Here is a 115,343-nt window from a genome sequence, read left to right as displayed (position 1 = left end):
CAAAGCGTGAAGCTTTATATGAATCCTATTATTCAAGTAATTGAAACCGTAGCGATTCAAGACCTACTGCGCTCGATGCAGAAGAAACGTACGCATATGGCCGTGTTGATTGACGAGTACGGCGGTACGGCTGGTATCGTTACCGTTGAAGATATTTTAGAAGAAATCGTTGGAGAAATTCGAGATGAGTTTGATACAGATGAAAAGCCGCTTGTTCAAAAAATCAGCGATCAGCACTTTGTCTTTAACTCAAAAGTACTGCTTGAAGAAGTCAACGAAGTGCTTCATATCGAAATTGAAAACGATGATATCGATACAATCGGCGGCTGGATGCTGATGCAAAATATCGATATTCAAGAAGGCGAATCGTTCAAACTTTTTGGATACGAGTTTATTGCAAAAGAAATGGACGGTCACCAAATGAAAGAAGTGGAAGTACATGCCCTTCCTGAGGAAGAACGCGTGCAGCCTGAAAGCCATTCACCAGAACAAGAAGTTACACAAGCATAATAGAAAGAGCCACTTCTTCACGAAGCGGCTCTTTTTTTATGATTGCTTACTCTTAATCATGCAGCAGCTTATACACAACGTTCTCTTCTGCGTCTTCCCCAGTCTTTTCCTTCGCTTGGTCCATTGTGCCGACAAACTCCAGCTTTCCTTCCTTTAAGACGGCAAACCGATCACACACGCCTAAAATTTCATTCAAATCATGGGTGATATAGATAATCGTCTTTCCTTTTGCCGCCAGCTGTTTAATATAACGAATGATCTCAAGCTTGGACTGCAAATCAATTCCGACTGTCGGCTCGTCCATTAACAAAACGGACGGTTCATGAATAAGTGAAACGGCTATATTCAGCTTTCGCTTCATGCCTCCTGATAAATTTTTCACTTTTTCCTTCCATCTTCCTTCGAGCTGTACAGCTGAGCAAAGAGACTGAAGCTGTTCATTCGACAGAGAGCGTGAAGTCATTTTGCTCCACATTTTCATGTTTTCTTTTACGCTAAGCTCTTCCCACAGCGCTATGTCTTGTGGAACGTAGCCAATGACTTCTCGTATCGCTTTTTGATTTTTCTTAAGCGATAAGCCTCCAATCGTGACATTCCCGCTTGAAGGAGCCGTAATGGTAGACAAAATAGACAGAAGCGTTGACTTACCAGCGCCGTTTGGTCCTAAAAGACCAATGACTTCTCCACTTTCTACGGTCAGCGTAACATTTGCTAACGATTGTTTTTTTCCGTATGTTTTGCTAACATTGTTAATTTCAATCATTTAATGCTCCTCACATTCCACACTATTTTAAACGTGCACAAACATATGCATCCAATGGAAACAGCTATCTCTTTCCAAATGAACGTAAGCGGCAGTGCATGCTGATACAGAAGCAGATGCTGCGGAAGCCACTGACTTATTCTTTCAATCGTTGCAGAAAGCTCTCCTACCGGGAAAAAGCTCCCTCCTATTATACTGAGTCCTGTGACCATAACAACGCTGATCATATAATAAGATCCAACTCGCTTACTTTCACTTGCAAGCCACGTGCTAAAAGCAACGCACACAATCACATAGATACACATATACAGCAGCACACCGTAAGACTCTACTCCATAAAGCCATTTAAATAGAGTAAAGCTGATGAGAGCTTGAAGCACGTATAGCACAGCATAAGCGGCGCTGACGCTTCGAATATAACCGTAAAGTCCTTTTTGCATCGTTTTCATTCGTTTGAAAAGGTGCTTCCGCTCTTTAATCATCCAATCTGATGTGAGGCAGCAAAGTAAAAGCGTAAAGAATCCCCATAGCGGCACGTATCTGGTCACTTGAGCGCTCCCTTGCTTCGTATGCTTCGTTCCTTGCGCCTCGTAATCAATTGTCATCAGCGGCTTTGGCTTCCACTGGTTATCGGTATAACGATACGCTTCTTTCCATAAATCCGGTCCTGCATGAATGTTATAGACTTTATATAAAAAACGCACTTCATTTGCCGCTTTAATATTTGTCGTTAACCTTGTCACTTCACTCGCCACGACTTCTCGAACCGCTTCTGTGGCAACGGAAGAAGGCAGCGTGAGCAAATCAATGACTCCTTGATAATTCCCCGCTTCTACTTCTTGTTGAAATCCGTTAGGAAACATAAAAATGCTGTCAATTTTATTTTTGGCCAGCTGCTTTCTCGCTTGTTCTTCATTCATAGAAAGAAACTGAATTTCTGTTGTTTTCTGTAGTCGATTGATCACTTGTTTAGACATTTGGCTGTGATCTTGATCGACAAGAGCAACGGGTATTTTTGAATCACTTTGTACTTTTGCTAAAAACGAGCTACTAATAATCGTTCCTATTAAAGGTAAAAAGAAAATCATGATAACAAGCATAGGGCGCTTCAGCAGCTGCTTTATTTTTTCACTGATCATTTTCTCCACCGCCTTTGCAGCGTCATCACGTAGAAAACAGCAAGAACAAAACTTCCCGCTGCCGTAATGAGAATAGGCTTAAGGTAAAGAAAAGCTTCGTTTGTGTTATATCCATCAAATTCATAAAATAACAGCTCCAAGACTCTGGTGTTGAGTGACCATTTCTGAAAACCACTCGCCCAGTCCGGTAAATAGACGACCGGCACAACATGTCCACTTAAAATCGCACTCAGCAAAATAAACAGCAAACCGGTTATTTGATAAGCTTTTTGTGATAAAAAAAGAACCCGAAGCAGTAAAAACAAACATAAAAAAGCAAACAAGCTTCCGCTTACCCCTAAAAAAAGCTCTCCGTACGTACCGGTTACAGGCAGTTTTAGTCCTTTAATGAGGCTGCCAAACAAAAAGACAGAGACGGGTAGCAAAAGAATATACAGAGCCGTCAGCTGCGCTAAATAAATGTGAACAAATGATACACCTCTTGTTTTCATTCGAGCCAGCACGGGAGAAGTCTGCGTTTCACTAGCAAGCAGCCATCCGCCGTAGCTCCAAATCATAAGCAGCAAAGCAGCAAAAGACAGGACATAATATTGCTTCATATCCTGCTGAAAGAAACTCGTTTCTATTTGTTCATCAAATAAACTTCCTCGATCTAACACGTGAAGCCCAAACGTCACCAAGCTCTTCTTAAACTCTGCGTGTCTATTTTCATCGGAAACATTTTCTTTTTCTAAAAAGGCATCAACCGTATTAATACCGCTTTGAGCAGCTGATGTGTAGTCGGCTGCACTTTCCATCACATAGCGAAACAGCTGTGACTGAAGCGGCTTATTGCTATTCCCAATGACGTGTAAAGGCTGATTTTTCCCATGAGCAATATCGTGACTAAAACCTTTTGGCAGCGTCACAATGGCTGCCACTTTATTTTGCTGCAGCAGCTGTTTAGCTTTCTCTTCATTCGTGTAAAGCGGCTTCATGATCTTGCGAAGCTTACCTTCAGTCAGCTGTTCGATGACGTACTTCGTTTGTGCAGTATCATCTTTATCCACAATTGCCACGGGGAACCGATTTACTCTCTCCTCACCTTGCATGGTCTGACTAATAATGATCCCTGCTCCAAGTAAAAACAGAGCAGGGATCATTATTAGCAGTATGAGAGATTTTATATTTTTCAATAGAGCTTTACATGTAAAAAGAGTCAAAGAGAAATATATCTTCATCTGCTTTGCACCTTTTAGTAACCAGCGGTTCCCATATTCATCATGAGACCTTGAACATTTTTAGCGAAATTTTCTTGAATCGACAGCATATCTTCAGGCGTTACATCTTTTACATTTGTTGCATTAGACGCATCAAGCTCTGGAATAGCTGCTGATTTTTTTAATTGAGAAGCAGAGTCAATTTTTAACGTAACGTTTGCCGGATCTGCTTTTGGTCCTATTTTTGTACGAATATCAAACGAATAATCTGCTTTTCCTTTTGAAGCACTTATTGCTTGATTCTGCTTTACTTCCCCGTTTACTACTAGATCTTCTTGATCACCTAAGTCTAAAGAGAAAGTACGGTCAGCCGTTTGTTTCGCATCGGTTTTACCATTGATTACCGAATCCATTTTAAACGTCATATTCGTGTCTTCATCTTTCGAATCTTTTGTTAACAAATGAATAGACATGTTTTCTTTTCGTTTTTCACTTTCCGTTGTTACGTTATTTTTCATATCAAACGTAAACGCATCATCGGTAGTGCTATCCGCTAAAACTGCTTTAAACTGCTTAGCCGTTTTGTTATCTTCATACGGAATATTTTTAGTTACTACGTTAAGTTTGCCTTTATCGTTAGAAGCATTTTTTACGCCCATGTTCATATCTCGAGCTACCACAACATCATCTTGAACGTACACAGTTGATTTAACACCGCTAGGGTAAGTCGTATCTTTTGCTTCTTTCTGGAAGTCTTGAAGACTTTCTTTTACTGATTTTTTCAATTCTTTTGGATCTGCCATATCTTTTAATTCTGGATTCGTTGCTGCCGAAGATTTAAACAGCTTAGATACGTGATTTGCATAGATGGTATGAAGCTTGTCATCTTTTGCTACCTTCGCAATAAGCTTATCCATAAATTGTTTTGTTTCTTTATCAGACATGTTAAGCGTCACGCTTGTTAACTGAAGCGTTTTGCCATTTGTTTTATAATCCACATTTTTTTCTTTGGTAAAATAATCGCTGTCTAGCTCCTCATAAATGAACGTTCCATACTCTTTTGCAATGTAGGTCTTTTCTTTTTCCGTTAACTTTAAGTCTTCTAAACTCACGTTGCTTGTGTTAATATCAAGCGTTTCAGGACCTGAATACGAAGGATCGAACTTACGCGCTACCTGTCCATATTCGTCTAAGTTTAAATAGAAATATTCATTTGCTAGAATCGGGGCTTTAAAGCCTATTCTTTCTTTCGTTTGAAACCCTTCTAGGTCAAGCGCTTTTGAACCGCCGATATTAAGAGCCAGTGAACCGTATCCTTCACTTTTTTTCGGATCTTGTTCCGCTTTAATTTTAATTTCAGCTTTACTGATAAGATCTTGAATCATTTTAAAGCTTGGATCATAGGAAAGTGAATCCATGTTAAAGCCGCCTTTGATAGTAGCATTTGTAGTAGAAGGCTGCTTCATCGCTTTTTCCTGATAAGCCATCGTTTCACTGTACTTTGTTTCTAATTCATCAGCTGCTTTTTGATACGTATTTACTTCAGAAATTAAGTATAATTGCTTAGGAGATTTTTTAAATACCGTAGCAAATGTAATTGCTCCTCCAATAATCACAATTAAAGCTGCCAAAATGATAATCCATTTAGCCGGTGCTTTTTTGGGAGCGGGCGCTGTTTCTAGCGAAGCCGCTGTTTCGTCTGTTGTTCTGTTTTGATCTTTCTCACTCATCTACACCAGAACCTCCTATGTATTTTGTTAGTCACTTTGTACATGATAAGGAATGGTTTCCATAAATTCTACTACTTCGACAAAATAAGACAATAATTAGTCCGATAAACCGATGTCTTTCGGTGCAATACCGTGTGCAAAGTACTCTACTTAAGTACCCAATATATTGAAAATAAAACCAATTATTCAAAACTATCTCAATAACTATCAAAATAGGTAAATGACTTATCTTCTTGTATTTTTACAATATATTCCTATAATTAAGCATTTACACCTAAGAATTACAAAGCGCAGTTTTTTCCTCTTTCCTTTCATCACATACAGGTGATATCTATGTACGTCTTTATGAAAACATGATAAAAACATCAGCGTTTTATTCCGTTTTGAAAGGGAAATACTAATAGTAAGAAAGCTTTTTTCTTGCCCTTGACATAAAAATCAACTAAAGTATTCCTAAATACATTTCACACAATTTAATTTGAGGATAGAAAAAGGAGGATATCATTATGAATATACGCGTCACTCCTTCTGCAAAAGAAGCGTTGCAGAACGTGGAACAAAACCAAATGATTCAGCTTTCTTTTGATCGGGGAAGCTGCGATATTGTTAATACAATTTATGAAATGAAGATCATTTCAAAGCGTAGCCTTCAACCCTATGAAAAAGTTGTAACGGTTGAAGACCTAGAATTTATTGTTGATGATGACATGGAAGAAGTGTACGACAATGAGCTGGTGATTGATCACGCAGCAGGTGCTTTTATCTTCAAAAATCACAACCAAATTTTTAATAATCGCGTAGGACTACGCTATATCAATTCATAGAAAAAAGCAGGGAGCTCCCTGCTTTTTTTCTTGCATATGTCTTTTATCGATTAACTTTCAACCGCTCTTGGATAAACAACAACACGTTCACAAGGCTATTTTCTTCATATACATTCACCTGCTGGCGCTTAAATTCTCCTTGTTCATGGTAGTAAATAATATCTCCCGTTCCTTTGTCTTCATTCATATGTAAATGAAAACTAAGCGGCGTCGCCAAAATAGATCCGTCTTCATCTCGCTGAAGAATTTGACAAAGCGTTTGATTCCCTTGTTTTTCAGATAAAAAGTCATAGCCAAATTGATGTGCTAACTTCTCCACTTGTGCAGCAATAAGAGCTGTAATCTGTTGATTGTCTTTCATAAGCAGTATTTCTCCTTACTTCATATCATTAGGGTTTTCTTATTAGTATACTATACCTTAAACTTCTGGAGCTAACGACTTATCCTGTACAAATCATGACCACATGTCCATCCGGATCTTTTATCGTAAAAAACGAAAAATCATCAAAAGAAGTAATCGGAGAATCAATCGTATAGTCCATTCATTTAACAAATTCATAGGCTTCTTTAATATCTTCCGTATGGAAATTAAAAATTGGATGGAGACTAGCCACTATTTGTTTTTCTGTTCCTTCTGGGCCAGCATCCAGCGTTAATCCTGTTTCTCCATCAATTTTAAGATTATAAACGGGGTTCTTCACCTCGCTCATCTTGTATTCTTGACTCAGTAGCTCGCTATACCATTTTACTGAAGACTTTAAATTGGAGACGTGGATAAATACCGTATTCATTTTGTTGAAAACAGGACTCCGCATTTTTAATCCTCCTTTTTGTTTTTCTGTTCATCCTATACCATTATCCACGTATCACTTTATACCTGCTACTTCCTTAACTTTTGCTCATATAGATACAAAAAAGCTTGCGAATACTATTCACAAGCTTTTTCTTCATAAAAAATATGTATGCTGTACAACTACAATCACAACCGCAATTAAAATCGAAGGCAGTAAATTCGCAACTTTAATTTTAATAACTTCTAATAAATTAATTCCAATTGCTAAAATTAACACGCCCCCTACTCCCGTGACTTCGGCAATGATACTATTCATTAAATCTTGCGGTACAACCGCATTAATTTGCGTGGCAAATAACGCAATGATGCCTTCATATAGAAACACGGGCACCGCTGAGAAAATGACGCCTATTCCAAGCGTAGTCGTTAATAATAAGGAGATAAACCCATCCATCACCGCTTTCGTAAACAATACGCTGTGATCGCCTCGTATTCCGCTGTCTAATGCTCCTACGATTGCCATTGCTCCAATAACAAAGATCAACGTCCCTGTTACAAAGCCCTGTGACATACTGAATGTTTGCTTGTCATTTTGCTGTGATTGAAATTTTCGTTCAATCATATTGCCTAAAAGGTTTAGCTTTTCATCTAAATCAATGAACTCACCAATAACCGCTCCAATGGCTAAGCTCAAAATCACAATTAAAAACTGATGACTTTTAAAGCCCATTTGCAAACCGAGCGTAATAACGGATAACCCCATCACTTGCATCACCGTCACGCTTACTTTTTCAGGAATGCGGTGAGCAAGCTTGCCCATTAATGTTCCTACAACAATTGCTAATCCATTGACTAATGCTCCTATAATAAACATGCTGTCACCTTTACTTTGAATAATGCCGTTTCTTTTTTCACTTGTTCTACTCCCTCTCTGCTGCGCACTAGCTGTATCAAACACCCTAAATTTTAACACAAAATTCTCTCAATTATGAAGAAAAGAAAAAGAGATTGAAACGTAACTAGATTACCCCATATAAAAACGAACAAATAGGATACATGAGCTGATTGCTTGCAACAACGCTGTTGATTTCCGTGCAAGGCTTCGCTTTCCGCGAGCGGCCGGTAGGCCTCCTCGTCGCTTATGCTCCTGCGGGGTCTCACCTGTTCCGCTTTTCCCGCAGGAGTCTTCGCCTTGCCCTCCAATCAACAGCCAGAAGCAACTAAACAGATTAAATCTACGTTCACCATCACAATAAAAAGATCCGAACGATGAATCGTTCGGATCTTCTTTTAACTAGAACAGGTTTGTTCCAGCCTCTTTTTATTAAAATGTAATAACGTCTTTTGTACCTTGCTTTTGGTAGCCTGTTTTTAACAGCTTCACTTCTTTATCCGCTGGCAAGTTGGTAAATACAACCGGTGTCACAATCGACGGTGCATGCTTTTTAACATACTCTAAATCCACCTGTAAAAGAGGTGTTCCTTGTTGAACGCTGTCACCTTCTTGAACAAGCGCTTGAAATCCTTCTCCTTTTAAATTCACAGTATCTAATCCAACGTGAATCAGGATTTCAATTCCTTCTACTGTTTTTAAGCCAATCGCATGTTTTGTTGGGAACACGGTCATGACTTCACCGTTAATCGGTGATACGAGCGTTCCTTCAATCGGTTCAATCGCAAAGCCGTCGCCCATCATCTTTTGTGAAAACACTTGATCTTCCACTTCACTAAGCGGCTTTACAACGCCTTCAAACGGTAACACAAACTCTGTGTGTGCATCTGCTTGAACAGCCTGTTGTTCAACAGGTGCAGCGGTTGACGCTGTGCCGTATTTAACTAATTGATTCATTGCGTCTGCAACAAACTCTACTTCTGTTCCGACAATGACTTGAACATTTGTTTTATTGAGCTTCATGATTCCTCTCGCTCCGTGGCGCTTTAAGGCAGCTTCATTAATATTGCTAGCATCAGCTACTTGTAAGCGAAGACGAGTCGCACAGTTATCAATTACGGTTAAGTTTTCTTTTCCGCCTAGATCTTCAATAAAATACGATGCCATATCCACATATTTATCGCCTGTTGCTACAACCGTTTCGTTTGATGTGTCTACTTCTTCATCATCTTCACGTCCCGGTGTTTTTAAATTTAACGCTTTAATCAGCGTGTAGAAAATGACAAAGTAAATGACCGCATATACAATTCCAATTCCCGCTAACAGCAGCGGTTTTTGTGAAATTCCGTAGTTTAAGAAGAAGTCAATGGCCCCTGCTGAAAATCCAAATCCAGCGTGAATACCAAGAGCAACGGCTAAAGCCATCGATATTCCTGTTAAAACAGCATGAATAACGTATAATAGCGGTGCTACGAACATAAATAAAAATTCAATTGGTTCCGTAATTCCTGTTAAAAAAGAAGTAACAGCAAGTCCGATTAACATACCGCTGACTTGTTTGCGCTTTTCTTTTTTAGCTGCTGCGATCATCGCAAGCGCAGCTGCCGGTAAACCAAACATCATAACCGGGAAGAATCCAGACATGAACGTTCCTGCCGTTGGATCGCCTTTAAAGAAGCGATTCAAATCTCCCGTTACGCCGTGATAGTCTCCAAATACAAACCATACTAAGCTGTTTAACACGTGATGCAGTCCAATTGGAATCAACAGACGGTTTAAAAATCCGTATATACCTGCACCAAGCGCTCCTGCTCCTGTAATCCACGTTCCTAAGTTGTTAATTTGATCTTGAATCGGCGGCCAGATAACCCCGAAGATTCCTGCAAGCGCAAGCATAACGACTGACGTAATAATCGGTACAAACCGCTTTCCTGCAAAGAAGCCGAGCCACTCTGGCAGCTTAATGGCTGAGAAACGATTGTATAGTAAACCAGCCGTTACCCCCGAGACAATCCCGCCGAGTACACCCATGTTAATATCTTTATCAATAGCTACAGTACCTTTTGTTAACACAAAATAACCGACCACTCCGGCAAGTGCTGCTGCGCCGCTTCCATCTTTTGAAAGCCCTACAGCAATACCGAGCGCAAACAGTAGTGCTAAATTCGCAAAAATCGCATCTCCGGCTTGAGCCATAAATGGAATATCCAATAAGTCCTTTTGACCCAAACGAAGAAGCAATGCCGCAGCAGGTAATACTGCGATTGGCAGCATAAGCGATTTACCAATACGTTGTAAAAAATTCAGCATGTTTCTATCCCCTTTGTATAACGTATTTAACCCGATGTTACGAGCAAGGATTTTCGTAACAGTATTTATCGGATGACAAGTTACCGCATTCATCCCTGTCCTATGATTACATCATCAGCTGAAATGACGGCGGTTTTACTGCATGGACTCATACTAGCACACAAAATATATAGTTGTCTATACCAATTTTCTTTTTAAAAACCTCTCTATATCAATGTTAAAAGCCCTTACAAAACTTTCTAATTCACAAAAAAAGAATCAACTGGTCTAGACAACTATTCCAAAAAGCGTTACACTTAAATCAATACAACGAGCAAAGGAGTGTATATATGGATACACATTCATCCATCATTATTTATAATGTAACCGTTTATAGTGAAAATCAGACATTAAAAAACGGGTATATTAAACTAACGAACAAGAAAATTACTGAAATCGGAGAGATCCATCAATACGTACGTCAGCCGAAAGACCATGTAATTGAACTTTCTCCTTCCTATAAAGTGATTCCTGGTGCCATTGACGTGCATATTCATGGCGTTAACAATGCCGATGCGATGGACGGTACGGCAGAAGCATTAAAAACAATGGCGCGCACGCTTCCAAAAGAAGGTACAACAAGCTTTTTAGCAACTACTATGACGCAGTCGAATGAAGCGGTTGAAAAAGCACTTCGCAACGCGGGCGCTTATATCGAAGAGCAAACAGATGCAGATGCTGAAGTAGTTGGTATTCACTTAGAAGGTCCGTTTATTTCACCGAAACGTGCGGGCGCGCAGCCTCCTACTCATATTCAAGATCCGAATGTGGCACTGTTTCAAGAGTGGCAAAAAGCAGCCGGAGGACATATTAAACTTGTTACGTTAGCTCCCGAGCAGCCAAACGGCTTATCTCTTACTTCTTATTTAAAAGAAACAAACGTTGTCGCTTCTATTGGCCATTCTGACAGCACATATGATCAAGTTGATGAAGCCATCGAAGCAGGAGCTTCTCATATTACGCATTTATATAACGGCATGCGCGGTCTTCACCATAGAGAGCCCGGCGTATTAGGCGCCGCTTATTTGAGAAATGAATTATTTGTAGAGCTGATTACAGACGGCATCCACTGCCGACCTGAAATGGTCAAGCTTGCGTACGATCAAATTACAAGTGAACGCATGATTCTTATCACGGATTCTCTTCGTGCCAAATGGCTAAAAAACGGTACGTATGATTTAGGCGGACAGCCTGTTCACGTAAACGACACAACGGCTACCCTTGCAGATGGAACGTTAGCAGGAAGCATCTTAAAGATGAACGATGCGATTAAAAACACGATGAGCTTTACGAACTGCTCATTAGAAGACATCGTAAAAATGACCGCTGAAAACCCAGCAAAACAGCTTAACCTGTTTGATACAAAAGGAAGCCTTAAAATTGGAAAAGATGCGGATATCGTGGTGTTAAATGAAAACTTAGATGTTGAAATGACATTTTGCCGAGGCACATTGAGCTTTCAAAAGGAGGACTAACAATGAATATCATCCAAGTGAAAAACTACAGTGAAATGAGTGCAAAAGCAGCTGATATGCTGATTAGCAAACTTCATGAAAAACCAAATATGAATCTGGGACTTGCAACGGGAGGCACGCCGAAAGGATTATATGATCGTTTAATTCAAGATCATAAAGAGCACGGCACGTCTTACAAACACGTTACTTCCTTTAACTTAGATGAATATGTGGGAATGAAGCCGCAAGATCCAAACAGCTATCACTACTATATGGCAGATGCGTTATTTAATCACATTGATATTGACGTAAGCAACACGCACGTTCCTAACGGGCTGGCTGATACGCCTGAAGAAGAATGCCGCCGCTACGATGAAATGATTCAAAATCACGGAGGCATTGACCTTCAGATTCTTGGAATCGGTCAAAACGGACACATTGGCTTTAACGAACCTGGTACGTCATTCAACTCTCCTACTCATATTGTGACGTTAGAAGAGTCAACGCGAAAAGCCAATGCGCGCTACTTTAATTCTCTTGACGAAGTGCCTACTCAGGCTATTACAATGGGAATTGAATCGATTATGAAAAGCAAAGAAATTTTACTGCTTATCTCCGGGGAAGCCAAAGCAGAAGCGATGTATCAGCTGCTTAACGGAGAAATCACAGAAGACTTCCCTGCTTCTATTTTAAAGAAGCATCACTGTGTTACAATTATTGCGGACCAAGAAGCTTTAGCTAAAGTATCGACTACGGTTTAATTTATAGCCTCCTCGTCTTTTTTAGATGAGGAGGTTTACATAAAGGAGAGAACTTAAGTGATTGATAAAAGCTCACCTCTTCCGATTTATTATCAAATTGAAGAACAGTTGAAAAAACAAATTGAAAACGGAGAGTTAAAACCAAATGATTCGCTTCCTTCTGAACGAGAGTTTGCAGAACGATTTGAAATCAGCAGAATGACCGTTCGCCAAGCGATTAACAATTTAGTAAACGACGGTTATTTATATCGTCAAAAAGGCCGCGGCACCTTTGTATCTGAAAAAAAACTGGAGCAGCAGCTCGTTGGATTAACGAGTTTTACAGAAGATATGAAAGCGCGCGGAATGGTGCCAAGCAGTAAATTGCTGAGCTTTGAAATCATTGCGGCTTCAGAAAAAATTGCCGAGCAGCTGCACATTTCTCTTCATGCACCTGTTTATGAAATCAAGCGTATTCGTTTAGCTGACGACGTGCCAATGGCGCTCGAAAGCGTATATGTATCCGCTAACTTAGTCAAAGGGTTAACAGAATCCATTGTTAACGACTCTCTTTACCGCTATATAGAAGAAGAGCTAGGCCTAAATATTGGCGAAGCCAATCAAACGTTAGAATCCATTTTAGCTTCTGAAACCGAAGTGAAGCATCTTGGAATTAACTCATATTCACCCGTTCTATTAATTCAAAGAAATACGTATTTGCAAGATGGCACGCCGCTTGAAGTGGTGAAGTCTTCGTACCGAGCAGACCGCTATAAGTTTACGATTAACATGACACGATCTTAAAACTAAGGAGTTTTTTTTATGTCTAGTTTATATCTACAGGAACTAACAAAACTGCTTGCTAAAGTGGAGGCGCATGAACAGCAGGCAATAGAATCCGCAGCCGAGAAAATCTCACAGCAATTAGCTTCTCATCACCTCATTCATTTATTTGGGTGCGGTCATTCTCATATTTTAACAGAAGAAGTGTTTTACCGTTCTGGAGGGCTTGCGCCGATTCATCCTATTTTTGTGGAAGAACTGATGCTTCATAAAGGAGCTTCGCGCTCTTCACAGCTAGAGCGTAAAAACGACTATGCCTCCACCTTTATGGAAAAAGAAGATATCGTACCAGGCGATATCATGATTGTCATTTCTACATCGGGCGTAAATCCCGTTCCGATTGATGTAGCTTTGATTGCAAAAGAAAAAGGCGCCTTTGTTATCGGGCTTACCTCTCCTTCTTATGCCACGAGCCGGGCTTCGCGACATAAAAGCGGAAAATACCTTCATGATGTCGTGGATCTTGTTATTAATAATCATATTCCAAAAGGAGACGTTCTTCTTCATCAGCAAGACATTTCTTTCGCTTCGGGTTCTACTGTAATTGGAGGCGCTATTCTAAATGATGTCCTATCTAAAGCCATACAAAAACTGCTCAGCCGTGGCATCACGCCTCCTGTCTTTTTAAGCGGAAACATGGAAGGTTCAGATGAACATAACCAGCGGTTGATTGATGCTTACAAAGGAAGAATTACTGCCCTATAACAGCCCCTGCGGCTGTTTTTTTGCACAAAAAAAAGATGCTTGAAAGCATCTCATCAAAGTCGGACTGTACGTTTTGGACTAGATCTCCTCTTTATCAGTAGAAGTCTTGTTCACAGCACCATAACCTACTTATCCGACATAATTACTATGTTTAACATAAGTATACTCTTTTATACCTTAGGTGTCAAATAAGTTATAAGAAATTTCGTAGTGCATTCATTTGAAGATTTTTTTGCGGTAATGTTCTAGCTGGCTTTTAGCTTCTTTCATAATTATCGTATGTATGATTTCATCTGTAATGTTAAAATAATTTACCATACTTAACTTATAGATTTTACATATAAATTCCTGCCAAAGTTTTGTATAGGATTTCTTGCCGCATCTCACAAAAAAGAACCTGCATCAAAACTGATGCAGGTTCTTCCCTTCATATCATGCTAATTATTTCATGTTCATTTGCCCTTGTGAGGCCCTTTCGCTATGTATATCGGTTCATAACGAGAGTGCCAATTGTCAGATCAGAATATCTGCTTTTCATGTTAGGTAATACGTTTGCTGAAGTTGCTGTTAAGTATTCCAAAACTAAACCAGTCCCTTCATGAAGCTAAGTATTTACCTTTCACAGTAGCCTTAGAAAAATTTCTATCGGCTCTGTACTATCTGTATACCACGTTTCAATTGAACTAAACTAAAAAATTCATTTTAATCAAAAAATTCTTACCACGGGGATACAACCATTAACAGCGAATTACAAATGGAGCTTTAATCCTTCATGAGAAGCTGTGAACCCAAGCTTTTGATAGAAACGCAAAGCAGCTGACCGTTCCTTGTCCGTTGTTAATTGTACTAACTGACAATTACGTTCTTTCGCTCGTTCAATCGCCCATGTAATCAGCTGATAGCCAACCCCTTTTCCGCGCTGTGACGAAGCGGTTCGAACTCCTTCAATCGTGGCTCTCCACCCGCCTTGTCGTGCAATGTGGGGCGTAAAGGTTAGTTGTTGAACACCTATTACTTTACTATCTTTACATGCGACAATCAGTTCATTGTTTGGATCCGCATCAATTGCCTGAAATGCTTGGACATAACAGTCTGGAAGCGGTAATTCGTAGCGTTCTCGTTTGCTTCCGAGCATATCATCCGCGAGCATTTCAACAATTTGATCCAAATCTTCTCGCACTGCTTCTCTAAAGGTTATCTCTCCCATTTTATACAGCACCTTTCCCTCGTCCATTTATGATATTAAAAAGAACATTGACGAACAAGCTCAGAACCGACGCCAAAAACAAAGCAGCCGCTAAAGCACCAAGACCCATTCCTTCAAAGCCGCCAACTCCAAATATGCTATATAGAAATAGAAATATGCTTATTAGCATGCTGCTAAGTGAAATTCCGTACTGCACGGGCGAGTTTCTTCTATAGAAGAAATGCGACGCACCAAAAAGCAGCACGAAGAAAGCACCCATTAATCCAAATAAAGAAATCATTTACATTCTCCTCCCTCTAAAAAAAGGAATTTATATCCATTATATACTATCATTTTTATTTATTCTATCTATATTAATAGCCCTGCAGCCACAACTAAATAAACATGACCAAAACGGCCATGTCTATTTTTCTACTATATTATTAAAAAGAAAGTTCTTTGAACCAAAAAGAATAAGGGGCTAAGCAAGCTTCATCAATTTCATTCATACGTTTTTTGCATCGCTGCAGCACCTCAGCAGGAATGTGTCGCTCTAAGTATGCAGATTCTCCGTTTGCTTGAATCGTTTCTTCTACTAGCTCTTCAAACACATCTAAGCATGCTAAAAACTGCGGAAAAGTTGTATTCACGAAACGCTCGCAGTCATCGTTGGACGTATCGAGCAGCACAACCGAACCGTTTTTTTGATGAAGACAAATTGGATCTCCAGCGCCGGTTGTTCCTAAAAACCAATAGTGCTGGTAGCGAGATGATAACTCAAATGTTTCGCATAATGTTGTTAGCTTTCCTTTGGATGAAACGAACTCTAGAAATGGTGAAGCTTCTTTGGGCAATCCTTTTTCTGTTAGCAACTTCTTTGTCTCTTTATCAATATCAAGGGGTGCAAGCTGTTCGGCATCAAACTTCATTCGTTTTTCCTGTCGTTGCATCACATTTGACAACTTCTTTCACTCCTTTTCACCATTTGCTCTTTCTTTGCTTTTGTTTATTATAAAAGAAATCCAGCTCGTATTATATGCTACAAATGAACTTAATTAGACTGAAAATTTTTCCAATCTTTATTTATATAGCCCGATTTCCTCTTTATAAACACAGGTAAAAAGAAACCGATCAGATTTTCTCCAACAGATTCTGCTTTTAAAAATAATTCTCATTCCCTTCTTCCCTTTTCAGCGTACTTTCGCCTCTTATAAATAGGCTCAATCTTTATTATTCCAATTTTTTCTACTTTTTGCAACTAGGACTTATCTCACCATTTTTTATGCCAGATTAATAACTTGACAAAATACTAAAATAAGCAACAGTAATTATTTACAAGTTTTTAAACTTTATGGTTTAATAGGTATGTAATTCCTGTTTTTTACTATATTTTTTTGGAGGTTTAACATGAAAAAAGGGTCAATTTATCGTTTTATTGCTTTTGCTTTAATGTTCACCTTGTGTTTTAGCCAATTAGGCTTACTGAAAACACAAGCAGCAGGCAATCCTCCTGCTAATGAAAAAACATTAAGCATTGGTAAAGCAGCAAAAGGAACATTTACAGAACCAGAACAAACGCATTGGTACAAAATTAATCCTTCTAAGCAAGAGGTAGCAAAGTTTTCACACTACCGAATTAAGCTTCAAAGTGATGATGAAGTAAACATCACGGTTTACTCTAGCCTTGAAAATGCCAAAAACAACGTGGCATTTGACCGTTATATGGGATACTCCTACAAAGATGAGCCTGCTCAGCTTGATTTTCCAATCGCTTGGACTGGCCCTTATTATGTGAAAGTTGAGTATTATGGAAGCGAAGACGACATGATTGAAGAAGATGCGGAAGATGGTTCAGCTTCTCCAGAACCACAGCCGGAAGAAAAAACAGAAGTTCCATATACAATCAGCTATGAAGGCGCTTCACTTCCTCCTTCTCAAATGATGGAAGAAGAATGCCCGGCTGAATTAAGTACAAGCCAAAAAGAAAACGGAAAAGGTATTTTAAAAGATTTGCGTACGATTCGTGACGCTGTGCTTTCAAAAACAGCAAGCGGAAAAGACCTTTCTTCTCTTTACTACAAAGCCGCTCCGTTTATCAGCTCTAAAATGATTATCGATAAATCAATGCGCGAACAAGTATACAAAGATTTAGTTCAGCTAAAAGGTTTATTTACAGATGTAGCGAAAAACGGCGCATCAAGCACATATATGATTACAAGTGCTGATCAAAAAGCAATCAATGATTTATACAGCATCGCTTATAAATCTGTTCCGGCTGCTTTAAAGAAAGACTTAGAAAAAGTAGCAGCACAGACAAAATTAAAAGACGTAACGGACTTAAACGTATCGTCTGTATTAGTAAGAGCTAAGTTAGTCAGCGCAAACAGCGTTTCAACAAAAGCGGAAACTCGCTATATTGTTAAATTAAAAGATGGTGCAAATGCTAAATCATTTAAAACAAAAGCACAGTCAAAATCAGCAAGCATTGAATCTATTAATCCATTAAAACAATCAGCTGCTTCTTTTGATAATATGTTTGTTATTCAATTAGATGACAGCAATGGAAAAAGCTTCAGCACGTCGTCTGCTCAAGGTAAAATGACGGCAAAACAAATTCAGGCACTTCCTGAAACTGAATTTATCGAGCCGGTTCAAGAGTACCACGCTCTTTCAATGGATTCACAATATCCGTATCAATGGTCATTAAATAACACGGGTAAAAATGACGGTACGCAGCATGCCGATATTCAATACGAATCACTTGAAAAATTACTAAACGGGCAAAAATTAAAAGATACGGTTATTGCTGTTGCGGATACGGGCGTCGATTCATCACTAGCTGATTTAAAAGGCGTAGTGGATACAAAGACTGGATACAACTACGTGGATCGTTCGTCGAATGCAACTGATGACAATGGACATGGAACTCACGTAGCAGGTATTATCGCAGCCTCTGCAAACAATAACTATTCAATGGCCGGCATTAATTCTCATGCGAAAATTTTACCGGTTAAAATTCTAGACGCATCTGGAAGCGGAGATACAGAACAAATTGCGTACGGTATTAAATACGCGGTTGATCACGGTGCAAAAGTCATTAACTTAAGCCTTGGCGGATCTTACAGCCGCGTGCTTGAATATTCATTAAAATATGCATACGACCATAACGTAACGGTTGTAGCTGCAAGCGGAAACGACGGTATGGAAGAACTCTCTTACCCAGCTTCATCTGCCTATGCGATTTCAGTAGGCGCATCAAACCGTTTAGATATCGTATCTGACTACTCAAACTATGGAAAAGGATTAGATATTACAGCTCCAGGCTCTGATATTCCAAGTCTTGTTCCAGACGGAAACGTCACTTATTTAAGCGGAACATCAATGGCAACACCTCACGTGGCAGCCGTTGCGGGATTATTACTATCCCAAAATCCAGGCTTAAAGCCAAAAGACGTTGAAAAACGCCTAACGGATACAGCTAAAGATATTAAGTTTGACGAGAAAGATGCTCCTGTATACGATGATGAAGAAAGTCCAGCAGCTCCCCCTGCTCCAGGCTACGATTACGTATCAGGATGGGGACGTTTAAATGCGTACAGCGCGGTAAGTGCACAGCAGCTGCAAGCGCAGGTAAATACATTTGTCAGCACGCAAAAAATTGTTACAGGTAAAGCTCAAAGCGGTTCAACTGTTAAAGTGATGAACGGCTCAAAAACACTTGGCACTGCCAAAGCTGATGCAAAAAATACGTTCTCTGTGAACATTCCAGCTCAAAAAGCTGATACCGTTTTACAAGTGGTTGTCACAAACGGAAAAGCAAGCACAAGCATTCGTGCAGTTGTTCAAAAAGCACCTGCCAAACCTGCGGTAAAAGCCGTGACGAATAAAGATGAATACGTAACAGGAACATCTAAAGCGAATTTTACGGTAAATGTTAAAAACAGCGCTAAAAAAGTGATTACTTCGGCAAAAGCTGATGCAAAAGGCGCGTTCAAAGTGAAGATTCCAAAACAAAAAGAAAACACAGTCTTGTATATCACGGCTACAAACAGCCAAAAACAAGAAAGTGAAGAAGTAAAAGTAACGGTGCGTGACGTTATTGCTCCAAATGCACCTAAAGTGAATCCAGTCAGCGACGCGGATACAGCTATTAAAGGAACAGCAGAAGCAAATGCATCTGTTGTAGCCAAAGTGAACAACAAAGAAATCGGCAAAGCAAAAGCTAACGCAAAAGGTCAGTACAGCATAACGATTAAAAAACAAAAAGCGGGTACAGCAATCAGCGTAACAGCAGCAGACGCAGCTAACAACACAAGTAAAGCTACGACTGTAAAAGTGAGCGATAAAACTCCTCCTGCTGCACCAAGCGTAAATGCTGTCACAACAAAAAGCACGGCTGTAACGGGTAAAGCAGAAGCAAATGCTACCGTAACAGTAACCGTAAACAAAAAAAGCATTGGCTCTGCTGCTGCTAACAGCAAAGGACAATACTCAGTAAAAATTAAAAAGCAAAAAGAAAAAACAGTTTTAAGCGTAACAGCAAAAGACAAAGCGAACAATACGAGTAAAGCAACAACAAAAACGGTGACAAAATAAAGAAAGAAAAAGGCACTTGGCTTATAGCCAAGTGCCTTTTTGTTATAACAGCTGTTTGTTTTTAAAGTATTTCCACATTCCCCACGTTAACACAATTAACATAACAATAATAACAGCAGTAGCCCAGTGGGAATTTTGATATGGAATCGGTACGTTCATTCCAAAAAATCCGGTTACGAACGTTAGCGGAAGCATAATCGTTGAAATTAACGTTAAGACATTCAGCTTTTCAGATGAAGTTGCATTGGTAATAGAATAATACGTATCAAGTGCACTGTTTACGAGGTCTCTAAATGTTTCAGCAGAGTCTACAATACGCTCCAAGTGGTCAAGCAGGTCAATGTAGAAAGGAACATTTTCTTCTCGTATGTCGAATTTCCACTTTCCATTAACCGTTAAGAAAATTCGGCGCTGAGGCAGAATAACGCGACGGATTAAGATAATCGTTCTTTTTAACGCCAAGAACTCTTCCGTCACTCCGCGGACTTCTTTGTTGTAGATTTCATCTTCTAATTCATCAATACGCATGTCAATTCGGTCTAAAATCGGAAAATATTCGTCCGTGATGCCATCAATCAAAGCATATAGTAAAAAGTCGGCGCCGCGGTTCATAAACTTTGGATAGCGTGAGCACACAGCATCCATTTTGCGAAGCCAGCCCATTTTATGTTTATGAATCGTCACTACGTAATTTGATCCGACAAAGGCATTTAACTCAAGCGTGGTAATCTCGTCATCACTTTCTTCGTTATAGCGAAGGGCGTGAAAAACGAAAAATTTATAGTCTTCGTAATCATCCATTTTAGCGCGAGGACTGTCGTGTAAGCAGTCTTCAATCGCCAATGGGTGAAAATCGAATAATTTAGCAATTTGAGCAAGCTCTTGTCCGTGGACATCATACAGATCAATCCACAGCAAATTATCAGGATTGCGCAATTTTTCATGCACGTCTCCTAAATCAAGATTCGTTACCATTTCTTTTGTTTCATCATCATATAAGTATGTTTTAATCATTGATTTTTCACCTCACATCATTGAGGCATTAAGGAGTATTTTCCTTCGTTGAAATGAGAGGAACACATACACCTTTGTTGCCCCTATCTTGTTTTGCAGTAACCTTCATCGAAATGGGGTCATCAGTGCCCATTCATCTCACCTCCTAATTAGTTGAAGGAACGCTGACTTGTAATACAGCTACTTCACAAAGTTTAATTTTAACATACAATCCAACTCTAGCGTAGCGCTTTTTTCAAAACCTTTTCCTCTCTATTTAAAGTTTCAAACAAAACTTCCGATACTATAAAAGCAAGTTATTATGCCCTTATTTTATAAAAGCTCTACTAGTGTATCCACTATTTAATAATACAATAGTACTTACAAACAGTAACCACTACCCCAGACCTCTCGAATACTCCCACGATTAGGTCTAGAATATCTACCATGGCCGGTCTATGGCCATGGTAGATATTCTACATCGATAAACATTATATGGGGGATGGGGAAAAACGTGTAGGAATTTTTAGACTTTCATCGAATACTTACTTAACAAACTGAGATTACGAAAAGGACTGATGATACATGCATTTTAAACGTGAAGAACCGTTTCGCTTTTTATTTGAGACTCCCATTGTTGGAACGTTTTCCATTGCTAAATACGACAACAAAGAAATCGATTCTAAGCCAGGTCCTTTGTCTGTTATCGACCTTTCACCAAAAGGAATCAAAATAATTACGCCGCTTGATTTACCTATTTTCAACCATCAAATTCAGCTAAAAATCAGCTTTTATTTAAATGAAAAAACCATCCATATTACCGGACTTTGCGTGTGGAAAGAAAAACGGCACACCGAATACCTTTATGGCATTGAAGCATTTAACGATGTGGAAGAACAAGCAATTTTAATTACAGAGCTCAAAACCTACGCCAAGAAAAAGCAAGATAAGCAATAAAAATAGCGCTCATTTGTTTTACTCCCCTTTTAAGATGGCAATACTACGAACGACTTCGATAGAAAAAGGTGAGACGATGAGCAGCAAAGCAAAAAAAGAATGGATTGGCGGTCTCGTACTGTTTTTACTCGTCAGTTTTGTCAGCATCACGTTTGCAGGCTATCATACGGTGAAAGCTGCCGTTGATCAAACGTATGTACCGCTTGAGCATGGTAACAAAACACACGTCAATTTAAAAAAAGGACAACCGTTTTCCCTGCTTTTAATTCAAGAAAACCATCAAAATACGTCATTTGTATATATGACTGTTAATAAGCAGCATGAATCAATAAAAATGACCCACTTGCCAGGGTCAACTCAGCTCGGCAATGAAACACTGCGAACCATTTATCACCGAGGAAATATGAATGCTGTCGTAAAGAACTTCGAAACGTATGCAAAGCTTCCTGTTGATTATTATGTCAAAATGGATCAGCAGTCAGTCGTCGATGCTGTAAATAAATTAGGGGGGATTATCGTCACAAACAAACGTGCTTTTCAACAGAGCAACATTGTTTTCCCAAAAGGATCGATTCGCCTTAACGGAAAAGAAGCGCTTGTTTTTTTAAAGGAGCGTAATGAGCAAGACATCTTTACTGCGCATGAAAGACAGCTGTCCGTCGCGAAAGCTATTTTCAGCCAAGCAGCTACAATTCCCAATGTTGCAAAGCTGCATTCCCTTGTATTTACGCTCGCTGATCACATTGAAACCAACGCAACGTTTAATGATATCAAACGGATTCAAAAAACCTACAAACCGGCCGTTTCTCACGTAGACAAGCAGCAGTTTCCGCAAAACGAATGGAATCAAAAACAAGTCACAACGCGGCTGTATAAGCACTTAGAACGCAACGAGCTGTTTTTATAAAAAACGCTTCACGAAAAAGAGGCTGGGACATAACAAAATGAAACCAATCTAAAGACGACCAAAGGAGATACATAAGCTGAACTGCTTGTGACACCGCAGTTGATTTCCGTGCAAGACTTCGCTTTCCGCGGGCGGCCGCTGAGCCTCCTCGTCGCTTGCGCTCCTGCGGGGTCTCATCTGTTCCGCTTTTCCCGCAGGAGTCTTCGCCTTGCCCTCCAATCAACTGCTAGAAGGAATGAAACAAATGAAATCTACGTTCACTATAACAGGAAAACGAACCGTGAATTAAAGATTCATGGTTCGTTTTTCACTTCGCCTAAAAGGCTTTTATCCCAGCCTCTTTTTTTGCTACTTATCTTCAGCAGGCACCACTTTTTCATTTATTTTAACCACAATTCTTTCATCACGTTCATCTTTGACGTAGCTCTTTTGATAAAAAGAATGATTATTAGGCGGTCCAATCACAACTGTATCGGTAATTGGAGCGACGGCTTCTGCTACTTCGTTTGCGCTTACTCCGTATGCTTTTTGAAACACAATAGGAGGCGTTAAGCGCAGCACGTCGGATCCTTCTGTAGACTCAAATTGATCGTTGTTAAAAAAGAGATGCAGATGCGCTTCTTCCGATAGCGGTTCGATCCAATGCCACCAGCCCATCGGTATAAAAACAACTTCGCCTTCTTTTATTAGGTAATTGTGCATGCTGCTTGTATCAGGGTCCAAGATAGACACCTGCACTTCACCTGAAACGACAACATCTAATTCCCACGCATTTGGATGCCAGTGCGGTTCTCTCATATGCCCTTTCGTCATATATAAATCAACAAAAGCACCTCCTAGCATTGCAGGCAGCTGAGTTGAGGTTAGTTGATACGCTATATTTTGGTCGTTTCGTTTGAACAGGACGTTTTGCTTATAGTTCACTGACAGATTAGGCGTTCCTGAGCTTTTTTTAATATTTGAATTATCCGGCACAAATCCAGATTTACTCATAGTGTCATACCCTCTTTTCATTAAAAAGTTATATGCACTATCCTATTAAAACTTTTAGCTAAGGGTGTTTTAATTAGGAAAAATAAAAAACGAGCGTTTCCGCTCGTTTTTTATCCGACAAGACGTTCAATTTTCTTTTTCTTCCATACAAATTGATAATAGCTGTACTGCAGAATTAAGCTGACCACAAACGCCGCTGGATATCCGATCCAAATCCCTTTGATTTCAAGAGACGTAAACTGCGATAACACGTAGGCTACGGGTACTTCCACACACCAAATCGCCATAATGCTAAATACCGTAGGCCACAGCACCGTACCGCTTGCTCGCATCGTAGCGGTAATAATTTGCGCATGGCCGAAAATCAAATAGCTCCAAAGCGTTATCACTAACAGCTCTTCGGCAATATGGAGCGTGTGCTGATTTGTTAAAAACAGTGCTAATATTTGATTGGAAAAGAGATAAATAAGTAAAATCAACACGCTGCCAATAACGTAATTCAGCATAATTCCAGAGCGAATCACTTCTTTTAAACGCTCAAATTTATTAGCACCAATCGACTGCGCCGCAAAAATAGAAACCGCAATTCCTAAGCTGATTGCCGGCATTTGTACATAGCTCGCCACTTGGTTCACCGCTCCGTACGCCGCTGTAGCGTCTGAGCCAAATCCGTTTACGAACGTAATAACCGCAATTTCAGAAAGAGAAACTAAAATCATATTGATACTCGCGGGAATCCCTAAACGCATAAGCAGCTTTAACAGCGTTCCGTCCATTTTTAATGAAATAGAGGAGTCAAACTTTAGCGGATGATTTTTCTTGCGTAAATAAATGATCATAATAATGAACGTTAATACGGTTGAAAACACCGTTGCGTACGCAGCGCCGTACACGCCAAGCTTTGGCACTCCGATCCATCCAAAAATTAAAATCGGAAGAAAAATGAGGTTTAAGACCGTACTCACAACTAAAAAGTAAAAAGGCGTTTTAGAGTCTCCGGTTCCGCGCATAAACGTCGTATAAACAAAGTATAAAAACAAAACAGGAATCGCCACAAACAAAATGCGCGCATAGTGAACCGTTACGTCAATAATATTAGCCGGCGTTCCCATAATCCGAAGAATCTCCGGAGCAAATATGCTTCCCAAAACAGCAAGCACAATTCCGACTAAAAAGGTAAACGTGAGCGTGGTACCGATAATTTCTTTGACTCGTTTTTCATTTTGTGCCCCGTACGCTTGCCCGATTAAAATGGAACTTCCTGACCCAATTCCAATTGAAAACGACACAAGCAGGAAAAAAAGCGGAAATAGCGGCTAACGCATCAACTCCAAGCGCTCTTCCGACAATAATACTCCCCGCCAGCTGCCCAACGGACTGCATGGCGTTACTTAACATGAGCGGAATCAAAAACACAAGCATCAGCTTACTGACGGATTTTTCCGATTCCACTACTTCACTTTTCACATCTTGATTCTTCACACCTATTTCTCCTTTGTATCAGCTTTCGGCGAATGATAGCCTTTTTCGCCGTAAGGCTGCAGCTTCTCTAACCATTTCGCTTCCAGTTTCAGCAAATCCTTTTTTGAAAGTGCTTTTTCTTCTTCTCTTTTAATCGTTTCCAGCATCTCAATTGAAAAAGCATCCGCACCGTACGTATTCCACTCGTTTTGAAGCTCTTTATTTTGATGAGTGTTCGTCTTTAACGTGAACTTTACGCCGTTTAACGTTTTGACGTTAGGCGTAGAGCCAATGTAAATCTTATCGTTTTGAAGGTTTTTTATTTGATACACGCCGCCTTCTGTTTTTACTTCTTTCGCTAGCTGTTTCATTTGTTTTTTATAGTCTTTCGAATCAGTACTCATCTCTGTCTCTCCTTTTCTCCAGTAGCTGCTTCCGTCTGCGCTGCGCTCTAAGAAACCGTACTCAATTAAATAGCGTCGCAGCACGGCGTAGTCGTCGTAAAAAGGTGTTAACCTATCATTTACTTCTTTTTCGGTATACGTGCTACCAAAATCAAAATGCCCGCTTAATTCTTCAAGAACAACAAGACGGTGTTTTTCTTGCAAATGAAAAGTACGAAGCGGTCCGTTTAAACCTTGAGGAAAATTCTTCGCTAAAATCTTTTCACGCTCTTCATCACTGACGCTGTAGCGCTGACTTCTTCTAGTCGCAGTATTTGTTACGGATACCGCCTTCTCTTCTTCCCCTTCATTTAACAGTTCCATCAGCGTTAAAAACACTTTTGCCTGACGCTCTTTTTTCTTTAATGTAAAGCGGTGATTCCGAATGGTGGATGAACTGCCGATTCCCATTTCTTTTTGAATATCACTATCGCTTTTTCCTTCTTTAAAAAACTTCACTAAATTTTTTTGATGATCAGAAAGACCGGTTACCTCTTTATCTAGCCCTATTAAATGTTGAAATACAGATCCGTGCTGCTGTTCCACATGAAGCTTCACATAGCGTTTTGCTTCATAAAAAACACCTTCCACCGGATAAATAATGCCTTTTTCAATACTTTCACCGCACAGTAAGCAGTGGTAGTGATCTTCGCTTTCCCCGTATCCTTTTTTCATATCTTCAAAAGATGATTCCCAAAACAAGTCGTTTACCATTTAAATAGACACCTTTCTATTTTGTTTATTAATTTATAAACAAATATATTATATGTTTATTATTATGTCAATCTTACGTTTATGATACACAAAAAAACAGCAGTTTTCACTGCTGTTTCATGTTCCATTCACTTAAATACGGAAAATCCTTAGATACGACAGGCTCATCATTCAAAAGCGTAATTAACTCCAAGCTGTTACCGTCAGGGTCATTAAAGTACACGCAAGCCGCCGGCATCCACGTATGAACAATCGGCTCTATCTGCGGCTTTCCAAACGACGTCTCTTCCGGTTCAATACCTTTTAAACGCAGCCATGTTAACGCTTCATGAATATCCGCGGCTTCAATACCAAAAGCAAAGTGACTTCTTTTCAACTCTTTTTCGTCTGTTTCCCAAAGACCAAGCATTTGCTTTTGTTCCCCAACAAAGAAAAAAGCACAGCGCCGCTCTTCAATTTTATGAACAAACGTCAGCCCAAGATATCTATAAAACTCAATCGAATCCTCCAAACTCCGAACCTGTACATGCGTCTCATAAATACTCTTAATCATAGCCTCTCCCCCATCCTTTCCTACTACTATAAGCCATTTCACACCAAACAGCTTCCTAACAAAGAATGAAAAATCCTCAGTCTTAAGAACGAGAAACACTCACACAAACGTACAGCTTGGAAATCTCCAAGAGCACTATGGGTTTGACTTTGAATTTGACTTTAACTAAGGGTTTGAGGCTACCCCGCAAGGGGTGCCTCAAACCCTTAGGTCTAGAAAAACCCCCATGGCTGCACTTTAGCCATGGGGGTTTTTCTACATCGATAAATTAAGCGTGGGCTTTTGCGAGACCTATGCAGATACCGCCTGAAATAATCAGTACACTCGCAAGAGATACATAAAACAATTGACGCTTCGTTTTCTTTTCTCCCAAGAAGACAATACCGCCAAAGATAGAAATAACGATACCCATTTGCGATAATGAAAAGCTTGTTGCTACGCCTAATCTTGATTGAGATAAGAATAAGAACATGTTTCCAGATGCCCAGATTAGACCTGGTAAGATATTACGAATCGTATATTTGTTAAATGGCTTATGTTTATATGTAATGATTAAACCGCCAATTAACATACCAATTGCTTGTGGGAACAAAGCTGCCCATGCGTCTACGTTGAAAATACGTGCGATAACTACGTAAACTAAGAATCCAAGACTTGAAATGATAAGAGTGATAACTCCTTTTTTCGTTTGTCCTGGAGTCCCTTGTGCTCCTTCTTTTTTACCGTCTAATGAAGAAAGCACAACGCCTGCTAGTATTAAAAGAATCGCAATAGATCCAAGCACAATCGTTTGAAGCGTTGACCATTCTTTAAATACAATAACACCAAAAAGAGCTGTTGATACTAATTGCATACCCGTTGAAATCGGCATTGACTTTGAAACCCCAAGGTATGGAACACTTTTAAACTGATTGCTTTGACCTACTGACCAGAACAAACCTGAAACAATTCCGACAATAACAAGCGTTGGCGTTAACACCGGCTGCACAATCATAAACTGAACAAATGAAAGAATCAAAGCTCCAATAATTGTTCCCAGCGTTTGACTGTAAGGTCCACCGCCCATCTTCATACTAACTAAAATCATGCTTCCCCACGCAACGGAAGGAAGAACACCTAGCAAAATATCCATCTTTCTCTTAACCTACTTTCCTATTTCTAATCTATGTACGTAGTACGTAATAACTTACTGCTTTTCTTTTATCAAGGGCTAAGCACTCATACCCCTTGAATATTCCCCCAAGGTCTAGAAGATTTAATAGAATTGCTCTTTGATCCTATTAAATCTTCTACATCAATAAATATATAACGTTTTCATAAATGGTGGTAAAACTGCCATTTCTTGCTACTCGTATTATACTAACACGAACATTTATTATTTAGCTAGAAATTTTTTTGATTATTTTTTAAAAACAGAAAAAATTTTTTTCTTATTGCTCCGCAGCTCGCTTTTTCCTCTTATGTAATCTGCAATCAGCAGAAACGGACGCCTCTGCTGATTGAAAATAAGAAGAGATAAAGCCTTTTCATTTTAGTTAGCTACAGGCTTACAAAATTGCTCTACTACTTCTTTGGCTGGAATTGAACTGATCGCACCTTTTCCAGTTGTTGTTAAGGCACCGCTTGCATTTGCAAAACGTAAAATAGCATCGTGGTCAGAGTCAAGAATAGCCGTTAAGTTTTCTTGTGACACATCGCGGCTTAATAGCTGATAAAGGAATCCGCCAATAAACGCATCTCCTGCACCTGTTGTATCAACAACTGATACTTTGTAACCGTTTGATTCATAGACAGCTTGTTTTGTATAAAGCGTTGCGCCTTCTGCACCTTTCGTGAACACAACTACTTGAACGTCACCTGTAAATAGAGACTGAATCGCTTGCTGTTCATCTTCAATGCCTGTGATAAACGATAGCTCATCGTCTGAAATTTTGACAATGTGCGCTTGAGGAATAAATTCTAAAATCGTTTGACGGCATAGCTCATGGTCTTTCCACAGCGGAAGACGTACATTTGGATCAAAGCTGATAACGCCGCCTTTTTCTTTCATGCTTTTAATCGCTTTCATATGAGCGTATTTCATAGGGCTTTCAACTAAATCAACCGAACAGAAGTGAAGAACATCGTTGCTTGCAAACCACTCAGGGTTAATTTCGTCTTCAGTTAGTAATAAATCTGCTGAAGGATTACGATAGAAGCTGAAATCTCTTTCTCCGTCTTCACGCAGGGAAACAAAAGCTAAAGCTGTGTTTGCTTCTTCTGTACGATAGACCATATCAGTACCTACTCCTACTTCACGAAGCGTATCTACTAGAAAGTCTCCAAACGCATCTTCTCCAACTTTTGTAATAAGCGCTGACTCATTACCGTATGTAGCAACAACTGCCGCAACGTTTGCCGGCGCTCCGCCTGGCACACGCGTAAACGATTCCACTTCTTTCAATTGAAGACCTTTTTGAGCTGGAATCATATCAATTAATACTTCACCGATACTAAATAACTTACCCATTCTATTCACCTTACTTTTCTTTTTTGTCATATTGTCATACTATGTTCCAAAAAATCCTTAAATCAAATTATACGTCCCAAACATCTTTTTCGTAAAGAGAAATTTCCAATTTATTTTAAAAAAATCGCAAATTATCGTTTTTTTCTCACAATCTTTTATTCATTAAACCTTTTCCATCCCTTGTCAAATATGGGATTTAAATGACCTTGTTAAACAAAGATCACAAAATAAAAAAAGTTAATTTCCAGTTTAAACTGTCTCTCTATTGATTTTTCGTTCGACATCTCTTTCCTTATTTCCTGTTTATTCGCCGTGAATATGCAAATAATGATAAAAATTCGTGTTTTTACCCCTATTTAAGAAGGAATAGCTTAAAATGTGTCGAATAGACTTAGGTAGGTATATGACATTATGTATGTTACACTAAATACAAGGCAAGGAAGGGAGAATCAGTCATGAAAATCAATGTTTTTCTAGACGACTATCGCAAATGCCCTGACGGTCATGTTTTAGCCGAAACGATTGATGAATGTATTGATCTGCTAAGATCATTCGATGTTGAACATTTATCACTCGATCACGATTTACTGAGTAAGACACGGAATGGATTAATGCTCGTGCATTTTATGGTAAAGCATCATTTATATGCCGATCGAATTACAATTCACTCCGCTAATCATTCAGGCAGCAAAGCAATGTACAACTGCTTTAAGGATGCTCAAAAAGAGCATAAAATGCCAAACAACATTAAAATTCTAAGATGCCCTCTGCCTCTTCGATGATACCTGCACCCTCACACATTCATTTCAACAGAATCTGTCCGGATTCAATTCTCACAGACTTCCTGTTTCTATAAAATGAAGAACAATACTGCTTGTTCGATACGTATAGATGTGAATACGCTTTAAGCAGTTTATATTATATAGAAGAAACCGCTCTAAAATACCGTGATGTTAGCTTTAAAAAGCTGACTATATGGTACAAAGAGCGGTTTTTTGCTATTTAGACAGTTTAGCAGAATCCAAGTCAGCTGAGAGAGCAGCCGGCTTTTTTTTAACTTCTTTTAGCTGCCTAGCGTTCACGAACCAGTAAATGCTTCCTACAAACAGTCCTCCCCCTACGATGTTTCCGAGCGTAACAGGAATCAAGTTATGAAATAGTCCAGCAGCCGAAATCGCCTCAGGATGCGGAAGTAATAAAGCTAGGCCAAGAAACGTCATATTTGCCACGCTGTGCTCGTATCCTGAAGCAACAAATGCAAACAGCATCCAAAAAATAAGCATGATCTTTGCCGCATCGCTTTTAGTGCGCGCAGCCGTCCAAATTGCCAGACAAACAAGCCAGTTGCAAAGAATGCCGCGAAAAAATAAGGCACTAACCGGCAAATTCATTTTTTTAGCTGCCAGCGTCATAAGTAAATGGTTCGGTTCAATTGCTTTAAACAAACCGGTTCCGGTAATTAACAAACAAAGCCCAAACGCGCCTATCGCATTTCCGATAAAACACCACGTCCAGTTTTTAAACGTATCTTTCCATGTCGTGACTCCCGATAGCGTACTGACTGTATAAACCATATGATTCCCCGTAAACAATTCAGCTCCTGCAAATACGACAAGCAGGAGAGCAACAGCAAAAGATAACCCCATCACAAGAGAAACGACCGGTAAAGAAGCAGAAGCTAAAGGCGCTCCTACCGATAGAGCTAATATAACGCCAAGTCCTACGTAAACACCCGCTAGCACAGCTAACAGCAAATAACTCGGCAAATGCTCATTCACAAGCTTCGTCTTTTCACGGGCTAACTCATTCATTGACTGCAGTGAATTCTTAAACAAAAGCGTTTCCTCCTTTTATTCATCTTAGACGCATACTTTTTCTTCTGTTTTTTTCAAAAACCAAGAAAGAGCAGAAGCTTGCTTCACCACTTCACCAATCACAATCATCGCGGGATTACTCACTTGCTGTTCAGCAGCCGTGTCTACAATTGTGCCAAGCGTGCCCGTAACCGTGCGCTGATAAACCGACGTGCCTTGTTCAATAAGCGCGACCGGCGTATCCGCGCTTTTTCCGGCGTCTAAAAGCTGACGGCAAATATACGGTAAGTTTTTAACGCCCATATAAATCGCAAGCGTATCAACTCCTTTGGCTAAATGCTCCCAGCGAATGCTTTCCGGCTTGCCGCTCAAACAGTGTCCCGTCACAACGGCAAACGAACGGCTCAGCTCACGATGCGTCACAGGAATTCCAGCATAAGCCGGTGCCGCAATGCCCGCTGTAATACCCGGAACGATTTCAAATGGAATTCTATGCTGAGCAAGCACTTCTGCTTCTTCACCGCCTCTTCCGAAAATAAACGGATCTCCGCCTTTTAACCGCACGACGGTGTTTCCTTTTCTTGCGTAGAATACAAGCAAATCATGAATATCCTCTTGAGAAACGCAGTGATCACCAGGCTTTTTCCCGCAGTAGACGAGTTCGGTTCCTTCTTTTGCATACTGAAGAAGAACAGGGTTCACTAATCGGTCATATAAAATAACGTCTGCTTTTTCTAAACATTTGGCTGCTTTTATCGTTAGTAAATCTGGATCTCCTGGTCCGGCTCCTACAATGTACACTTTTCCTGTTCTCATTTTTGCTTCGCTCCTTTTAATGTGTCCCCTTGAATTTTTGTGGCGCGTTGAAAATCAACGCGCCACGGCACTTATTCTTCAATTAAAAGATACAGTAAATCTCCTTCAACAGACGTTTCGTACGTGTCGACACATCCACTGTCAGGCTCTTGCACGTTACCGTCATGCAAGCAAATTTTCCAGTCGTGCATCGGACAGAACACCGAGTCGCCGCTCACGATTCCTTCACTTAGCACCCCGCCTTTATGCGGACAGCGATTTTCAATTGCCCGTATTTTTCCGCTTGATAGCTTAAACACCGCAATTTCTTTTCCGTTTACTTTCACTGTTTTACCTAGGCTTACCGGAAAATCATGAATCGACCCTACGCATACTTTTGTAATATTTTTATTCACCATCTTTATTTCCCCCCAGCTTTATGATGTGACAACTGTTTCGAACAGCTCTTTTTTCGTCTTTTTGCTTTCGACGATTTCTTTCCAAGGATCACGATACGTAGATAACGCTTCGTCCATACGCATATTCAGCTCTCTTCTCGTCTGGGCGTCATCAAGCACGGACTGAATATGCGACAGTCCCATCCGCTCAATCCATGCAGACGTACGCTCTAAGTAATTAGCCGTTTCTCGGTAATACTGCAAATAAGCTCCTGTGATGTCCATCAATTCTTCGTCTGTTTTTACTTTATACAATAAATCTCCGCCGCGAAGATGCGTACCTCCATTTCCGCCCACGTAAATTTCCCAGCCGCCGTCAATTCCAATAAAGCCAATATCTTTAATACCTGACTCAGCACAGCTTCTCGGACAAGCAGATACAGCCATCTTTACTTTATGAGGCGTCCATAGTCCTTCAAATTTTTTCTCAAGCGCAATTCCAACGCCCATTGAATCCTGCGTGCCAAAACGGCAAAACTGTTCGCCGACGCATGTTTTCACCGTCCGCAGCGACTTACCGTACGCGTAGCCAGAAGGCATATCTAACTCTTCCCATACGCTAGGCAAATCTTCTTTTTTAACACCAAACAAATCAAGACGCTGCCCACCCGTCACTTTTACGAGCGGAATTTCATATTTATCAACAACATCTGCAATTTTTCGTAAATCTTCTGCATTTGTGACGCCTCCGTACATCCGAGGAACCACAGAATACGTGCCGTCTTTTTGAATATTTGCGTGCATGCGTTCATTCACAAATCGTGATTCGCGTTCGTCAACGTATCCGGTTGGATTCACCATACCTAAATAATAGTTTAGCGCCGGACGGCATTTTGAACAGCCTTCTTCATTATTCCACCCAAGTACATTCATCACTTCACGCGTATGCGAAAGGCCTTTTGCTTTAATTTCTTCGACAACTTCATCTCGTGACAGAGTCGTACAGCCGCAAATCGCTTCTTTTTGAACCGCTGCGTCAAAGTCAGCGCCAAGAGTATGCTGAAGCACTTCCGCTACAAGCGGTTTACATCCTCCGCAGGAGCGAGAGGCACTTGTACAAGCTTTGATTTCATCAACCGATGAGCATCCTTGTTTTTGGATTGCTTCCACAATCGTACCTTTGGTTACGCCGTTACAGCCGCAAATAATATCATCGGCGCTCATGCTTGCTACTAAGCTTTCACCCGTGCTACCGCCAGACGGCTGTAAAATCGACACTTTTGCGACATCGGATACATCTTCTTGCTTTTGAATCATTGAAAACAGTCGATTTCCGTCGCTGCTGTCTCCAAAAAGAACGGCTCCTACGATTTGATTGCCTCGCAGAACAAGTTTTTTATAAATACCGTCTTGTTCATCGAACACTTTGATTGCTTTTTTCTCTTCATCTTCCGTGAAGTCTCCTGCCGAAAACACTTCAACACCTGATACTTTTAGCTGCGTGGATAAAACCGATCCTTCATAAGGCACTTTTTCTGCCCCGCAAATCGCTTTTGCTAATGCTTTTCCTTGTTCATACAGAGGTGCCACAAGTCCGTATACCATTCCTCTATGCTCTGCACATTCTCCAACCGCGTAGATGTTTGGAATATCTGTTTGCATATAGTCATTTACAACAATTCCTCGATTTACGTTAAGTCCCGCTGCTTTTGCAAGCTGAACATTTGGCTTAATTCCAACGGCCATCACGACTAAATCAGCGTCTAAAAATGTACCGTCTTTAAAAGATAATCCTTCAACTCGCTCATCGCCGACGATTTCCGCCGTTTGTTTTTCAAGCAAAAACTTCATGCCTTGTTTTTCTAATTCATTTTGAAGCAATTTGCCGGCTGTTGGATCGAGCTGACGTTCCATTAAATACGGAGCTAAATGAATCACAGATACGTCCATCCCCAAATTTAACAGTCCGCGCGCTGCTTCTAATCCAAGCAGTCCGCCTCCAATAACCGCTGCTTTTTTATACTGCTGAGAAGCCTGCAGCATTTCATCCGTATCTTTTATATCGCGAAAAGCCGTAACTCCTTTTTTATCAGACCCTGGAATCGGAAGAATAAAAGGAAGAGAGCCCGTTGCTAAAATTAATTCATCATACGATTCTACTCTGCCGCTGTTTGTCGCTACTTCTTTTTTTACTGAATCGATACTAGTAACCGTTTCGCCCGTATATAATGTAATATTGTTTTCTTGATACCAGTTCCAATCGTTTAACGTAATGTCTTCAACATTCGTATCTCCTTGCAGCACTTTTGATAGTAAAATACGATTATAGTTCGGATGCGACTCGCTTCCGAAAATCGTAATTTCAAACGCTTCGCTTGAAACCTTCAATACTTCTTCAATCGCTCGAACTCCAGCCATTCCATTTCCAATCAATACGAGTTTCTTTTTTTGCATCTTCCATTCCTCCCCTGGCGTCTATACCTGCTTGTTTCAAAGATATATTTCCTATGCATCTTTAAAGATACATTTAAGATATATGAATTTTCTGAATCATTCAACTTATGTGTTAGGTTTTCTAACACATTTATGGTATGTATGCGATTCCATTGCTTTAGCAACAAGCAAAAAAATAAGTGGTCTAATTACGTTTTAATTTGGATCATCCTTTGCATTTTTTGTGATATTTTTCACAACATTAATGTAGCAAGAATAAATAACCCAGGCTATGATAAAAATCACTCCTAAATGTTGATATGCCAAAAATAAAAACCCGAAAAATTCTTTATAAAGAATTTAAAAAAACAAACTGTTCTTTATAGTATTTACTATCTTCCTTTGATTCTTTATAATGAATAAGAAAAAACCTTTATTAAGAACAGAACGGAGAATGAGCATGCCACTCGTAAACATCAAGAAGGTTTGGACCCCTTTAGAGATTTTTGGCTTTAAGCTTTATAAGTGTAGAGATACAAAAAACTACTACTATAAAACGAGAAAAAGCCACAATCTAGCAAAATTATAAAAAAAGCAAGCTCTATTCCAAGAGGAATAGAGCTTGCTTTTTCATTTTCCCGTAAACAAATTTATAACATAATTTCCCCACACTTCATTTCCTTTTTTCGTTAAATTACCGCTGTCTTTATTTATATATTCTCCTAAATGAAACGGCCAAATGAGTGAGTGATTCATATAATACACCCAGTTTGCTTCGGATACTCCCCTGATCGCTTCTACCCCTTCTTCATAGGACTCGGTTTGTGAAATATATGGCTGTGACGGCTGAATCATAAGGGTTTTTTTCAAGTCTTTAAGCTGATGAATCAGCTTGTCTGTATTTTCAAGCGTATCATCTAGCGTAAGGTGCTGGTAGTCATTTTTAAGAGGTGCTTCAAACAGAATAATGTTTGGCTGAAGCTGATTAATTCGATTGGCAATATGTGAGGATAAAAGCTCATCCGTTGTCCCGTTACCATATGAAAGTGTTTTAACCGTAAATACATCACTTCCATATGTAGCTGCTAGCTCTTTTTTTAACTGCTGAGGCCACCCTGCTTCCTTCACGGATGTGGCAATTACAAGAGTCAGAGGTTTTTTATTTGCGATAGATGACTGGATTTGCTTTGTGATAAAGTCTGGAAGATTTTTTGTATAAGCAGATACATCAGAAAACTGTTTTTCTTTATGTACAACAGCCGTGTTTACTTCACTTGCCTGCGCTTCCGTTTGCTCCTGCCAGTGCTGCGTCCCCGCATACATCACCGCCCCGCACAAAATAGCCGCCGCCACATTTATCCCAACCATCGCCTTCATTCAATCTCCCCTTTACCCATTTTTAAAAACTACTATATCCTCTCCACCAAACTTACATTCAATAGAATAAACAAAAGGACCAACACAAAAACACTCCACTGAATTTGCCCAAAAAGGTTCACATATGCGGCAGGCGCAAACCCGCAAGGGAGGGTGACTGCCGCTTAGGTCTAGCAACTCTACCATCACCGCTCTTCCGTGATGGTAGAGTTACTACATCGATAATAGATATAGAAATAATTATAGATTAGTAGAAATTGGAATGGGGGACCTTTCGTACGTAAAATCTCTACAAATACACGTATACTTCGCATATTTCCTAGCGAAACGTGAAGTTTCCGGGGAAATTACGTCACGTTTCTTAAAAAGAAAACATAATGTACGTTCATTCGCACATGTAATCTTCCCCTTGTACAGTAGAGATACCGGCGGAATACAGCAAAAACGCGTTTTTGAAAAAGGAAGACTACATGCAAAAAAGCTCGTTTGATCAAATTGCTTCATCTTTTCATCCATTAATTGTGTCGATGATTAAAAAATTTCATATTTACAAAGACTACGACGAATATTATCAAATTGCGTTGATTGGTTTATGGAGAGCGTATCAAAAATTTGACGAAAACAAAGGATCTTTTTCTGCTTATGCCTACACAACCGTGCGCGGTACGATCCTTTCTCATTTAAAAGGCACCATTTTATACGAAGAACGGGAAACACCGGCTGAGCAGAACCTGCTTTCACTAAACGAAGATCTCGCCCTTCCCGTTCCGCTAGAAAGTGAAATCATCGAGCAGCATATCGAACACTTAACAGGAAGAGAAAAAATCTATGTACTCGAACATCTGCTAGAAGGCTACTCGTATAAAGATATTGCCTGCAAATATAGAGTCTCCACGGGAGCCGTTAAAAACTGGGGAAAAGCAGCTCGCAAAAAGCTAAAGGCCTCGCTTCTTCAAGAGTAAGAAAAAGAGGAAGCTTATGATAAGCTTCCTCCTTCCATTCATATGTGTAGTCCAAACGATTGTTCATATGTAGGACAAGTTTATTCGATAAATCGAACGATTATGCCAAGACAACCGGACTTTCTAAACAGTAATTACGAATAACAGCCGCTCTGGCCAGCTTTTTTTCTAAACTATAATAAGAAAGCTTCACTGGAATGAACGTTCCGTCTTTGAAGTGAATTAGCATGGAGGTTGGATCCACTGTAGCAAGCGTGTGTGAAGTATGAACATGAGAGGCAAAAATCCAAGCGCAGCCATAGTCATTTGGCGAAGATGTCGGAAACGCAATGATGGCTTGGGAACGATTAATAACAAGCGGCGTAAGCTGTTTGTATGGAAACATTTTTCGAACGGCGGCAATAGATCCCTTAAACGTACTTAATTCTCGAATGCACGCTTCTTCTAATAATTGCTTACACGTCTTGCTTAGCATGTATTCTCCTGCTTCATCTAGCACCTTTGTGCGGTGAATAGGATCATTCACTGGAATTAATGCTTTTGTCGTCAAACCAATTTGATACTTTTCATCATTTGTCATACATCTACCCCCTTTGCTACTTTATAACTATTCTATACTATCGAAACGGGAAAAATCTAGTCTTTTTTTCTCATTATTTGAAATATTTTGAATGTATTTCAAATCCAAAGAAAAAAGCGCTGAAGCCAGCGCTTTTCTTTTAAATAAAAATGTCTAAAATAAGAACCATTGCAAACGCTGCAAATGATAGAATCGTTTCCATCACTGTCCACGTTTTTAACGTTTGAGCCACTGACATATTGAAGAATTCTTTAATTAACCAGAAGCCAGAATCATTTACGTGTGATAGCATTACAGAACCTGCGCCTGTTGCTAGTACTAACAGCTCTGGGCTTACGTTTGGCATAGTTGCTGCAATTGGTGCTACAATACCTGCTGCTGTTGTCATTGCTACTGTTGCTGAACCAACTGCTGCACGAATTAACCCGGCAATCACAAACGCTAGCACGATAGGAGAAAGATGTGCATCTTGAGCAAATCCTGCAATTGCGTCACCTACACCGCTTGCTGTTAAAATTTTATTAAAACCGCCGCCTGCACCGATGATTAAAATGATTGAAGCAACGGGTCCAAGACATTCGTTTGTAAATTTTAATAAATCATCTTTGTTGTACCCTCTTGCAAAACCGAACGAATAGAAAGCAAACACTAGCGAAATTAATAGCGCAACGATTGGACTTCCGATAAAGTTTGTTACATAGCGAATCGTACTTGTTTCTGGATAAACAAACCCAGTGATTGTTGCTAAAAGCATTAATAGTACCGGCAGTAAAATCGTGAATAACGTAATTCCGAAGCCAGGAAGGTCTTTATGCTTCGACTCTGTGAACTGCTCCATAATTTCACCCGTTGGCTCTACGTGAACACGGCGTGAAATGAACGATCCGTAAATCGGACCTGCCACCGCTGCAGCTGGAAATGCCACAACTAATGAATACAAAATCGTTTTACCTAAATCTGCTTTAAAGATATCCACCGCTAGCATCGCTGCTGGATGCGGAGGTACTAAACTGTGAACAACGGCTAAACCGGCAATTAGTGATAAACCGATTTTAATAAGCGACGTACCCGTATGTTTGGCAATTACAAACACAAGCGGAATTAATAACACAACACCAACTTGGAAAAAGACCGGGATACCGCAAATAACGGCTACAACCATCATTGCCCAGTGTACGTTCTTTTCACCAAATACTTTAATTAACGTGCGGGCAATACGCTCGGCTCCGCCTGACTCTGCCATCATTTTACCTAACATCGTTCCAAGACCAAGAACAATCGCGATAAATCCTAAGACGCTCGCTACTCCTTCTTGGAAAGCCGTTACGATATCAGGCAGCTTCATTCCTGAAATAAGACCCATAAACAAAGCCGCGAGAATTAGCGCTACGAACGGATTTGTTTTAAACTTAGCAATTAAAAAGATAAGTCCAACGATCGATACAATTGCATACAGCAAAAGACTTGCTTCATGACTTAATCCGAATACTGAATTCATATGTTCATCCCCTTAGTGTGACCATTTTTCATGTACGTACATCCAAATAATGTATACGCTTTCAAATATTTTCTAAAGTGAACGCACCTCGTACGTTCACTTCTTCCTATTTACTTAATAATTCAACTGTTTCACGAAGCGTTGTTTTGGCTCCGACGTTTCCAGGGAAAATGATGTACGCAATGCCTGGAAACTTGCTTTCCTCTCCCGTTACCCATACCGGAATGCCGGGTTTGATTTGTCCAGCTACCGTCGCACGCTTTACAGATAAGCCGTTTACGCCAATATCACTTGACGTAATGCCGCCTTTTGCGACGATAAAGTTTGGACGAACGTTTAAGCGGCGAACAATGCTTGTAACCGCATCTGAAATTTTCACCGATAATTTAAGCTCTTCTTCTTTTTTCCCTTCGCCAAGATCTAAGCGCTCGCGTCTTGTATACACAGCTACCGTTTGACCTTGTGAAATAAGCTTCTCTGCTTCATTGATAATACGATTCACTTCTTCTTCAAACTTTTCAGGTTCTAAGACAAGATGACAATCAAATTCAATAAATTCAATGAAGCTGCATTTCTTCAATTCTTCTAACTGCTCTGTTGTTTTTTTAACATGCGAACCAACCATAATTAATCCGCCGTTTGACGACTTTTCTTTAATGAGCTCTTCTTTTGTTAAAAGGTCTTTGTCGCTCACGCCGCCCATTACTTTTGTTAAAGCTGCAGCGCTGCGATACATAAAGTGCTTTCCAAGCTTCATCGCGCGAAGAAGTGCAATCGTCACAACTTTCACATCGACATAATCCACTGCGTTCACGATTACTTTGTTAAAGTCTTTCACTTCCATTAACTGATTGGTAATCGTCACTAAATCAAGTGCACGAATGCTTCCGAGTGAAATATACGTCGTATGACTTGCTTTGAATTTTCCTTCTGACTTTTCTTCTACCCACTCGCCTAAATGAGATTTACTGTAGCCAAACGTACGGTCTTTTGCAAACTCCGTTTCTCCTGCCGGCACTAAGTAGTCTTCATCTTGCACGTAGTGAATGTTATCAATGGTGAATCGTCCGCCTTCTTTAAAGAAAGGAAAAATCACTTCGCCGTCAAGCACTTGATTGGAATGCTGTTCAACCGTTTTCTTTAACACTTCTGTTTCTAACGGATAGTGACCGCGAAGAGTCGAATCACCTCTGCTGATAATTAAAAACTCTTTATCTACTTCAGCCGCTACTTCTGTAATAACAGCCGCAATGTCCGCGTGGGCTTTTTCCGTTTCAGAAGCGGTAAATCCGCGTGAATTTGTTAGAATAAAAAACATGGAGTTTTCTTCTAAAAACCCTTGCTTGATGCTGTCTTTGCTCCAATCTGTATAAACAGAAATGCCGTTAACGGTTTGAACACCCGTTGGATCATCATCCAGTACGATGATTTTTTGGTTAAACGTCAGCAGCTCTTCGTCGAGCATTTTCTGTACAAGTGCTTCATCGACCGCTGGAATGTTTTTAAACACGTCGCTTACAAGACGTTTTTCCTGCTGTTTAATCATGCTTCCACCTTCTTTTTCACTTCAACGTTTGCTAATTTTTCATAGTACTGTACAATTCCGCCGTGATCATCACTTGCTTTTCCGTCTACTTTTAACGCATGGAAAATTTCCACAAGCTGACTTGAAAGCGGAAGCGGTACGCCAATGTCATGAGCCGTTTCCATCACGTTTGTCATATCTTTTAAGTTAATATCAATGCGTCCGCCTGCTACAAAGTTGCGGTCTAAAATCAGCGGTACCTTTGCATCTAATACAGCGCTTCCTGCTAATCCGCCGCGAATCGCTTGATACATTTTTTCAACGTCAATGCCTGCCTTGGCTGCTAGTACAAGCGCTTCAGACATCGCTGCGATATTTAAGTTTACAATCACTTGGTTGGCAAGCTTAGCCGTTACGCCGCTTCCATTGTCTCCAACAAGCGTTATTTCTGCTCCCATTGCATGAAGAATAGGTGAAACGCTTTCAAAGATGTGCTCATTTCCTCCGACCATAATCGCAAGCGTACCGTCAATTGCTTTTGGCTCTCCTCCGCTAACCGGAGCGTCTAGCATGTGAATTCCTTTTTGTGCAAGTTCAGCCGCAATTTCTTTTGATGCTACCGGTGAAATGGAACTCATATCGATGATAACGCTTCCTTCTTTGGCGCTATGAATTAACCCTTCTTCTCCAAGCACTACGCTTTTTACATGATGTGAAGCCGGAAGCATCGTGATCATCACGTCGCTGTTCACTGCAACTTCAGCAAGGCTTTCTGCTCCAAATCCTCCTGCTGCTTTCACTTCTTCCACTGCTGCTTTATTAATATCGTAAACCGTTACCTCAAAGCCTGCTTTTAATAAATTGAGTGTCATCGGTTTTCCCATAATTCCAAGTCCAATAAATCCAACGCGTTTTGTCATTTTCGTTTCCTCCCCTTGTTGTATACGTTTTCAAATAGTATTTAAAAAAGAATGTATACGTTAAAATATTTTTCGTATACATTTCTGATAATTTTGTATACACTCATCATATTCGCATTTTATTTATTTGTCTAGCCTTTTTTTAAATGAAATTTATTTCCAAAACCGAAATTTTCCGTCCCACGTTTTCACAAGTTATAGTATGATTTGGGTATACGCGTACAAAATGATAAAAAATAAAGAGAGAAAGAGACGAGATTTCCTCGTGTCGAATGCTAGAGGTGAAGTAAAGTATGTTAAGAAATCAAGGTTCTCGTTCGTCTCATCACCCTTCTTATGAGATGATTCGAGATAAAATTTTAAACGGTGAGCTTGAAGGCGGTACAAAAATCGTCGAAGAAAAATTAGCGAGCGAGCTTGGATTCAGCCGAACGCCGATTCGTGATTCTATTAGACGCTTAGAATATGAAGGATTGATTGTCCGAAAAAAAGTGGTGTCACCAACAGAAAAAGATTTGCGCAACTTGTTTGAAGTGCGAATGCTGCTAGAAGGCTCAGCTTCTAAAGCTGCGGCAACTTTTTTATCTGATAACGAATTAGAAGAATTAAAGGAATGCGTAGACATCGGAAGAAACGGCTCGTTTGAAGAAATTATGAGCGCAAATGAACGTTTTCACGCCATTATTGTGAACGCAAGCAACAATGACGTAATGATTAATATTATCGACCGCATGCAGTCCATCATTTACTTATTCCGTCACACCGTGGTCTTTTACAACCGCCCGTTTTTAATTGACGAACATGAAGACATTTATAACGCAATTAAAGAACGCAATGCTGAAAAAGCGGAAGCATTAATGCAAGAGCACCTTCAAAAAGATTTAGAGTTTTGCCTGCATTTGCTTCAGCGAAGACAATAAAAAAGCTGCCAATCGGCAGCTTTTTTATACGTACATCTTTTCCTTTGCAGAAATATCAGCTAACTGTCCGCTGCTGTTTTTGAACACCACGTGTTTCTTTGAAAACTTCGTTGGCGAATCAATACCGGCTGCTGCCGCTAAATTAAACAACCCTTCACGTAATGACAGCACGTAGTTGCACACGCGGTATGACTTTTCTTCAATAATAAGCGCTTTTTGCAGCTTTGGATCTGTTGTCGCTACGCCCACGGGACATCTGTTATTGTGACAAACCTGCGCTTGAATACAGCCAACAGAAAACATAAAGCCTCTGGCAATATTAACGCAGTCGGCACCCAGTGATAAAGCAGTCGCAACTTTATCAGCCGTTAGCAGCTTGCCCGATGCAAAAAGCTTTACTTCATCACGAACGCCATACTTTTTAAGCAGTTCATCCACAAAAGGAAGTCCTGAAAACAGCGGTACGCCCGCTCCGTCCGCTAATTCTTGAAACGATGCGCCCGTTCCTCCTTCTGCTCCGTCGATCGTAATAAAATCAGGACCGCTTCCTGTCTCTTTCATATACGCCGCCATTTCTTCAAGATCATTTGTGTTTCCGACAACCATTTTAATGCCTACCGGCTTGCCGCCTATATCTCGAAGTTTTTCAATAAACTGGAACATTTCAGGATACGACGCGAACTCTTTAAAACGGTTTGGGCTGTCTACCGATTCTCCTGGCTTTAAGTTGCGGATTTCAGCGATTTCTTCGGTTACTTTTGAACCGTCTACGTGACCGCCTCGCGTTTTGGCTCCTTGAGCGAGCTTAATTTCAAACGCTTTGATTTGCTTCATTTCACTTTTCTTTTTAAATTCTTCCCAGGAAAATTCGCCTTCTTTTGTCCGAACGCCAAAAAGTCCTGGACCAATTTGAAAAATGATATCGACGTTTCCTTTTAAATGATAAGGTGACAGTCCGCCTTCTCCCGTGTTCATCCACGTGCCGCCTGCTCGTCCTAATCCTAGTGATAAAGCCGTAATCGCGTGGTCGCCAAGCGCTCCAAAGCTCATGCCGGATTGACCGATTAATCCTTTTACAACAAACGGATTTTTGCATGAAGGACCTATAACGACCGCCTCTTCATCCCGCAAATAAAACGGATCCGCTTCTTTTTCTTCTCGGTGCTCTCTTCGGCTGAATAAGTTATCGGCGTCCATTTTATATACTTTCGTTTTAATTTTTTGCGTATTATCCGCTTTCATTTCGTCACGTTGCTTTGGAAATACCGCATTACGAATATAGTATCCCGGTTCGCTAAAATCACGTTCTGAGCCAAATCCCATCATTCGGTTGAGGTATTTACCCGACTTAACGGTTTGCTCGTATTGATTTCGAGAAAACGGCTTGCCTTCGTTATTATTTAAAAATAAATACTGACGCAGTTCAGGCCCCATTTTCTCAAAAATATAGCGCATTTTCCCAAGCAGCGGATAGTTTCTCAAAACCGAATGCTCTTCTTGTTTTTCATCTTTCATCCAAAGAATAATAGCAATAATAACCGGCACTACAATGACAAGCATCATGACCGAACCAAAAATAAGTAAAATGATTTCAAATACTCCCATGATATCCCTCCTAAAAAGACTCTCCTATACGGAGAGTCACTGATTAAAGCATTCTGCTTAGTCCTTTACGAAGCGGCGGCATTTCGAGCTCATGTTCTTTAAAGAATTTTTTCATGATGTGCTTCGAATAATTGGCTGCTTGTCCGAATGAAATTTTGCCTGGAAGCGGCGGCTCATCCGCAATAACAACATCAATCACAACAGGAACATTCGCAAGCGCTGCTTTTTCAAACGCTGTTTCGAGCTCCTCGTGTTTTTCAACGCGGTAGCCAATTCCTCCGCACGATTCAGCGAACTTCGCAAAGTTCATTTCACCAAGCTGCGTTTGGTAATCCAAGTGACCTTGAATGGCTTGTTCATATTTAATCATCCCGATTTCACTGTTATTAAGGACGACTACAACGATTGGCAGCTTGTACTTCACAGCCGTCACAAAGTCTTGCATGACCATCGTAAAGCCTCCGTCACCGCATACGGCTACCGATTGTTTTTCAGGATGAGCAAGCTTTCCTGCAATCGCAGCCGGAAGTCCGCAGCCCATTGTTGCCAGCCAGCTTGAAATCACAAATTTTTGATTCGTCATGCGGAAATGTCTCGCCATCCATACCGTCACGTTCCCAACATCAACCGATACAATCGCATCATCATCAACGATTTTTTGAAGCTTAGGAATAACTTGCTGCGGCTTGATTGGCGTACTTACTTCATTTTCTTCTTTTTCTACGTGCTTCCACCAGTTTTCCATATTAACTTGACACTCTTCTAAGAAACGGCGGTTTTCTTGGTAATCTAAATTATGCGCAAGCTGTGACAGCGTCGTTTTAGAGTCTCCGACTAATCCGATAGATACAGGATAGCGTCTGCCGATTTGTGTGGCGTCAGAATCCAGCTGTATTGCTTCAACGCCGTCCGGTAAAAACTCACGGTATGGAAACGAAGTTCCAATCATGATCAGCAGATCGGTTTCTTCCATCGCTTCATACGCCGGCTTTGTACCAATCTGCCCGAGCTGACCTAAATTGTAAGGATGATGATCTGGCAGTATTCCTTTACCCGGAAGCGTAAAGATAATCGGTGCCGCAATTTTTTCTGCAAACTGCGCTAACTCAAGCTTGGCGTGCTTGGCACCCGTTCCTGCTAAAATGACCGGTTTTTTTGCATATTTAATCGCTAGAAGCGCTTTAGCCACATCTTCCGGGTCACTGTGAGAAATGGATTTTGATACATTCGCAACTGGCGTTTTTTCATCAATTTTAATCGTTGAAGACGGAATATCATCTGGAATGACTAATACCGCGACGCCTTTTTTCGCGTAAGCCGTTCGAATGGCTTGCTGCAGCAGATGCGGAAACGATTCAGGCGAATCTACTCGGTGATTAAACACCGACACATCGTCAAAAACACGTTCTAAGTTCACTTCTTGAAACGATTCATTGCCAAGCTTTGCACGAGGCACCTGTCCGGCTAGCACTAGCACCGGTGCACCGTCTGCTTTGGCATCATATAAGCCGTTTAATAAATGAATTGCACCCGGCCCTCCAATTGACAGACACACGCCGATTTTACCCGTGATCTTAGCGTAAGAAGATGCCGCAAGTGCGCCTACTTCCTCATGACGGACTTGAATAAACTCGATTTCATCTTTTTCACTGCGCAGGTTGTCCATAAAATGATTGATTGAATCTCCCGGCATACCGAAAATGTGATCGATATTCCATTCTTTTAATACCGACATAGCTGCTTTTCCAGCTGTAGTTTTTATCATATTCAGCCTTCCTTTCTTTAACTTTGTTTCTATTCCATACCACAATGAAAGAAAGACAAAACAAGGGACTTTCCCATTTTTGTGGAAAAGTCCCTTGTTTTCAGCTAAATAATTTAAATAAACTAAATTTTTTCATCGGCTCAGGGTCTAATTGATGCACCGGACGACCGTCGATAATCGCTTCTGCATTTTCAATAAAAAAATAAAGTTCTGACGCACCGTACATATCGGAAATGTAATCATACGCTTTTGAAAGTGAATAGTCGTGGTAATTGCGAGCATGAACACCAGAGGCAATCACGTGGGCTAAGCGGTATTTAATAAATGTATACGCCGCTTTTCTTTCTTTTTTTCCGTTTAAACCAAGAATACTAGCGGCGCTTAGCTGCACGAGTACGCCTTTTTTAACAAGCTCATACAAACGCTCAGGATGATCTCGGAAAATCGGATGACATTCTGGTGAACGAAGAATCGGCACAACGCCTTTTCTAAGAAGATCAGACAGTATCTTTTCAAAATAAGGTGAGACGTCATAGTCAGGCAGTGAAAGAAACAAATATTTATCGGTGTGATTAAGCGTAAGAAGCTGATTTCGCTCATAGTTTCGCAGAAGTTGAGGCGATAAAGGGACAAGCTGACCCGGTAAGACTTGAAGAGGAATACATGAATTCGTGAGCCACTCATTAGCTGCGTTCACATAGAGAAATAAATGGTGTTTCATAAACTCTTGATCGCTATCATAAAGCGGCGTCGCCACGACGGACTGAACGCCTTGATCCGCTAAGGAGCGCGCCATCTTCAAAAAGCCGTCTACTTCCTCAGGTCCGCTATCGATATTAGGCAATATGTACGTATGAATATCAATCACTTTATTTCCCTCCCTGCGCTTTGTATAGCTCTATTCTACGACGATTTCTAGTGTGAAACTATGTATTCTTCTCGACATTTACCACCACGAACCCCGGAAAACCGCGTACTTTCCTGTCATCTACTTAACTAACAATATTTTACTATCACTCTATGTGAAAACGCAAACATAATTTGTAAAATAAACCCAAATAATGATGAGAAAAGAAGGGATTTAAATAGGTCTTTGTATGCAAATACCCTGATTAAACAGAAGTTAATCAGGGTACAAAGGGAAAATTTAAAAGATTCCTAGGAATTTTGTTTTTTTGATGCGTTCAGGCTCTTGTTTATAAACAGCCTTCCCACTCGCAATGGCTTCAGCATTTTCCATGAAATGATAAAGCTTGCTGTTGCCGTATTTTTTGGACACGGCAGAATAAGCTTTTTGCAGGCCGTACTGCTGGTAATTTTCACGATTCACGCCTGATGCAATAACGTGTGCTAATCCGTGATCAATGAACTGATAAGCTGCTCTTTTAGCTTTACTGCCGTTGCCTCCAAGCACACTTTGTGCAGACAGCTGAACGACTGCTCCATTTTTTACGAGCTTGTACAAATGCGGAGGGTTCTCCACAAATAATGAATGGCACTCAGGCTCATTTAAAACCGGTACAATACCTTTTAGCTGAAGCTCGTAAGCAATATTTTCTAACACTTCAATTTCCACGTCTTGTGGAATGTGTAAAAACATATATTTTTCATTTTCATTTATTGTCATCGTGTAATACTCTTCATTTGATACAATCATATTGGTAGAGGCAATTACTTTTTGACCTGGTAAAACGCTTAACGAAATAGAAGATTTTCTTAACCATTCATTCGCAAGATCGACACCTTCTCTACAGCTGGAATCTTTTCCGTCATAAAGAGGTGCTGCTACGACTTCTGTTACTCCTTGTTTCACTAATACATTTGCCATTTCTAAAAACTCTTCTACACTTTTGGGACCACTGTTCACATTTGGCAAGATATTGGTATATATATCTATCATTTTTTTCTCCTCTTTCTATGCCTCAGATCATGGATAGTATTCCATGAATTATATTATATCATAGACCCCTTACCGACTTTTCTATATAAAAAGAAATGGTTTCTTATGTATAAGTTTTATGTCTTACAAGCTCGCATTGTGTCTTGAAATGCATTTACAAGTGCTTCCACCTATAAAACAGAACAAGCCTAACCAAGTGGTTAGGCTTGTTCTTTACTAATTAGATTTAGAATTTGTAAAATATTGTTCCAAATACTGTGCCCACAGCTGTTCTCCCTTGTCATTAGGCTGGCCAGGCGCTTGTGTTAAATAAGCTGAAATCTTTTCTGACTGATAGTCCGGCCATGCTTTCCAATGATTGATATATTCATAGCCATTTTCTTTTGAAAAGTCTTCTAACGCTTTAGCATCAGATGGGTAATTATTTGCTTTATAAACGGGAGCTGACGGCTGAAGAATCGTAATCAGCTGTTCATTTTGGCGTTTCAAGTACGTCAGGATAATATCTACATTGTCTAACGTATTCTCAATGCCTACTACGCCGTTATCATTTAAAAGAAACGGTTCAAACAGCAAAACATCTGGACTTGCCTTGGCAATTTCTTTATATGTATCGCTTTTGATAAACTGTAAGGTTGTCATATCCTTATATTCACGAACATCAACTTGGATTAAGGAAGAACCATATGTATCTTCAATTTTTTTCTTCAGCAGCTCTCCCCAAGTAGCTTTTACTTTTTCTTGCGGCGCTGATCCAACAATAACTAGCTTCAAGGGCGTTTTTGTCTGCTCGGCTTTTTGAATCTTGGTTTTAATAGACTCTGGAAGATTTTGAGCGTGCTCTTTCCAAGTAGCTTCTGCATTACTTGCATCACTGGAAGCTTCAACTTTGGTTGGTCTGGAAACAGATTGTTCTGATACCTTGTTGTTCCAATACACTTTTCCCGCTGAAATTGCGGCAATAAAAACGATGACTGCTAGAATATTAATCCAAATTTTCATATATTGTCTCCCTTACTATATCTTTCTTTTTTGCTCTTATTATAATATAATTTGTAAGTAAGTGCAGGAAAATGATTAAATTTGTCATTTTTTCAGTAATTTTGATTCAGAAAAGTTTTTTCAAGATAAGAATAATGACTTACATAGGTACTTCATTTATTTTATCAATATATTAAGCAAAGGAAGAGACAATGAATATGGAAGAATCTCAAACTCGCAAGCGTAAAAGGAGAAAGCCGAAGAAGAAAAGAACGTTAAAAATTATTACGGGTATTATTGTATTATTAATCCTTGGTGTAGGTGCTTATGCCTACAGTATTTGGCATTCTGTTGAAAAAACGTTCACAGAAACTCATGAACCTTTAAAACGTGATGTATCGGAGAAAAGATCTGAGAAAGTTTCATTCAGCGACAAAGATCCTATTTCAATATTACTTTTAGGAGTGGATCAGCGTGCAGGAGACCGCGGGCGTTCTGACTCATTAATTCTAATGACGGTGAACCCAAAAGATCAATCGATGAAGATGGTCAGCATTCCTCGTGATACGCGCACAGAGATTGTTGGAAAAGGAACGACCGACAAAATCAATCACGCCTATGCATTCGGCGGTGTCGATATGGCTGTAAATACAGTTGAAAAGTTCTTAGACGTACCGGTTGACTATTATGTACAAGTTAATATGGAAAGCTTTAAAGACATTGTGGACGCAGTTGGAGGCGTGACGGTAAATAACGACTTAGACTTTAATTACGATGGATACAACTTTAAAAAAGGAAAGCTTACGTTAGACGGGAAAGAAGCCCTTGCTTACTCTCGTATGCGTAAAAAAGATCCTCGCGGAGATTTTGGACGTCAAATGCGTCAGCGTCAGATTATTGAAGGTGTTATTGAAGAAGGAGCAAGCGTTCAATCACTAGCAAACTACGGCAATATCTTAGACGCCATTGGAACAAATGTTAGAACAAACCTTACATTCGACGATATGAAGCAAATTCAATCGAACTATAAAGATGCTCGTCATAACGTAGAGCAGCTTCAAGTAGACGGTCAAGGTGAGAAAATTAACGGCATTTACTACTATGCAGTTTCAGATGCAACGCGCCAAGAGCTATCTACTAAGTTAAAAGATCATTTAAATGTAAAATAAGAAAACGGGCTACTTTTCAGAGTAGCCCGTTTTTTAGTGTGTTAACTCTTTCACCTTATATCCATTAGCTGTCGTTCGAATCACAATATGATCTAACTGCTTCATTAGTTCTTTATAATAGCTTGGTTCATAATGATTAATAGAGTTTCCATCAGGATACGTCTCATGACCAATAAATCCATAGTTGGTTACATCAATAATTTGAGCCTTTGGCATTAGCTGCAAGAAATATCTTTCCATATATTCATATAAATAGTTATTAAAATCTACTTGCTCAGCTGGCGTACTAAACTTCTGTCTATCTCCGCTTTTACTATAAAATTCCCCTATGCTTCGGGCTTTTTGCAGAATGATCCGTTCTTCAGGAAGATACTCTTTAATTTTTGCTACAAATCTTTCCACCGCATCACGCCATTGGACAAGATAACTATCCATGTTTTTTCGGTTGATGAATTCTACAGATCCCGAGACATCATATAAATATTGCGAACCTCTTAAAAAGTAATTTCCTGTAATAATGTGCTTATTGTTAATAACCGCTAAGTCCAGGAATACATCAGAATAAAAGTCGATAATCAAAAATTCAGGTGCGGATTGACTTATTTTTTGAAAGAACATTTTTTCAAAATCATCTTGAATGAAGCCCTTTTCCGCTTCATTGTATTGTCTAAAGTACGCTTCTTTATACTCAATCGGATTACTCATCGTACTTATCGTATTAGAGTGAAATTGAGTATATACTACCTTGTACTTTTCTTTATAATCCGGATTAAAATAAGGCTGAGAGTTAAAGGCAGCTCGGCTGTAGCAAGACCCGTACACTGCAATTTTAACTGGATCTTTGGCAGCTTCACTCTTCACTTTTTTCATCCATAAAGACAAAGTGCTGATTTTCGTTGCATAAGGCTTTATTTCAAAGCCATTTCCAATGGATTGATATTTCCAGCCCTTCTCTTTCAGGCTTGATAAGCTGATATCGTATTCGCCTTCACATCCTGTTTTTTTATCTTGTAATAAAATTTGTACATCAAAACCAGTCTGATCTAGTTTACGCTGATGCTTAAAAAGATCTTGAAGAGAAAACTCACTGTAAAAAGACCCTTCTGTCTCATTAAAAGGCAGCTCTATTGTATAAGGCGTCAGACATTTTAAAGATAGATTATCTTTCGGACGAAGGTACAGCTGAACCGCTTGCAGTTTTTGATTTACATTCTCCATTGACTTAATTTTACCTTGTAGCGCTATAACTCCGTTGTCTTGATAAGAAAATTGTTGAAGTCTAACGTCAATATTTACTTTATTTATCTTAATATGCAGCTGGTCATTTCCATTTAAAGTAAAAACGGATTTAAATAAAGGAGACGAAAGAATTGGTGTAAAACGATCATCAATAGCATCTTTTTCTATTACAAAAGCAGTACTGATTTTCTGGCATTCACCGTTTGAAAATTCAATGAAGGCTTCCCAACTATCACCGTGTCTAAGGATGTCTTGGGTGAAAATGTTATCTTTAGGGATTATAAAACAATAATGATGTTCTTTTGTCTTTTTTCCTTGAACCGTCAGTTCTGTGCGATGAATACGAACAGTCTCTGATTCCTTTCTTTTAAACTTCAGCCGGCACTCTTTAATACTATGCGCAATTTGCTGGTCTATTTCAATAGAGCACTTTAATGTCTGCTCATCTAGTTTCATATTCGTCATACCGTACTTCACCTGTTTAGGACGTACAAATATAGCCAGTGTATTTGACTTTGTCGTATACAGAGCCATTGTATGTAACGAACCCTCAGAGCTGTAATAAGATGTTTCGTAGTTAGATACGCGTGATATGTCTAGCAAGTGCTTCTCTTCATCCACAATAAATTGAAAATCCCATATCTGCCCTTGCTCTACTATTTTCTTTGCTTCTTGAAGATTAAGTGTAAACGAAAACTGCTGCTCATTCCAATTCGTCTGGATTTCAAAACTGTTCGGTAAAGCTAAACAGTCAGCTTCCATTCTTTCTCGAATCATGACATGGGGAGTCTGTTCAGAAATTTGTACACTACTTTCTCCTTTTATATAAATAATGCCAGTATGTAAATTAAATTGAATATCGTTTATAAAAGATGTCATAAGTTAATTGAACCGCCCTTTTACTTTTTAGTCGCTGACCGGTACTTTAGTAGCATATTTTTTAATTTGTAAGCTATTAATTTCCTTAAAAAAACAGGATATGGCTATATCCTGTTAAAAGACCTACGTATTTGAACGTTTTACAAATGAAATAAGAGTAATTTTATTTGTTTTAACGTCTTCATACACTTTTATATAATAATTTTGAGATTGATAGAAGTATAATCCTTCTTTCTCATTTGTAAAGACCGGCTTTTCTTTTAACGCTTCCTGTACTTTACTGCTGCTTTCATCAAAGTTTCGAAGTGAAACTTCTTCAACTTCATTATTCAGCGATACGTATTGTACAGATCCATAATTCAGTAGATTTCCATCGTTAGATTCTCGTTGACTAGTTAACGTTTTAGTAAACGTCTGACTTAAATGCTCAACTGATCCTCCTAAAGGACTTAATAAGTTAGCTATTGTACTGTCATATTTCACGTTTGTAAACTCATTTAGCGTTTCTATATTTTCTTTCGCTACAACTTGCTTGTCCTCTTTGTAAGGAGCAACAAGATAAGAACTGACCCATCCAACTCGACCTTCTCCTATTTTTACTTTAATCCATTCCATATCTTCATCAGGATCTTTTTTTCTATCAAGAACGGAATAAACTTCTCCAAACGACAGGATGGTCTTTTGATTACTCTTCAAGTCCGCTTTGTCACGTACAAATGCTGTTTTAGTATTCACCGCTACCTTATCGACATCATTTTTATGAGAAGTAGAAGCAGGAGCAGCTTGCTCAGAGACAGCAGGCTTATCGTGCGGAGCGTTGTTTTTGACGGCATATGCAGCTACACCTGCACTTCCTGCTAACAGAAGGATAGCAGCTGATAATAGAACCTTCTTCTTAGGGCTTCTTTTCTTTGCAGATTTGTCTTTTTGTTGCTTCATTCGCTGCGATCTTTTTGAAAATCCAGGTTCTTCCTCTTTACTATCGGCTTTCTTTGTGCTTTCTTCGCTTGTTGACATCAGCAGCCCGTGCGCTGATTCGCTGAGCTGCTGCTCTTTAAGTTGTTCTCGCTCTTCTTTCGACATAGCGTTATATTGTTTCAAAAAAGCAGCGTAATGGTCTGCTACTTCAGTAATATCTCCGTATTCTTTTACATGTCCGTAATGAATCCAAAGCGCTTTGGTGCAAAAGCTTCTCACTTGCGAAAGCGAATGACTGATAAAAAAGATGGTCTTGCCATTTTCTTTAAATTCATTCATTTTTTCCAAACACTTATTTGTAAAAGTCTGGTCTCCAACAGATAACGCTTCATCAATAACTAAAATATCGGGATCAATGTTGACAGATATAGCAAAACCCAGTCTGGATTTCATTCCGCTTGAGTACGTTTTTACCGGTTGATTAATAAACTTTCCGATATCAGCAAATTCAATTACTTTAGGTGTAATCTCTTCGATTTGATGTTTGTTAAGCCCCATCATCAAACCTTTTAGTTCAATATTTTGAAGGCCTGTTAATTGGTTATTCAAACCTGCACCAATAGCAATCAAAGAGGCGCTTCCGTTAATGTCTACCGTTCCTTCGTTTGGCATAGTCACACCGGCAATTAAGTTTGAAAGTGTACTTTTACCAGAGCCGTTAAGACCTATCACTCCAACAATTTCACCTTCATTCACTTCAAAGGAAATTTTATTTAACGCATAGTGATATTCGCCTTTTCCTCTGTTCCAAAGTAAATCCTTCAGCTTATCTGTTTGCTTATTATACATTTTGTATTTTTTTGTTACTTGCTGAAACTTGACTTTATAACCCATATATTTCATTCACCTTTTATAAGTAATCAACAAACTGCTTTCTGAACTTTACATGAATCGCTGAACCAAAAACAAATAGTCCACAAATGATGAGCCAAAATGCAATTGTGTATGGAGATGTAATTAACCCCCAGCCGCCTGTTAATAGAGAATCACGATAGCCTTCTACTAAATAATAAAAAGGATTCATCATAAATACTTCCTTCAACAGCTGCGGTGTGTTATCACTAGGGATCCATAAAATTGGCGTAATGTAAAATAGCATACGTGTAGCTGTCTGAATTAATAAATGAATGTCCCTCACCATCGTTGATAAAGTCGAGGTTATAAACGATAGAGAAAGTAGAAATACAAAAGAAGACAGCATAAAATACAGCAAGCTAATTACATTTAAATGACTAAAACCTTGAGACACAATGACAATGACAAGCAGCATGCCCATAAGAATTAGATGCGTATATACTTGTGAAACAATAACATATGTCGGTATGACACTTAGTGGAAAATTCATTTTAGAAACAGAATTTAATCTCGCATAGACTGAATTGGACCCTTGCAAAATGGACGCACTCATAAAAAACCATGGAATCAGCCCGCAAATTAGCCATATAAAGAATGGAATGCCTTCCACATCACGCCCGCCTCGCACTCCTAATCCAAATACAATCCAATATACACCTATTTGAAACAAGGGATTTAAGATAATCCAAAAACTTCCAAGTAGGTTTCCTGCATATGATTTTTTTAATTCATATCCGGAAAGTCGTCCAATCATATACAAATTACGGATTTGTTCTTGCATAACAATTTTAATTGATTTCATATAGCAATTCCTTCTGCACAATTTATTCATACAAACTCTATTAGGAACGAGGTAAAAATAGCTATCTTTATTCCTAATAAAGTCATCTTACATGTAGGAAGTGCAAGTATAACTTGCACTTCCTGTAATGGCATACTATTCTATTGTATCACTTCAATTAGGTCAATAGTTTCAATTATGATGTTTTCTGTTTGATAACTTCATAAATTCTTTCGCAATTATTTTGATCTTTATACTTAAAGATTCGCTGAGAATTCTTAACATACTGTCTATCAGCCGTAAAGTCATTTTCTACAATTCTTTGAACAGTTTGCACTAATTCATTCTCATTTGAAACAATTGATCCTAAATTGCTGTATTGGATTTCCTTCACAGGTGCATGATGGTTATTATGAGGATCGAATTGATACATAACAACAGGCTTATTCATATATAGAAAATCACTTGATACAGAAGAGTAATCTGTTATTAACAAAGAACTTTCCTTCAAAAGCTCAGAAACCGTGGCTGTACTCTTTACTAAAAATTCAATATTAGGATGTTCTACAACAAAGTTATCCATAAATTTTTGCATTTGATTATGAATATAAAACTTAACCGAAATATTATGACGTTCAATCATGTCTAGAAATTCTTTATTACTAATTAAATTCCGATATGCTTTATAATAGTCGGATCTTAAAAAGCTGCTTTTATTAATCTTAAAGAGATGTCTTCTCCATGTAGGCATAATTAAGATTTGTTTTTTTAGCGATAATTCATGAAGATTATCAAATCTTGCTAATCCTGTTACGGCTACTTCCTGATCGCTGTACCCTAACGTATTTTGAATAATTTTCTTTTCATATTCAGAGCTAGAAATAATAAGGTTTTGATTATAGCGATCTTTATGCAAATAAGGAGAGATATTGTGAATAATAACTCCGTGCTGCAAGCAAATAGTGAACTTCTTCGCTAGCTGCTTGCCAAACATTTTGATGAACTGTTTTTTAGGTGCTGGATATGAGCATTCATCGAATGTCCAAGCGCTAATGTAAGTATCTGCAACTAGCATATAAAGCTTGTGCTTTAAAGAAGAATGATAGATAACATTTCCAAGCTTCTTTACCTTGTAGAGATGAGGAGAACCTTTGCTGATGATGTAATACACTTTCTCCTCTGGATAGTTTTCACGGCAGTGCTTGAAGAAGAAATAGCCGTTATCTTCTGCTTGGTCTTCCCGCTCCCCTACCAGCCAAATTTTCCGATTGAACGTAAGAGGCTTCCATATTGCAGCTAAAGTTAACAAAAACACCTTATAAAACCATTGCTTTACCTCTACAGACCATTTGCTGAACAAGCGAAGAGGCTTAGTAAGCTTCCATGACAGCGATTCTTCTAAATTATATGGATTTTTTTCAAAGTACTGCTTATACTTATTTGTTTGTTCATACCAGTGTCTTTTACTTCTTAATAATTTAATATAATGAGTCGCTTCTTCATCTAACTTTTTATTTACCATATTAAATAAAGGCGTGTACCCATCTAAATCATTAGATTGAATTTCTTTCTTACTGACAAGGCCAAGGAAATTTCGTAATACGTCGTATGCAGCTGCTTGCTCTTCTTCTGACAAATTATCTGTAAACATATTTTTGTCCAGTAAAAAAGTTAAATGCTTTAACAACTGGACTTTCACCAATGAAACTGATTTTTCCGATGCCGATAAATCAACATGCTCCGCAATATACTGAATATGTGAAATTGAGTTATTTACGTAGGATTCATTAAATGTAAACTTGTTGCGATAAAACTGTTTGTTTACATATTTAAAAGTAAATGGGCGAAGGTAAAAATTAATATTTAACAGCTCAATGAATGAGTCGCTCACCTCTATTTTATTTTCCCCTGCCATTTTTAATAAACTTTCTTTATTTATGAGCTTTAAACCGGCTATAGCATTAACGCCCGCTCCGATCACCTCTTCAGCTTCTGCTAAGTTGCGATCTTCTCTAATAGATGTAATTAAATTAGCAGAAACAAAATCTACTGAATGCTTGTCTATTTCCTGACAAAGATTTTTATATAAGTGAGGGGAAGTGCTGCAATTAAAGTCAAAAAAGCTAATATATTTTCCTCTTAACTCTTCAACTCTCAGGCTATTATCGTGCTGTACGCAAACGTTAGCTTTTTTAGCTAACTGAGCCAATTCAATAATTTGCTCTTCAGATTTGCTTTCAGCTTGATCAATAACAATTAGTTCCATATTGTCAAAGCCAAGTGTTTGCTTTTTAAGCACTTCTAGACCACTATTAAAATTTTCAATATTACTTTCCTGCAAAAGTGTGACTACGCTTACCTTCATTTATATATCTCCTCTTAATTAGTTGTTTTAATCGTATGTTGCGGTTGCGCAGGAATTTAGTAATCTTCCAAGAAAAGCTTTTTCTTATTTTTGAATGCTTTCTATATTCGATTTGCAGTTCTCTTCCTTGCTTATACCACCAGCGACGAGAAGCGAGCATTTTATTGTATTCTAACGCTTCTTGAACATACCCTTTATTGATTAAGCTCAAGAAAGGCTCTTCAAGAGCTAAATACTTCTCGACTAAACGTTTATCATAATCTTTTACAACATCCGTAACTAAGTGAATTAAATATAATCGCGTTTCCCATTCAAGGCGATTAAAGTCTGGGTCGCAGATTTTCCATAACAAAGATCTTAACGCGTTAATTTGAAAATATGCATAGCTCTCATCGTTTAAAAGAGGCTTGACCAGCTTAGCTGCTTTTACGTCATTTTCAACCGTGCTTACGATATCTCGCTGCGTTAATGACAAGTTCTTCTCATCATTTCGTGCTCGGTACATATAGATGACTTTAGGAATATAGCTGAACTTTTTAGCTTTGGTGAACAGCTGCATGTCATAGTATTTGTCCTCGCCATTTTTCATCCCTTCGATAAACGAGATACCATGATTTTTAATAAAAGATGTTTTAACTAGTTTTAAATATACGGCTGTCTTTACTTGTAGAAAGAAAGGAGCGTCTTTAATCGTAACGTTATAGTATTGTTTTTGCAGCAAATAGTTTTTGAACGTTACGTGTTCATATTCCCTTCCGTCTTCTTCATCAAAGCTAATCATCTTGCCCATGACGAAATCTGAATTATTTTCATGTGCTACTTGATAAAGAGATTCGTATGCATCTAATGGAATATAATCGTCTGGGTCTAGGAAAATAAGATATTTCCCTGTTGCCTGTTCAATCCCTACATTCCTTGGCTTACCTGGTGCCCCTGTGTTCTCTGGTAAATGAATGGCTTTAAAATGAGGAAACCGCGCTGCATACTCATCTATGATTTTAGCGGTATTATCCGTTGAACAATCGTTTACCATCAGTACTTCTAACTTTTCATGTCCAATGGTTTGGTTAACTAAAGATTCTAAGCATTCTTCAATATAATTTTCTACATTGTAGATTGGTAAAATGACTGATATTAGTGGTTTTTTCACCTTTATTTCCCTCCGCTTAATTGTTGGAATAAAAGCTGGCTGTGAGAACGCCCTTCTTCTTTTATAATATAATTAGAAATTTGCTTGGCTCGTTGATTGGCTGATGCAGGATGTTTTTCCAGCAAATTAATAAGTGCTTGTTCTTCTTCCGCTCTTTCTCCAAATAAATCTTTTTTGTGATTAATTGGGCCTTCATTGTAATGCTTTGAGTAAAATTCATCATAATCAAATTGATAGAAGAAAACCGGCTTATTCATATAGGCAAAATCAAAAGATACGGTTGAATAGTCTGTAATCAATATGCTGTGCCGCTTTAACAAGCTTTGAACCGTTTCTTCCCCTTGTCTGGCAATTCGAATGCGCTCGCCAAGTACAGGAAACGATTCGATTAATTGCTGCATCTGATAATGGGGAAAAAAAGTAACCGTTAAGTCTCTGTCTTCAAGAATTCGGTTAAAGTCTGGATTTTTAAATAATGACATGTATCGATTCCAGTAGTCGGACTCAAACAGCTGTTTTTCTGTTTTGATCCAGTTTCTCCACGTGGGCATGACAAGAATTTCTTTTCCTTTACTTATATCCTGCAAGGCATCCCACCGCGCCAAGCCTGTCACAACAACCTCATTATCTTCATAGCCAAATTCTTTCATGATGTGTTTCTTTTCAAATGGGGAAGATACAACAAACTGGCTGTAGTTCATTCGATTTTTATGCAGCACATGATTCACTCGGCTTACTCCGATGACACCGTGCTGAATAAATACCTTCTCATTTTGCTGCCACTCGGGATAGTACTTAATAATATTTTTATACGCGGTCGTATACATATTTGAAGCTTCTGAGTAACTGTTAATCGTCTTATGTGAAACAAGCAGATACAGGGTATGCTTCAAGCTGTTGAAGTGTACAATATTGCCCAAATGCTTAATACGCTGATAATCTTCTGCATGTTTATCAATCACATAGTATGCCTTTTGATGCTGATGGTTGGTTCGAATATACGTATATAAATGATAGGAATTATCCTGCGCCGTATCTTTTCTTTCTCCGATTAACCATATACTTTTATTCCGGTACAGCCTATTGAACAGTTTATATAACACAATAGCTGAAAACGTATGATAGTCTCTTTTCTTAAGAAAGCTCACGTCATATCTTACCGCTCTTTTAATCACGGTTAATTTTGATATACACTTCTCGAAGAAATTGACTTTTTTTACACGAACGCTCATCTGTGAATTTGCGCTAAAAGAAGCTGAGACTTCTACATTGTGCGTAATATTCGGTTTTGCATGATTCCTAAGCTGTGCCAGGATCACCTGCAGTGGCTCATCAACTGCTTTCCCTCCAGCTTTCAAGCGTAAAAACACATTCCAGCTGCCGTTTTGCAGAAGGTTTACTAGATTAATTGTGATTGTTTTAAAACCGGCATGATGGTAGTTAATTTTGTTATGAGCAAATAAATAACTTACATCTGTACGCAGCTCGTTTTCGAGCGAGATAATTTTGGTTTCCATTTTGGATTTAAAGACAAGTTCTTTTTGTATGTCCTCTGTAGATAGGCCTTTTACAAATGCATATCCCCCGATGGTAAGATTCGCGCCTTCTAATCTGATTACTTCAATGCGATGCTCTGCTTGCAAGCTGTGTATTTCAAGCCACGGCGCGTAGGCCGGATACTCCTCTACAAGCTTGCTGTACACTTTTTGATCTTGCTGCACAAGTTCATTTGTAAACGAATCTTTACAAAAGCTAGATAGGAACTTAACAAAGGGTTCATAATCTTTTTGTATAATTATCTGAGAGAGAAGCCTGTTTTTACTATCTAATTGATCCAGCAAGCTTTTTTCTGTCAGAGTATAAACAAATGCATGGCTGACGGTGAGAAGCTCATGTAATTGTTCTTTAAAAAAAGCAGCGGCTTTTCGAAAGAGCGAGCTGAGAAAAAAATCAAGCTGGCGCTTTTCGATATGGACAAGTTCATTCTGTCTATGTAATGAATCGTACAATTGCTTTAACTCTTTTTGAACAAGGACTAACTGTTCAAAAAAAGCCAGCGTTGCTTGCTTAGACAGCGTCTGTTCTTCTTCGTTCACCCGGTAGTACAAAACAGGGTAATTACACATAGCCGTCTTGTTTGAAAGGTGAAGAGCGTTTTGTGTAAAAAGTAAATCTTCACCTATTTGAAGGTTTTCTTGAAACACAATCTTGTGCTGAAGTAGCCATTCTCTTCTAAATAGCTTATTGCTCACAGAAGGTGTAAGATGCAGCTCTTGATGGGTAGAAATATGCCGTACGGCAGGAAGGCCTTTTGCAAAGACTTTCTTCATATAAGCCAAGTGCCAAGTGCGATACTCGTTAAAACATTCAAAGTTCCCTACAGCAGTATCTGCATCTGATTTCACTGCGGCTTTATACAGCCTTTCATAGGCATCAGCCGATACATAATCATCTGCATCTAAAAAGGCAACATATTCGCCTTGTGCGTAAGATAAGCCTTTGTTTCTCGCCGAGCTTACTCCTTTATTTTCTTGAGTGAGATAACGAACATGAGGATGTGCTGCAGCATATCGGCTTGAAATGATGCCGCTGTTATCTGTTGACCCATCGTCTACAATGATGATTTCAATTGACTGCAGAGACTGATTGATAACAGACTCAATACATTGAGAAATATAGGGCTCTTTATTATAGTTTACAATCACGGCGGTGACTTTATATTTACTCAAGTTGCTCATTCCTATTCTTGTAAAAATTAGTGATGATGCTGCACACATTTAGAAGGTTAAAATTCTAGCTGACACATTATGCCAGCTTTTTGTAGATGTCGATAAAAATTTCTTTTTCATTATTCCAGTTGTATTTCTCGCGAGCCTGGTAGCAATTACGGCTCATTCGTTCACGTTCTTCAGGGTGATCAAGCAAGTAGTTCACGCCCTCTGCAATTGACACTGGATCATGTGAGTCAACGCATACTCCAACTTTCTCTGATTCTACTACTTTTTGAATTTCAGGAAAGCTGCAGGCGATAACGGGAACCGCGCTCATCATATACTCAAATAATTTATTGGAAGACGCAGAATAATGGTTAAAACAAATGTTATTTAAGACTTGGAAACCAAGATACGCATTTTTCGTATAATGCATAAGATCTTCCACCGGCACTTTTGCCAGGAACTTAACACGATCTTCAAGTCCTTGCTCTTTCACCATTTTCTCAAGCTGCGGTTTAATACGACCGTCACCGATGAATACAAGCACACCTCGTTTGAACAGCGGTGCTGCTTCTACCAGCTTATCAAGTCCTCTTCCAACTTGCACACCGCCTTGGTATAAAAGAATTGGTTCAGTAGAAGGAATATCCAGCTGCTCATGAAGATCAACAGATTGACTCAGCTCTGGCTTCACAACAAACGGGTAATTATGAACAACCTGGGGATACAGCTTGTACAAGTCTTCCGTATATTTAGCACGCGTATGATTTTCGGCAATCATCACATCCGTAAACTTAATATAAAGTTTTTCCATTATTCCGTAAATAGGACTGTTGTACCCCGTGCGGCTTGTTTGCACTTCGTGAGAATCATAGACTAGCTTTTTCCGGCGCAAAATTTTTGCACATGTAATGCCTTGAGGAAGCGTATTTAAATCATTCGAATGATAAATATCATATTTCTTTTTTAATCCGTATTTCACCATTTGACTTGCAATATACCCTCGAACCATAAATGTTCGAGCTTTTGGCGTCACAAACAGTCCAAGAAGAACTGCTACGAGCAATGTGATTACTGTCAGCTTCCATAATCCCAGACCAAGTATAACTAATGCAAGCAGCTGCAAAGGAATACTTTTTTTCAAACGTCGAGCGGCTCCAAGAAGCATTTGCAATAGCGGAAACTGGTTATTCACACGAATAACGGTAAATCCTTCCTTGCGCTCTTCTTTCTTTTCAAGCTGCGGGTTTTTCCGGTCATGAATCGCAATAAGATCCACATTATAGCCGGCTTCTACCAATGAAGAACATTCTCTTAAGACGCGGGCATCATTGGTAAAATGATTCCACACAAACATACATACGTTCTTAGACATCTTTATCCTCCGTCGTTACTTTTAAGATATTCATAGTGAAGAGTCTATGTAATTATAAAACTTCGGCTTTTTCTCTCGTTTCTACAGGAGCCACCTCTTCATATGTAGATACTCTATTTTCAATTAAATTGATTAACACATTGATATTTCGTTCCCACAGAAAATGCTGCTGAACATACTTTCGGCTGTTTAGTGCCATTTCACTTCGCAGAGAAGGACGCTGATACAGGTATAGAATGTGTTTTAGCATTTCTTCTGCCTCATGAGACTTTGCCACAATTCCTGCTTCTGTCGTTTCAATGATCGTTTTTGCATAACCTGATACGGCTCCAACAATAGGAAGACTGCACGTCATATAGTCGATAATTTTTCCAGGCAATACCGTTTCAAATACTTCCTTGCCATTAAGAGTAACAATTCCAATATGATGAGTTGAAATTGTCTTTAAACATTCTTTACGGGTAGAAGGCTTCATAAAATTCACGTTAGAAAGATTATGTTCTTTTGCAAACTTCACAAATTCCCGCTTTTTAAATCCGTAGCCCATCACCGTGAGCTGAATATCATACTCATTTAGTTCTTTCGCTAGTTCCATTAAGATGGTGACGTCTTGAGCCAAGCCGATGTTTCCTGCATACATGACTTTGAACGGCCCGTCACCTGATTCAATCGGAGAGATTTCTTCTTGGCGAGCGGCATTTGGCATAAAAGAGATTTTTTTTAGAGGAATATGGTAATTACCGATGATAAAATCTTTGAAGCGCTGACTGTTTACGATAATTTTATCGGCTTTTACATACAGAAGTTTTTCTAACCTGCTGAAGATATAAATAATAAACCGATAATTAAAAACCCCAACTCCCTTTAATGATTCCGGCCACAAATCTCTTATATCCAGAATCATTTTTGTCCGGTACCGATACTTTGCTACTAACCCTACAACCGCAATAAAAATAGGCGGCGACGTGACAAAAATAACATCATATTTTTTACGGTCCAGTAAAATAAATAAAATCATGCGAAACGCAATTTCTAAGTAGTACCATAAGCGATTAATAATGCTTCTGGAGTATTTGCGATTGGCTACTTTCACTCGTATAACATCATTTTCTTCATCTAATGAATCATCGTCCCAAAACTGTTCATCGCTATAAATTTTCTTGTTGGGATACGTTGGTTCAGTTGTCAAAACATCTACATCATAATCATTTTCTTTTAAGAGCTTATATACGTTTTTCATCCGGTTTCCGGCGCTTCCGATTTCTGGATAAAAATGCTGAGAAATCACAAGTACTTTTTTTGTCATTAAGCTTCACCCCAATACTACTTAACCGGCAGCCTACTCGAGTAAGCTACCGGCAGGTTTCTCTGTTTAAGCTTTGATTTGCTGCTCTTTTAACAGCTGCTCCATAAAGACAAGAAGATCTTTACGCAAATCTTCGTGCTGAAGAGCAAATTCCAGTGATGTTTGGATAAAGCCTAATTTTTCTCCTACGTCGTAGCGCTTGCCTTCAAAATCATACGCAAACACGCGCTGAATTTCATTTAGCTTTTGAATGGCATCAGTTAATTGAATTTCCCCGCCTGCCCCGATTTCTTGCTCTTCTAAAAATTTAAAAATCTCAGGAGTGAATACGTAACGGCCCATAATCGCTAAGTTTGAAGGTGCTGTACCTGCTGCTGGCTTTTCAACAAATGACTCTACTTGATAGCGGCGGCCTTTGTTTGAAGAAGGATCTACGATACCATAACGATGCGTTTCATTTTCAGGAACAGTCTGAACACCAATCACTGAAGATAACGTTTGCTCATACTCATTCATTAATTGACGTAGACAAGGTGTTTCCGCCTGTACAATATCGTCTCCTAAAAGAACAGCGAACGGCTCGTTGCCAATAAAGTTACGTGCACACCACACCGCATGCCCTAATCCCTTTGGTTCTTTTTGGCGAATATAATGAATTTCAACATTTGAAGACTGGCGAACTTTCTCCAGCAGCTCAAATTTACCTTTTTCAGCTAAGTTTTGCTCTAGCTCAGGAGCGTTATCAAAGTGGTCTTCAATCGCACGCTTGCCTTTACCCGTTACGATAATAATATCTTCAATACCTGACTCAATTGCTTCTTCAATAATATATTGAATAGTAGGCTTGTCTACAATCGGAAGCATTTCCTTTGGCATTGCCTTTGTAGCAGGCAAAAAACGTGTTCCTAACCCTGCTGCTGGAATAATCGCTTTTCTTACTTTTTGCATGTTATGTTCTCCTTTATTATGTAGTTGTGTCTGTACGATCGTTTTCGCTAAAAACCGCGTTCGCTACCCGTATTTTGACTTCATTTGATAAATTTTGCACTAAAAGCAAAAAAGAAGGATGGGCTGGTTTGCACTTGTAAATCCGTCCAAACTAGCTATCTTTTCTTTTACAAAACGTTCTTTTTTTCTACACATATAGTAATATATCTTTTTCCTCAGTACGCCATTACGTATATTAAAACGCAAAATAACACGTTTCAGTATGTCAGACCTTCTGACATGGCTGTTTTAAGCGTAATTTCATCCATCTTATCAAGTAATAAGTCTGGATGCATATAGGAAAAAGGTGTCAAATTAAAATAATAATGAAATTTTCATCTTTCTTTCATATGCCTTAAGACCTAACAAAAGCAATATTCATATTAGCACATTACAGTAAGTATTTCTATGTCTTTTTTTGTCGAAATTTCTACCTCAGTAAATGTAACACTTTCTTTCCTTATATAAATTGCTAAGGAAAAATTAGGTGCATAACACCTTTCAAGCCAAAAAAGAAGCCTTTCAGAACTTAAAAGGAGCCTAAAAAATAGCAAACAAAAATAAGGCGCCGAAACCGCTTTGGTTTCGACGCCTTATCAAAAAGTCTGCCTGTTATTTAAGAAATTAGGTTAATTACTTCCATAATAGTAGTAATAATTTCCTTCTTCCATTTTACGATTATTAAGAACCGCTCCAAGCAATTTCGACTTTGCCTGCGTTAGCAATTCTTTTGCTTTTAACGCTGCATCTTTTTCCGTTTTTGAACTGCTTACAACTAAAAGAGAAGCATCTACTTGATTGGCTAAAATTTGAGCATCCGCTACGGCTAAAATCGGCGGTGTATCAAAAATAACCATATCAAATCGTTCCTTCATCTCAGCGAGCACCTCTCCCATTTGCTTAGAAGCAAGAAGCTCAGAAGGATTGGGAGGAATCGGGCCACTCGTTAAGACGTAAAGATTCGGCACTTCCGTACTTTGAACCGCTTGTCCAAGCTGTGATTGTCTCGTCAGGACATTGGTAAGACCCGTATGATTTTCAAGACGGAACGTATAATGTGCTGTGGGCTTTCGTAAATCTCCGTCAATAAGCAGCACGTTCAAGCCCTGCTGTGCATAAACAGCAGCTAAGTTAGCAGCTGTTGTAGACTTCCCTTCAGAAGGTCCGCTCGAAGTCAGTAAAAGAGATTTAATCTCTTCGTCCGTTCCTGAAAACTGAATGTTCGTACGAATTGTACGATACTGCTCAGCTACCGGATCTTTCGGGCTGTTATGAGCGAGCAGACGTCTTTTTAACGTCAGCATTTTATCATTTCTTTGCTCTTTGTTTTTACGAGCCAAACGTCTCACCTCTTTGCGGTACGCGAGCAGTTAAATCCGGACGCTGTACGTTGGTTGCTTTTGGTACATCTTTAATCGTTGTAATAACTCCCATGACAGGCAGTTCTAAAATATTTTCAATATCCTGTTCTGTTTTTAACGTATTATCTAAGTATTCCATTAAGAACGATAGACCCACACCTACCATCAAACCAACAACGATAGCAATTGCGACATTTAATAAAGGCTGAGGTTTCACAGGGCTTGGGTTTTCCCCAAGCGCTGCTTTTGACAGCACTTTTACATTGTCCACGTTCATAAGCTTAGGCACTTGTTTTTGAAAAACAGAAGCCGTTGTATTTGCAATATCAGCCGCAAGCTTCGCACTTGTATCTTGTACGACAATCTGTGCTACCTGAGAATCTTGGGCACTCGTTACTTGAATTTGATCGCTTAAGTCTCCAGCAGATTTATCAAGCTTTAATTCTTTAATCACTTTGTCTAAAATAACCGGACTTGTGATAATGTCGTTGTACGTGTTAATAAGCTGCACGTTCGTTTGAACGGTTTGATTACTATATAATTGCTGATCATTTTTCGCTTGATTGACTAAAATCTGCGTTTTCGACTCGTACACAGGAGTTAGAACAAAAAAGCTAATTACGGCACTTACAGTTGCTGCGATAATGGTAATGAGTACAATAAGCCAAAGACGCTTACGAAGCACTGCAAACAACTCTCGCAAACTAATAGTCTCTTCCATAGTTGACCTCCGAACTTAGTAACTTCTAAAAAATTCAATCTACTTCATTATAATTGACAAAAGCCTTATTTACTATATTCTTTTGTCAATTAAATGAAAGCTTTACATTTCTTACTTTTACTTTCAGTCTTTATATCGACACCGAAATCGATTTATTTACTCTTTCCATGACTATTTGTTCAATTTCTCTTAAATGCTTCTCACTTTGACTCAATGATTCTTTTTTCACACCAAAATAGAACTTTGCTTTTGGCTCTGTTCCAGACGGACGAATTGTGAACCACGTGCCGTCTTCAAAATGATATTTTAGTACATTGGAGACAGGAAACGGCATAGACTCAGTCTTACCTTCTTTTACATGCACGCGCTCACCTGATTGATAGTCTTCGATACATGTAACGGTTATATCTCCCAATTCGCTAACTGGATTCACTCGAAACGCATCAACAAGCTGTTGAATTTGCTCCGCTCCGTCTTTTCCTTTTAACGTAATAGAGTACAGCGATTCTTTGTAATACCCGTACTTGCTGAAAATATCAAGCAAGCCGTCATAAAGAGATTTTCCTTGAGCTTTGTAATAAGCTGCGACTTCGGCTGCAAACACAGCGGATTGAACTGCGTCTTTATCACGTACAAAATCTCCGATTAAATAGCCGTAGCTTTCTTCATAGCCAAACTGAAATTGATAGTCGCCGCTGCTTTCAAATTCATTGATTTTCTCGCCAATAAATTTGAAGCCTGTTAACGTATCAAATGTTTTTAAACCGAAGCCTGAAGCAATCGCACGTCCAATTTCTGAAGTTACAATTGTTTTCACAACCGCTCCGTTTTCAGGCAGCAGACCTTGTTCTTTCTTTTGAATTAACAAGTAATGAAGCATCAGCGCTCCTAGCTGATTGCCCGTTAAAACGACATACTACTCCCCTATGCTATCTTTCACAGCAACGCCAAGGCGATCAGCATCGGGATCAGTTGCCATTAAAAGATCGGCATCTATTTCTTTTCCATATCGGATGGCCAGTTCAAAAGCCGCATGTTCTTCCGGATTCGGAGACTGTACAGTCGAAAAATCAGGATCTGGATGCTCTTGCTCTTTTACAACCGTGACGTTAGTAAATCCAAATGCCTTTAATCCTTCACGAACCGGCTTGTTTCCTGAACCATGCAAAGGAGTAAAAACAATTTCCAGCTCATTTCCCGCTTCTTCAACAAGCTTACGATTTAATTGAATCGTTTTTAAGGCCTCTGTATAAGCAGCGTCCACTTCCGCTCCTATATACGTTAATAACCCTTCTGCTAAAAGCTGTTGCTCTTCTTTTACAGAAAGCGATAACTCATTTTCAACACGATTCATATGTGAAATAATGTTATCTGCAGCTGCCGGCGGAAGCTGACCTCCATCTTCACCGTACACTTTATAGCCGTTATACTCAGGAGGATTATGACTCGCGGTAATGACAATTCCCGCAAACGCGTGCAAATAACGCACCGCATAAGAAAGCTCAGGCGTTGGACGAAGCTCATCGAATACATACGTTTTGATACCATGCTGCCCGAGCACTTTTGCGACTTCCAAAGCAAATTCAGGCGACTTATGACGAGAATCATAAGCCACAACTACGCCTTTTTTCTTTGCTTCTTCTCCGCTTTCTTCTATATAACATGCAAGGCCTTCCGTTGCTTTTCTTACCATATATACATTTAAACGATTCGTTCCAGGACCAAGCTCACCGCGCATTCCGCCCGTGCCAAATTCCAGATTTTTATAAAATGCGTCTTCTGCTTGTTTGTTATCTTCTTTCATTATAAGAAGCTCTTCTTTTAACTCCGCATCAAGCGCATTAAATGTTAGCCATTTGTCTAGCTGTGTTTTCCAATTCACGATGTTGACCTCCTTTATAGTTCGGATGAGATGCAATAAGCTGAAGCGTGCCTTTTATAGTGAAGGAATCTACATGATTCGGCAGGATAAAGTGATCACCTTTTTGCAGAGCGTATTCTCGGTCTTCCGTACAAAGCGTTCCTTCTCCTTCAATGACGCTGGCTAATAGAAAATGTGCATCTTGCATCAATTCCATTTCCGTCTTCACATCCCATTTGTAGATCGTAAAATAATCTTCTTCTACAAATGTAATGATTGATCCACCGCTCATTTTTATAAACGCAGGCTCCACTTTTGATGTGATGTGAGGGACGGTCGTGACTTCAATTGCCTTTTCCAAGTGCAGCTCACGCAGGTTTCCGTTCTGATCACGACGATCGTAATCATAAACGCGATAGGTTGTGTCCGAGCTTTGCTGGGTTTCAAGTACAAGCGTCCCTTTACACAGCGCGTGAAGAGTACCACTTGGCACATAGAAAAAGTCACCGGGCTTGATTTTTACACGCTGTAATAAATCATTCCAGTGACCTTCATCCACCATATTCATAAATTCTTCTTTACTTTGTGCACGATGACCAAAAATCATTGTCGCGTCTTCATCACAGTCTAAAATATACCAGCACTCTGTTTTTCCAAATTCACCGTTTTCAAACTCATTTGCGTATTCATCATCCGGATGCACTTGAATCGATAAATCTTCGTTTGCATCTAAAATTTTAGTTAATAGCGGGAACTTTCCACTATCAAAATGCCCAAATATCTCTGGATGCTCATCCCAAAGCTCACCTAGCGTTTTACCGATATAATCCCCTTCTAGCACGACGCTCGGGCCGTTTGGATGAGCAGAAATTGCCCAGCACTCGCCCGTTTGAGCAGAAGGTATGTTATATCCGTACTGCTTTTTTAATTCGCTGCCGCCCCAAATTCGCTCTTGAAAAAGAGGTGCTAAAAAAATAGGTGCTTTTTTCATCGTTTTGAATGAACCCCTTACTTACTTTTTATTTTTTTATTTATTTCTTTAGCGATATGCATCGCTTCATTTTTATAACGATTAATGTTCTGCCGTCTGCATGACTCAATAAGCGAAGGAGTTATTACTAAGCTTTCTAACTCCTTCCATTCTATTATGTCGCACAGCTGATGACGAACTAAATAATCAATTGTATGACGATCTTCTTTCATGCTGCTGCGATTTGTAATTAACAGCGGCACACCCGCACAAACCGCTTCACTAACCGTTCCCCAGCCGGCTTTTGTCAAAACAAGATCAGCTACTGCTACATAGTGCTGCGTTTCCACTGCATTCGTTGGAATATGATAAACATTAGGGTAATTAACATTAACATTCGATGAAACGATAAACTTGCAGTTTGGGCTTTGCCAAATCGCCAGTTCTGACAGCGTTCCAATATCGACTTTCATACCCAAACCAAAATAGATAATGTGACTTTCACCTGCAGGGTCAATTTCCTTACGGATGCGCTGCACTTCGTGATTATCTATATATCTCGAATAAAAACCAAAACTTTGATTTTCTTCGATACCCCAGTGAGGCTCATTACTGCATGCAAGAGAAAAATGATACGTCATCTGCTTGTACTGCTCATGTAGAAATGCCAGCAACTGTTCTTCAATCAGACCTTGGTACGCCGTATACCAGGTGAAGTTCGATAGGCCAAGACAAGGGATATTCAAAGCAGCAGCACTTGAAATTCCTAGTGGAGAAATATCAGAAATCACAAAAGAAATGTTCTTTTCTTTCATAAATTGCATTTCTTGATCCAGCTTAGCAGAGAATTCAGAGGCATAAGAAGAAACAGTGTTGTTTAATGGTTTTGCATCTGGCTCTAATGAATTTTCTTGTAAAACATAACCCACGTCTGTTGCTACTTCTCGAAACGTAACACGGGGTTCATGTTTAAAAGATTGCTGTAAAAATCCAAGCGCAAACGAATGGCAAATAATAACCTGCACGGTTTCATTTTGCTTTAACAACTCACGGATCATGGCCGTGCTTCTAGTTGCGTGGCCATATCCGTAGTCTGAAATATAATAAGCGATTGTTTTCAACCAGAAGCACCCCCTTACTATGATCATAAAAAAATAGAAGCTTTAACTTTGTCTAAGCTTCTACTCTTATAAAATCACCTGCGGTCTTGACGATTGGAATTGTTTAATCACATCGTTCCAATCATAGACAAGGCGAATACTATCTTCATTTGATATCACTTTTCCCGTTTGGACTTCAATAAATTCAAGGTCAGTTAACGCATGAATTCCATGCTTTTTACCGGCCGGCAAGTGAACAATGTCCCCTGCTTTTACGCGGCGAATGTAGTCATCAAGCGCAAGCTCTCCTTCTCCGCGTACAATCGTCCATACTTCATCACGTAAATTATGATAGTGATACGTCGAGTTCTTCCCTTTCGAAATATGAATGCGTTTTGTAACCATTTCAGTTTCTTCATCATACTTCGCATAATCTAACACGCGTGACCAGCCCCAAAGACGTTCTTCATACATTGGAGGATAATCCCATTCGCCAATAATTTCTTTAATCTTAGGACTAGACGCTTTATCCGCAACTAAGATTCCGTCTGGACTAGCCGCAACAACGATATCCTTTACGCCTAACACCGTAACTGGAATATCTAATTCATTTACCAAATGCGTATTAGCTGAGTCATCCGTTAATACACCTTTTCCAATTTGAGATGTTGCCATTTCTTCTGTTAACGTATTCCACGTGCCGAGATCTTTCCAATAGCCGCTGTATGGAAGAGCTACGATATGATTTGCTTTTTCCACCACTTCATAGTCAAAACTAATTTTAGGCAGCTCAGCATATTCACTGTGCAACGTTTCAAAAGAAAGAGGCAAATTTTTTTCTTGTAAAATTTGAAGCAAATAGCCTAAACGAAATGCAAAAACGCCGCAGTTCCATAGCGCACGCTGATTAATTAAACCAACCGCTGCTTCTTCACTCGGCTTTTCTGTAAAACAATCTACTGTAAAATAATTATTTTCTTCTACGCTTCCTTCCGGCACAATGTATCCGTATTTAGATGAAGGATACGTAGGCGTCACACCCATTAAAGCTAAATCCGCTTTTGAATCACGAAGCACACTTTCTAAATCTTTAACCCGCTCAAAAAACCCGTCTTCAACGTACGGATCAACCGGCAGCACCACAACAATTTCATCTTCAGATGCTTGCTCTTTACAATTAAGATAAGAAGCAGCTAAAGCAATGGCCGGAAACGTATCGCGGCGTTCAGGTTCGATAATTAACGGAATGTCCGTTCCGACCTGGCTTCTGATCATATCACGCTGAAGCTTAGAAGTAGCAATAACCGTTGATTCATTTAACCCAACCGCTTCAATTTGATTCCAGACACGCTGAACCATTGACTCTTTCTGTCCTTCTCGTCCTTCTAATACTTTTAAAAACTGTTTTGAACGCGTATCATTTGATAATGGCCATAGACGCTTACCAGATCCACCCGATAACAATACAAGTTTCATTTATTTCCCTCCAATAAAAAAAGACCTGCTTCTGTGCAGCTCTTGCGTTTAGTTTATTTTAAATTAATTTTATTTCAGACTTACATCATTAAATTAATGAAACCTCTAAGTTATGAATCGTCTCTCTTCCAATAGAGTCGTACACCATAGTTGCACTTTTTACGCTTTCTAAGTCGTAACAGTTTCTACCGTCAATAACAATTGGACTTTTCATTAGTTTGCTGTAGTTTGATAAATCAAAGTGCTTTACTTGATCCCACTCTGTAAAGATAAAGCAAACGTCTGCATCTTTCAGCGTTTCTTCAATTGAATAACAATACGTGACGTCTTCTGGATGCACTTTCTTAAAGTTATCAATACCGATCGGATCCCATGCCCTAACATTCGCTCCGTCTTCTAACATAAGCGGAATATTTACAAGCGTAGGCGCTTCTCGTAAATCATCCGTTCCAGGTTTGAAAGTTAAACCAAGCACAGCTACATTTAATCCTTTTAAACTATCAAAATATTTTCTGGATTTTTTAATAAGTTTAAGCTTTTGATTTTCATTTACATCAATCGCAGCCTTAACCGTCTTTAACTCATAATCATGAAAATTCGCCAGCCAGTGCAATGCTTTGGTGTCCTTAGGGAAACAAGATCCACCGTAACCAATTCCTGCGTTTAAGAACTTGTTGCCAATACGACCGTCAAATCCCATGCCAAGGGCCACGTCTTCAATATCTGCACCAATAATCTCGCACAGATTTGCAATCTCATTAATAAATGATATCTTTAATGCTAAGAAATCATTAGATGCATACTTAATCATCTCAGCACTTTTTCTGTTCGTTACAACAATAGGAGCATCAAAATTTCTATATACTTGTTTTAATGTCTCACCAGCAGTTTCTTCTTCTACTCCAATTACAATTCGAGAAGTATGCAGCGTATCTTTTACAGCTGTCCCTTGAGATAAAAATTCTGGATTCGAAGCAACATATACATTCACATCATGTTTTAACTGAGATTTAATTAAGCTTTCAATTTTATCATTCGTACCAATTGGTACTGTTGATTTTACGACTACTACACAGTCTTTTTCAATACTAGCTGCAATTTGCTCCGCTACGCCATACACATAACTTAAATTTGCTGAACCATCAGCCTTTTCTGGAGTACCAACACCAATAAAAATAACGTCTGCATCTTTGTAAGCAGACTGGTAATCTGTTGTAAAATGCAAACGTTCCATATTATTATTCATTAACTCTTCAAGACCTGGTTCATAGATAGGTGACACACCTGATTTCATTAATGCTACTTTCTTATGGTCTATGTCTACACATGTAACAGAGTGTCCATATTCTGCAAGACATACTCCTGTTACTAAGCCGACGTATCCAGTTCCTGCTACTGCAATTTTCATGTTTGCACCACCTTCAATACATTTATAAATCACTTTAACAATAAACTCTAATATAAATTACTCTCTAAAACAATATTATTTACTAAACGTACCCCAGTGGATATTATCCTTTAATACTTTATTAACTCCTCCGATGATGGAGTTAGTTACTTTAAACTCTTTGCTGAGGGTACTGTTAGCCGCGACTACATTATTTGCTGGAATCATAACGCCTTTTAATACTGTACTTCTACAACCAATCCAAACATGATTTCCTATTATTATTTTTTCATCACTGTTAGTAATGTTTCCGCTTCTATCGTATATATCGTGCCAGTCAGTATCCATAAATAAACAATCCCAAGAAATTAGAACATTATTTCCAAAAATAATTTCCAAAAATAATTTCCTTATTGCACACAATTTCAGACTTTGCCGTAATAGAAAGTCTATCCCAAAAGTAAACTTTTCCTTTTGATGCTACAGATACTTTAGAACCTAGACCAATATCACTTCTTCCTTCAAAAATGACAGAACCGAAATTCTCCCAGATCCCTTTATCATATCTCTTATCAAAAATTCCTACGTTTCCAAATCCAAGCTTAATCAAGCCTGGTTTATATTCGGATATTTCTACATTTCCCTCTATAGCTTTTAAAAGGAAATTTTCCGAAACAAAAACTGGTAATTTCAAACCATTCCATTTGAAGTAACGCCAATTGAAACGTAATGTTTTGATAACCGAGAGCTCTTTTAAAATTTTAAAATTCATTAAACCTTATCCTCTAGTTTCTTTTTTCTACAGATCTTTTAATCGAATTGCTGTTAAAATTAATATCGCTTTAAAAATATATTAGTTTTGTCTATCCTTTGTGTCGATTGCATATATTTTTTATGAAAAAAGCCAAAAAAAGTCAAGTTTTCACTCTCATCCTGATTATTAAATATACTCCTTCTCTGATTTTTAAATAAAAATGTATTTTTCGTTAATTCATTTAATTCATCTTCGTTGTATTTTCTATTTAGATCTAGACTAAACATCATTAAATTATTAACTGGGACTCTCTCATACATTTCTTTGATTTGATCAATATTATTAAAAATTAGTTCTGTCATATAATCCATTAAAAAATAATCAATTACCCTATCTTCACTTTTCCAATAGGCAAAATAGAATTGTAACATAATATAAAAATAAGCATTACGAGGTTCACCTGCTAAAAATGCAATATTCCAACGTTTTTCCGAAATACAATAAAATGGTTCTCTTGGCATTTTCCCTATAAAAAAATCTGTTATAAAAAGTTCTTTAGGTATATCCTTTACCAGTAACATGGTAGAATCAATCCAAACTCCCCCATATTTATACAAAAGATATATTCTTACAATATCTGAAAAGTGTGTATAACTAATATTTCCATTTTGAAGCTTTTCCATGATATACTCAGGTAGATCTACGTATTGCTCGAAATTATATTTGTCTATTACTATTAATCGATGTTCATTAGAATTGTTTTCTATACTGGAAAAACACATTTTCACTAGTTCTGGAGCGTTATCTATTCCTTGCCACCAGAAAGACCAGATTAATCTTTCATCTTTGACATTATCTAAATTGTCCTTTTCACTCTCTTGTAGTAAATTCAATGTGTAGCCATACTTCGATTTTAAATATTTTAAAATTGCTCTATGTTTATTGGCATTAAGCTTATATGCAATTTTACTATCCATATGCTGTGCATAAGGAACTATTTTAGTACAAAAAATGGAAAATGCAGTACTTAAACCAAAATCTTTTATATCGCCAATTGAATTTCTGAATCTTTTTAAATAGTTCTTTTTCACTTATATCCCTCCTTTTAACTTATTAAACCCTTTTCTGCGCTCATCTCTTTAACACTCTCTGTTTGAACACTAATATATAGAAACCAAAGGTAGTGTTAAGTACTCTTCTTTCCTTTGATTTTCTTTAACAATATTCCTAGAATTTTTGTTCTCTCTTGGGAACTGAACAAAATAAATAAACTTATTATTGTTCCTCCCCCTCCCAACACTATTATCCAAACTATTAAACCAAACCAACTATCGATTTGGATATATAATTTTGAAACAAACATAAAAATGATACTAAGCGCGAAGCAATTCAGTACACTTTTAAGAATCACAGGATAAAATGTAAAATAAGATAACTTAAGGTAATAACATGCCAAGATAGGAATAATTATTAGTTGAACGACTATATTTAAAAACGCTGTAGTAAGTACTACTGCATACAGCCCTAATCCTGTCATTTGCAGCAATAATAAAATCAATATTAGATTTAATATTCCATTTAGTATACTTATCATGCTAGGAACTTTTAATTTATTAATAATAGTAAAAACATAATTTAATGGGTAAGAAACAGCACCCATAACATCTCCAACTAAAACAATAATTAAAACCTTATATATTGTTTTAGTATCCTGACCCGGAATCCAAAACTCTAAAAAAGAATAGCCTAATGCAAATAAACCAGCGAAGGTAACAGAACATATATACCCTGTTACTTTCATAGAAAGGTTGAACTCATTTATCATGCCTTTTTGATCATTCTTAGAATACGCTTCTAATTGTATTGGTCGAAAAGCTTGTGTGAATACTGCCACAAAGGTATTAAAAATAAAGGTAATGCTTTTAACTACAGATAACTGACCCATAGCAGTCGCATTTATAAATATATTAGTAACTAGCAAATCTAAACCACTATTTAAGGTAACTCCTAAGCTACTAATTGAATTCCAGCTTCCATTTGAGACTAACTCTTTCACAGCGGTTACAGAACTCTTTTTAGGGTTTATTGCTAAATTAGGTGTTAATTTTTTTGTTAAATATATGTTTGATATCAGCAAAAAGAGTGAAGAAATAATAATTGCAACTGATACCATCCAAACAGAGGGAATAAACAAACTAAATATAATAACTAGCGCTAATGCTTTTATAAGATATGAAATATTCTTTAAAAAAGCGGTTATATCTAATCTATTTTTTATAAAAGTAGCAATGTTAAAACAATTACTTAATAGCATTAATGTATAATTAATGACAACTAGTAGAAACAATATTTTCACATCTAGAACCATGTTTAAAGGTATTTTTATTAGGTTATCAAGATAAAATATAAAAATACACATGGGTACTAAAATGATAAAGGAAAGAAACAAATTTGCCACTATCACTGAATTATAATATTTGTTTGCTTTTCTGTAATCCATTTTATGGTATTCTAAAGCTACATATCTTGCAGCTAATGAATTCAATGCTACAGATATTATCTCAATATATCCTACTACATTATTTGCTAACCCTATATAACCGTAAGCTTCTACCCCTAGATTATTTGTAATATATGGTGTAAGTACTAGATTGATAACAATATTCAATACCAACCCTAGCACTGAAAAAAAGATATTTAGTATTATAGCCCACCTTGGGTTTAAAATTTTCATCTTATCTTTGTCCTTCGCTAATACTTCTTGCAGATTTAATATCTTTCAAAAATAATTCAATTAATATAAAAAACAATACACTGTAAAGGGATTGATAGGAGTAGAAAAAACCTATATTAGTTGCGAAGAATAGTATATCCTTCAATATTTTTACAATCACTATACTTTCTCTCTTTTTTTTGAACAAGATCCATCCGTCACGTAATTGAGCACTTAAACTATAAATGTACCAAACTAAGCCGAATATCCCATAACTAAACAAAAAACCATATATTCCATTATCAGTAATTAAATAACCTTGATTTATTCCAGTTTCTTCTTGCGATGAAACTAAAGTTGTATTTTGCATTCCATATCCGTATATCCATGCCAAAGGATTAGCATTTAATTTTTCAATGTAAAATTCTTGGCTTCTTTCCCTCACGTCGTATGTTGGATCTTTACTGTCTCCAAGTAAAATGGAGGTAAACTCACCAACAGCTGTAGATTGCATAATAAAGTTAAAACCTAATAATAAAGCTGCTACAATAATAGCAGTTTTATATAGATGACTCGCTTTATTGAGTAAAATAATGCCTGCAATTAAGATGAGGCATATAATAACTTCTCCTCTTCCTTTATTAACCAAAAAAACGTACATTAAAATCAATACTAGAAAAAAGATGTTCTTTTTTAAATTCACTTTTTTTAATATCTCACTAACAGCATGCATCAATATAAGATGCATAAAAGCCATATCAGCCACAATTCTTATACTTTCATAACGATAAGTGTATGGTACCTTTAAAAAATAATGGTCTGCTCCTACAATGTATTGCATTAAATAAATAGATGCTTCAATCCCAACAACTAGGTAAAGGATTTTCCAAAAAATATCTAATGTCAATTTTCCCTTTACAATTAAAGCTCTAAAAGGAAAATATAAAAACATTGTTATTAACCAAGCTCGTTGAGTTAAAATGCCGAGAATGAAGTTTTGATTATAAAATAATTTAGCCATTAACGCACTGAGGATTATTAAAATAGGTACTAAAAAAATGATTTTTGAAAATCTTCCTGAAAAATAGTGTTTTGGATATTTCATATAATAGTAGACAATAAAAAAAGTACTGTATAGAAACAATATATCTGAATACTGTATGCCAAGAAAATTATCTGTCATTGCAAAAAGGTCAAAACATTTATGCATCATTACTAATAAAATAATTATTAGTAATCTATCTTTATTTATTATACCCGTCATTACATTACCTACATTTCTACTTTTTTGCTATTAATGAATATAAATGACTTTTTATAGTAATGAAATAATATTGTTTTTTGCTAATAATGCCAAAGAGTTGCTTAATTTTCGCCGTTTCTCTAACTCCTATTTGTCCACTTGACATGCCACCCACTCTGAAATTTGATAGCACTTCATTAATTGGTGTAAATTTAACTTTTTGGCTTAAAAAAAGTCGCAACATAAATTCGTAGTCAGCTGAAGAACGGTACTGTAAATTAAATAAACCAAATTTTTTATATGTTTCCTTTGTAACAAAGCAAGTTGGATGTGTAATCATATGTTCTTTTAAAAATTCATGACTTTTAATAAAAAATGAATGTTCTTGCTCATTTTTTATATTTCGCTGAATTCCATAAATTACTTCATAGTTTTTTTGAGTGTAGTTTTGGGCAACCACCTGTAGCGTGTTCTTTTCATACCAATCATCACTGTTTACAATTCCAATCAAATTGCCCTTTGCCATGTTAATACCCTTATTCATAGCATCGTATATACCTTTGTCCGCTTCAGAAATATACGATAATTTTCCTTCGAATAATGGAATCCATTTTTCAATGATTGAGATAGTATTATCAGTAGAACCACCATCTACAATAATGTATTCAAAATTAGTGTAAGTCTGCTCATAAACTGAGCGAATAGTTGCTTCAATAGTTTTTTCACTATTAAAACAAGGTGTAATTAATGAAATCATAACTTCTTTACCTCACATTAAAATTCATGACTTATATAGTTCAATAAGTTTATTTCCAATAGATTCCATGGAAAAGTTATCATATACATAGTCTGATATAGTTTTAGAATTGTATTGATAGTGGTTGTTAAGCATATGCTTCATAGCGTGCGTTAACGTTTCAACATCTTCCTTCTCTATCAATAATCCATTTTTCTCGTTTACAAACGCATCTGGCCCGCCTGTTTTAGTAGCAATTACAGGCTTACCACATGCCATAGCCTCAATATATACTACTCCGAACGTTTCATATCTACTTGGCAATACGAAACAATCGCAATTATTCATTTGGCTGGCCACTTCTTCTCTGGACAATGGACCTAAGTACGTAATATTCTCACTTACTCCATATTCATCTGCCCACTTCTTAACAAGTTCAACAGCATCACCAGAACCTCCTAAAGCCAACTGGAAACTTGGATACTCTTTAACTATTTCTCCCATAGCAGCAATCAATATATCTATCCCTTTTTTTAATAATTGACCTTCATTTTTCATATAACAAACTGTCAAAAATTCAAAGGTGGATCGTTTAACGGGCTTATTATGTTCCGAAAACATAGAACAATCAATTACATTTCCAATTACATCTATTTTCGCACAATATTTTTGTATAAGTTCTTTTAATCCTTGACTTACACACACAACATTTTTAGCGTTAGAAAATACTTTATTTAATAAAATATTCATTTTGTTATTCAATACATTGGGGTGAAGCATGTACAGTGTAGAATGCTCCGTGATAATATACGGAACGTCTATTTTTTTTGATAGTTTATAAGCAGCATATCCACCCCATAAGGCACAATGAGCGTGTATAATATCTGGTTTATTTTCAGAAAAATATTTATCATAAAGTTTTAGTACAGTATTAGCAAAAGAATCTTTCTGCCCATACACTCCATTTCCGTGTTTAAAAGGGCAAAACTTTCTTGTTCTATAAATTTCAATTCCTTCCACATTTAAAACTTCTTCTTCTTCATAATTTATAAAATCTGAATAGTATTTTACAGAGTATGTATCACAATATATGATACTAACTTTGTGACCCAGCGACTTTAGAGCTCTTGCCTGATCCATAAAAAAACTACCAAGGGTTTTATCTTTATTATTAAATAAAAAAGATGGTATGATTAGAATGTGCATTTTTTTTCCTTTTCTTTTTTTAAATTTAAAGTACTAATTATAGTCTTAGCCGTCAATTCCCACCTAAAATTAGATTGAATTCGCTTTTTAGATTCTTCTTCTAAAGAATTTACAGTTTTTACTTTTTCTTTCATATCTTTTATATTATTAACTAGATATCCAGAAACACCATCTTCAATAATATAGTTAGGTCCCGGTGCTTTAAAGGCAACTACTGTACACCCCTGGTACATAGCCTCGAGTATACTCATACCAAAAATTTCTTTATCATTTAGGTTGATAAAAAAATCACTTGCTTTATAATAGCTATGAATTTCTTTATTAGGTACAGATTCAACATACTTAACTGTACTTTGTAGTTTTAAGTCAGAGACCTTTTGTAAGAATTCCTTTTGCAGTGTTCCTTTTCCTACAAATATCAAGTAGCAATCCTTCTTTAAATCCTGAATCAATTTTAGAGCACTCATTGGGTTTTTGTATCGTTCAAGTCTCCCTACAAAAATTAAAATCTTTTTGTTCTGTGGTATACCTAACTTTTTTCGTAATTCGAATTTAGATTGTTGTATGGTCGGTATAACTTCAGTATCTAATCCTACTGGTGCAATTTGAGCATTTATGACACCTGATTTGTTAAGTTGTTTATAGACAGTTGGTGTCTTAGCAAAAACTATACCTTCTTTAAAATATTTTATGTTACGCTTTGTAAACATTCTCATTAGAGCTGCCTTTAATATTTTATTACTATCACTATACAGAGTCCCTACATAGTTGTAACACTCTATACCCTTTTTATAACAAAAACGCATAACATGAGGTGCATAGATTTGATTATCACTTTGTAAATGAACAACATCGATTTTCAATTCAGTAAGAATAGAACAGTTAAAGAATCCATGATTAATGATATTTCTAGCTGGAACAGTTAACAAAATTGCTCCAGAAGAATCTTTTTCTTCTACAGTTGTTTTAACCTTATTTGAAAGCATTATAATATAAACATCGATGCCCATTTTTATAAATGCTTTTGCCAAACCTAATTCTTGCATATTATAAAAGCCTTTTTGCCCAGAGTCTCCACAATAAAGTCTTATCATTGCTAACCTCAATTTATTTCACCTCTATTCTATTTCAAATTATTCCTTCTTCTAAGAATAGTTGTTTAGAAACAATTACCTGAAATTTTTAGTCCTTTGACTTTATACATATTAAGTTATCTTTTTCTTAGTAATTTAGAAACATATATTTATTTTGAAAAAGCTGTATTATTTTTGTTCGTTTAGATATTGGTTGATCTTAAAGCGTTTTATTTACCGGTAACTCTTATTTTGCTATCCGGTTTCTTGTTAACTATATCAATTCATTTAGCTCTCAAACATTCAACATATTGAAAATTTTTATATTTAACTTAAGATAGTTTTATAGATTTTAGATAATTGAATATAGTTTTCTTTCTGTGATAAATTTTGTCTATAATAATTTAAAGAGCTATTTGTCATATTATTAAGACTTTCAACTGTCTTTTGTAAATCAGTAGCGGAATCAAACTGAAATTTCAAACCATTAACCCCGTTTTCGATTAAACTTCCAACATTACCAATATTACTTCCGATTATTGGAGTTCCAGTTGCGAGACTTTCTACGATACTCATCGGAAACCCTTCATACCATTGTGTTGGAAGTATTAAAGCTTTGGATTCACCAACAATATCTTTCACTTGTGGATTTTCAACGAATCCTAGCATCTTCACATTAGTTAATTTATTCTCTTCTATATATTTTCTACACCAATTTTCTTCAGGTCCAGTACCGCATATTATTAATTCTAAACCTTTTATATCTTTCCACGCCTCTAACAGTAGCCTAATTCCCTTTAATTTATCAAGCCTTCCAGCAAAAACAACTTGATTTTTGCGCTCTTCATACGGAATAAAGTCTTTTTTGAAATTAGCAAAATTGGGTTTAACGTACAACCTATTAGCATCAAAAATTGATTGCTTACCATCTTTTGTCTCTAACAACTTTTTTTTATTAAAATCTGTTAAACAAATGTAATGAACTTTCCTATAAGTTCCTAATAATCTATGAATTTTCAAAGTAAGAGCTAAACCCAATGTTTGCAAAACACTGCCTCTGTAGCACTTGTATTTAATAGAGCATTGCAATCCGTTTTTCACACAATCTTCGCATACCCCTCCATTCCCCTGTGCATCTTCACGATAAAAAGTAGCAGCAGGGCATACTAGTCGAAAATTATGTATAGTTTGTATTACTGGTACTTTACTTAAAAATGCAGCGTAATAGACAGAAGGACTGACAAGAGTTAGTGTATTATGAACATGTACAATATCTATTTTTTGTTTTTTAATAATTTGTTTAACTTGTTTGTAAGTTTTGAATGAAAAAATCATTGTTAATGGTAGAAGCATTTTTTGAAATTTATTTATCCTATTAAGTTCCATATTGTTACGGCTATATAAAATAACCTCATGCCCGTAATCTTCTAACATCTTCTTTTCATTCGCTACAACTGTGTCCTCTCCCCCAGGCACTTGATAGTAATTATGAACCATTAGAACTCTTAGTTTTCTCACCATACCCTCTCCCTCCCTTCTTTCTGTATGATTTAACTTTCGCCCCTGTAAGTATTAACCACACAAACTTAGAATTGGTATAGAGATATCTTTTAAATAGTCTTTTGGGATCTTGTAAGAGTCTATAGAACCACTCAAGGTTGTTTTGTTGCATCCATTTGGGTGCTCTTGAGATATTGTTAGCATGATAATCGAATCCAGCTCCTACTCCAATCATCAGTCCATTAATTTTGCCTTGATGTTCCGCCATCCATCTTTCTTGCTTAGGTGCCCCAAGCCCTACCCAAATAAAGTCTGGCTTAGCCTCATTAATGCGATTTATAACTTCTAAATCTTCTTCAGTCGTCAAAGCTCTAAAAGGTGGGCTGTACATTCCCGCAATATGTATACCTGCATATTTTTTTTCTAATTCTTCACGCAATTTTTCTAGTGTAGCATCTGTAGAACCGTAAAAGTAATGACGATACCCACTCTCAGTTGATACTTTAAATAACTCGTCCATGAGACTCGGTCCTGTAATTCTAGCTATATCCTTATGACCCAGCTTTCTTCCAATCGTGGATAGCGGTCCACCATCCGGAATGGCCATTAATCCGTTGTTTTGTATAGAACAATATTGTGCGTCTTCATAAGAGAGAACCGTAGTGTGTACATTAGAAACACATATATAGTCTCCAGCTAATTCATTACCGTTACCACTTTTTATATTTTCTTTTAAATAACTTAAAAGCCACTCCATGTTGATTGCTGCAATATTTACCCCAAGAACATTACAAATAGGAATTTCTTTTTTATTAACTAATCTATTAAAGATCTTTTCATCATTTATAGTCTTACTGTTGATTAAACTTTCATCAATAGACTCTTTCATTAATTATCAATTATCTCCCCTCTATAGTGAGATGCGTGCTAAAAAATATAACTATGGAGACATTCCATTAAAGTCTAATAAAATACTAATGAAACATTCTCGTTCGTCACTTTTTAATTCAAATTATAGATAACTTATCAAGTTCTATTCTAAAAATTATATTTAGTGTCTTATTGAAGGTAATTAAACTCCCCTTACATTTATCAATCACTACAATCGAGATATTGTAGCATAAAAAAAGAGCCCCTCTTTAGTCACTGTATATTGCCAGTTTTATTGATGACAAATATACATACAAAAGAGGTTAACTCTTAATAAAAAATATATTTTTTTATAATATAACTAAATAAATATTACCTAGACTTTATTTAATAAAAACAAACCTAATAATTTAAGTGTAAGCTCAGTCAAACATTACCTTGATCTTCTCTTCACTCTCAACCTTCTTCATATCCGCTTTAACCATAATACGAACTAGCTCTTCAAATGAAGTCTTAGTTGGATTCCAGTTTAATAGCGTCTTCGCTTTAGTCGGATCTCCTAATAATTGTTCAACTTCTGCAGGACGGAAGAATTTAGGATCAATTTCTACAATCACTTCACCCGTTGCTTTGTTGGTTCCTTTTTCTTCTAAGCCTTCACCGCTCCACTCAATTTCAATGCCTGTATGTTTAAATGCAAGCTGCACAAATTCGCGCACTGAATGCATTTCACCAGTCGCAATAACAAAATCTTCTGGCTTATCGTACTGAAGAATTAACCACATACATTCTACATAATCTTTTGCGTAACCCCAGTCGCGTAGAGAATCTAAGTTTCCTAGCGTTAATTTTTGTTGTTTGCCTTGTGCGATACGTGAAGCAGCAAGCGTAATTTTACGCGTTACAAACGTTTCACCGCGGCGCTCTGACTCATGGTTAAATAAAATACCGTTCACTGCGAACATATTATAAGATTCACGGTAGTTCTTTGTAATCCAGAAACCGTAAATTTTCGCTACGCCGTATGGAGAACGCGGATAAAAAGGCGTTGTTTCTTTTTGTGGCACTTCTTGTACTTTACCGTACAGCTCAGATGTAGAAGCTTGGTACACGCGTGTTTTGTCAGTTAATCCTAAAATACGTACAGCTTCAAGAATATTTAACGTACCTTTTGCATCAACATCTAATGTATATCCAGGCATATCAAATGATACACGTACATGTGACTGTGCGGCTAGATTGTAAATTTCATCCGGCTGAATGTCACCAATGATACGCGTAACGTTTAGTGCATCCGTTACGTCACCATAGTGAAGGTGGAAGTTTGAGTTGTTTAATAATGCGCTTGCTGCTTCTTCTGTTAAAAGATCTTCTAGACGCTCTTGGTTATAAGAAGAGCTACGGCGTATTAATCCGTGCACTTCGTAACCTTTTTCTAGTAAAAATTCTGCTAAATATGATCCGTCTTGTCCTGTTACACCTGTAATTAATGCTGTTTTCATCTTATCCTCCATATATATCAACTGTTATTTTTATTATTTAGTTTAATGCAAGATTTCTACTTATTTTGCTGCAACTAGTTCGTTATCTAAAAACCATTGATACGCTTTTTGAAGGCCGTCTTCTAAAGCTGTTTCCGCTTTCCAGCCAAGGCCGTTCAACTTTGTTACGTCCACTAGTTTACGAGGCGTTCCGTCTGGTTTTGAAGTATCAAATTGAATGTCTCCTTCATATCCGACAACTGCTTTTACTTTTTCACCAAGCTCTTTAATTGTAATATCTTCTCCCACACCGATATTAACAATTTCATTGCCTTCGTATGTATTCATTAAGAACACGCACGCATCTGCCAGATCATCTGAATATAGAAATTCACGTTTTGGTGTGCCTGTTCCCCACATTTCAACAAACGGCGCATTGCTTGCTTTCGCTTCGTGGAACTTGCGAAGTAATGCAGGAAGAACGTGTGATGTATGAAGATCAAAGTTGTCATTTGGCCCATAAAGGTTAGTAGGCATTGCTGAAATGTATTTTGTTCCATACTGGCGGTTATACGATTCACACATTTTAATACCGGCAATTTTAGCAATCGCATATGGTTCATTTGTTGGTTCAAGCGCACCTGTTAGTAAGTACTCTTCTTTTAAAGGCTGAGGCGCTAACTTTGGATAAATACATGTGCTTCCCAAGAACAATAGCTTTTCTACATTATTACGATATGCTGCATCAATGATATTTGATTGAATCAATAAATTATCATGAATAAATTCAGCTGGATATTCATTGTTTGCTACAATTCCGCCTACTTTAGCGGCTGCTAAGAAAACAAATTCTGGCTTTTCTTCTGCAAAAAATGCGTTGACTTGCGGTTTGTCTCGTAAATCTAACTCAGCGCTTGTGCGATATACTAAATTGTTATAGCCTTTTTCCTGTAATTTTCGTACGATAGCTGAACCAACAAGCCCTCTGTGGCCAGCTACATAAATTTTTGAATGTTTGTTCATTTTAAAACACCATCTTTCCTTTGGTTAATAGGCATTTTTTGATCCAAACAGTAAAAGAACCGTTCGGCAAATAATTGTAATATCTGTCTTTAAAGACCGTGTTGTCATGTACGTTAAATCTAATTCAACCATTTCTTCAAAACCAACGTTGCTTCTTCCGCTGACTTGCCATAGTCCTGTACAGCCAGGCGTTACGAGCAGACGCTGTTTTTGATATTCGGTATATTCATTGACTTCTCTTACGAGCGGCGGCCGTGGTCCCACTAGACTCATATCACCTTTTAACACGTTTAATAACTGAGGAAGTTCATCGATACTTGTTTTCCGAATAAATCTTCCTATCTTCGTCACGCGCGGGTCGTTTTTCATTTTAAACATGGCACCCGTTGCTTCATTTTGCAGAAGTAACTCTGCTAACTTGGCTTCTGCATCTGATACCATGGAACGAAATTTATACATGTTAAATTCTTTGCCATCTTTACCTACACGCTTTTGTGAAAAGAAAATCGAACCTTTTGGATCTTCTATTTTAATCAATAGACCAACCACAATAAAAACAATTAATAGTACAAGCAGTCCTGCCAATGCTCCGATTACATCGATACATCTTTTCGAAAAAAGGTATCCTTTCTTATTGTTAGGATTTACTTTTTTCTCTGCTGGGGGTGCTTGGACAGCAGCTTCTGTTTTTGGTTCAGCAATCACTGGCAACTTCATTCACCCCTTCTAATCACTCAACAGTTACTTTATTGTCCGCTTCTTTTTTTACTAGATTATCCATAATCTCTAGTAAACTTTCTTTTAACTCTGGGTGCTGCAGTGCAAATTCAATTGTTGTTTCAATAAATCCTAGCTTTTCTCCAACATCGTATCGTTTGCCTTCAAAATCATAAGCAAATACACGCTGGATTTCGTTTAATTTTTGAATGGCATCGGTTAATTGAATTTCACCGCCGGCTCCTACTTCTTGTTCTTCTAAAAACTTAAAGATTTCAGGTGTAAATACGTAGCGTCCCATAATTGCTAGATTTGAAGGAGCCGTTCCTGCTGATGGTTTTTCAACAAATGTGTTAACTTGATGGCGGCGGCCGTCATTTGAAATTGGATCAACAATTCCGTAGCGGTGCGTTTGATTATCAGGCACTGTTTGAACGCCGATTACTGAAGATAACGTTTGTTCATATTCATTCATCAGCTGACGAAGACATGGTGTTTCGGCCTGTACAATGTCATCGCCAAGCAGTACAGCAAAAGGCTCGTCTCCAATAAACTTACGTGCACACCATACTGCATGCCCTAACCCTTTTGGTTCTTTTTGACGAATGTAATGAATTTCTACGTTCGATGATTGCTGTACTTTTTCTAAAATATCAAACTTCTCTTTTGAAACGAGGTTATTTTCCAGCTCAGGTGCAAAGTCGAAATGATCTTCAATCGCTCTTTTGCCTTTACCTGTGACGATAATAATGTCTTCGATTCCTGAGGCAATCGCTTCTTCAACGATGTATTGAATCGTTGGCTTATCGACAATTGGAAGCATTTCTTTTGGCATTGCCTTTGTAGCTGGCAGGAAGCGTGTTCCGAGTCCAGCTGCTGGAATAATTGCTTTTTTTACTTTTTTCATCAATTCATCATCCCTCATTCTCTCTTTTTATTTACTGATTTAGGTATGTACGAGATGTAAATACTTATGAAAACGCTGTACATATACAGCTCTTTCATAAGTATTTACACAATTAAATTTTGGGCATCTAACCCGTCCTCACACCATACTCTTGACAACAATTGTGTCTAAGGTGTTTGAGCACCCACAGTACAGCCGAGTATCTCCTTTGATAGTGGTTAGGAGATATCACCATTTTTTAATATTTGTAACTTTTATTGAATATTAATCCACTATCACTAAAAAAAGAAGAAAGTTGTCAGGAATTCTGTCTTTTAAAAAATTCCTAAAAACTTTTTCTTCTTCACTTGCTGGGGCGTATCTTGAAAACAAACGTAGCCTTTCATAACAGCTTCTGCATTTTCATGAAACATATATAGTGTGTCAATTCCGTATTCAGATGAAACCAACTCGCTTGCTTCTTGCATGTAGAAGTTTCTTCCTGACAGATTGTGTGCATCAGAAGCAATCATATGAGTTAAGTTTGCATGGATTAAATCCATAGAAAATTTCTTGATTTTTTTACCGAATCTTCCTGTTAAGCTGGATGCTGTAACTTGAGTGAGAACTCCTTTGTTCACCAGCTTGTATAAAATATCTGGATCTTCTATAAGCCGGCTGTTTCGCTCAGGATGAACAATAATAGGTGTTAGCCCTTCCGACTGGATGTTGTAGACTAATTTTTCTGTAAATTTCGGCACTTGGCTGGATGGCAGTTCTAAAAACAGGTACTTATCTGTTTGATTTAAAGTAAGTATTTTACCATCTTGATAGTCTTTAATAATTTCTCCATATATACGAGACTCTTGACCTGGTAATATCGTAAGGGGGATATTTTCTTGATGCAGATGCGTGTTTAACCGTTCCACTCGCTGTATAATTTTATTTTTTTCATTTATGTATTGGCCATTTTGGTGGTGAGGAGTTGCAACAATCGTATGAATCCCTTCACTTACTGCTTGCTTTGCCATTTGTAAGCTGTCTTCTATGGTTTTAGCACCGTCGTCGATACCGTGCAAAATATGACAGTGAAGATCAATCATTTTTTATTTCCTCCTTCTCCTCCAAATAAGCTATATGAACTAGTTTATACTTATGAAATACTACCATAGGCATATTAACCCTTCAATGTCTTATTTTGTCGAAAATTATCAAATGACCAAATTTCTTCTTATTATGACGTTTTTTGTATCTGAAATAGTCTTTTCTTATCATGATAAACGTTATAATCATATACTAATTTTTTATAATAATTAGATCTATTTTCATTTAAAAGAATTTTATTCCAATTGACTCCACAAAACCTATTTTATCAGTGAAACTATTGTATTTATTGAGCCTAGAGAATTATTTATTTTTAAATTTCTGATAAAAATATGATTTTTTCGTTCGTTATATTGAAAACGCAACCATTGCCTTCATTGTTGCTTTTTCGTCGAAAACAAACTCAATAAATAGTCATTTTAACCTAATTAATATGTAGTTAATAAGACTCAATAAAGTCATATACTCTAACTAATTCCTTGCATTTTTCACCATCTTTTTTTATCATTAAGTGAAAATTTTGTAGAGAAAAGAGTTTTTTTATGATTTTAAAACGTGTATTATTAGTTCTTTTGCTATTATCTATTTCAAAGTTCTCCCATACTCCGCATTTGCAAGTAACGGATCCTTCTAGCTGGACGAATCCATCCGTTTGGGATCACAGCGCTACGCTTTGGTCTGTACTGCACCCTGGCAGTGAATTTTTCACAGCCTACAGCTACGGCTTTAACGTTGAGTTCATTGTACGAAAAATTGCCCACCTTTCTTTTTTCGGCATGCTAGGCTTACTTTTTTACTGGAACTTAAAAAAGCAGAGCTATCGTTACATAAAAGCATGGCTGTGTGTAGCTGCGTTTGCATTTATAGATGAAGTGCATCAGGCATTTATTATCGGTCGAGATGGTCGGATTATAGATGTAGCTGTTGATTCACTAGGTGCAGCCATTGCTTTATATTTGTTATATCGGGCGAGAAGAACGAATATAAGAGTACCAAAATAAGAAAAAAGCATGCCGCTGGCATGCTTTTTTCTTATGCTGAAAATCTAGTATTCTTTTATTTTACCGTCACTTTCGTATACGTGCTGTAGCCGCCTTGGCCTTTCACTAACACGTGCAGAAGTGTCCCGGCTTTTTGCTTTGGAATCGCAATCGAAAAGTTTCCTGCATTATCTGCTTTTCCCGTCGTAATAATATCTGGCCATACTTTTACATAAATTGTTGAGTTTGGCTCCGCACTTCCTGTAAGTTTCGTATCCTGGCTTGAAACAGCGTTAACTTTTGCTGCTTGCGGCGACTGATTCGTTTGCACAAATAGTTTTGTATAGGTACTATAGCCGCCTTGGCCTTTCACTAATACGTGAAGCTGTCTACCCGCCGGCTGGTTTGGAATTGTAATAGAGAAGTTTCCTGCATTATCCGTTTTTCCCGTCGCAATCGTATCCGGCCATACTTTTACGTAAATAGTCGAATTTGGCTCCGCTGTTCCCGTTAGGTTTGTATCTCCTTCATGTAACTCATTTACTTTTGCTGCTTCAGGGACTGAATCAGGCTGTACATAAATTTTTGTGTACGTACTGTAGCCGCCTTGGCCTTTGACCAGTACGTGAAGCATCGTTCCCGCTACTTGTTTCGGCACGTCAAATGAAAAATTCCCTGCAGCGTCTGCTGTTCCTGTTGCAATTGTATTCGGCCATACTTTTACGTAGATGGTTGAATTAGGTTCAGCTGTTCCTGATAGTTTACTATCGCCAGCCTTGATTGGATCTACTTGAGCTGGATTTGGAATAGTGACTCTAGGGTATTTGTCCTCGTAATGAGAGACTAGGCTTACGCCTGGATAGTAAAAGTTTAGTATATCCGTATATGATTTTCCTTGAGCAGCCATGCCATTTGCTCCGAATTGACTTAAACCGACTCCATGCCCGTTTCCTTTTCCTTCAATAGTAATCGTTTGAGTATCTGCCTTTTGATTAGTGACCATCAAACTTTTAAAGCGAATGCCATCAAGCATAAATCGAATGTTATCTGCTTTATCTCCGGTTCGACTCCATGTTTTAACCGCAAGCTTATTGTCTTGATCTACTTCGCCTTTCATTACGTAGGTTACGCTGATATCTCCTTTGCTCATACGCTGACCTGACGTTGGCTGATAAAGGCTAATTTTAGAAATGCCTACAATTTTAATGTCTTTTCCTTTAAATTGAGTCGCTGTTTGCATTTGTGCTTTAATTTTTCCTGCAATTTTTTTATCCGCTTCTTTCGTTTGACTCCACCATGAATTTGGGTTTTTCAAATCTTTTGTAGATAGGTCAATCTGCTGTTTTTGAACTGTTAATGACCATTTTGTTTGAGGATCATACGGATCATTTTTCACTTGGAAGTAAGGATGAGAAGCTTTTCCCCATGCATTATAATCAGATTCAATGATTCCGCCGTTGCTTGAAGAAAACACAGAGTTAATTAACTCCCCGTTGTACTTTAATACTTTTCCAAACGTTTCATCAACTGCGCTGGTGGTGCTGTTGTACCATTCATATCCTCCGTATACCTGAAAACTTGTTGTATCATCAATGATTTTATTTGCATAGCTTAAAGCGTATGTTCTCGCAGCAACAGCCTGAGATTTTAACGCATCGGCATGCCAAGACGTATACACTTCTTTTGGAACAACGCCTTTTAAATAATCTTCCATTGGAATTGTATTGATGGGTCTGACATATTTGCTGCTTTCGTTGGTAAACTGTACGTTTCCTAAGTAGTTTCGGTTATTAATAGAAAGGAAGGCTTCGTATGTAGATGGTTTAGTAGTGAAGCTATCGAATTCACCAAGAACTTCTTGGTTATGCAGTAGTTTGACTTTGCTCCCCGCTACTTTTACTTCATACTCTGTATTAGCTTGAAGCGTTACTTTGCTGTCTGCAATCGTATAGGACTGCGATGGCTTAATTTTAATACTGGATTGATTGCCTAAATAATTTTTTAATTTTACTGATACCGTCGGCTCTGTTTCAACTGCTTGTACAGGCTTAATTGCAGCACTATAGCTAAACGTAATCAGTAAACTTAGCATGAATAAAACAGGTAAAATCTTTTTCATTCTGTCTACTTGTCTCCTTGTCTATTTTTCTGTTTTCCTTCGTTATATCGGCAGACTTTCGACATTTTTTAATCTTTTTAGCTACGTTTATTTAAAAATATTTCTTTGGGACTGAGTATAACGATTACCGTTGAGTTCTTTTACGCCAAAAAAGGCTGTTGAGAACAAAGCTTCTCAACAGCCTGATAGAAAAGTAGAAAGTTCCTTCTGCTTTTTATTTTTTTATACTTCAACACCAATTTCTTTCATAATCTTTGTCGTGCTTCCTTCTAAGTTAAAACACTCCACGTATTGATTTAAAGAACGTTTGATTCGATTGATAACGAAGCGTTCTCCGTCAATATTGCACTGTTGTAAATTATGGAATAACGTTTGAATTTCAGCTTTTACTTCTTCATGGTTAAATGCATAGTGACCTGCAATATCTAAAATTTTATCAGTAAGTTCTTTTTGCTGGAAAATATCTTCGATTTGCAGCTGGCGCTGATCACCTACCATCCATTTTCTCCATCTTTCACTTTTAATTGCTTGAAGTGTTAAGACGTATTCAACATTTGATTGATGTTCAATGAGTCCATCTTGAGCAAGCTGAGCTTCTACTTTCGCTAATTCAATATACGCACGCGTTTCTTCGGTACCGAACTGCGGAGCAACGTTTGTGGCGGTGATGCCAAGCGGCAGGTGCTGCAGCAAAATATGATCGTCGATATAATCTCCGTTGTGTTCTTTAAGGCCTACTCCATACTGTTTGGCGATGCTTGCTAGCTCTTGAGCATTTTTAGAGTTAAATGTTCCTACATTTTCTGTCATTTTTACAAGCGTTCCTGTTTGACCTACGATAAAGGTTGGAGTAGGCAATTGTCGTTTCTCCAGCTCGCTGTTTAACGTTTGAATAAACGTTTCGTAGGTTTCTCGTGAAGTTAACCCCCCGTTTGTCTCTTCTGTCCCTACTTCATAGCCAATTTCAGCTAATCCCAGTCGTTTTCGTTCACTTTCACAGTACTGAATTAATTCAATTGTACGACTCAGCACACTTTCCATCGGAACAACTTTTCCCATTTCATAAGGATCTTTTGTTGGATCAATATGAAGCAAATCAAATCCGTTAACCAAATCCTCTAAGTATGACTGCTTTCCTAACTGCATCGCCAGTTCTTCTTCTAAATGATCATTTCTTTCATTGTCTCGCTGCCACGGGCCGCCGTGATCTCGGCATGTGTAGTACAAGCCGTCAAACCCTGTTTCATCCGCTGTTTCAGCAATCGTTTGAGTGAACGTTCTTTGATTCCAGTTGCACACGTAGCCTCCGCCTAGTTCTGCTGCATCTACTTGGTTGCGGCTAGCAATAAATAACAGCGGAAAATCTTTTTCTTTTCCTAATTCAAAACAAGCCTTTAATAAAGTTTTAGACATTGGTCCAATTCCTAGAAGCGTAACCGCCTCCCCTTTGTCTTGCATGTTGAGCATTACTTTTACCACTTCGTTAATGTTTACTTTTTGCATGATACTTCCTCCTTTTATGGTTAACACCCCTTTAAAATGGAACGAACAATATGTATACACATATTGTTCATTCGAGGGATTGCTATTGACTTTTAGACGCTGATGCTTTGTTGATCCATTGGTTCTTCTTCAGGCACTTCTTTTGTTACATCTTTCTTTAAAGCATTGACCATGACGGCTGTCACGACTGTTCCTGCTAAAATAGCTCCTATATACCAAAGCTTATGATCGACAACCAATAAAACAATTGGCCCTCCATGAGGAGCATGATCTGTTACTTTGGCAAGAGCGCCAATGACGGCTCCTGTGGCAGACCCTACCATGATAGAAGGCAGTACTCGAAAAGGATCGGCTGCGGCAAACGGAATGGCTCCTTCTGTAATACCTATCATCCCCATGGCAAAAGCTGCTTTTCCCGCTTGTCTTTCTTGATCGTTGTATTTTTTCTTGCTTAATAAGGTAGCCAGTCCTAAACCAAGAGGAGGAGTACAAATTGCTATTGCAATAATCCCCATAATGGTATACACGCCTTCTGCCATCATTCCAAAAGCAAACATACAGGCTACTTTATTAATAGGACCTCCCATATCAAATGCAATCATGCATCCTAAGATAACCGCTAATAAAATTAAACTTGACCCATTCATTTGTTTTAACGTTTCCGTCATAGCTGTCATAAAATAACCAATCGGCTTGGCTAATAAATAGATGTATCCTAAACCAATTACGAGTGAACTGGTAATCGGAATGATAAAAATAGGCATGATTGGCCGAAGCATGGTCGGCACTCTCCAGGTTTTTACCCACTGAACAAAACAGCCTGCTAAAAATCCTAAAACAATTGCTCCGAGAAATCCTGCTTTTACCTCACTGTCACCAATCGGTGTGTTAGCGATGTACCCAACAATCATCCCCGGCACAAGGCCAGGCTTACCCGCAATGGAGTAAGCGATATAGCCTGCTAAAACCGGAACCATCATCGTAAATCCAGCTGTACCAATACTTAAGATGTTATTCATTAAAGGGTTGGTGACTTCCATTCCATTTTCCCCGGGTGTTCCTGTAGCTAACGCAGCTGCTATGCAAATGCCGCCCACTACAACCGCTGGAATCATGTAGGAAACACCCGTCATTAAATGATTTTTTAAGATCTTAAAAAACTCTTTCATAGCACCACTCTCCCGCTTCCATTTATACTTCTTGCGTCATAAGCTTTTCTGCTTGTTCCAGTACTTTCTGAGGATTGGAAATGGCTTCTGCTACTCCTACTTTTAATATTTTTTTGCCGTTAAATCTTTCTTCTCTTTCAATGGCGCAGCCTACAGCTAAAATAACAACATCCGCTGAGTCAATCTGTTTTTTCTTTAGTTCATTTTCAATGCCCATTGCTCCTTGCGTTTCAATCATTACTTTGTGTCCTAATTTCTTTCCAGCCTTTTCTAAAGCAGATTGAGCCATATATGTGTGTGCAATTCCTGTTGGACAAGCTGTAATTCCTACAATATTCATGTTTATTCCTCCTAAAATTTTATAGAGCTATTGCTTTAAGTGTTGAACATACTTCTCTTACACCAGGAGCGTGAATTAACTCTTCGCGGAATTCTTCATCCATAAGCTCCCGGCTAATATTAGCTAAAATTTTCAAATGGATATCCCCGCTTTGAGCTAAAGGAACGCCTATTAAGAAAATCAATTTCACTTCTTTATCTTCGTCTTCATCCCATTCAACTTGCTCGCTTACTCTCCCAAATACAATGAATGGCTCGACTACTTGATCAGACTTTCCGTGCGGGATGGCGATAGAATATCCGATAGCCGTAGAGAACTCTTCCTCTCTTTTTAAGACGCTATCAATATACTTATCGATTGATTTGATTTTCCCAGACAAATAAGCTAAATGTCCGAGCTCTTTAATGATGTCTAATTTATCTTTGGATTTTAAATTAAGTGCTACTAAGCTTTCACTAATAACCATTACATCCCCTCTCCCAACAGCATCATTACTTCTTCTGCCGTTGTACATTCTGTTAATCTAGTAAGGGTATTCTCAGAATCAAAGATACTGTACAGATCTGTAAGTATATCTTTGACAACAATTTGTTCACCAAATTTTAAAGCAAGCAGAAAGATAATTTTCACTTCTCCTTCTTCCCAGTCCAACGCATTTGAGCACGTGGCAATAATAATTTTAGAACGCTCTACGTACTGATCTTCTCCGTGAGGGATCGCTACTGAATTTCCAAGTGAAGTAGAAGCTATGTTTTCACGTTGAACAACTGATTGCTTAAAACCTTCCTTCACGTATCCTTTGCTTTGAAGCTGGTGACATAAATAATCAATTAGCTGTTCTTTATGCGTAAAATCCAGCTGAGGAAAAATCAACTGCGGATCTAGCATTTTAAATAAATTGGCACATGTTATACGTGCTTCTTTTTTAGAAAATGTATCTTCCCAAAAAAAGTTATTAATATTTTTAATGTCCACTTCACTTACGAGCGAAGAGATCGTAATGACCGGCTTCACTTCAATATGTAAAGGAACGGTTGAAATAATAAAATCAATGTTGCTTAAATCAAAGTGAGATAATCTGCTTAAGGATATGACTTCAGCTATTTCTAGCTGCGGAATAAGCCGCTTGATTCGATTTGCGATTAGCTGAGATGTGCCAATACCTCCGGGGCAGACGACAATTGCTCTTTTTAGCCCTACGCATCTTTCGATTGCTGCTTGAAAATGAAGCGTTACATATCCAATTTCATCTTCATTTACTTTTACATTCAATTTTCTTTCGATGATGGAACAAACAAGCCACGTCATGCCAAATGTTGCGGAATACTGATGTTTGATTTCTTCTAGAAGCGGGTTTTTGATGTTAATTTGATATTTCAAGCGGTTAACCATCGGTTTAATATGCATGAGCAGACCTGTGTACAGCTCTTTGTCACCTTGCAGATTCAGATTCATTACCTTGGTCGAAGTTTGAACCATCTCGTCTACTAACTCTTTTAACGAACTATCCGCGTGGTTTACAAATAGTTCAACATTACTTGGTGAAATATCTTTTTCCATACCGGAACATAATAAATACTGCTTTATATAGTGGATTTCATTTTCCGGGATACTGATATCGAAACATTCAGATATTTCTTCACTTACCTCTTTAGCAATGGTATACATTTTCAAAACGTAATCCGTTTGATGATGCAACTCTGGCTCATTAACAGCTGCTATACGCTGATGGGAGCGAACACGCTTAATTAAAATTAAAATGTGTGTAACTAAATTCAGAAAATACGTATGACTGATGCGATACTGAAGCTTTTTCTCTGCACACTCAATGATGTGTTCTACTTGTGTGACTTCAAGATCTTCAAACAAGTTAGATAGTCCTGAGAAAGTCGCGGCATCCAGCCTGCTGCTGGATTGAATATCGTAATCCTGCTGATAATTTAAATTTAAAAGTTCATTTGTAATACCTGCAATTGCTCTTCGGGTACTTTCTTCATTTCCTTTTACCCTTGTGCCTTCGTGGTTTTTTACTAACATTAAGCCGTAGGGCTTTAACCATTCTTTTACTTTCTCTAAGTCTTTTACAATCGATGTTTTACTTACCATAAATTCTTCTGATAACTTTTGAAGAGAAGTCGACTGATTTGCATATAACAACTGCAGTATAATTTTCATTTTTCTTATTTTAGTTGATAGAGGATCGATTTCTTCTTTCTTTAGATCTAAATCATTTAACAGCATGAGTTTATAATCTGGTTTGGCCTTGATTTTAATTCCTACTCCAGGTTTTTTATGAAGAGTGGCGCTTCCTTTTGATAAATAGCCAGAAACTAGCTTTAAATCATTATGCACCGTTCGCTCTGAAACTTTCATTTTCCGAGAATAGAAATCAATCGTTTTGTACTCTTCTTCGCTAATAATTAACTGCAATAACTTCTTTTGTCGTGTTGTTAACATCTCCATTTCTACAAACCCCTTTTTTATAAATCATGGATTGTAACGTGTACCTGTTTTTATTTTTGTAAACGTTTTCTTGTTAGTTAAATCTTATCACCTTCTTTTGATAACGGGTATATCAATTCTTTGCAACTTCACTGTTGAAGAAAGAGCACAGAACTACGATAAGGAATAATTCGCAACTTAAAACCCCATCTCATACAAAAAGCATGGAGTGCTGACTCCATGCTTTTCCTTAGATTCTAAATCTCGCAATCAATTCTTGCAGTTCCTCTGACATATTCGCTAAATCCATCGCAGATGAAGCAATTTCCTCCATGGAAGCAAGCTGTTCTTCCGTTGTAGCTGACACGTTTTGTGCACCCGCTGCCGCTTCTTCCGCGATACCGTTGACTTCGTGAATTGCCTGCTGGACTTCATGTGTATCTTTGGCTAAATTGTGAATAGCGCTTCCGATTTGCTGAATTTGATTCACTACATGCTGTACAGCTTCGTTAATTTGCATAAATGATGTACCTGCTTGTTCAACTACTGCTAGGCCTTCTTTTACTTCTTTAGTGGTGAGCGTCATAGATTGAAGCGTTCGAGCTGTTTCGCTTTGAATTAAGCTAACTAGATCTTTGATTTGACTAGCTGAGTTGGATGAGCCTTCTGCTAGTTTTCGTACTTCACTTGCCACAACGGCAAAACCTTTTCCGTGATCTCCTGCTCTTGCGGCTTCAATAGCTGCGTTCAAAGCAAGGAGATTCGTTTGGTCGGCAATGGTTGTAATGACATCGTTGATTTGACTAATTTTCGCTGAGTGTTCGCTAAGGCCTTGAAAAACAGATGAGAGTTCAGTGACATTGTCGTTGATTGATTTCATTTGTTTGGCTGCTGTTTCAACGGTCGCTGTTCCGCTATTTGAAATCGCAGCTGTGTCGAGTGCTCGCTTGGTGATTTGCTCGACGTTTTCAACAACTTCTGATGTTTGGTTCGTAATGCGGTTAATAATAGTGGAGCTTTCTTGAATTTGATTCACTTGATAGTTGGATCCTGAGGCTAGTTTTTCAGTAATGCTTGAAATATGTTCAATAGCACTGCTGTTTTGTTCTGCGCTGGCGCTTAGTTCTTCTGAAGAAGCCGCAACCGTTGATGAAATGTTTCCAACGGACATAATCATTTCTTTTAATCCCCCAATCATTTTATTAAATGATGCTGTAAGTAAGCCAATTTCATCTTTGGATTCGTAGGTGCCTTGTACTTGGAAATCCCCGTCTTTTGCTGTTTCCATGAGGTTTTTAATATCATTTAACGGTTTTGTAATCATGTGTGCAATCAGAAGCCCTACGGCTATGGTAAGCAGAATAACCAGTGCGCTAACGAGTAATAGAGTGGTCACGGCTGACTTTACACTTTGCTTATTTTTTTGGTAAATGCTTTTTGCTTCGTCATTATTTATCGTTTGAAGATCATCTAGCGTGTTGTTTATGGTCGTACGAAGGGTCACTACGTTTTTTGAAAAAACGCTGTAGGCTTCATCTCCTTTTTCATCTTGAGCAAGCTGTATAGCTTCACTTCTTGCTTGTGTTAAGTTACCAATATTTTCTTCGTATACAGCTAATTTTTCTTTTTCACTATCTAGCAAAAATGTTTTTTTATACTGTGCCATGAGCTTGTTATTTTCAGCTTCTTTTTCTTGAATTTCATCGAGACGCTTACGCTGATAGTTTTCATCTTTTGATAAAATCATTTCAAGCGTATTTGCATCAATCGCTCGGTTATTCGTACGAATTTGCCCTAACTGCCTGATTGGCTGCATACGGTCATTGTACATAGACTCCGAGCTGTCAGCAATTCGCTGCGTGTAGAAATAGCTGATGACTGCTACTGTAATTAATGAAATCGTCGAAATGATAACCATGATTAATAGCTTTCGATAAATACTTAAATTGCGCAATACCCCCATACCATATCCCCTTTTCGCTGATTTGCTTTCCCTTGCACTTCGTTATATCTATCGGTCATGAGGCTTGTTCTATCCATAGTACATTTTTGAATTTTTACCGACATAAAAAACGCGCTGAAGCAATCAGCACGTTTTTTCTCCATTAGTACACAAGGCTTTCGGTCATATTGATGACGTTTGTTTCTACTTCTTTTAATCTCTTTTTACTTTCACTTTCCGTCTCTTGCTTCACTCCAAAATAAAACTTCACTTTTAGTCATATTAGTCATTTGTTTTTGCAAGTCACTTGGCAGCTCGCTGTGATTGCTCCATTTTGTCCACTCAATTTTCCAGATTATGTTTATCTCTCCTGTCTTGTAGGTTTCTATTTTTATTGTGAAGGATTTCTATGAACCAACTATGAATTTCACTAGAGACTTTCGAACTAAAAAAGTCTCTAAAACAAGAAGTTATTCGTTATAAAGAACCTTTTTTATAATTAAATACATAAAAATAAACTAATATGCGTTATAATGAACAAAAAGGATATAAGAAAAGGATGAACTTAACGTGATAGGAACCAAAATTAAAACTTTACGCTTGAAGAATGGATATTCTATTACACGCTTAGCTGAAAAAGCCCGTATCTCAAAATCTTATTTATCTCATTTAGAGAAAGGCCTAAACAATAACCCGTCTATTCACATGCTAGAAAAAATAGCTTTTTCTCTTAATACAACAATTGATGAATTAATTGAATCAGGAAGCAGAGATTTTGTATTTTCTTCAAAACTATCTCTAAGCAACGAGTGGCTTTATTTAATAGAAGAAGCAATTAATGATGGAATGACCAAAGAGGAATTTACTGAATTTCACTCCTATTTAAAGTTTCGCAAAAAAATGAATACATTAGTTGACTAATTATTTGATTTTTTTATGACAATCGACCTATTTCGACAGCATTCATGACAAACATACTATATAATGAACATAGGTTATATATGGTAACTATTACAAATTATCCAGACAAAGGCAAAATTATTGAAAAATAGTGACGCAAAGCTTCAGGTCTAAGGCCATTTTTGGCTATGATGGCTGAGTTCCCTGGCAAAGGGTGGATGAATCGTAATGAAAGAAGAGAATGTACTGTCGATCGATCAAGAGTGGGTAAGTCTTATGCAAACAGCTCGCGCAATCGGGCTGACCATAGAAGAAGTTCGAACATTTTTAAAAGAGTTTAAGCAGAACTGAATCCAAAAAACACGCTCAGACTAGAGCGTGCTTTTTGTCTTTTATGCTCATTATTTTTCCTCATATAAACAAGTGTATAAAAAACGCTTGAAACATATGTGAAACACACTTCTATTAAATACGAATTCCTTTTGGCTGACGCTGATCAAACGTATAAATCTCCGTAAATCCGCACTGTCTTGCCATTTCAATCGCTTCTTTCATATGTGCTCCTACGGTTTCGGCAAAGTGTGAATCAGATCCAATTGTTAGAATTTCTCCTCCTAAATCGCGGTACAGCCCGACAATTTCAAGTGCAGGCAATGCTTCGCCAAGCTTTCCTCTTATGCCTGAGGTGTTAATTTCAATCCCAATATTGCGATCAATGGCTTTTCTCAAAATCTCCGCAAGAATATCTTTGAATTGATGAAAGTCGTAAATGCCGTATTGCGCAAACGCATAGCGCTTCATTAAATCTAAATGAGCCAACACGTCAATGTCCGCGTCGCTTACTAGCTTATACATTTCGTTAAAATAAGCGCGGTAAATCGCTTCTTTGTCGTTTAGCTCCAAATGTTTACGAAGCTTGATGTTATTAATGTTATGCACCGAACCTAAGATAAAGTCAAAGTTCTCCTGCTTCATTGTTTTTTGATATTTTTCTTTTAAATAGTGCGGCTCACAAATTTCAATTCCTTTTTTAATCACTAGCTGATCTTGAAACTGATCTCTGCATTCCGCTAGTTCTCGTTCATATTTATCAAAATCCATATGACCATACGTTGGCGCTAATGGATTTAATGAAAAGTGCTCGGTAAAACAAATTTCGTTTATGCCGTTTTTTACAGCTTGTTCGCACACTTTTTTCATGACTGCCTGTGAGTCAAATGAATTATTCGTGTGATGATGGTAGTCTACTAGATACATAATTTAGTCACCTCTAGGTTTATTATACATCTCTCCTGTACTTACTGCACACGGAGACCCTTTTTCCCTCCATCACGCCTTTTTTGGTTCATAAAAAGAATTTCCACTAAAAAAAGTCGTTTTTCCTCTTTTAGTAATCCTTCTTTTCTTATAAACTAACTTATTATAGCAGATGTTCTGACATACAACTTGACAAACAGCTTTTACTTACACAAGGGAAAGGAAATAAGAAATGGAATTTGAAAAAAGTTTTTCTCAAACAAAAAGCCCCTTTCTGTCTTACTTAAGTTCTTATACGAAAAAGATGAAAGGAGAACTAAAAGAAGAACCGAAAATCAATTACAGAGATGCGGTCGTTTCTTCTATCGGAGGCTTAATTGCGATTATCATCAGCAGCGCGATTGCTCTCGCTCTCGGATATCCAATGGCACTTGCTCCGATTGGGGCAAGCTGCGTGCTTGTATTTGGTGCTCATAAAGGTCCTTTATCACAGCCGCGCCACGTGCTTGGAGGGCACTTGCTTGCGACAGTTTCCGCACTTATTATTTGGAGTTTATTTCATCGAAGTCTAATCACCATAGCGATTGTGCTTGCGTTTGTTCTTATTTTAATGATTCTTACCAAAACTGTTCATCCTCCCGCTGCAGCCAGCGCGATTGTTGCAATTAATACTCAAGCCGGCTGGGGATACTTAGGTATTATTATGATTTGTGCGTGTGTCGTTGTATTGATTTCGACCGTGTATAATAATTTATTTCAAGATCGGCAGTATCCCAGGTATTGGGTTTGATATTGGAATCATACATAAAAAAGACGTCTTCTCATGGAAGACGTCTTTTTTATTTGTTATTTCCTACTACGTTTTTTGCTGTTCCAGGGTCTATTTATCAGCTTTTACTTTACTTCCGTTGAACTAATAAGCTGATAAACGCCCAAACTTCCATCAGATAATTCTTTTACTTTATGAATACTGTTGAATTTTTTGTATTTAACAGACCCGTCTCCGTACGAAATATCATACTCTTCTGTTGTATATACTTTATACATAGAGTCATCGAGTTTTGTTACTCTATTTACGTTAAAGCTTAATAAATCCTCTGTTATGCCTTTTTTGATTAGGTAAGCGGTATAATCTTTTTGTTCCTTGTATTTTGGTCCGTTAGTATCGATATAAGGCGCTGCAATAGAAAAGTCTCCACTGTTGATTGATGAAATTGTAGCGTACATGTATTGTTCAATAAAACTAGAAACTTCACTAGTAGATACTCCAGAATTGACTTCCGAACCTTTGTCCGTTGGTTCGTGATTCTTAGAAGGAGCCGATGCTTTTGCCGTAGCTTCTGTCGTATTTTCTTCATCAAAATTAAGCGCAACATCTTCCATGCCTTTTTTAATTGATACTTCTTCCGTTTTCTTATCTCCACGTTTTGCATATAGTTTTACTGAACCGTCCATCGGCAGCGGGCCCAAATAATCAATATCGCCAATTTCTGTTTTTGTGTCTTTACCATTAACGTACAGCATCGCGTCATCATAATCTGAAGAGATGTATACTGCATGATCTGACCAATCAAACTCAACGTTCACATCTTCTCCGTTGGTAGCTTCAATCTCTTGTTCATTTTCAACTTTTCCATAATCATTTTGCACTTCACCTTTTACGGTATGCGTACCAGGTAAAAATGGACCAACCTTTTTAGAAGAGTCACTGCTTACCGTTCCAGCTTTTTGACCATCAATATATACTAATGTAGCATCTTCTGTCGACTGAGCTTTTGCATATACAGGGTTTATTTGTACCGTGTAATAATCAAAGATTCCCCACTTCTTTCCGTCTTGTTCTAACTTAGCGTATGAAGAGTGATCTTCGCTTGGAACTCCTGCTTCAAGCGCTCTGCTATCTGCCGCTAACCCTTCAGAGATTGATTTCATGACATCCGGATTTTCGTGCAGATATGTAATAAATGATTTTGCTTGCTCATCGTTGGCTTCTAGTTGAATTTGACCATCATTTACATATTTTTTTACTTTATCAACATCATTGCCCTTTACTGAAGCAATAAATTTTTCTGACACGGCTTTAGGCGCCATCATTGTTTTATCTATTCCGTAATAAGCACCGCCAAGTATAGCAGCTGCCGCTATAACTGAAATAGCTATAAACTTTGTTTTTTTATTTGAAGGCTTTACTGCTTCGCGTCTCTCTTCGGCTGAAGATGACTGAGGTTCTACGTAACGCTGCGATGCTGCTCCTTCGCTAGAAGCCGCTTTCTTTTCAACGGGATGTCCACACTCCGGACAAAATTCATGCTCATTTGTTAACTGATGGCCACACTCTCTGCAATATCCCAATTTCTACACTCCTTTTTTATAATGGTATGAAAAAGCACCGCTGTACACGATGCTTTTTGTCGACTTAAAATAGATCATTCAAATCACTGCTGTTTCCCATTCTTGTAATAATGGTTTTGGCTTCTTCTCCTAAACCATTCGCAATAAACGTCAGTACAATCGTAATGACTACATATACAATAAGAGTGCTATAGATACGATCAAGGCCATTTGTTCCGCTTTGCTTAAAGCTAGCAATGGTAAATGGAACTACAAGGAAAATGCTCAGCAAACCAAAATTCATAAAATAAGAGAAGTATTCAACATGGAGAAATGCAAGCACAAGCCCAATTAAAAGAAGAGCTGTTGGAATAATTAAAAACGTGCCAAAGCGTGAGAAAAATTCTTTAAAAGAAACGTCTACCTTTCCAAACTTTGCTGCAACATATGTTGCTCCAATAATAATCGCCAGTCCAATAAAAATGAAAACCCCTTGTTTAAAGACAAAATCTGTAAAATTGAAGTGAATGATGCTGTTGATATCTGTTGCTTTTATCAAATCAACGCCTGTATTAAAATCCTCCATGTCGGATGGAGCCAGCTCTTCACTGATAATAGGAAGCTTAAACATGCTTCGAACAAATTGAATCAACAATAGCTTCCAGCCTACATACAGCATAATAGGTATACTAAGAGCATAAAGAATGACTGTGATAAGAGCATTAACGAATTGGCTTTCTCCTGCTGCTTGCGCTGTAGCTGTTGGATTTTTAATTCCTTCTGCAAAATAACTAAAAAATGATTTTGATACTTTTTTTGCCTGACGAACACGCTGATTAGGCTGTTGAGGCGCATACGCTGGTTGCGGCTGAGGCTGATATTCAGATGCAGCTGCCGCCTGGCTGACAGCTGCCTCTTCTTGTAATTTATGACCGCACTTCACGCAAAACTTCCCGCCATCATTAAAATGGCAGCAATTTGAACAATTCAAATACTCCTCCCCCTTCAATAAATTGTTTAAAATATAGTTATATAGATTCATTTAGTTAAAATCTATATAATTCTATATTCATACCTTTTAGCATTATACACCATTTTTGGTATTTTAGGAGAAATGTTTTTCAACGGATCAACTAAAAAAATCACTACCCAAGCTCCCTGGCAGAATTCTTTCTTTTACTTCTGAGTCCATGCACATTATATAAATCTTCCTTCTATAATTTTGTTTCATCAATAAAACTATTTTATGCCTTAAGCATCTTGTTTTAATTTTCAGAATTGTTTATACTCAAAACATCTTTGTTTTTTTAGAAAAGCAATGGAGGTGACTTTGCAGCACGGTCTATACATACTGGAGGGGGATTTTTTATGTTGAAATTAATTGGGGTTTTGCTAGTGGCGGTGGGATTTTTATTTCGTTTAAACACGCTGCTTGTGGTAACTGCTGCAGGCATTGTGACGGGCCTTGTATCAGGCTTATCACTGCATGAAGTAATTACGATGTTTGGTCAGTTCTTTGTCGATAACCGCTATATGTCTATGGCTATTTTACTTACTCTTCCTATCTTTGGCGTGTTAGAAAAATACGGGTTAAAGGAACAAGCGGAAGTCCTGATCAAAAAAGCGAAAAACGCTTCTTCTGGAAATGTTTTACTTATATATCTTTTTATCCGTGAAATCTCAGCTGCAGTCGGCTTAAATATCGGAGGACATGCTCAATCCGTGCGTCCATTAGTGGCACCTATGTCTGAAGGCGCAGCTCGTGCCAAATACGGAGAGCTTCCGCCTAAAGTAAAAGAAGATATTCGCGCTCACGCCGCGGCAGCTGAAAATACAGGGTGGTTTTTCGGCGAAGATATCTTTATCGCAACGGGTGGAATTCTCTTAATGAAAGGGTTCTTCGACTCCGTGGGCATTCACGTTGACGTCTGGGATATGGCGCTTTGGGGTATTCCAACAGCCATCGCAGCGCTGCTGATAAGCGCGATTCGTTTCCGTCAGCTAGACCGACGTATTCATAAAAAAATGACGAAGCACAAACCAACATCATCTTCAAAGACGGAGGCAAGCTAAATGAAAAGCATCCTGACGCTCGATACGATTTACTACTTACTCGGTATTATTGTCGCTTTTATCGCGATTCGAATTGCACGCGATCACAACCATCCTAACCGTTTAGGATCTTCCCTATTTTGGGCGCTGTTTTCCGTTACGTTTTTATTTGGCAACGTCATTCCGCCTTTTTATATAGGATGTTTGGTCATTATCATGGTTCTGCTTGCTTCATTTAATCGTGTAACTAAGTCTAATGAAGCCGAAACGCCTGCTGAAGAACGAGTGGCTCACGCACAAAGATTAAAGAATAAAATCTTTTTACCAGCTTTATTTATTCCTATTTTTACGATTATCGGCACCCTTCTTTTTGGCAAAATTAAATTTGGAAACTGGGCGTTAATTGATCCAGAAAAGGTCACGTTAATTTCACTGGCAATCGCTGCTGTGATTGCGTTTATCGCTTCAATAGGCGTCACCAAAGCAAAAATGGATGTGCCTGTTAAAGAAGGAAGCCGCTTGCTTCAAGCAGTTGGTTGGGCTGTTATTTTGCCGCAAATGCTCGCAGCGCTTGGCGGCATCTTTTCAAAATCAGGTGTTGGAACAGTCGTTTCGGATATTGTAAGTGATATACTGCCGACTAACTATGCGTTTGTTGCTGTGCTTGCTTACTGCTTGGGGATGCTGCTATTTACGATTGTCATGGGAAATGCCTTTGCTGCGTTTGCCGTTATTACGGGAGGTATTGGACTTCCGCTGATTGTACATATGCACGGCGGAAACCCGGCGATTATGGCAGCGCTCGGCATGTTTGCTGGCTACTGTGGCACGCTGCTAACGCCAATGGCAGCGAACTTCAACATCGTACCTGCCATGCTGCTTGAATTAAAAGATAAAAACGCCGTAATTAAAGCTCAAGTACCGATTGCTTTATCCGTGTTTGTAGTAAATACGCTATTAATGTACTACCTTGTATATCACTTTTAAAGGAGATTGATAGAATGACAACTGTATTACTAACCAGCTTTGAACCATTTGAAGGTGAAAGCATTAACCCGTCTTTAGAAGCTGTAAAAGCTTTGGACGGCGTAGCTGTTGAAGGCTATCACATTGTTACTAAACCTCTTCCTACTGTGTTTGGTGAATCAATCGCAAAGCTTCATACGTATATAGAAGAAATCAGCCCTTCCATCGTCATCTGTGTAGGACAAGCAGGCGGCCGAGAAGGAATTACGGTCGAACGCGTTGCTATTAACGTAGACGACGCTCGAATCCCTGACGATATTGGCCAGCAGCCCATTGATCGCCCTATTATTGAAAACGGCCCTGCCGCATACTTTTCGACACTGCCAATTAAAGCAGCTGTCGAAAACTTGCGCCAAGAAGGCATTCCAAGCAGCGTCTCTCAAACTGCTGGAACCTTTGTCTGTAACCACGTGTTTTACGGACTCATGAACATGATTCAAAACTGTTGTATTAAAGGTGGATTTGTTCATATCCCTTACCTTCCTGAACAAGCCGTGAATCATCCAGGGAAAGCCAGTATGTCGCTGGATTTGATTGTGCAAGGGTTGCTTAGCCTGGTGAAGACGACAATTTTGGTTGAAGAGGATGTTGTGGTTTCGGGTGGGGCTACGCATTAAATAAGAGTATTAGCTTAAAACTTTTTCTTAATAAAATCCTGAACCTTACTCCACTTGTGAGTAAGGTTTTTTTAAAATTAAAAACAGCTATTTAAATTTGCAAAATGTCTTAACTTTCTTAATTTTTAGCGAGAAATTGATACGCTATCTGCCGTTCCTTTATTAAACTGTTATTTTGATTTTTTTGCAATATATAACATAGTTCTGTTAATTGATTCATAGTTAGGCCTGTAAATTTCCTGCATTCGTATAATAGGTGCAACTCATTTTGTTCTAATTGAATTTGATAACTCTTTCTCTTACAATCAGTATCTTCAATGAAGAACTGTTGTTTAAAAAAGTGATGATAAATAACTCTATTTTGCAATTGAGATAAAAGTTCAGGTAAATAACTTAGGAAATGTCGTAAATCTTTTGTAGGGGAAGTTACAGGAATAGTCAGGGGTAGAGTAATAGTCGTTCTCCTATTTAAGTGAAACGATGGTGAGTTATTTTTAGGTATATTAACCTTTCGAGACATACATGGATGAATAAACTCCCTAACTAAGCTGAGAAAATAAAGAATTTGCTTTTGGTCGTATATCACTAGTCTATTCTGGTTATCTAAAGAAAATGAAAGATGTAAATTTGCAAAAAGGATTTCAATTAACTTTTTATTTTCTTGGTTACTAAAGCTATTTGTAGAAAGAATAATCTTCCTGATAGTAGAATTACTAATTGTTAAAGAACCATCATCTTGATACCACCATGCCAAAGTTAATGGAGAAAAATGAGCTTTTACAAATTCCAGTGGTAAAACTTTTTTACCTTTGGGATACCAGACTTCCTTTAGTAGCGTACTGATTTCTCCTACCTTTGATTGTGTGTAGTAGCTTTCGCTGTATCCATCTTTTAATCGCCGATCTAGAACCTTTCTATACTTAGGAGATGATAATTCGAAATAATCTTTTAACTTCTCATAACACCAAAAGACCCACTCTTTATCTTTTAAGCAATGGCTAAATCGGAACCTTGGCTGGCGTCCTTTTTCAATAGAAATATTGCCATCACCTAATAACTTGCCTACTATCATACACTGTTGGTTGTATGGAATTAACTCTCTTAACTGCTTTTCTGCGTTCATTTATCTCGCCATCCTCCAATAAGAACATTTGCTCTATTTTAATTTATTTTTTATATTTTTTCAATATTAAGAAATTTTTAGGGTGATATATTTCTTTCTCACTCCATCCCAGTGATGTCGTTCAAAAAACGTCTAAAAAAGAGCTCTAGCAAAATAGCTAGAGCCTCTTCCAAATAATTTAAAATTAACGAAGAAGTTGTAATACTCCTTGTGGTTGTTGGTTCGCTTGCTTTGCGACTGTATCTTTCGATTACAGAATAGACTATATCTTCATCCATATTTTGCATGGAGCTAGGCACTTCGAACAGCTTTCACTGCCCTACGAGATTCATAGTCCTAGTTTTCACCTTAGACCGTATTCTCTAGTCGTTGAACCTTCTCCAGAGTTTCCTCACAGGAGCTTGGCTGCTGATTATCCATGGTAGCATCTTTATCATTTTCAAACCGTCACGCTTATCGTTTCTGATTACGTTGTGGTTGATAAAGCTTTAGGAAGTTCCAGCAGTTCACCTAGTTATCCTCTAGCTCGTTACCAAACTAGACGCCCTTTAATCAATTATCTCAAAAGTTGTAATACTCCTTGAGGCATCTGATTAGATTGAGCCAACATTGCTTGTGATGCTTGAGACAGAATTGAATTCTTTGTTTGTTCCATCATTTCTTTCGCCATCGTGCGAACATTTATTTTCATAAATGACCAGACTATATCTTCACCCTCTTATATCATGAGGGGCCGGGCACTTCGGATTCACAATACTGATGAACATTGTTTCACCTACGGATTTCATCATCATAGCTACCGCCTTAGATGGTCTACCCTAGTCGTTGAACCTTCTCCACTCTTTCGAGACAGGAGCTTGGCTGCTGATTTCCCAATCTTTTCTTTTTTCACGCCATCACACTTGTCATTTCTAACTACGTTGTGGCAAGAAAAGCTCTAAGGGGTTTCCAGCAATTCACCCGATAATAATCGCTAGCCGTTACCAGCTAGGACGACTGTGCTTGTTACTGCTATGCAGTTAAAGCATAATCTACGTCACGAATACGAGATTCTGCAGCAGTTAGGTTTTCTTGTGTGGAGTCTAAGTTGTTGATTGTATGTTCAAGTCTATTTTGATTCCCTCCAAGATACGAACGAGATTCTGAGACTGTTTTTATAGCTTTATCTACTTTTTCTAAATAGCTAAGTGCTTTACTATTATCAGATACATCTATAGAAGCTGCATCATCTAGCGTCAAAGTTGTTGAATCAGTTTTAATTTTACTTAAGTCTAAACTTAAAGTATCGTATGTTTCTTTAGTATCACCAATTTGCAACTTAAATTCAGTAGTGTCACTTTTTAGTAAATTAGTGCCATTAAAATTTGTTCGATCAGCTATATGGTTTATCTCATCTGTTAACGCTCCTAATTCAGTTTTAATTGCTGCTCTATCTTGCGTCCCATCGTTAGTATCATTTGCTGCCTGAACGGTTAACTCTCGCATACGCTGTAAAATATCATGTGTTTCATTCAGTCCTCCTTCAGCTGTTTGGATTAAAGAGATTCCATCTTGCGCATTTCGAGAAGCCTGATCTAATCCACGAATCTGCCCACGCATTTTTTCAGAGATTGCAAGACCTGCAGCATCATCAGCTGCACTATTAATACGAAGACCTGAAGACAATTTCTCCATTGATTTACTTTGTGCATTGTTCGCATTGTTAAACTGACGATACGTGTTTAACGCTGCAATATTGTGATTAATTCTCATTTCCCTTTACCTCCATATAATTTGGTTTTACTTCTTAGTTACATCCTTGTATTTAAGAAGCCTGTCGCTTACTGATTAAATAAGCGACGAATGATAGTAATTAAACATATAACTCTAGGAAATATGTTCATACTATATATCGACATTGAGATTAAGTTGTTTACACTCTCTTTTTATTTTCTTTTAAAATTTTATTGATGCTGGGATTATATTTTGATTCGTTACCAGTCACCAGCCGTCGCTTCCGTAGTTAACGCATGGGGGTGGGCGAGCTTTAATACTTCTTTCATCGTAAACTCCTCCGTTTAGATAAAATAAAAAAACGCCCTGCAATTGAATTTGCAAAACGTTCTTTAGAATATATTTCATATTATTTATAAATTAAGCTTATCCATCTAAACAGTATATAACCTGTTCCAGCTCCTATGGTGTTCAGTATAACATCGTCAATATCTGTCCATCTATTAGACATAAATAACTGAAGAACCTCAATAATCAGTGACAATATTAATCCTGCTGAGCAAGCTTTAAATGTACTATCTGTACCTCTATAATTTAACGGTAATAAGAAGCCAAAAGGGATAAATAAAATAATGTTCCCAAGGTTATTTACTGCAAAATCTTTAAGGGAATTCTGAAATAGTAGACCTCCAATTGTATGAAAAGGAATAAAATTAACGCCTCCAGGTTTAGCACCAATGCCTAATGAAGTATCCGGAAACATAGTTAAACTTAAGATAAATAGGATAGAACCTAAAAATAAAGCATTAATTAAATTACTCTTCAACATCAATCTTAGTCTCCTGTTTTTTGAAATCATTAAATATTTATGTTGCTATATTGTCATAACGCGCCTGAATGATTTTAGCTGGAATTCCAACAGCCGTCGCATTTTCGGGAACGTTTTTTGTGACTACTGCATTTGCACCTATTTTTGCTCCATCTCCGATTTTTATAGGGCCCAGTATTTTTGCTCCTGCTCCTATAAACACATTATTCCCTATAACTGGAACACCTAATTTCCCCTTGTGTCTTTCCAAATACTCTTCTCCATAGTGTCCAAGCCCCAGCCCACCAATAGTAACTTGATGATAAATGATTACATTGTCACCAATGACCGCGTCTGGACTAATTACTACGCCTTGCCCACCATGAGCTAAAGTAGTATTTGTTCCAAGTTTTATTTCAGCCGGAAACTCCGCCCCTAGCATAAGCTGTATCATTATTTTATCTAAAATTTTATAAATCAATAATAACGCACGCTTCATTAATTTATTGTTACCTTTACTAAGTGCCCGATTACCGAAGCTGTGAACTCTTAAGATTAATCTGCTTCTAAAATCATTAGCTGTATTCATAATTAAAACTCTCCCAACTTCTTACAACATATAATCATAATAATTGATTAGCTCATTAATTGTAAATAAAGATTTGAGTCAATTCAATTTTTTTAATTATGAATTAGAATGTTATCTGTTTCCAATAAGTTACACAGGTATCGGTTTGGACTGCAATGTATCCAATTTTATTAGCGACATCCACATATAATTGACCTGCAAAATCTGCATTTGTAGACGATGTTCCATTTATCCCCATATATCCAGGATTAAATTTGGTGTTTTATTCAGTGCTATCTACACTTCTTACTTCGGTGATTTAATTTCGCTGATTTCTTTAAAGTCTCGTCCTTCTAATTTGCAAAATGTTACATTCTTGTCTTTTGCCATCACGCAGTCATCCTTTTGCAAATATGAAAAAAACGCCCACGAAAGACTGCTGTTATAATTGTTCGTTAGTTTTCTCTTTCTCTAATATGTAGTACTGCGGGCTATTAGCAGTACGCGAAAACTGAGGTCTAGATGTTTCTTGAATGGTGCTATATTCACTTCTATTTTGTAGGAAGATGTCGCTGTCAAAACGCCGATGCACAGGCCGATTGATGTAATACTGGCCGGTCTTTTGATTAGTCCGGAGATTTATTTATCGGTGAACTTGATTACGTTTGGTCAAGTGTGGCTAGAGAGGCTTGCCGCGAATAAAAAAGACGGCTGGGCGAATCAATACAACGCGGAAAATGGGAAAACGCGCAGTAAATTAGCGTAAAAAAAAGTGATGTCTCCGTCGAGACATCACTTTTTTATAGAAATCGCCTCTTTAAATATTCGGCAATTTTTTGAGGCGCAGCCGGCTGACTCACAATATAGCCTTGAATAAAGGAACATTCATGCTTTTGTAAAAAGGCAAGCTGCTCTTTTGTTTCAACGCCTTCTGCGATCACTTTCATGTTGAGAGCATGAGCTAAGTACAAAATACTTTTTGTAATCGCCTGCTGCTTTCCTTTATCGGTCGCGTGTTGAATAAATGTTTTATCAATTTTTAACGTGTTAAATTCGAAGTCTTTTAAATGTGATAACGAAGAAAAGCCGGTGCCAAAATCATCTAAAGCAAACGTTACGCCAATTTTCTTTAATTCGTCCATCACTTTTTTTACGTACTCTTCATACTGAATAATGGAGCTTTCCGTTACTTCAAATTCAATGAATGAAGGGTCGATGTTGTAATGAGCTAACGTTTGTTGAACGTGCTCTACAAATCCGCGTTTCAGCAAATGTTTAGACGAGACGTTAATCGAAACGGGCACGGTTTGTAATCCTTGATACTTCCACTGCTGCATCTGCTTGCAGACGTGCTCGATTACCCAATCGCCGAGTTCAATAATTAAATTTGTTTCTTCTGCTAAAGGAATAAAGTCTTCTGGAGATACGCGTCCCCATTCCGGATGATTCCAGCGAATTAACGCTTCGATACTATCAATCTCTCTGCTGTTTGTATGAACCTTTGGCTGATATTCAATAAAAAACTCATCTTGGAGAAGTGCGTTGCGCAGTCCTTTTTCCAGGTGGTAGCTTTTATACGTCTCGCTGTCCATTAACGGCGAATACAGCTGCCAGTCGCTTCGCCCGACTTCTTTTGCACGGCGCATAGCAAGGTTGGCATTCGTTAGTAGCATCTTCGCATCTTCACCATCATACGGGTAGATGCTGATTCCAATACTGGCTGTGACGTACAGAGAAAAGTCGTCAATGGTAATTTCTTTTTCGATTTCTTGAAAAAGAGCAGCAGCAAGATTTTTACATTCATTTATGTGTTCAAAAGATAAAAAACAAATCGCAAGCTCGTCTTCTCCTGCTCTAGCTAGCATCATCTCTGGCGTTACGAACTTTTTTAACCGACTGGCGATACGGTGCAGCAGGAGATCGCCTACGTCGTGGCCTAATGTGTCATTAATATGTTTAAAGCGATTCAGTCCTACATAAAAAACCGCTAATGAATCTCTTTCTTTTTTCATTTGTCGAATAAAATTTTTTAATTCTCTTTCAAACTTTCTTCGATTCGGTAAGTTTGTCACATGATCATGAGTCGCAAGATATTCAACATGATCCACGTACTTTTTTTCTGCGGTAATATCTTCAACAATGCCGTCTATGCGCATCAGCTTGCCGTTTTCGTCAAGCATGGGAATGCATCTATCTTTTATCCATTTCATCTCACCTGTTTTTTTGTAGATTCGATACTGCTGGCGAATTGTTTTTCCTTTTTGCAACTGATGCTGGGCTTTTGTCACAGCTGGCTTATCTTCAGGGTGAATAAAGCTTTCCCACAGATCTCTATCTTCTAAAAATTTAATCGCATCTTCTCCGTAAATATTGCTAACACCGTTTGAACATACAATCATTTTATTGCTTGGCACATCAACGGACCATATTCCGGCATCCAAATTGTTATAAATCGTTTGAAACTGCTGTTCTTTTTGCTTTAATTCGTTCGTAATCACTTTCGATTCGGTGATATCGTGCACAACGCCGATCAGCTGTACGATGTTTCCCTGGTCATCTGCTACCGCATCCGCTTGTTCAAATACCGTACGTTCTTCACCGCTCGGCCGCAGCAGTGTATATTCAATTGTGTAGCTTTCTCCCGTCGAAAGTGCCTCCATAACGGCTTTTTTTAATCTTTTTTGGTCACACTCGTTGATAAATTGAAGAACGTCTTTAAAAGAAGGAGTAAAGAGCTGATTAGAGTTTAATCCGTAAATATTATACAGCTGAGGCGACCAATAGCTTTTATCTTCCGTCACGTCGTAATACCAGCTTCCTACATTCGCAAGCTTTTGCTCCATTTTCAAATGCGTTTCTAATTGAGAAATGTGATTGGAGCGCTCCTGCTCTTTTGAATCATCTCGGCATATGGCATAAACACCCGCTACTTGCTCGCTTATGATAATAGGAATAAGCATAATATATAAATGAAGTTCTTTTTTTATTTTGTGGTCAATCGTCGTAGAAAACTGAACTTTTTCCCCTTTTAAAGCACGTTGAAAGAGATTTTGTGCCTGCTGTTGTTTCGACTTATGTATAAGAGCTGTCAGCTGCTGGATTTTTTCTTTGTGTTCATTTCCTGTTAACTTGAAGGCTGCTTCGTTGCTAAACATGATTTCGCCTTCACAGTTAATAAAAAAAATCCCTTCACTGTATTCTTTTAAAAGCTGCGTATTCAAACAATCAAGATGTTTCATCATCATGATCGACTGCTCCTTCTCCGTTTTTTTATCCGGCAAGATCCCATGGCGCCTCCTTTTATCTCTTTCTTTTATATTATTATAAGCTATATTTGACATATATTTCACCCTACTTTCCCCAAATGAGGAACATATCAGGTAAGGGTAGCTAAAAACGTTTTTAAAGTCTTTTTAGTTTGGTAAAATAAAACATATAAAGGAGGGATAGCGTGATTCAAAATGCTAAAAAATTCGACTTATTTTCTAGAGGTTCTTTTCAAACCGCTGCTTTTCTACTTCTTTTCTCGCCTCTTTTTACTCGTTTGTTTCAGCAGAACGTCTGGGCGTATATAACAGTCGCTTCTATCATTATTCTTTTTAATTTCATTATCGAGTGTATGCTAGTAAAAAGAATCAGCGCTGTGCCTAAAAACTACACTGCTTTTTTCCAAACGATTTGTCTGCCTGTAAATATACTTCTACTATGTTTTTTCTACTATGTTACGTAAAAAAGCATCTATCGATT

99 protein-coding genes, 4 pseudogenes and 1 riboswitch (1 of these 104 running past the window's edge) are annotated in these 115,343 nt (G+C 38.0%); of the genes and pseudogenes, 22 read left to right on the top strand and 81 right to left on the bottom strand.

Annotated features, from left to right (window positions below; all coding sequences use genetic code 11):
- A protein-coding gene (locus tag AC1VNJ_RS14735) for a hemolysin family protein (RefSeq protein ID WP_482640999.1) crosses the window boundary here: on the top strand, nucleotides 1-510 show its final stretch. 846 nt of this gene lie to the left of the window's left edge; the window shows 510 of its 1,356 coding nt (coding positions 847-1,356); its start codon lies beyond the left edge, outside the window; the stop codon is at nucleotides 508-510.
- Between the two features lie 52 nt (nucleotides 511-562).
- Here AC1VNJ_RS14735 and AC1VNJ_RS14730 read toward each other — a convergent pair whose 3' ends face one another.
- Genes AC1VNJ_RS14730 through AC1VNJ_RS14715 form a run of 4 tightly spaced genes read right to left on the bottom strand, consistent with a single transcriptional unit; the run spans nucleotide 563 to nucleotide 5,341 of the window.
- Nucleotides 563-1,273 carry an ABC transporter ATP-binding protein gene (locus AC1VNJ_RS14730; protein ID WP_033578337.1) on the bottom strand — a complete coding sequence of 237 codons (711 nt, stop codon included), beginning with the start codon at nucleotides 1,271-1,273 and terminating at the stop codon, nucleotides 563-565.
- Entirely contained in the window at nucleotides 1,270-2,412 is a 1,143-nt protein-coding gene (locus AC1VNJ_RS14725; protein WP_482640998.1) for an ABC transporter permease, read from the bottom strand. The genes AC1VNJ_RS14730 and AC1VNJ_RS14725 overlap by 4 nt, the downstream gene beginning before the upstream one ends.
- The gene (locus tag AC1VNJ_RS14720) at nucleotides 2,409-3,632 is read right to left on the bottom strand and encodes an ABC transporter permease (RefSeq protein ID WP_482640997.1); all 1,224 of its coding nucleotides are present in this window, start codon (nucleotides 3,630-3,632) and stop codon (nucleotides 2,409-2,411) included. The genes AC1VNJ_RS14725 and AC1VNJ_RS14720 overlap by 4 nt, the downstream gene beginning before the upstream one ends.
- A gap of 14 nt (nucleotides 3,633-3,646) precedes the next feature.
- Nucleotides 3,647-5,341 (bottom strand): hypothetical protein, encoded by a 1,695-nt coding sequence (locus AC1VNJ_RS14715; RefSeq protein ID WP_430248010.1) that lies wholly within the window; start codon nucleotides 5,339-5,341, stop codon nucleotides 3,647-3,649.
- Between the two features lie 506 nt (nucleotides 5,342-5,847).
- Between AC1VNJ_RS14715 and AC1VNJ_RS14710 the strand changes: the two genes are divergently transcribed.
- Entirely contained in the window at nucleotides 5,848-6,165 is a 318-nt protein-coding gene (locus AC1VNJ_RS14710; RefSeq protein WP_028414219.1) for an iron-sulfur cluster biosynthesis family protein, read from the top strand.
- Nucleotides 6,166-6,208: 43 nt separating this feature from the next.
- On the opposite strand, the gene AC1VNJ_RS14705 is transcribed toward AC1VNJ_RS14710, so the two are convergent.
- The 5 genes from AC1VNJ_RS14705 to nagE form a co-directional block, all read right to left on the bottom strand.
- Nucleotides 6,209-6,526, bottom strand: coding sequence for a hypothetical protein (locus AC1VNJ_RS14705; protein WP_328249293.1), 318 nt, complete (start codon nucleotides 6,524-6,526; stop codon nucleotides 6,209-6,211).
- 181 nt (nucleotides 6,527-6,707) lie between these two features.
- The gene (locus AC1VNJ_RS14700) at nucleotides 6,708-6,980 is read right to left on the bottom strand and encodes a VOC family protein (protein WP_482640996.1); all 273 of its coding nucleotides are present in this window, start codon (nucleotides 6,978-6,980) and stop codon (nucleotides 6,708-6,710) included.
- A gap of 132 nt (nucleotides 6,981-7,112) precedes the next feature.
- Nucleotides 7,113-7,832, bottom strand: a complete 720-nt coding sequence (locus AC1VNJ_RS14695) for a DUF554 domain-containing protein (protein ID WP_482641054.1) — start codon at nucleotides 7,830-7,832, stop codon at nucleotides 7,113-7,115.
- 150 nt (nucleotides 7,833-7,982) lie between these two features.
- Nucleotides 7,983-8,165, bottom strand: a complete 183-nt coding sequence (locus AC1VNJ_RS14690; RefSeq protein ID WP_080754389.1) for a hypothetical protein — start codon at nucleotides 8,163-8,165, stop codon at nucleotides 7,983-7,985.
- A gap of 117 nt (nucleotides 8,166-8,282) precedes the next feature.
- Entirely contained in the window at nucleotides 8,283-10,160 is a 1,878-nt protein-coding gene (gene nagE / locus AC1VNJ_RS14685) for an N-acetylglucosamine-specific PTS transporter subunit IIBC (RefSeq protein ID WP_028414222.1), read from the bottom strand.
- 329 nt (nucleotides 10,161-10,489) lie between these two features.
- Here nagE and nagA point away from each other — a divergent pair, with 329 nt between their 5' ends.
- From nagA to AC1VNJ_RS14665, 4 genes are read left to right on the top strand one after another with little or no spacing between them, the layout of a single operon-like run.
- Nucleotides 10,490-11,674: an N-acetylglucosamine-6-phosphate deacetylase gene (nagA, locus tag AC1VNJ_RS14680; protein ID WP_328179934.1), complete on the top strand. Its 1,185-nt coding sequence runs from the start codon at nucleotides 10,490-10,492 to the stop codon at nucleotides 11,672-11,674.
- A 2-nt stretch (nucleotides 11,675-11,676) separates the two neighbouring features.
- Nucleotides 11,677-12,414 (top strand): glucosamine-6-phosphate deaminase, encoded by a 738-nt coding sequence (gene nagB, locus AC1VNJ_RS14675; RefSeq protein WP_033578330.1) that lies wholly within the window; start codon nucleotides 11,677-11,679, stop codon nucleotides 12,412-12,414.
- A gap of 57 nt (nucleotides 12,415-12,471) precedes the next feature.
- The gene (locus AC1VNJ_RS14670; RefSeq protein ID WP_034270436.1) at nucleotides 12,472-13,197 is read left to right on the top strand and encodes a GntR family transcriptional regulator; all 726 of its coding nucleotides are present in this window, start codon (nucleotides 12,472-12,474) and stop codon (nucleotides 13,195-13,197) included.
- An 18-nt stretch (nucleotides 13,198-13,215) separates the two neighbouring features.
- Nucleotides 13,216-13,941 carry an SIS domain-containing protein gene (locus AC1VNJ_RS14665; RefSeq protein WP_099330728.1) on the top strand — a complete coding sequence of 242 codons (726 nt, stop codon included), beginning with the start codon at nucleotides 13,216-13,218 and terminating at the stop codon, nucleotides 13,939-13,941.
- 748 nt (nucleotides 13,942-14,689) lie between these two features.
- Here AC1VNJ_RS14665 and AC1VNJ_RS14660 read toward each other — a convergent pair.
- The 3 genes from AC1VNJ_RS14660 to AC1VNJ_RS14650 form a co-directional block, all read right to left on the bottom strand.
- Nucleotides 14,690-15,148: a GNAT family N-acetyltransferase gene (locus AC1VNJ_RS14660; RefSeq protein WP_482640995.1), complete on the bottom strand. Its 459-nt coding sequence runs from the start codon at nucleotides 15,146-15,148 to the stop codon at nucleotides 14,690-14,692.
- Nucleotide 15,149: 1 nt separating this feature from the next.
- A complete protein-coding gene (locus AC1VNJ_RS14655) occupies nucleotides 15,150-15,428 on the bottom strand; it encodes a YesK family protein (RefSeq protein ID WP_311265116.1) in 279 nt (92 codons plus the stop codon).
- 142 nt (nucleotides 15,429-15,570) lie between these two features.
- On the bottom strand, nucleotides 15,571-16,080 hold the full coding sequence (locus tag AC1VNJ_RS14650; protein WP_223546654.1) for an SUKH-4 family immunity protein: 510 nt from the start codon (nucleotides 16,078-16,080) through the stop codon (nucleotides 15,571-15,573).
- A 454-nt stretch (nucleotides 16,081-16,534) separates the two neighbouring features.
- Here AC1VNJ_RS14650 and AC1VNJ_RS14645 point away from each other — a divergent pair, with 454 nt between their 5' ends.
- Nucleotides 16,535-19,723 carry a S8 family peptidase gene (locus tag AC1VNJ_RS14645; RefSeq protein ID WP_482640994.1) on the top strand — a complete coding sequence of 1,063 codons (3,189 nt, stop codon included), beginning with the start codon at nucleotides 16,535-16,537 and terminating at the stop codon, nucleotides 19,721-19,723.
- Nucleotides 19,724-19,765: 42 nt separating this feature from the next.
- On the opposite strand, the gene corA is transcribed toward AC1VNJ_RS14645, so the two are convergent.
- A complete protein-coding gene (gene corA / locus AC1VNJ_RS14640) occupies nucleotides 19,766-20,737 on the bottom strand; it encodes a magnesium/cobalt transporter CorA (protein WP_013055874.1) in 972 nt (323 codons plus the stop codon).
- Between the two features lie 564 nt (nucleotides 20,738-21,301).
- Between corA and AC1VNJ_RS14635 the strand changes: the two genes are divergently transcribed.
- Nucleotides 21,302-21,673 carry a PilZ domain-containing protein gene (locus AC1VNJ_RS14635; RefSeq protein WP_482640993.1) on the top strand — a complete coding sequence of 124 codons (372 nt, stop codon included), beginning with the start codon at nucleotides 21,302-21,304 and terminating at the stop codon, nucleotides 21,671-21,673.
- Nucleotides 21,674-21,749: 76 nt separating this feature from the next.
- The gene (locus AC1VNJ_RS14630) at nucleotides 21,750-22,580 is read left to right on the top strand and encodes an LCP family glycopolymer transferase (protein WP_482640992.1); all 831 of its coding nucleotides are present in this window, start codon (nucleotides 21,750-21,752) and stop codon (nucleotides 22,578-22,580) included.
- On the opposite strand, the gene AC1VNJ_RS14625 is transcribed toward AC1VNJ_RS14630, so the two are convergent.
- The 7 genes and pseudogenes from AC1VNJ_RS14625 to AC1VNJ_RS14595 form a co-directional block, all read right to left on the bottom strand.
- Entirely contained in the window at nucleotides 22,531-22,803 is a 273-nt protein-coding gene (locus tag AC1VNJ_RS14625; protein ID WP_482640991.1) for a hypothetical protein, read from the bottom strand. The genes AC1VNJ_RS14630 and AC1VNJ_RS14625 overlap by 50 nt on opposite strands.
- A gap of 125 nt (nucleotides 22,804-22,928) precedes the next feature.
- Nucleotides 22,929-23,573, bottom strand: a complete 645-nt coding sequence (locus AC1VNJ_RS14620; protein WP_482640990.1) for a cupin domain-containing protein — start codon at nucleotides 23,571-23,573, stop codon at nucleotides 22,929-22,931.
- 110 nt (nucleotides 23,574-23,683) lie between these two features.
- A pseudogene (locus tag AC1VNJ_RS14615) lies at nucleotides 23,684-24,995 on the bottom strand (MATE family efflux transporter).
- 62 nt (nucleotides 24,996-25,057) lie between these two features.
- On the bottom strand, nucleotides 25,058-26,191 hold the full coding sequence (locus tag AC1VNJ_RS14610) for a DUF2087 domain-containing protein (protein WP_482640989.1): 1,134 nt from the start codon (nucleotides 26,189-26,191) through the stop codon (nucleotides 25,058-25,060).
- 106 nt (nucleotides 26,192-26,297) lie between these two features.
- On the bottom strand, nucleotides 26,298-26,744 hold the full coding sequence (locus tag AC1VNJ_RS14605) for a VOC family protein (RefSeq protein ID WP_482640988.1): 447 nt from the start codon (nucleotides 26,742-26,744) through the stop codon (nucleotides 26,298-26,300).
- A gap of 268 nt (nucleotides 26,745-27,012) precedes the next feature.
- Entirely contained in the window at nucleotides 27,013-27,876 is an 864-nt protein-coding gene (locus AC1VNJ_RS14600) for a GRP family sugar transporter (protein ID WP_014461163.1), read from the bottom strand.
- A 399-nt stretch (nucleotides 27,877-28,275) separates the two neighbouring features.
- Complete coding sequence (locus AC1VNJ_RS14595) at nucleotides 28,276-29,253, bottom strand: carbohydrate kinase family protein (protein ID WP_482640987.1); 978 nt, start codon at nucleotides 29,251-29,253, stop codon at nucleotides 28,276-28,278.
- A gap of 455 nt (nucleotides 29,254-29,708) precedes the next feature.
- On the opposite strand from AC1VNJ_RS14595, the gene AC1VNJ_RS14590 reads away from it, so the two are divergent.
- Nucleotides 29,709-30,035: a cyclic-phosphate processing receiver domain-containing protein gene (locus AC1VNJ_RS14590; protein ID WP_025749520.1), complete on the top strand. Its 327-nt coding sequence runs from the start codon at nucleotides 29,709-29,711 to the stop codon at nucleotides 30,033-30,035.
- A gap of 216 nt (nucleotides 30,036-30,251) precedes the next feature.
- On the opposite strand, the gene AC1VNJ_RS14585 is transcribed toward AC1VNJ_RS14590, so the two are convergent.
- The 5 genes from AC1VNJ_RS14585 to AC1VNJ_RS14565 form a co-directional block, all read right to left on the bottom strand.
- On the bottom strand, nucleotides 30,252-31,088 hold the full coding sequence (locus tag AC1VNJ_RS14585) for a formate/nitrite transporter family protein (RefSeq protein WP_482640986.1): 837 nt from the start codon (nucleotides 31,086-31,088) through the stop codon (nucleotides 30,252-30,254).
- Between the two features lie 24 nt (nucleotides 31,089-31,112).
- Nucleotides 31,113-31,883 carry a uroporphyrinogen-III C-methyltransferase gene (cobA, locus tag AC1VNJ_RS14580; protein WP_482640985.1) on the bottom strand — a complete coding sequence of 257 codons (771 nt, stop codon included), beginning with the start codon at nucleotides 31,881-31,883 and terminating at the stop codon, nucleotides 31,113-31,115.
- 71 nt (nucleotides 31,884-31,954) lie between these two features.
- The gene (nirD, locus tag AC1VNJ_RS14575) at nucleotides 31,955-32,281 is read right to left on the bottom strand and encodes a nitrite reductase small subunit NirD (RefSeq protein WP_482640984.1); all 327 of its coding nucleotides are present in this window, start codon (nucleotides 32,279-32,281) and stop codon (nucleotides 31,955-31,957) included.
- Between the two features lie 18 nt (nucleotides 32,282-32,299).
- The gene (nirB, locus tag AC1VNJ_RS14570) at nucleotides 32,300-34,714 is read right to left on the bottom strand and encodes a nitrite reductase large subunit NirB (protein ID WP_482640983.1); all 2,415 of its coding nucleotides are present in this window, start codon (nucleotides 34,712-34,714) and stop codon (nucleotides 32,300-32,302) included.
- 609 nt (nucleotides 34,715-35,323) lie between these two features.
- Nucleotides 35,324-36,070 (bottom strand): SGNH/GDSL hydrolase family protein, encoded by a 747-nt coding sequence (locus AC1VNJ_RS14565; protein ID WP_482640982.1) that lies wholly within the window; start codon nucleotides 36,068-36,070, stop codon nucleotides 35,324-35,326.
- A gap of 470 nt (nucleotides 36,071-36,540) precedes the next feature.
- On the opposite strand from AC1VNJ_RS14565, the gene AC1VNJ_RS14560 reads away from it, so the two are divergent.
- A complete protein-coding gene (locus AC1VNJ_RS14560) occupies nucleotides 36,541-37,032 on the top strand; it encodes a sigma-70 family RNA polymerase sigma factor (protein ID WP_482640981.1) in 492 nt (163 codons plus the stop codon).
- A gap of 100 nt (nucleotides 37,033-37,132) precedes the next feature.
- Here the strand turns inward: AC1VNJ_RS14560 and AC1VNJ_RS14555 are convergent, their stop codons facing one another.
- From AC1VNJ_RS14555 to garR, 4 genes are all read right to left on the bottom strand, one after another.
- Nucleotides 37,133-37,612: a competence protein ComK gene (locus AC1VNJ_RS14555; protein ID WP_226701051.1), complete on the bottom strand. Its 480-nt coding sequence runs from the start codon at nucleotides 37,610-37,612 to the stop codon at nucleotides 37,133-37,135.
- Nucleotides 37,613-37,751: 139 nt separating this feature from the next.
- Nucleotides 37,752-39,110: a GntT/GntP/DsdX family permease gene (locus AC1VNJ_RS14550; protein ID WP_034271198.1), complete on the bottom strand. Its 1,359-nt coding sequence runs from the start codon at nucleotides 39,108-39,110 to the stop codon at nucleotides 37,752-37,754.
- Nucleotides 39,111-39,216: 106 nt separating this feature from the next.
- Nucleotides 39,217-40,656, bottom strand: a complete 1,440-nt coding sequence (locus AC1VNJ_RS14545; protein WP_251626013.1) for a four-carbon acid sugar kinase family protein — start codon at nucleotides 40,654-40,656, stop codon at nucleotides 39,217-39,219.
- The gene (gene garR, locus AC1VNJ_RS14540) at nucleotides 40,653-41,555 is read right to left on the bottom strand and encodes a 2-hydroxy-3-oxopropionate reductase (RefSeq protein WP_028414246.1); all 903 of its coding nucleotides are present in this window, start codon (nucleotides 41,553-41,555) and stop codon (nucleotides 40,653-40,655) included. The genes AC1VNJ_RS14545 and garR overlap by 4 nt, the downstream gene beginning before the upstream one ends.
- 293 nt (nucleotides 41,556-41,848) lie before the next feature.
- On the opposite strand from garR, the gene AC1VNJ_RS14535 reads away from it, so the two are divergent.
- Nucleotides 41,849-42,475, top strand: a complete 627-nt coding sequence (locus tag AC1VNJ_RS14535) for a GntR family transcriptional regulator (RefSeq protein WP_047751465.1) — start codon at nucleotides 41,849-41,851, stop codon at nucleotides 42,473-42,475.
- Nucleotides 42,476-42,499: 24 nt separating this feature from the next.
- Here AC1VNJ_RS14535 and AC1VNJ_RS14530 read toward each other — a convergent pair whose 3' ends face one another.
- The 5 genes from AC1VNJ_RS14530 to AC1VNJ_RS14510 form a co-directional block, all read right to left on the bottom strand.
- Nucleotides 42,500-44,080 carry an FMN-binding glutamate synthase family protein gene (locus AC1VNJ_RS14530; RefSeq protein WP_482640980.1) on the bottom strand — a complete coding sequence of 527 codons (1,581 nt, stop codon included), beginning with the start codon at nucleotides 44,078-44,080 and terminating at the stop codon, nucleotides 42,500-42,502.
- Between the two features lie 43 nt (nucleotides 44,081-44,123).
- Nucleotides 44,124-45,845, bottom strand: a complete 1,722-nt coding sequence (locus AC1VNJ_RS14525) for a pyruvate oxidase (RefSeq protein ID WP_482640979.1) — start codon at nucleotides 45,843-45,845, stop codon at nucleotides 44,124-44,126.
- A gap of 100 nt (nucleotides 45,846-45,945) precedes the next feature.
- Nucleotides 45,946-46,713 carry a tyrosine-protein phosphatase gene (locus AC1VNJ_RS14520; RefSeq protein WP_482640978.1) on the bottom strand — a complete coding sequence of 256 codons (768 nt, stop codon included), beginning with the start codon at nucleotides 46,711-46,713 and terminating at the stop codon, nucleotides 45,946-45,948.
- Between the two features lie 279 nt (nucleotides 46,714-46,992).
- Nucleotides 46,993-47,745: a CpsB/CapC family capsule biosynthesis tyrosine phosphatase gene (locus AC1VNJ_RS14515; protein WP_482640977.1), complete on the bottom strand. Its 753-nt coding sequence runs from the start codon at nucleotides 47,743-47,745 to the stop codon at nucleotides 46,993-46,995.
- Between the two features lie 216 nt (nucleotides 47,746-47,961).
- On the bottom strand, nucleotides 47,962-48,747 hold the full coding sequence (locus tag AC1VNJ_RS14510) for an SGNH/GDSL hydrolase family protein (RefSeq protein WP_482640976.1): 786 nt from the start codon (nucleotides 48,745-48,747) through the stop codon (nucleotides 47,962-47,964).
- Nucleotides 48,748-48,944: 197 nt separating this feature from the next.
- On the opposite strand from AC1VNJ_RS14510, the gene tagU reads away from it, so the two are divergent.
- Complete coding sequence (gene tagU / locus AC1VNJ_RS14505; protein ID WP_098525538.1) at nucleotides 48,945-49,895, top strand: polyisoprenyl-teichoic acid--peptidoglycan teichoic acid transferase TagU; 951 nt, start codon at nucleotides 48,945-48,947, stop codon at nucleotides 49,893-49,895.
- A 33-nt stretch (nucleotides 49,896-49,928) separates the two neighbouring features.
- Here tagU and AC1VNJ_RS14500 read toward each other — a convergent pair whose 3' ends face one another.
- The 31 genes and pseudogenes from AC1VNJ_RS14500 to AC1VNJ_RS14350 all read right to left on the bottom strand — a co-directional run bounded on the left by AC1VNJ_RS14500 (nucleotide 49,929) and on the right by AC1VNJ_RS14350 (nucleotide 88,705).
- The gene (locus tag AC1VNJ_RS14500) at nucleotides 49,929-52,013 is read right to left on the bottom strand and encodes a DUF6270 domain-containing protein (protein WP_482640975.1); all 2,085 of its coding nucleotides are present in this window, start codon (nucleotides 52,011-52,013) and stop codon (nucleotides 49,929-49,931) included.
- 123 nt (nucleotides 52,014-52,136) lie between these two features.
- Complete coding sequence (tagH, locus tag AC1VNJ_RS14495; protein WP_482640974.1) at nucleotides 52,137-53,825, bottom strand: teichoic acids export ABC transporter ATP-binding subunit TagH; 1,689 nt, start codon at nucleotides 53,823-53,825, stop codon at nucleotides 52,137-52,139.
- 16 nt (nucleotides 53,826-53,841) lie between these two features.
- A complete protein-coding gene (locus tag AC1VNJ_RS14490) occupies nucleotides 53,842-54,648 on the bottom strand; it encodes an ABC transporter permease (protein ID WP_482640973.1) in 807 nt (268 codons plus the stop codon).
- Between the two features lie 175 nt (nucleotides 54,649-54,823).
- The gene (locus AC1VNJ_RS14485; RefSeq protein WP_482640972.1) at nucleotides 54,824-56,992 is read right to left on the bottom strand and encodes a CDP-glycerol glycerophosphotransferase family protein; all 2,169 of its coding nucleotides are present in this window, start codon (nucleotides 56,990-56,992) and stop codon (nucleotides 54,824-54,826) included.
- Nucleotides 56,955-58,142: a glycosyltransferase family 2 protein gene (locus tag AC1VNJ_RS14480; RefSeq protein WP_098525373.1), complete on the bottom strand. Its 1,188-nt coding sequence runs from the start codon at nucleotides 58,140-58,142 to the stop codon at nucleotides 56,955-56,957. The genes AC1VNJ_RS14485 and AC1VNJ_RS14480 overlap by 38 nt, the downstream gene beginning before the upstream one ends.
- 2 nt (nucleotides 58,143-58,144) lie before the next feature.
- On the bottom strand, nucleotides 58,145-60,871 hold the full coding sequence (locus tag AC1VNJ_RS14475) for a bifunctional glycosyltransferase/CDP-glycerol:glycerophosphate glycerophosphotransferase (protein WP_482640971.1): 2,727 nt from the start codon (nucleotides 60,869-60,871) through the stop codon (nucleotides 58,145-58,147).
- Between the two features lie 76 nt (nucleotides 60,872-60,947).
- Nucleotides 60,948-62,231: a glycosyltransferase gene (locus tag AC1VNJ_RS14470; RefSeq protein ID WP_482640970.1), complete on the bottom strand. Its 1,284-nt coding sequence runs from the start codon at nucleotides 62,229-62,231 to the stop codon at nucleotides 60,948-60,950.
- Nucleotides 62,232-62,283: 52 nt separating this feature from the next.
- On the bottom strand, nucleotides 62,284-63,537 hold the full coding sequence (locus AC1VNJ_RS14465; protein ID WP_482640969.1) for a glycosyltransferase family 4 protein: 1,254 nt from the start codon (nucleotides 63,535-63,537) through the stop codon (nucleotides 62,284-62,286).
- Between the two features lie 66 nt (nucleotides 63,538-63,603).
- Nucleotides 63,604-64,485, bottom strand: a complete 882-nt coding sequence (gene galU / locus AC1VNJ_RS14460) for a UTP--glucose-1-phosphate uridylyltransferase GalU (RefSeq protein ID WP_013055839.1) — start codon at nucleotides 64,483-64,485, stop codon at nucleotides 63,604-63,606.
- 668 nt (nucleotides 64,486-65,153) lie between these two features.
- A complete protein-coding gene (locus tag AC1VNJ_RS14455; protein WP_412762209.1) occupies nucleotides 65,154-65,864 on the bottom strand; it encodes a CpsD/CapB family tyrosine-protein kinase in 711 nt (236 codons plus the stop codon).
- Complete coding sequence (locus tag AC1VNJ_RS14450; RefSeq protein WP_482640968.1) at nucleotides 65,854-66,606, bottom strand: YveK family protein; 753 nt, start codon at nucleotides 66,604-66,606, stop codon at nucleotides 65,854-65,856. The genes AC1VNJ_RS14455 and AC1VNJ_RS14450 overlap by 11 nt, the downstream gene beginning before the upstream one ends.
- A gap of 130 nt (nucleotides 66,607-66,736) precedes the next feature.
- Nucleotides 66,737-68,488 (bottom strand): annotated as a pseudogene (locus AC1VNJ_RS14445) (phospho-sugar mutase).
- Nucleotides 68,448-69,458, bottom strand: coding sequence for a mannose-6-phosphate isomerase, class I (manA, locus tag AC1VNJ_RS14440; RefSeq protein ID WP_482640967.1), 1,011 nt, complete (start codon nucleotides 69,456-69,458; stop codon nucleotides 68,448-68,450). Before manA ends, AC1VNJ_RS14445 begins: the two are co-directional and overlap by 41 nt.
- 17 nt (nucleotides 69,459-69,475) lie before the next feature.
- Nucleotides 69,476-70,558 carry a glycosyltransferase family protein gene (locus AC1VNJ_RS14435; protein WP_482640966.1) on the bottom strand — a complete coding sequence of 361 codons (1,083 nt, stop codon included), beginning with the start codon at nucleotides 70,556-70,558 and terminating at the stop codon, nucleotides 69,476-69,478.
- Between the two features lie 66 nt (nucleotides 70,559-70,624).
- Nucleotides 70,625-72,013: a sugar phosphate nucleotidyltransferase gene (locus tag AC1VNJ_RS14430; protein WP_482640965.1), complete on the bottom strand. Its 1,389-nt coding sequence runs from the start codon at nucleotides 72,011-72,013 to the stop codon at nucleotides 70,625-70,627.
- Nucleotides 72,014-72,101: 88 nt separating this feature from the next.
- The gene (locus tag AC1VNJ_RS14425; protein ID WP_482640964.1) at nucleotides 72,102-73,421 is read right to left on the bottom strand and encodes a UDP-glucose dehydrogenase family protein; all 1,320 of its coding nucleotides are present in this window, start codon (nucleotides 73,419-73,421) and stop codon (nucleotides 72,102-72,104) included.
- Between the two features lie 75 nt (nucleotides 73,422-73,496).
- Nucleotides 73,497-73,799 (bottom strand): LbetaH domain-containing protein, encoded by a 303-nt coding sequence (locus AC1VNJ_RS14420; RefSeq protein WP_482640963.1) that lies wholly within the window; start codon nucleotides 73,797-73,799, stop codon nucleotides 73,497-73,499.
- Entirely contained in the window at nucleotides 73,777-74,172 is a 396-nt protein-coding gene (locus AC1VNJ_RS14415; RefSeq protein WP_482640962.1) for a hypothetical protein, read from the bottom strand. The genes AC1VNJ_RS14420 and AC1VNJ_RS14415 overlap by 23 nt, the downstream gene beginning before the upstream one ends.
- 59 nt (nucleotides 74,173-74,231) lie before the next feature.
- Nucleotides 74,232-75,245: a capsular polysaccharide synthesis protein gene (locus AC1VNJ_RS14410; RefSeq protein WP_482640961.1), complete on the bottom strand. Its 1,014-nt coding sequence runs from the start codon at nucleotides 75,243-75,245 to the stop codon at nucleotides 74,232-74,234.
- A 95-nt stretch (nucleotides 75,246-75,340) separates the two neighbouring features.
- Nucleotides 75,341-76,888 (bottom strand): oligosaccharide flippase family protein, encoded by a 1,548-nt coding sequence (locus tag AC1VNJ_RS14405; RefSeq protein ID WP_255899725.1) that lies wholly within the window; start codon nucleotides 76,886-76,888, stop codon nucleotides 75,341-75,343.
- Between the two features lies 1 nt (nucleotide 76,889).
- Nucleotides 76,890-78,131 carry a hypothetical protein gene (locus AC1VNJ_RS14400; RefSeq protein WP_482640960.1) on the bottom strand — a complete coding sequence of 414 codons (1,242 nt, stop codon included), beginning with the start codon at nucleotides 78,129-78,131 and terminating at the stop codon, nucleotides 76,890-76,892.
- A 16-nt stretch (nucleotides 78,132-78,147) separates the two neighbouring features.
- Nucleotides 78,148-78,867 carry a glycosyltransferase family 2 protein gene (locus AC1VNJ_RS14395; protein WP_482640959.1) on the bottom strand — a complete coding sequence of 240 codons (720 nt, stop codon included), beginning with the start codon at nucleotides 78,865-78,867 and terminating at the stop codon, nucleotides 78,148-78,150.
- Nucleotides 78,868-78,891: 24 nt separating this feature from the next.
- Complete coding sequence (locus AC1VNJ_RS14390) at nucleotides 78,892-80,052, bottom strand: glycosyltransferase (RefSeq protein ID WP_482640958.1); 1,161 nt, start codon at nucleotides 80,050-80,052, stop codon at nucleotides 78,892-78,894.
- On the bottom strand, nucleotides 80,040-81,158 hold the full coding sequence (locus AC1VNJ_RS14385) for a glycosyltransferase (protein ID WP_482640957.1): 1,119 nt from the start codon (nucleotides 81,156-81,158) through the stop codon (nucleotides 80,040-80,042). The genes AC1VNJ_RS14390 and AC1VNJ_RS14385 overlap by 13 nt, the downstream gene beginning before the upstream one ends.
- Nucleotides 81,159-81,452: 294 nt before the next feature.
- Nucleotides 81,453-82,646, bottom strand: coding sequence for a glycosyltransferase family 4 protein (locus AC1VNJ_RS14380; protein WP_482640956.1), 1,194 nt, complete (start codon nucleotides 82,644-82,646; stop codon nucleotides 81,453-81,455).
- Nucleotides 82,612-83,514, bottom strand: coding sequence for a WecB/TagA/CpsF family glycosyltransferase (locus tag AC1VNJ_RS14375; RefSeq protein WP_482640955.1), 903 nt, complete (start codon nucleotides 83,512-83,514; stop codon nucleotides 82,612-82,614). Before AC1VNJ_RS14375 ends, AC1VNJ_RS14380 begins: the two co-directional genes overlap by 35 nt.
- 403 nt (nucleotides 83,515-83,917) lie before the next feature.
- Nucleotides 83,918-84,997 (bottom strand): GDP-mannose 4,6-dehydratase, encoded by a 1,080-nt coding sequence (gmd, locus tag AC1VNJ_RS14370; RefSeq protein ID WP_482640954.1) that lies wholly within the window; start codon nucleotides 84,995-84,997, stop codon nucleotides 83,918-83,920.
- 60 nt (nucleotides 84,998-85,057) lie between these two features.
- Nucleotides 85,058-85,999, bottom strand: a complete 942-nt coding sequence (gene fcl / locus AC1VNJ_RS14365; RefSeq protein WP_482640953.1) for a GDP-L-fucose synthase — start codon at nucleotides 85,997-85,999, stop codon at nucleotides 85,058-85,060.
- A gap of 24 nt (nucleotides 86,000-86,023) precedes the next feature.
- Entirely contained in the window at nucleotides 86,024-86,716 is a 693-nt protein-coding gene (locus AC1VNJ_RS14360; RefSeq protein WP_482640952.1) for a sugar transferase, read from the bottom strand.
- Nucleotides 86,717-86,729: 13 nt separating this feature from the next.
- Nucleotides 86,730-87,623, bottom strand: a complete 894-nt coding sequence (galU, locus tag AC1VNJ_RS14355; RefSeq protein WP_200508276.1) for a UTP--glucose-1-phosphate uridylyltransferase GalU — start codon at nucleotides 87,621-87,623, stop codon at nucleotides 86,730-86,732.
- A gap of 314 nt (nucleotides 87,624-87,937) precedes the next feature.
- Nucleotides 87,938-88,705, bottom strand: coding sequence for a tyrosine-protein phosphatase (locus AC1VNJ_RS14350; RefSeq protein WP_482640951.1), 768 nt, complete (start codon nucleotides 88,703-88,705; stop codon nucleotides 87,938-87,940).
- Nucleotides 88,706-89,248: 543 nt separating this feature from the next.
- Here AC1VNJ_RS14350 and AC1VNJ_RS14345 point away from each other — a divergent pair.
- Nucleotides 89,249-89,707 (top strand): VanZ family protein, encoded by a 459-nt coding sequence (locus tag AC1VNJ_RS14345; protein ID WP_482640950.1) that lies wholly within the window; start codon nucleotides 89,249-89,251, stop codon nucleotides 89,705-89,707.
- A gap of 55 nt (nucleotides 89,708-89,762) precedes the next feature.
- On the opposite strand, the gene AC1VNJ_RS14340 is transcribed toward AC1VNJ_RS14345, so the two are convergent.
- The 7 genes from AC1VNJ_RS14340 to AC1VNJ_RS14310 form a co-directional block, all read right to left on the bottom strand.
- Nucleotides 89,763-91,805, bottom strand: coding sequence for a SpoIID/LytB domain-containing protein (locus AC1VNJ_RS14340; RefSeq protein WP_482640949.1), 2,043 nt, complete (start codon nucleotides 91,803-91,805; stop codon nucleotides 89,763-89,765).
- 222 nt (nucleotides 91,806-92,027) lie between these two features.
- A complete protein-coding gene (locus tag AC1VNJ_RS14335; protein ID WP_482640948.1) occupies nucleotides 92,028-93,308 on the bottom strand; it encodes a class II D-tagatose-bisphosphate aldolase non-catalytic subunit in 1,281 nt (426 codons plus the stop codon).
- Nucleotides 93,309-93,400: 92 nt separating this feature from the next.
- On the bottom strand, nucleotides 93,401-94,477 hold the full coding sequence (locus tag AC1VNJ_RS14330) for a PTS fructose transporter subunit IIC (protein WP_028414278.1): 1,077 nt from the start codon (nucleotides 94,475-94,477) through the stop codon (nucleotides 93,401-93,403).
- A gap of 22 nt (nucleotides 94,478-94,499) precedes the next feature.
- Nucleotides 94,500-94,817: a PTS fructose transporter subunit IIB gene (locus AC1VNJ_RS14325; RefSeq protein WP_028414279.1), complete on the bottom strand. Its 318-nt coding sequence runs from the start codon at nucleotides 94,815-94,817 to the stop codon at nucleotides 94,500-94,502.
- A 19-nt stretch (nucleotides 94,818-94,836) separates the two neighbouring features.
- Nucleotides 94,837-95,283, bottom strand: a complete 447-nt coding sequence (locus tag AC1VNJ_RS14320; protein ID WP_482640947.1) for a PTS sugar transporter subunit IIA — start codon at nucleotides 95,281-95,283, stop codon at nucleotides 94,837-94,839.
- Complete coding sequence (locus tag AC1VNJ_RS14315) at nucleotides 95,283-97,280, bottom strand: BglG family transcription antiterminator (RefSeq protein WP_482640946.1); 1,998 nt, start codon at nucleotides 97,278-97,280, stop codon at nucleotides 95,283-95,285. The genes AC1VNJ_RS14320 and AC1VNJ_RS14315 overlap by 1 nt, the downstream gene beginning before the upstream one ends.
- A gap of 229 nt (nucleotides 97,281-97,509) precedes the next feature.
- Nucleotides 97,510-99,222, bottom strand: coding sequence for a methyl-accepting chemotaxis protein (locus AC1VNJ_RS14310; RefSeq protein WP_482640945.1), 1,713 nt, complete (start codon nucleotides 99,220-99,222; stop codon nucleotides 97,510-97,512).
- A gap of 549 nt (nucleotides 99,223-99,771) precedes the next feature.
- Here AC1VNJ_RS14310 and AC1VNJ_RS14305 point away from each other — a divergent pair.
- Both AC1VNJ_RS14305 and AC1VNJ_RS14300 read left to right on the top strand, forming a co-directional pair.
- Complete coding sequence (locus tag AC1VNJ_RS14305) at nucleotides 99,772-100,122, top strand: helix-turn-helix domain-containing protein (RefSeq protein ID WP_394554581.1); 351 nt, start codon at nucleotides 99,772-99,774, stop codon at nucleotides 100,120-100,122.
- Nucleotides 100,123-100,222: 100 nt separating this feature from the next.
- A riboswitch (cyclic di-GMP riboswitch) is annotated at nucleotides 100,223-100,309 on the top strand.
- A gap of 20 nt (nucleotides 100,310-100,329) precedes the next feature.
- Nucleotides 100,330-100,452 (top strand): anti-repressor SinI family protein, encoded by a 123-nt coding sequence (locus AC1VNJ_RS14300; protein WP_482640944.1) that lies wholly within the window; start codon nucleotides 100,330-100,332, stop codon nucleotides 100,450-100,452.
- A 114-nt stretch (nucleotides 100,453-100,566) separates the two neighbouring features.
- Here the strand turns inward: AC1VNJ_RS14300 and AC1VNJ_RS14295 are convergent, their stop codons facing one another.
- Nucleotides 100,567-101,358 (bottom strand): histidinol-phosphatase HisJ family protein, encoded by a 792-nt coding sequence (locus tag AC1VNJ_RS14295; RefSeq protein WP_482640943.1) that lies wholly within the window; start codon nucleotides 101,356-101,358, stop codon nucleotides 100,567-100,569.
- A gap of 232 nt (nucleotides 101,359-101,590) precedes the next feature.
- Between AC1VNJ_RS14295 and AC1VNJ_RS14290 the strand changes: the two genes are divergently transcribed.
- A complete protein-coding gene (locus AC1VNJ_RS14290) occupies nucleotides 101,591-102,148 on the top strand; it encodes an HPP family protein (RefSeq protein ID WP_116515338.1) in 558 nt (185 codons plus the stop codon).
- Between the two features lie 104 nt (nucleotides 102,149-102,252).
- Here the strand turns inward: AC1VNJ_RS14290 and AC1VNJ_RS14285 are convergent, their stop codons facing one another.
- Complete coding sequence (locus AC1VNJ_RS14285) at nucleotides 102,253-103,710, bottom strand: zinc ribbon domain-containing protein (protein ID WP_482640942.1); 1,458 nt, start codon at nucleotides 103,708-103,710, stop codon at nucleotides 102,253-102,255.
- A 64-nt stretch (nucleotides 103,711-103,774) separates the two neighbouring features.
- Complete coding sequence (locus tag AC1VNJ_RS14280) at nucleotides 103,775-104,680, bottom strand: zinc ribbon domain-containing protein (protein ID WP_482640941.1); 906 nt, start codon at nucleotides 104,678-104,680, stop codon at nucleotides 103,775-103,777.
- Nucleotides 104,681-105,057: 377 nt separating this feature from the next.
- On the opposite strand from AC1VNJ_RS14280, the gene AC1VNJ_RS14275 reads away from it, so the two are divergent.
- From AC1VNJ_RS14275 to pcp, 3 genes are read left to right on the top strand one after another with little or no spacing between them, the layout of a single operon-like run.
- Nucleotides 105,058-105,762 carry a DUF969 domain-containing protein gene (locus AC1VNJ_RS14275; protein WP_482640940.1) on the top strand — a complete coding sequence of 235 codons (705 nt, stop codon included), beginning with the start codon at nucleotides 105,058-105,060 and terminating at the stop codon, nucleotides 105,760-105,762.
- Complete coding sequence (locus tag AC1VNJ_RS14270) at nucleotides 105,763-106,728, top strand: DUF979 domain-containing protein (protein ID WP_482640939.1); 966 nt, start codon at nucleotides 105,763-105,765, stop codon at nucleotides 106,726-106,728.
- Nucleotides 106,729-106,742: 14 nt separating this feature from the next.
- Nucleotides 106,743-107,384 carry a pyroglutamyl-peptidase I gene (pcp, locus tag AC1VNJ_RS14265; RefSeq protein ID WP_482640938.1) on the top strand — a complete coding sequence of 214 codons (642 nt, stop codon included), beginning with the start codon at nucleotides 106,743-106,745 and terminating at the stop codon, nucleotides 107,382-107,384.
- Between the two features lie 118 nt (nucleotides 107,385-107,502).
- On the opposite strand, the gene AC1VNJ_RS14260 is transcribed toward pcp, so the two are convergent.
- The 5 genes and pseudogenes from AC1VNJ_RS14260 to AC1VNJ_RS14240 all read right to left on the bottom strand — a co-directional run bounded on the left by AC1VNJ_RS14260 (nucleotide 107,503) and on the right by AC1VNJ_RS14240 (nucleotide 111,617).
- Complete coding sequence (locus AC1VNJ_RS14260; protein ID WP_482640937.1) at nucleotides 107,503-108,507, bottom strand: endonuclease; 1,005 nt, start codon at nucleotides 108,505-108,507, stop codon at nucleotides 107,503-107,505.
- 556 nt (nucleotides 108,508-109,063) lie between these two features.
- A pseudogene (locus AC1VNJ_RS14255) lies at nucleotides 109,064-109,183 on the bottom strand (flagellin); the annotation flags it as partial.
- A gap of 335 nt (nucleotides 109,184-109,518) precedes the next feature.
- Nucleotides 109,519-110,259 (bottom strand): flagellin N-terminal helical domain-containing protein, encoded by a 741-nt coding sequence (locus AC1VNJ_RS14250; protein WP_182004407.1) that lies wholly within the window; start codon nucleotides 110,257-110,259, stop codon nucleotides 109,519-109,521.
- Nucleotides 110,260-110,629: 370 nt separating this feature from the next.
- On the bottom strand, nucleotides 110,630-111,049 hold the full coding sequence (locus AC1VNJ_RS14245; protein ID WP_482640936.1) for a VanZ family protein: 420 nt from the start codon (nucleotides 111,047-111,049) through the stop codon (nucleotides 110,630-110,632).
- Between the two features lie 37 nt (nucleotides 111,050-111,086).
- A complete protein-coding gene (locus AC1VNJ_RS14240) occupies nucleotides 111,087-111,617 on the bottom strand; it encodes a serine O-acetyltransferase (RefSeq protein ID WP_482640935.1) in 531 nt (176 codons plus the stop codon).
- A 547-nt stretch (nucleotides 111,618-112,164) separates the two neighbouring features.
- Between AC1VNJ_RS14240 and AC1VNJ_RS14235 the strand changes: the two are divergent.
- Nucleotides 112,165-112,356, top strand: a pseudogene (locus AC1VNJ_RS14235) (glycosyltransferase family 2 protein); the annotation flags it as partial.
- 40 nt (nucleotides 112,357-112,396) lie between these two features.
- On the opposite strand, the gene AC1VNJ_RS14230 reads toward AC1VNJ_RS14235, so the two are convergent.
- Nucleotides 112,397-114,877 (bottom strand): sensor domain-containing protein, encoded by a 2,481-nt coding sequence (locus tag AC1VNJ_RS14230; protein WP_482640934.1) that lies wholly within the window; start codon nucleotides 114,875-114,877, stop codon nucleotides 112,397-112,399.
- A gap of 170 nt (nucleotides 114,878-115,047) precedes the next feature.
- Here AC1VNJ_RS14230 and AC1VNJ_RS14225 point away from each other — a divergent pair, with 170 nt between their 5' ends.
- A complete protein-coding gene (locus AC1VNJ_RS14225) occupies nucleotides 115,048-115,326 on the top strand; it encodes a hypothetical protein (protein ID WP_482640933.1) in 279 nt (92 codons plus the stop codon).
- Nucleotides 115,327-115,343 lie beyond the last annotated feature (17 nt).

The sequence above is a fragment of the Priestia sp. 3CA3 genome (genome assembly GCF_056836725.1).
The sequence above is the reverse complement of the archived record's forward strand: the minus strand, read 5'-3'. Positions and strand labels throughout refer to the sequence as shown.

Coding starts and splice junctions, on each gene's coding strand:
- AC1VNJ_RS14325 (WP_028414279.1), bottom strand. CDS start 94,817: ATGAATATTGTAGGAATTACAGCTTGTCCAACAGGAATTGCACACACA.
- tagU (WP_098525538.1), top strand. CDS start 48,945: ATGGAAGAATCTCAAACTCGCAAGCGTAAAAGGAGAAAGCCGAAGAAG.
- AC1VNJ_RS14525 (WP_482640979.1), bottom strand. CDS start 45,845: ATGATAAAAACTACAGCTGGAAAAGCAGCTATGTCGGTATTAAAAGAA.
- AC1VNJ_RS14430 (WP_482640965.1), bottom strand. CDS start 72,013: ATGAAACTTGTATTGTTATCGGGTGGATCTGGTAAGCGTCTATGGCCA.
- AC1VNJ_RS14390 (WP_482640958.1), bottom strand. CDS start 80,052: ATGCACATTCTAATCATACCATCTTTTTTATTTAATAATAAAGATAAA.
- AC1VNJ_RS14590 (WP_025749520.1), top strand. CDS start 29,709: ATGAAAATCAATGTTTTTCTAGACGACTATCGCAAATGCCCTGACGGT.
- AC1VNJ_RS14405 (WP_255899725.1), bottom strand. CDS start 76,888: ATGAAAATTTTAAACCCAAGGTGGGCTATAATACTAAATATCTTTTTT.
- AC1VNJ_RS14425 (WP_482640964.1), bottom strand. CDS start 73,421: ATGAAAATTGCAGTAGCAGGAACTGGATACGTCGGCTTAGTAACAGGA.
- nagE (WP_028414222.1), bottom strand. CDS start 10,160: ATGCTGAATTTTTTACAACGTATTGGTAAATCGCTTATGCTGCCAATC.
- AC1VNJ_RS14275 (WP_482640940.1), top strand. CDS start 105,058: ATGTTGAAATTAATTGGGGTTTTGCTAGTGGCGGTGGGATTTTTATTT.
- AC1VNJ_RS14700 (WP_482640996.1), bottom strand. CDS start 6,980: ATGCGGAGTCCTGTTTTCAACAAAATGAATACGGTATTTATCCACGTC.
- AC1VNJ_RS14720 (WP_482640997.1), bottom strand. CDS start 3,632: ATGAAGATATATTTCTCTTTGACTCTTTTTACATGTAAAGCTCTATTG.
- AC1VNJ_RS14465 (WP_482640969.1), bottom strand. CDS start 63,537: ATGACAAAAAAAGTACTTGTGATTTCTCAGCATTTTTATCCAGAAATC.
- AC1VNJ_RS14710 (WP_028414219.1), top strand. CDS start 5,848: ATGAATATACGCGTCACTCCTTCTGCAAAAGAAGCGTTGCAGAACGTG.
- AC1VNJ_RS14695 (WP_482641054.1), bottom strand. CDS start 7,832: ATGTTTATTATAGGAGCATTAGTCAATGGATTAGCAATTGTTGTAGGA.
- galU (WP_013055839.1), bottom strand. CDS start 64,485: ATGCAAAAAGTAAGAAAAGCGATTATTCCAGCAGCAGGGTTAGGAACA.
- nagB (WP_033578330.1), top strand. CDS start 11,677: ATGAATATCATCCAAGTGAAAAACTACAGTGAAATGAGTGCAAAAGCA.
- AC1VNJ_RS14350 (WP_482640951.1), bottom strand. CDS start 88,705: ATGATTGATCTTCACTGTCATATTTTGCACGGTATCGACGACGGTGCT.
- tagH (WP_482640974.1), bottom strand. CDS start 53,825: ATGGGTTATAAAGTCAAGTTTCAGCAAGTAACAAAAAAATACAAAATG.
- AC1VNJ_RS14620 (WP_482640990.1), bottom strand. CDS start 23,573: ATGAGTAAATCTGGATTTGTGCCGGATAATTCAAATATTAAAAAAAGC.
- AC1VNJ_RS14315 (WP_482640946.1), bottom strand. CDS start 97,280: ATGGAGATGTTAACAACACGACAAAAGAAGTTATTGCAGTTAATTATT.
- AC1VNJ_RS14515 (WP_482640977.1), bottom strand. CDS start 47,745: ATGATAGATATATATACCAATATCTTGCCAAATGTGAACAGTGGTCCC.
- AC1VNJ_RS14270 (WP_482640939.1), top strand. CDS start 105,763: ATGAAAAGCATCCTGACGCTCGATACGATTTACTACTTACTCGGTATT.
- AC1VNJ_RS14375 (WP_482640955.1), bottom strand. CDS start 83,514: ATGAAAGAGTCTATTGATGAAAGTTTAATCAACAGTAAGACTATAAAT.
- AC1VNJ_RS14550 (WP_034271198.1), bottom strand. CDS start 39,110: ATGAATTCAGTATTCGGATTAAGTCATGAAGCAAGTCTTTTGCTGTAT.
- AC1VNJ_RS14565 (WP_482640982.1), bottom strand. CDS start 36,070: ATGAAGGCGATGGTTGGGATAAATGTGGCGGCGGCTATTTTGTGCGGG.
- AC1VNJ_RS14655 (WP_311265116.1), bottom strand. CDS start 15,428: ATGATTTCTTTATTTGGATTAATGGGTGCTTTCTTCGTGCTGCTTTTT.
- AC1VNJ_RS14500 (WP_482640975.1), bottom strand. CDS start 52,013: ATGACATCTTTTATAAACGATATTCAATTTAATTTACATACTGGCATT.
- nirD (WP_482640984.1), bottom strand. CDS start 32,281: ATGGTGAATAAAAATATTACAAAAGTATGCGTAGGGTCGATTCATGAT.
- nagA (WP_328179934.1), top strand. CDS start 10,490: ATGGATACACATTCATCCATCATTATTTATAATGTAACCGTTTATAGT.
- AC1VNJ_RS14605 (WP_482640988.1), bottom strand. CDS start 26,744: ATGATTAAGAGTATTTATGAGACGCATGTACAGGTTCGGAGTTTGGAG.
- AC1VNJ_RS14340 (WP_482640949.1), bottom strand. CDS start 91,805: ATGAAAAAGATTTTACCTGTTTTATTCATGCTAAGTTTACTGATTACG.
- AC1VNJ_RS14380 (WP_482640956.1), bottom strand. CDS start 82,646: ATGGTGAGAAAACTAAGAGTTCTAATGGTTCATAATTACTATCAAGTG.
- manA (WP_482640967.1), bottom strand. CDS start 69,458: ATGAAAAAAGCACCTATTTTTTTAGCACCTCTTTTTCAAGAGCGAATT.
- AC1VNJ_RS14660 (WP_482640995.1), bottom strand. CDS start 15,148: ATGGGAGAGATAACCTTTAGAGAAGCAGTGCGAGAAGATTTGGATCAA.
- AC1VNJ_RS14400 (WP_482640960.1), bottom strand. CDS start 78,131: ATGACGGGTATAATAAATAAAGATAGATTACTAATAATTATTTTATTA.
- AC1VNJ_RS14395 (WP_482640959.1), bottom strand. CDS start 78,867: ATGATTTCATTAATTACACCTTGTTTTAATAGTGAAAAAACTATTGAA.
- AC1VNJ_RS14450 (WP_482640968.1), bottom strand. CDS start 66,606: ATGGAAGAGACTATTAGTTTGCGAGAGTTGTTTGCAGTGCTTCGTAAG.
- gmd (WP_482640954.1), bottom strand. CDS start 84,997: ATGAAAACAGCATTAATTACAGGTGTAACAGGACAAGACGGATCATAT.
- AC1VNJ_RS14645 (WP_482640994.1), top strand. CDS start 16,535: ATGAAAAAAGGGTCAATTTATCGTTTTATTGCTTTTGCTTTAATGTTC.
- AC1VNJ_RS14555 (WP_226701051.1), bottom strand. CDS start 37,612: ATGACAAATGATGAAAAGTATCAAATTGGTTTGACGACAAAAGCATTA.
- AC1VNJ_RS14290 (WP_116515338.1), top strand. CDS start 101,591: ATGGAATTTGAAAAAAGTTTTTCTCAAACAAAAAGCCCCTTTCTGTCT.
- AC1VNJ_RS14245 (WP_482640936.1), bottom strand. CDS start 111,049: ATGTTGAAGAGTAATTTAATTAATGCTTTATTTTTAGGTTCTATCCTA.
- cobA (WP_482640985.1), bottom strand. CDS start 31,883: ATGAGAACAGGAAAAGTGTACATTGTAGGAGCCGGACCAGGAGATCCA.
- AC1VNJ_RS14345 (WP_482640950.1), top strand. CDS start 89,249: ATGATTTTAAAACGTGTATTATTAGTTCTTTTGCTATTATCTATTTCA.
- AC1VNJ_RS14250 (WP_182004407.1), bottom strand. CDS start 110,259: ATGAGAATTAATCACAATATTGCAGCGTTAAACACGTATCGTCAGTTT.
- AC1VNJ_RS14725 (WP_482640998.1), bottom strand. CDS start 2,412: ATGATCAGTGAAAAAATAAAGCAGCTGCTGAAGCGCCCTATGCTTGTT.
- fcl (WP_482640953.1), bottom strand. CDS start 85,999: ATGAACAAACATTCAAAAATTTATGTAGCTGGCCACAGAGGGCTTGTT.
- AC1VNJ_RS14335 (WP_482640948.1), bottom strand. CDS start 93,308: ATGCAAAAAGTAAACATTAACGAAGTGGTAAAAGTAATGCTCAACATG.
- AC1VNJ_RS14610 (WP_482640989.1), bottom strand. CDS start 26,191: ATGGTAAACGACTTGTTTTGGGAATCATCTTTTGAAGATATGAAAAAA.
- AC1VNJ_RS14595 (WP_482640987.1), bottom strand. CDS start 29,253: ATGGGTAAGTTATTTAGTATCGGTGAAGTATTAATTGATATGATTCCA.
- galU (WP_200508276.1), bottom strand. CDS start 87,623: ATGAAAAAAGTAAAAAAAGCAATTATTCCAGCAGCTGGACTCGGAACA.
- AC1VNJ_RS14560 (WP_482640981.1), top strand. CDS start 36,541: ATGCAAAAAAGCTCGTTTGATCAAATTGCTTCATCTTTTCATCCATTA.
- AC1VNJ_RS14470 (WP_482640970.1), bottom strand. CDS start 62,231: ATGTCTAAGAACGTATGTATGTTTGTGTGGAATCATTTTACCAATGAT.
- AC1VNJ_RS14300 (WP_482640944.1), top strand. CDS start 100,330: ATGAAAGAAGAGAATGTACTGTCGATCGATCAAGAGTGGGTAAGTCTT.
- AC1VNJ_RS14295 (WP_482640943.1), bottom strand. CDS start 101,358: ATGTATCTAGTAGACTACCATCATCACACGAATAATTCATTTGACTCA.
- AC1VNJ_RS14320 (WP_482640947.1), bottom strand. CDS start 95,283: ATGGTTATTAGTGAAAGCTTAGTAGCACTTAATTTAAAATCCAAAGAT.
- AC1VNJ_RS14530 (WP_482640980.1), bottom strand. CDS start 44,080: ATGGGAGTATTTGAAATCATTTTACTTATTTTTGGTTCGGTCATGATG.
- AC1VNJ_RS14705 (WP_328249293.1), bottom strand. CDS start 6,526: ATGAAAGACAATCAACAGATTACAGCTCTTATTGCTGCACAAGTGGAG.
- AC1VNJ_RS14545 (WP_251626013.1), bottom strand. CDS start 40,656: ATGATTAAACAGCAGGAAAAACGTCTTGTAAGCGACGTGTTTAAAAAC.
- AC1VNJ_RS14635 (WP_482640993.1), top strand. CDS start 21,302: ATGCATTTTAAACGTGAAGAACCGTTTCGCTTTTTATTTGAGACTCCC.
- AC1VNJ_RS14360 (WP_482640952.1), bottom strand. CDS start 86,716: ATGAAGTTGCCAGTGATTGCTGAACCAAAAACAGAAGCTGCTGTCCAA.
- corA (WP_013055874.1), bottom strand. CDS start 20,737: ATGATTAAAACATACTTATATGATGATGAAACAAAAGAAATGGTAACG.
- AC1VNJ_RS14630 (WP_482640992.1), top strand. CDS start 21,750: ATGAGCAGCAAAGCAAAAAAAGAATGGATTGGCGGTCTCGTACTGTTT.
- AC1VNJ_RS14730 (WP_033578337.1), bottom strand. CDS start 1,273: ATGATTGAAATTAACAATGTTAGCAAAACATACGGAAAAAAACAATCG.
- AC1VNJ_RS14485 (WP_482640972.1), bottom strand. CDS start 56,992: ATGAAGGTAAGCGTAGTCACACTTTTGCAGGAAAGTAATATTGAAAAT.
- AC1VNJ_RS14310 (WP_482640945.1), bottom strand. CDS start 99,222: ATGGGGGTATTGCGCAATTTAAGTATTTATCGAAAGCTATTAATCATG.
- AC1VNJ_RS14415 (WP_482640962.1), bottom strand. CDS start 74,172: ATGAATTTTAAAATTTTAAAAGAGCTCTCGGTTATCAAAACATTACGT.
- AC1VNJ_RS14665 (WP_099330728.1), top strand. CDS start 13,216: ATGTCTAGTTTATATCTACAGGAACTAACAAAACTGCTTGCTAAAGTG.
- AC1VNJ_RS14490 (WP_482640973.1), bottom strand. CDS start 54,648: ATGAAATCAATTAAAATTGTTATGCAAGAACAAATCCGTAATTTGTAT.
- AC1VNJ_RS14240 (WP_482640935.1), bottom strand. CDS start 111,617: ATGAATACAGCTAATGATTTTAGAAGCAGATTAATCTTAAGAGTTCAC.
- AC1VNJ_RS14600 (WP_014461163.1), bottom strand. CDS start 27,876: ATGGATATTTTGCTAGGTGTTCTTCCTTCCGTTGCGTGGGGAAGCATG.
- AC1VNJ_RS14510 (WP_482640976.1), bottom strand. CDS start 48,747: ATGAAAATTTGGATTAATATTCTAGCAGTCATCGTTTTTATTGCCGCA.
- pcp (WP_482640938.1), top strand. CDS start 106,743: ATGACAACTGTATTACTAACCAGCTTTGAACCATTTGAAGGTGAAAGC.
- garR (WP_028414246.1), bottom strand. CDS start 41,555: ATGACAAAACGCGTTGGATTTATTGGACTTGGAATTATGGGAAAACCG.
- AC1VNJ_RS14535 (WP_047751465.1), top strand. CDS start 41,849: ATGTTAAGAAATCAAGGTTCTCGTTCGTCTCATCACCCTTCTTATGAG.
- nirB (WP_482640983.1), bottom strand. CDS start 34,714: ATGCAAAAAAAGAAACTCGTATTGATTGGAAATGGAATGGCTGGAGTT.
- AC1VNJ_RS14330 (WP_028414278.1), bottom strand. CDS start 94,477: ATGAAAGAGTTTTTTAAGATCTTAAAAAATCATTTAATGACGGGTGTT.
- AC1VNJ_RS14715 (WP_430248010.1), bottom strand. CDS start 5,341: ATGAGTGAGAAAGATCAAAACAGAACAACAGACGAAACAGCGGCTTCG.
- AC1VNJ_RS14260 (WP_482640937.1), bottom strand. CDS start 108,507: ATGAACGCAGAAAAGCAGTTAAGAGAGTTAATTCCATACAACCAACAG.